Source organism: Myxococcus sp. CA005 (assembly GCF_006518205.1).
In the GTDB taxonomy this organism is placed as follows: Bacteria; Myxococcota; Myxococcia; order Myxococcales; family Myxococcaceae; genus Myxococcus; species Myxococcus xanthus.
On record NZ_SRLV01000014.1, the window covers coordinates 1 to 115,343 of the forward strand.

At 68.1% G+C, this 115,343-nt stretch carries 86 protein-coding genes and 3 CRISPR repeat arrays (1 of these 89 running past the window's edge); of the genes, 60 read left to right on the forward strand and 26 right to left on the reverse strand.

All coding sequences use genetic code 11. The features are described 5' to 3' along the window. Positions 1–129 precede the first annotated feature (129 nt). Complete coding sequence (locus tag FMQ63_RS08635; protein ID WP_011557234.1) at positions 130–945, forward strand: alpha/beta fold hydrolase; 816 nt, start codon at positions 130–132, stop codon at positions 943–945. A gap of 32 nt (positions 946–977) precedes the next feature. Next, positions 978–1,964 (forward strand): PHB depolymerase family esterase, encoded by a 987-nt coding sequence (locus FMQ63_RS08640; RefSeq protein WP_011557233.1) that lies wholly within the window; start codon positions 978–980, stop codon positions 1,962–1,964. Positions 1,965–1,976: 12 nt separating this feature from the next. Here the strand turns inward: FMQ63_RS08640 and FMQ63_RS08645 are convergent, their stop codons facing one another. Further along, positions 1,977–2,918: an MBL fold metallo-hydrolase gene (locus tag FMQ63_RS08645; RefSeq protein ID WP_011557232.1), complete on the reverse strand. Its 942-nt coding sequence runs from the start codon at positions 2,916–2,918 to the stop codon at positions 1,977–1,979. An 88-nt stretch (positions 2,919–3,006) separates the two neighbouring features. On the opposite strand from FMQ63_RS08645, the gene FMQ63_RS08650 reads away from it, so the two are divergent. The 5 genes from FMQ63_RS08650 to FMQ63_RS08670 all read left to right on the forward strand — a co-directional run bounded on the left by FMQ63_RS08650 (position 3,007) and on the right by FMQ63_RS08670 (position 11,634). Continuing rightward, complete coding sequence (locus FMQ63_RS08650; protein ID WP_011557231.1) at positions 3,007–3,891, forward strand: LysR family transcriptional regulator; 885 nt, start codon at positions 3,007–3,009, stop codon at positions 3,889–3,891. Positions 3,892–3,986: 95 nt separating this feature from the next. Next, a complete protein-coding gene (locus FMQ63_RS08655; protein ID WP_011557230.1) occupies positions 3,987–5,663 on the forward strand; it encodes an isovaleryl-CoA dehydrogenase in 1,677 nt (558 codons plus the stop codon). 64 nt (positions 5,664–5,727) lie between these two features. After that, positions 5,728–6,549: an NAD(P)-dependent oxidoreductase gene (locus FMQ63_RS08660; RefSeq protein WP_011557229.1), complete on the forward strand. Its 822-nt coding sequence runs from the start codon at positions 5,728–5,730 to the stop codon at positions 6,547–6,549. A 107-nt stretch (positions 6,550–6,656) separates the two neighbouring features. After that, positions 6,657–10,229 (forward strand): hypothetical protein, encoded by a 3,573-nt coding sequence (locus FMQ63_RS08665; protein WP_225909649.1) that lies wholly within the window; start codon positions 6,657–6,659, stop codon positions 10,227–10,229. 169 nt (positions 10,230–10,398) lie between these two features. Further along, positions 10,399–11,634, forward strand: coding sequence for a murein transglycosylase A (locus tag FMQ63_RS08670; RefSeq protein WP_011557227.1), 1,236 nt, complete (start codon positions 10,399–10,401; stop codon positions 11,632–11,634). Here FMQ63_RS08670 and FMQ63_RS08675 read toward each other — a convergent pair. After that, positions 11,618–11,821 carry an OsmC family protein gene (locus tag FMQ63_RS08675; protein WP_141276591.1) on the reverse strand — a complete coding sequence of 68 codons (204 nt, stop codon included), beginning with the start codon at positions 11,819–11,821 and terminating at the stop codon, positions 11,618–11,620. The genes FMQ63_RS08670 and FMQ63_RS08675 overlap by 17 nt on opposite strands. A 287-nt stretch (positions 11,822–12,108) precedes the next feature. Here FMQ63_RS08675 and FMQ63_RS08680 point away from each other — a divergent pair, with 287 nt between their 5' ends. The 3 genes from FMQ63_RS08680 (at position 12,109) to FMQ63_RS08690 (ending at position 15,251) form a co-directional block, all read left to right on the forward strand. Then, positions 12,109–13,188: a 2-oxoglutarate and iron-dependent oxygenase domain-containing protein gene (locus FMQ63_RS08680; RefSeq protein WP_228556388.1), complete on the forward strand. Its 1,080-nt coding sequence runs from the start codon at positions 12,109–12,111 to the stop codon at positions 13,186–13,188. A gap of 58 nt (positions 13,189–13,246) precedes the next feature. Continuing rightward, positions 13,247–13,597 carry a DUF2845 domain-containing protein gene (locus FMQ63_RS08685; RefSeq protein WP_225909648.1) on the forward strand — a complete coding sequence of 117 codons (351 nt, stop codon included), beginning with the start codon at positions 13,247–13,249 and terminating at the stop codon, positions 13,595–13,597. A 73-nt stretch (positions 13,598–13,670) separates the two neighbouring features. Continuing rightward, positions 13,671–15,251: a carboxypeptidase-like regulatory domain-containing protein gene (locus FMQ63_RS08690; RefSeq protein ID WP_011557224.1), complete on the forward strand. Its 1,581-nt coding sequence runs from the start codon at positions 13,671–13,673 to the stop codon at positions 15,249–15,251. 12 nt (positions 15,252–15,263) lie between these two features. Here FMQ63_RS08690 and FMQ63_RS08695 read toward each other — a convergent pair whose 3' ends face one another. Further along, on the reverse strand, positions 15,264–16,583 hold the full coding sequence (locus tag FMQ63_RS08695) for a thioredoxin domain-containing protein (protein WP_011557223.1): 1,320 nt from the start codon (positions 16,581–16,583) through the stop codon (positions 15,264–15,266). A 273-nt stretch (positions 16,584–16,856) separates the two neighbouring features. Here FMQ63_RS08695 and FMQ63_RS08700 point away from each other — a divergent pair, with 273 nt between their 5' ends. Both FMQ63_RS08700 and FMQ63_RS08705 read left to right on the forward strand, forming a co-directional pair. Beyond that, entirely contained in the window at positions 16,857–17,501 is a 645-nt protein-coding gene (locus tag FMQ63_RS08700) for a hypothetical protein (protein WP_044277358.1), read from the forward strand. 69 nt (positions 17,502–17,570) lie between these two features. Then, the gene (locus FMQ63_RS08705; protein WP_225909647.1) at positions 17,571–17,792 is read left to right on the forward strand and encodes a hypothetical protein; all 222 of its coding nucleotides are present in this window, start codon (positions 17,571–17,573) and stop codon (positions 17,790–17,792) included. A 10-nt stretch (positions 17,793–17,802) separates the two neighbouring features. Here FMQ63_RS08705 and FMQ63_RS08710 read toward each other — a convergent pair whose 3' ends face one another. Then, positions 17,803–18,405 (reverse strand): CDP-alcohol phosphatidyltransferase family protein, encoded by a 603-nt coding sequence (locus FMQ63_RS08710; RefSeq protein ID WP_011557221.1) that lies wholly within the window; start codon positions 18,403–18,405, stop codon positions 17,803–17,805. A 117-nt stretch (positions 18,406–18,522) separates the two neighbouring features. Here FMQ63_RS08710 and FMQ63_RS08715 point away from each other — a divergent pair, with 117 nt between their 5' ends. Next, positions 18,523–19,539, forward strand: coding sequence for a DUF4846 domain-containing protein (locus FMQ63_RS08715; RefSeq protein ID WP_011557220.1), 1,017 nt, complete (start codon positions 18,523–18,525; stop codon positions 19,537–19,539). Positions 19,540–19,627: 88 nt separating this feature from the next. On the opposite strand, the gene FMQ63_RS08720 is transcribed toward FMQ63_RS08715, so the two are convergent. From FMQ63_RS08720 to FMQ63_RS08735, 4 genes are all read right to left on the reverse strand, one after another. Then, the gene (locus FMQ63_RS08720) at positions 19,628–20,680 is read right to left on the reverse strand and encodes a fatty acid desaturase family protein (RefSeq protein WP_011557218.1); all 1,053 of its coding nucleotides are present in this window, start codon (positions 20,678–20,680) and stop codon (positions 19,628–19,630) included. 310 nt (positions 20,681–20,990) lie between these two features. Continuing rightward, positions 20,991–22,268, reverse strand: a complete 1,278-nt coding sequence (locus FMQ63_RS08725; RefSeq protein ID WP_228556389.1) for a cytochrome P450 — start codon at positions 22,266–22,268, stop codon at positions 20,991–20,993. Positions 22,269–22,660: 392 nt separating this feature from the next. Next, positions 22,661–23,074, reverse strand: coding sequence for an STAS/SEC14 domain-containing protein (locus FMQ63_RS08730; RefSeq protein ID WP_044277323.1), 414 nt, complete (start codon positions 23,072–23,074; stop codon positions 22,661–22,663). A 94-nt stretch (positions 23,075–23,168) separates the two neighbouring features. Beyond that, the gene (locus tag FMQ63_RS08735; RefSeq protein WP_011557215.1) at positions 23,169–23,588 is read right to left on the reverse strand and encodes an STAS/SEC14 domain-containing protein; all 420 of its coding nucleotides are present in this window, start codon (positions 23,586–23,588) and stop codon (positions 23,169–23,171) included. A gap of 243 nt (positions 23,589–23,831) precedes the next feature. Between FMQ63_RS08735 and FMQ63_RS08740 the strand changes: the two genes are divergently transcribed. From FMQ63_RS08740 to FMQ63_RS08750, 3 genes are all read left to right on the forward strand, one after another. Further along, positions 23,832–25,112 (forward strand): ABC transporter substrate-binding protein, encoded by a 1,281-nt coding sequence (locus FMQ63_RS08740; RefSeq protein ID WP_011557214.1) that lies wholly within the window; start codon positions 23,832–23,834, stop codon positions 25,110–25,112. Between the two features lie 118 nt (positions 25,113–25,230). Beyond that, entirely contained in the window at positions 25,231–26,109 is an 879-nt protein-coding gene (locus FMQ63_RS08745) for a carbohydrate ABC transporter permease (RefSeq protein WP_011557213.1), read from the forward strand. Next, positions 26,106–26,915 (forward strand): carbohydrate ABC transporter permease, encoded by an 810-nt coding sequence (locus FMQ63_RS08750; protein ID WP_011557212.1) that lies wholly within the window; start codon positions 26,106–26,108, stop codon positions 26,913–26,915. The genes FMQ63_RS08745 and FMQ63_RS08750 overlap by 4 nt, the downstream gene beginning before the upstream one ends. A 10-nt stretch (positions 26,916–26,925) precedes the next feature. On the opposite strand, the gene FMQ63_RS08755 is transcribed toward FMQ63_RS08750, so the two are convergent. Next, positions 26,926–27,777: a hypothetical protein gene (locus FMQ63_RS08755; protein WP_225909646.1), complete on the reverse strand. Its 852-nt coding sequence runs from the start codon at positions 27,775–27,777 to the stop codon at positions 26,926–26,928. Positions 27,778–27,896: 119 nt separating this feature from the next. Here FMQ63_RS08755 and FMQ63_RS08760 point away from each other — a divergent pair, with 119 nt between their 5' ends. The 22 genes from FMQ63_RS08760 (at position 27,897) to FMQ63_RS08870 (ending at position 60,438) form a co-directional block, all read left to right on the forward strand. Next, positions 27,897–28,760 carry a nucleotidyltransferase gene (locus FMQ63_RS08760; RefSeq protein ID WP_141276593.1) on the forward strand — a complete coding sequence of 288 codons (864 nt, stop codon included), beginning with the start codon at positions 27,897–27,899 and terminating at the stop codon, positions 28,758–28,760. A 60-nt stretch (positions 28,761–28,820) separates the two neighbouring features. After that, positions 28,821–30,719, forward strand: a complete 1,899-nt coding sequence (locus FMQ63_RS37825) for an SAVED domain-containing protein (RefSeq protein ID WP_225909645.1) — start codon at positions 28,821–28,823, stop codon at positions 30,717–30,719. Positions 30,720–30,822: 103 nt separating this feature from the next. Continuing rightward, on the forward strand, positions 30,823–31,350 hold the full coding sequence (locus tag FMQ63_RS08775; protein ID WP_225909644.1) for an RNA polymerase sigma factor: 528 nt from the start codon (positions 30,823–30,825) through the stop codon (positions 31,348–31,350). Continuing rightward, the gene (locus FMQ63_RS08780) at positions 31,350–34,325 is read left to right on the forward strand and encodes a CHAT domain-containing protein (protein WP_011557207.1); all 2,976 of its coding nucleotides are present in this window, start codon (positions 31,350–31,352) and stop codon (positions 34,323–34,325) included. The genes FMQ63_RS08775 and FMQ63_RS08780 overlap by 1 nt, the downstream gene beginning before the upstream one ends. A gap of 47 nt (positions 34,326–34,372) precedes the next feature. Beyond that, positions 34,373–34,705 (forward strand): hypothetical protein, encoded by a 333-nt coding sequence (locus tag FMQ63_RS08785; RefSeq protein WP_020480790.1) that lies wholly within the window; start codon positions 34,373–34,375, stop codon positions 34,703–34,705. Then, positions 34,702–36,126: a hypothetical protein gene (locus tag FMQ63_RS08790; protein ID WP_011557206.1), complete on the forward strand. Its 1,425-nt coding sequence runs from the start codon at positions 34,702–34,704 to the stop codon at positions 36,124–36,126. The genes FMQ63_RS08785 and FMQ63_RS08790 overlap by 4 nt, the downstream gene beginning before the upstream one ends. A 56-nt stretch (positions 36,127–36,182) precedes the next feature. Next, a complete protein-coding gene (locus FMQ63_RS08795; RefSeq protein ID WP_011557205.1) occupies positions 36,183–37,286 on the forward strand; it encodes a hypothetical protein in 1,104 nt (367 codons plus the stop codon). Positions 37,287–37,347: 61 nt separating this feature from the next. Beyond that, positions 37,348–39,111 (forward strand): ThiF family adenylyltransferase, encoded by a 1,764-nt coding sequence (locus FMQ63_RS08800; protein ID WP_157809267.1) that lies wholly within the window; start codon positions 37,348–37,350, stop codon positions 39,109–39,111. Further along, a complete protein-coding gene (locus FMQ63_RS38675) occupies positions 39,098–39,622 on the forward strand; it encodes a Mov34/MPN/PAD-1 family protein (protein WP_011557203.1) in 525 nt (174 codons plus the stop codon). Before FMQ63_RS08800 ends, FMQ63_RS38675 begins: the two co-directional genes overlap by 14 nt. 705 nt (positions 39,623–40,327) lie before the next feature. Continuing rightward, on the forward strand, positions 40,328–41,818 hold the full coding sequence (locus FMQ63_RS08810) for an RAMP superfamily CRISPR-associated protein (protein WP_011557201.1): 1,491 nt from the start codon (positions 40,328–40,330) through the stop codon (positions 41,816–41,818). A 4-nt stretch (positions 41,819–41,822) separates the two neighbouring features. After that, the gene (cas10, locus tag FMQ63_RS08815) at positions 41,823–43,613 is read left to right on the forward strand and encodes a type III-B CRISPR-associated protein Cas10/Cmr2 (RefSeq protein ID WP_011557200.1); all 1,791 of its coding nucleotides are present in this window, start codon (positions 41,823–41,825) and stop codon (positions 43,611–43,613) included. Beyond that, positions 43,610–44,815 carry a type III-B CRISPR module-associated protein Cmr3 gene (locus tag FMQ63_RS08820; RefSeq protein WP_011557199.1) on the forward strand — a complete coding sequence of 402 codons (1,206 nt, stop codon included), beginning with the start codon at positions 43,610–43,612 and terminating at the stop codon, positions 44,813–44,815. Before cas10 ends, FMQ63_RS08820 begins: the two co-directional genes overlap by 4 nt. Before the next feature lie 2 nt (positions 44,816–44,817). Continuing rightward, positions 44,818–45,771, forward strand: a complete 954-nt coding sequence (cmr4, locus tag FMQ63_RS08825; protein WP_011557198.1) for a type III-B CRISPR module RAMP protein Cmr4 — start codon at positions 44,818–44,820, stop codon at positions 45,769–45,771. Then, positions 45,768–46,178, forward strand: a complete 411-nt coding sequence (locus FMQ63_RS08830; RefSeq protein WP_011557197.1) for a type III-B CRISPR module-associated protein Cmr5 — start codon at positions 45,768–45,770, stop codon at positions 46,176–46,178. Before cmr4 ends, FMQ63_RS08830 begins: the two co-directional genes overlap by 4 nt. Beyond that, entirely contained in the window at positions 46,171–47,241 is a 1,071-nt protein-coding gene (gene cmr6 / locus FMQ63_RS08835; RefSeq protein WP_011557196.1) for a type III-B CRISPR module RAMP protein Cmr6, read from the forward strand. Before FMQ63_RS08830 ends, cmr6 begins: the two co-directional genes overlap by 8 nt. Further along, complete coding sequence (cas6, locus tag FMQ63_RS08840) at positions 47,238–47,864, forward strand: type I-MYXAN CRISPR-associated protein Cas6/Cmx6 (RefSeq protein WP_011557195.1); 627 nt, start codon at positions 47,238–47,240, stop codon at positions 47,862–47,864. Before cmr6 ends, cas6 (FMQ63_RS08840) begins: the two co-directional genes overlap by 4 nt. A 304-nt stretch (positions 47,865–48,168) precedes the next feature. Further along, positions 48,169–51,954: direct repeats of the CRISPR family, unit length 36 nt; unit sequence GTGCCGCTCGCCGTGATGCCGGAAGGCGTTGAGCAC. Positions 51,955–52,016: 62 nt separating this feature from the next. Next, on the forward strand, positions 52,017–53,120 hold the full coding sequence (locus FMQ63_RS08845; protein WP_011557194.1) for a hypothetical protein: 1,104 nt from the start codon (positions 52,017–52,019) through the stop codon (positions 53,118–53,120). 310 nt (positions 53,121–53,430) lie between these two features. Next, positions 53,431–56,409, forward strand: coding sequence for a DEAD/DEAH box helicase (locus tag FMQ63_RS08850; protein WP_216608454.1), 2,979 nt, complete (start codon positions 53,431–53,433; stop codon positions 56,407–56,409). Next, positions 56,406–57,491: an SWIM zinc finger family protein gene (locus FMQ63_RS08855; protein WP_011557192.1), complete on the forward strand. Its 1,086-nt coding sequence runs from the start codon at positions 56,406–56,408 to the stop codon at positions 57,489–57,491. Before FMQ63_RS08850 ends, FMQ63_RS08855 begins: the two co-directional genes overlap by 4 nt. 51 nt (positions 57,492–57,542) lie before the next feature. After that, positions 57,543–58,058: a hypothetical protein gene (locus FMQ63_RS08860; RefSeq protein ID WP_020479130.1), complete on the forward strand. Its 516-nt coding sequence runs from the start codon at positions 57,543–57,545 to the stop codon at positions 58,056–58,058. 239 nt (positions 58,059–58,297) lie between these two features. Next, positions 58,298–59,200 carry a hypothetical protein gene (locus FMQ63_RS08865; protein ID WP_011557190.1) on the forward strand — a complete coding sequence of 301 codons (903 nt, stop codon included), beginning with the start codon at positions 58,298–58,300 and terminating at the stop codon, positions 59,198–59,200. Positions 59,201–59,349: 149 nt separating this feature from the next. Next, a complete protein-coding gene (locus tag FMQ63_RS08870) occupies positions 59,350–60,438 on the forward strand; it encodes an AI-2E family transporter (RefSeq protein WP_225909643.1) in 1,089 nt (362 codons plus the stop codon). 12 nt (positions 60,439–60,450) lie between these two features. Here FMQ63_RS08870 and FMQ63_RS08875 read toward each other — a convergent pair whose 3' ends face one another. Further along, positions 60,451–62,268, reverse strand: a complete 1,818-nt coding sequence (locus tag FMQ63_RS08875; RefSeq protein WP_225909642.1) for a serine/threonine-protein kinase — start codon at positions 62,266–62,268, stop codon at positions 60,451–60,453. Between the two features lie 70 nt (positions 62,269–62,338). Beyond that, positions 62,339–63,262 (reverse strand): DUF2381 family protein, encoded by a 924-nt coding sequence (locus tag FMQ63_RS08880; RefSeq protein ID WP_011557187.1) that lies wholly within the window; start codon positions 63,260–63,262, stop codon positions 62,339–62,341. Between the two features lie 324 nt (positions 63,263–63,586). Between FMQ63_RS08880 and FMQ63_RS08885 the strand changes: the two genes are divergently transcribed. The 9 genes from FMQ63_RS08885 (at position 63,587) to FMQ63_RS08925 (ending at position 76,616) form a co-directional block, all read left to right on the forward strand. Beyond that, positions 63,587–65,056, forward strand: coding sequence for an SAVED domain-containing protein (locus FMQ63_RS08885; protein ID WP_011557186.1), 1,470 nt, complete (start codon positions 63,587–63,589; stop codon positions 65,054–65,056). Between the two features lie 377 nt (positions 65,057–65,433). Beyond that, entirely contained in the window at positions 65,434–66,126 is a 693-nt protein-coding gene (cas6, locus tag FMQ63_RS08890) for a type I-MYXAN CRISPR-associated protein Cas6/Cmx6 (protein WP_011557184.1), read from the forward strand. Continuing rightward, entirely contained in the window at positions 66,123–68,363 is a 2,241-nt protein-coding gene (locus FMQ63_RS08895; protein ID WP_011557183.1) for a CRISPR-associated helicase/endonuclease Cas3, read from the forward strand. The genes cas6 (FMQ63_RS08890) and FMQ63_RS08895 overlap by 4 nt, the downstream gene beginning before the upstream one ends. Beyond that, positions 68,360–69,973: a type I-MYXAN CRISPR-associated Cas8a1/Cmx1 gene (gene cas8a1, locus FMQ63_RS08900; RefSeq protein WP_225909641.1), complete on the forward strand. Its 1,614-nt coding sequence runs from the start codon at positions 68,360–68,362 to the stop codon at positions 69,971–69,973. Before FMQ63_RS08895 ends, cas8a1 begins: the two co-directional genes overlap by 4 nt. Before the next feature lie 31 nt (positions 69,974–70,004). After that, positions 70,005–70,913 carry a type I-B CRISPR-associated protein Cas7/Cst2/DevR gene (gene cas7i, locus FMQ63_RS08905; RefSeq protein WP_011557181.1) on the forward strand — a complete coding sequence of 303 codons (909 nt, stop codon included), beginning with the start codon at positions 70,005–70,007 and terminating at the stop codon, positions 70,911–70,913. Continuing rightward, entirely contained in the window at positions 70,910–71,554 is a 645-nt protein-coding gene (gene cas5 / locus FMQ63_RS08910) for a type I-MYXAN CRISPR-associated protein Cas5/Cmx5/DevS (protein WP_011557180.1), read from the forward strand. Before cas7i ends, cas5 begins: the two co-directional genes overlap by 4 nt. Before the next feature lie 45 nt (positions 71,555–71,599). Continuing rightward, on the forward strand, positions 71,600–73,261 hold the full coding sequence (locus tag FMQ63_RS08915; RefSeq protein WP_020479128.1) for a type I-MYXAN CRISPR-associated endonuclease Cas4/Cas1: 1,662 nt from the start codon (positions 71,600–71,602) through the stop codon (positions 73,259–73,261). Positions 73,262–73,264: 3 nt separating this feature from the next. Next, a complete protein-coding gene (gene cas2 / locus FMQ63_RS08920; protein ID WP_011557178.1) occupies positions 73,265–73,558 on the forward strand; it encodes a CRISPR-associated endonuclease Cas2 in 294 nt (97 codons plus the stop codon). Between the two features lie 248 nt (positions 73,559–73,806). Beyond that, positions 73,807–75,421: direct repeats of the CRISPR family, unit length 36 nt; unit sequence GTCCCGCTCGCCGTGATGCCGAAAGGCGTTGAGCAC. A gap of 454 nt (positions 75,422–75,875) precedes the next feature. After that, complete coding sequence (locus FMQ63_RS08925) at positions 75,876–76,616, forward strand: SMI1/KNR4 family protein (protein WP_225909640.1); 741 nt, start codon at positions 75,876–75,878, stop codon at positions 76,614–76,616. Between the two features lie 80 nt (positions 76,617–76,696). Then, a CRISPR array of direct repeats spans positions 76,697–77,310; the repeat unit is 36 nt; unit sequence GTCCCGCTCGCCGTGATGCCGAAAGGCGTTGAGCAC. 4 nt (positions 77,311–77,314) lie between these two features. Here FMQ63_RS08925 and FMQ63_RS08930 read toward each other — a convergent pair. Both FMQ63_RS08930 and FMQ63_RS08935 read right to left on the reverse strand, forming a co-directional pair. Beyond that, positions 77,315–77,926 (reverse strand): pentapeptide repeat-containing protein, encoded by a 612-nt coding sequence (locus FMQ63_RS08930; protein WP_011557176.1) that lies wholly within the window; start codon positions 77,924–77,926, stop codon positions 77,315–77,317. A gap of 19 nt (positions 77,927–77,945) precedes the next feature. Beyond that, positions 77,946–79,154, reverse strand: a complete 1,209-nt coding sequence (locus FMQ63_RS08935) for a hypothetical protein (protein WP_228556390.1) — start codon at positions 79,152–79,154, stop codon at positions 77,946–77,948. Positions 79,155–79,525: 371 nt separating this feature from the next. Between FMQ63_RS08935 and FMQ63_RS08940 the strand changes: the two genes are divergently transcribed. Continuing rightward, a complete protein-coding gene (locus FMQ63_RS08940) occupies positions 79,526–79,798 on the forward strand; it encodes a hypothetical protein (protein ID WP_011557174.1) in 273 nt (90 codons plus the stop codon). A 360-nt stretch (positions 79,799–80,158) separates the two neighbouring features. Here FMQ63_RS08940 and FMQ63_RS08945 read toward each other — a convergent pair whose 3' ends face one another. Continuing rightward, positions 80,159–80,815: an SDR family oxidoreductase gene (locus tag FMQ63_RS08945; RefSeq protein ID WP_011557173.1), complete on the reverse strand. Its 657-nt coding sequence runs from the start codon at positions 80,813–80,815 to the stop codon at positions 80,159–80,161. Positions 80,816–81,038: 223 nt separating this feature from the next. Here FMQ63_RS08945 and FMQ63_RS08950 point away from each other — a divergent pair, with 223 nt between their 5' ends. From FMQ63_RS08950 to FMQ63_RS08990, 9 genes are all read left to right on the forward strand, one after another. Next, positions 81,039–81,581, forward strand: coding sequence for a DUF2378 family protein (locus FMQ63_RS08950; RefSeq protein WP_011557172.1), 543 nt, complete (start codon positions 81,039–81,041; stop codon positions 81,579–81,581). A 36-nt stretch (positions 81,582–81,617) separates the two neighbouring features. Next, positions 81,618–82,286 carry an exopolysaccharide biosynthesis protein gene (locus FMQ63_RS08955; RefSeq protein ID WP_011557171.1) on the forward strand — a complete coding sequence of 223 codons (669 nt, stop codon included), beginning with the start codon at positions 81,618–81,620 and terminating at the stop codon, positions 82,284–82,286. 53 nt (positions 82,287–82,339) lie between these two features. Further along, on the forward strand, positions 82,340–85,966 hold the full coding sequence (locus FMQ63_RS38560) for a serine/threonine-protein kinase (protein ID WP_011557170.1): 3,627 nt from the start codon (positions 82,340–82,342) through the stop codon (positions 85,964–85,966). Then, positions 85,963–86,853, forward strand: coding sequence for a methyltransferase domain-containing protein (locus FMQ63_RS08965; RefSeq protein WP_011557169.1), 891 nt, complete (start codon positions 85,963–85,965; stop codon positions 86,851–86,853). The genes FMQ63_RS38560 and FMQ63_RS08965 overlap by 4 nt, the downstream gene beginning before the upstream one ends. Before the next feature lie 138 nt (positions 86,854–86,991). Continuing rightward, positions 86,992–89,925, forward strand: a complete 2,934-nt coding sequence (locus FMQ63_RS08970) for a DEAD/DEAH box helicase (protein ID WP_216608452.1) — start codon at positions 86,992–86,994, stop codon at positions 89,923–89,925. A gap of 3 nt (positions 89,926–89,928) precedes the next feature. Further along, entirely contained in the window at positions 89,929–91,161 is a 1,233-nt protein-coding gene (locus FMQ63_RS08975; RefSeq protein WP_011557167.1) for a hypothetical protein, read from the forward strand. Beyond that, the gene (locus FMQ63_RS08980) at positions 91,162–91,953 is read left to right on the forward strand and encodes a hypothetical protein (RefSeq protein WP_011557166.1); all 792 of its coding nucleotides are present in this window, start codon (positions 91,162–91,164) and stop codon (positions 91,951–91,953) included. Beyond that, the gene (locus FMQ63_RS08985; RefSeq protein ID WP_011557165.1) at positions 91,950–92,684 is read left to right on the forward strand and encodes a hypothetical protein; all 735 of its coding nucleotides are present in this window, start codon (positions 91,950–91,952) and stop codon (positions 92,682–92,684) included. Before FMQ63_RS08980 ends, FMQ63_RS08985 begins: the two co-directional genes overlap by 4 nt. Before the next feature lie 8 nt (positions 92,685–92,692). Then, positions 92,693–94,096 carry an EH signature domain-containing protein gene (locus FMQ63_RS08990; RefSeq protein WP_011557164.1) on the forward strand — a complete coding sequence of 468 codons (1,404 nt, stop codon included), beginning with the start codon at positions 92,693–92,695 and terminating at the stop codon, positions 94,094–94,096. Between the two features lie 39 nt (positions 94,097–94,135). Here FMQ63_RS08990 and FMQ63_RS08995 read toward each other — a convergent pair whose 3' ends face one another. From FMQ63_RS08995 to FMQ63_RS38335, 8 genes are all read right to left on the reverse strand, one after another. Then, positions 94,136–94,963, reverse strand: a complete 828-nt coding sequence (locus tag FMQ63_RS08995; RefSeq protein ID WP_011557163.1) for an SDR family NAD(P)-dependent oxidoreductase — start codon at positions 94,961–94,963, stop codon at positions 94,136–94,138. Beyond that, positions 94,960–95,730 (reverse strand): lysophospholipid acyltransferase family protein, encoded by a 771-nt coding sequence (locus tag FMQ63_RS09000; protein WP_011557162.1) that lies wholly within the window; start codon positions 95,728–95,730, stop codon positions 94,960–94,962. The genes FMQ63_RS08995 and FMQ63_RS09000 overlap by 4 nt, the downstream gene beginning before the upstream one ends. Beyond that, positions 95,727–96,695: a 3-oxoacyl-ACP synthase III family protein gene (locus FMQ63_RS09005; RefSeq protein ID WP_011557161.1), complete on the reverse strand. Its 969-nt coding sequence runs from the start codon at positions 96,693–96,695 to the stop codon at positions 95,727–95,729. Before FMQ63_RS09005 ends, FMQ63_RS09000 begins: the two co-directional genes overlap by 4 nt. Then, positions 96,692–98,554 (reverse strand): patatin-like phospholipase family protein, encoded by a 1,863-nt coding sequence (locus FMQ63_RS09010; RefSeq protein WP_225909637.1) that lies wholly within the window; start codon positions 98,552–98,554, stop codon positions 96,692–96,694. Before FMQ63_RS09010 ends, FMQ63_RS09005 begins: the two co-directional genes overlap by 4 nt. Positions 98,555–98,623: 69 nt before the next feature. Then, positions 98,624–101,746 carry an efflux RND transporter permease subunit gene (locus FMQ63_RS09015; RefSeq protein ID WP_011557159.1) on the reverse strand — a complete coding sequence of 1,041 codons (3,123 nt, stop codon included), beginning with the start codon at positions 101,744–101,746 and terminating at the stop codon, positions 98,624–98,626. A gap of 9 nt (positions 101,747–101,755) precedes the next feature. Further along, a complete protein-coding gene (locus FMQ63_RS09020; protein WP_011557158.1) occupies positions 101,756–102,913 on the reverse strand; it encodes an efflux RND transporter periplasmic adaptor subunit in 1,158 nt (385 codons plus the stop codon). After that, positions 102,901–104,367 carry a TolC family protein gene (locus tag FMQ63_RS09025; RefSeq protein WP_011557157.1) on the reverse strand — a complete coding sequence of 489 codons (1,467 nt, stop codon included), beginning with the start codon at positions 104,365–104,367 and terminating at the stop codon, positions 102,901–102,903. The genes FMQ63_RS09020 and FMQ63_RS09025 overlap by 13 nt, the downstream gene beginning before the upstream one ends. A gap of 197 nt (positions 104,368–104,564) precedes the next feature. Further along, complete coding sequence (locus FMQ63_RS38335) at positions 104,565–104,690, reverse strand: hypothetical protein (protein WP_011557156.1); 126 nt, start codon at positions 104,688–104,690, stop codon at positions 104,565–104,567. A gap of 276 nt (positions 104,691–104,966) precedes the next feature. On the opposite strand from FMQ63_RS38335, the gene FMQ63_RS09030 reads away from it, so the two are divergent. Further along, positions 104,967–105,227, forward strand: coding sequence for a hypothetical protein (locus FMQ63_RS09030; protein ID WP_020478043.1), 261 nt, complete (start codon positions 104,967–104,969; stop codon positions 105,225–105,227). Between the two features lie 503 nt (positions 105,228–105,730). Here the strand turns inward: FMQ63_RS09030 and FMQ63_RS09035 are convergent. Beyond that, on the reverse strand, positions 105,731–109,909 hold the full coding sequence (locus FMQ63_RS09035) for a hypothetical protein (RefSeq protein WP_011557153.1): 4,179 nt from the start codon (positions 109,907–109,909) through the stop codon (positions 105,731–105,733). Between the two features lie 272 nt (positions 109,910–110,181). On the opposite strand from FMQ63_RS09035, the gene FMQ63_RS09040 reads away from it, so the two are divergent. Together FMQ63_RS09040 and FMQ63_RS09045 are read left to right on the forward strand one after the other, a co-directional pair. Continuing rightward, positions 110,182–111,423, forward strand: a complete 1,242-nt coding sequence (locus tag FMQ63_RS09040) for an AAA family ATPase (RefSeq protein ID WP_171452198.1) — start codon at positions 110,182–110,184, stop codon at positions 111,421–111,423. Positions 111,424–111,539: 116 nt separating this feature from the next. Continuing rightward, positions 111,540–112,367, forward strand: coding sequence for an alpha/beta fold hydrolase (locus FMQ63_RS09045; RefSeq protein WP_011557151.1), 828 nt, complete (start codon positions 111,540–111,542; stop codon positions 112,365–112,367). Positions 112,368–112,400: 33 nt separating this feature from the next. Here the strand turns inward: FMQ63_RS09045 and FMQ63_RS09050 are convergent, their stop codons facing one another. The 3 genes from FMQ63_RS09050 to FMQ63_RS09060 form a co-directional block, all read right to left on the reverse strand. Continuing rightward, a complete protein-coding gene (locus FMQ63_RS09050; protein ID WP_216608450.1) occupies positions 112,401–113,198 on the reverse strand; it encodes a sterol desaturase family protein in 798 nt (265 codons plus the stop codon). Next, positions 113,198–113,389, reverse strand: a complete 192-nt coding sequence (locus tag FMQ63_RS09055) for a hypothetical protein (RefSeq protein ID WP_020478045.1) — start codon at positions 113,387–113,389, stop codon at positions 113,198–113,200. Before FMQ63_RS09055 ends, FMQ63_RS09050 begins: the two co-directional genes overlap by 1 nt. A 155-nt stretch (positions 113,390–113,544) precedes the next feature. Beyond that, a protein-coding gene (locus FMQ63_RS09060; RefSeq protein WP_011557147.1) for a hypothetical protein crosses the window boundary here: on the reverse strand, positions 113,545–115,343 show its 3' portion. It continues 436 nt past the right edge of the window; 1,799 of the gene's 2,235 nt are visible here — the last part of the coding sequence; its start codon lies beyond the right edge, outside the window; the stop codon is at positions 113,545–113,547.

Sequence of the window (115,343 nt, forward strand, 5' to 3'; positions counted from 1 at the left end):
GGGCGGCCGTGGCGCGCAGGCGAGAGCGGGGGGAGGTGCTCATGGGGTACTCTTGAAAAACGAACGTTCGTTCATGTAGCTTCGGACCTGCGGTTCGACACGCTTCCTACCTGAATCTGGGGTCCGAACATGCCGTTGCTCCAGCTCGAGGAGCTCTCCCTCTACTTCGAGGAATCGGGTGAGGGCACCCCCGTGCTGTTTCTTCACGGGCTTGGCTCCTCTGGCCGGGACTGGGAGTCCGTGGCACCCAGACTGACGGGCCGCCATCGCGTCATCGTTCCAGATGCGCGGGGGCATGGCCGCAGCGGAAAGCCGCCGGGCGCCTATGGCGTGCCGCGCTTCGCCCGGGACATCGCCGGGCTGTGTGACGCGTTGGGGCTCACCGGCGTCCACGTGGTGGGCCTGTCCATGGGCGGGATGATGGGGTTCCAGCTCGCGGTGGACCGGCCGGAGCTGGTGCGCAGCCTGGTCATCGTCAACAGCGGGCCGGAGCTGGTGGCGCGCACGCTGCGCCGCAAGTTCGAGTTCGGCCTGCGCCTGACGCTGCTGAAGCTGCTGGGGCCCTCGGTGCTGGCGAAGGTCCTGGCGCCCAAGCTCTTCCCCAAGCCCGAGCAGGAAGCACTTCGTCAGCGCGCGCTGGAGATATTCAGCGCCAACGACCCGGACGCGTACCTGCGCGCGACGAAGGGGTTGGTGGGGTGGAGCGTCATGCGGCACCTGGGCGGCATCACCTGCCCGGTGCTGGTGCTCGCGTCCGACAGGGACTACACGCCCGTGTCCACGAAGCAGGCCTATGTGGACCTGCTGCCGAACGCGCGGCTCCAGGTGTTGAGTGATTCCGGCCATGCGTCACCGCATGACCAGCCCGACAAGGTCGCCGACGCAGTGGAGGCCTTCCTGGCCGGAGTCGAGGACGCCGCGGCGGATGCGCGGCAGCCGGGCTGAGCGCGGTTCCCCCACCCCGAAGGAGTCAGCCAATGAAGCGGAACGCTGTCACGTGCTCACGCACGGGGTTGTTGCTGCTCGCCGTCCTCACGCTCACCGCCGCGGCCCCCGCGCGCGCCGGCACCTGGGTCCATGGCATCGAAGGGACCCGGGGCTTCCAGCTCTGGGTGCCCACGGGTTACCAGGCGGACACGCCGCTGCCCCTGGTGGTGGCGCTGCACGGCTGCTTTCAGAACCCGAGCCAGTTCGCCGGCCTCTCGCGCCTCAACGAGAAGGCGGACGCCGAGAAGTTCCTGGTGCTGTACCCGAACCAGGCGACGTTCGCGAACCCCACGCAGTGCTGGAACTTCATGCTGGTGCTCAACCAGACGCGAGGCCACGGTGAGCCCGCGCTCGTTGTGGGCATGGTGGAGCAGGTGAAGCGGCACTACGCGGTGGATGCGCGCCGCATCTACGTGGGCGGCGTCAGCTCCGGCGCGGTGCTCACGGGGACGCTGCTGGCCTGCTACTCGGACGTGTTCGCCGCGGGGATGATTGGCGCGGGCGCCATGTACAAGGCGGCCACCACGATTTCGGGCACGGGCTTCGCGATGCTCTTCGGCAGCATCTACCACCCGGATGACCGGGGCCGGGACGCGTGGGTGTGCTCGGGCCGTCCGCGTCACACGGTGCCGGTGCTCGTCGTGCACGGGACGAAGGACAGCGTCGTCGACATCGTCAACGGCCGGCAGGCGACGCGGCAGTTCCTCCAGACCAGCGACTACGGCGATGACGGCGTGGCCAACGACAGCATCCGTCCGGTGGCCACGCAGGTGACGCGCGCGACGGTGCCCGGCGGGCGCGCGTACACGGTGGAGGACTACGTCTACGGCGGCTCGCTGGTGGCGCGGCACATCGAAATCCAGGGGATGGACCACGCCTGGCCCGGCGGGGATTCGCGCTATCCCTTCGCCGACCCGTCCGGGCCGGACGGCACCTCCATCATGTGGGACTTCTTCCGGCAGCACACCCGGAACTGAGGCCCGCGCGCGTCAGTGTTGGTGGCCCATGCGCACCTCGACCTCGGGGTGTGCCTGGGCGAACGCGCGCAGCTTCTTGAAGCTCACCGTGGCCCGGTCCGCGTCGTTGTTGAACGAGCCGGGCTCCACGTCGTGCTCCCAGCCCCAGCGGGTGTGGCTGACGTCCCCCGCGAGCAGCACCGGGCCCTTCGTGGAGCGCACCAGGTACGCGGTGGTGCCGGGCGTGTGGCCGGGCAGCCAGAGCGCCCACACGGAGCCGTCCCCGAAGATGTCCACCGCGCCGTCGAACAGGCCGGCGTCCTCCCGCGCGTAGGTCCACTCCGACAGCGGCGGCTTGCCGGCCAGGGCCCGGTCGCTGTTGCCCTGGACGACGAGGTTCACGAAGGCGCGGTCGGAGGCCTCACCCGGCCCGGTGTAGACGGGTGTCCCGGCGGGCACGTCCGCCATGCCGGTGATGTGGTCCAGATGCAGGTGCGTGAGGAACACGCCCGCCAGCGGCTGTTGCTGCTTCGCCAGCCACTCCCCCAGTGGGGCGTGCACCGTCATCTTCTCCATGTTCATCGCGCTGGCGACGAGCCCGCGCATGGCGGCCTTCTCCGGCGCGTCTCGCAGCGCCGTCTCCACGCCGGTGTCGACGATGAAGAGCCCTTTCTCCGGGTGGCGGAGGGCGTGGAAGAAGACCTGGACCGGCTCATCCCCGTCCTCCAGGCCCGCGCGCTTCGCGGTGGGGTGGTCCAGGTTGATGAGGCCGCCGCGCTCCACGGCCCAGTCGCAGGAGACGACCGTCTCCAGCTCCACGGGGCCGGGTTGCGTCAGCATTGGTAGCAGCTCCGACGAAGGGCGTGCCTTGCCGAGCGCGGAGGGCTGCACGCCATGTGAGGTGACGGCGCAGCCCGTGAGGGCGGCGGTGGCGAGCATGGTGGCGAACGAGAGGGCAAGGGAACGGTTCCGCATGGTGGGGCTCCTGCACGTCGAGACAGGCGCAAGGTAGCGATGCGAGAATGGATGGAAAATGGCGATTCAGGCATGAGGTCATGCATTCATGGATATCTCCTGGGATGACGCGCGGCTGTTCCTCGCCATCGCGGAGACGGGCAGCTTCAGCGGGGCGGCGCGGCAGCTCCGCATCGGTCAGCCCACGGTGAGCCGGCGGCTGGCGGCGCTGGAGTACGCGGTGGGCGCCTCCTTGTTCCGCCGGGGCGTGGACGGCGCGGTGCTGACGGCCGCAGGCGAGCGGCTGGTGCTACCGGCCAAGAAGATGGCGGAGTGGGCCGGAGAGCTGCACCGCGCGGCGGAGTCGTCGGACACGTCGCCTCGCGGCCTGGTGCGGGTGACGGCGGCGCCGTACATGTGCTTCGACTTCCTCGCGCCCTTCTCGGGCGCGGTGGCGAAGAAGCACCCGGGGCTGCGCTTGGAGGTGCTCTCCGGGATTCAGTACCTGGACCTGGGGCGCGGCGAGGCGGACCTCGCGCTGCGGGCCCGGTGCCCGCCGAACGCGGACTTGAAGCGCGTGTATGGGGTGCAGATTCGCAACGCTGTCTTCGTGGCGAAGTCGCTCAAGGCGAAGCTGCCCAAGCGGCCCACGCTCCAGCAGATTCCGTGGGTGGCCTGGGCGCCGCCGTTCGATGCGACGCCGCCCAATCCCCAGTTGGAGTCCATCATCCCCGGCTTCTCGCCCGTGTTCACCGCCGACAACTACCTGGTGATGCTGGCCGCCGCCGAAGCGGGCGTGGGGGCCATGGTGCTGGGCGACCTGCGGCACCGCTTCGTGCGGGAGCGGAGCCTCGTGCCGCTCGACCTGGACCTGGGGCCCTATGCCACCAGCGAGCTGCACCTGGTCTGCGCGAAGTCCGCGCTCGACATACCGCGTGTGCGGAAGGTTTCGGAGCTGCTGGTCGAGGAGCTGGAGCAGGCGAAGAAGCGGTGACCCGCCGCATCCGCCCCTCGGGTTGCGATGGCCTGTCGCGCGTGTTCACGGTAATCCAGGGGGCACCGGGCATCGTCCCCAGGAGGACCTTCACCATGACTGAACGCAACGCCATTGCCGCCGGTTTCCTCACGCACGAAGTCACGAACCAGCCTCCGCCGCTCGAGTACGACGCGTGGACGACGGACACCGTGCTCCGCGAGGTGGTGGCCCGGGAGGGCGGCGGCTGGGCGGAGGCCGACCTGGCGAAGTACGGCCCCGTGGTGGGCGGGGAGATGCAGCAGTTGGCGTTCCTCGCCAACGAGAACAAGCCCAAGTTTCGGCCCTTCGACCGCTATGGCAACCGCCGCGACGAGGTGGAGTTTCATCCCGCGTACCACCGGCTGATGGAGCTGGGCATGGCCCACGGCGTGTCGGGTTTCGCCTGGCGCAACGAGGACAAGCCCGGCGCCCACGTGGCGCGCATGGCCCTCTTCTATCTGCACAACCAGGCGGACAACGGGACGAGCTGCCCGCTCACGATGACGTACGCGTCGGTGCCCGCGCTGCGCCACCAGCCGGAGGTGGCGATGGAGTGGCTGCCGCGCGTGAGCTCGGCGTCCTACGACAGCCGCTTCATCCCCGCCGCGCAGAAGTCAGGCGCCACCATTGGCATGGGCATGACGGAGAAGCAGGGTGGCTCCGACGTGCGCACCAACACCACCAAGGCGCACCGCTTGGGTGAAGGCCGCGGGCCCGGTCAGCCCTACGCGCTGGTGGGCCACAAGTGGTTCTTCTCCGCGCCCATGAGCGACGCCTTCCTGGTGCTGGCGCACGCGGAGGGGGGCCTGTCGTGCTTCCTGATGCCGCGCTTCACGCCGGACGGCGCGCTCAATGCCATCCGCGTCCAGCGGCTGAAGGACAAGCTGGGCGACTGGAGCAACGCCAGCTCGGAGGTGGAGCTGCACGGTGCCTACGCGGTGATGGTGGGCGCGGAGGGCCGCGGTGTCCCCACCATCCTGGAGATGGTCGCGCTGACGCGGCAGGACTGCATGATTGGCTCCAGCGGGCAGATGCGTCAGGCGCTGGTGCAGGCCATCCACCACACGCGCCACCGCGTGGCGTTTGGCAAGCGGCTCATCGACCAGCCGCTGATGCGCAACGTGCTGGCGGACCTGGCGCTGGAACTGGAGGCCCATGTCGCGCTCACCGGGCGCGTCTCCCGCGCGGTGGACGCCACGCCTCGGGACGAGAAGGAGGCCGCGTTCTGCCGCATCGCCACGGCGGTGGGGAAGTACTGGGTGTGCAAGCGCACGCCGTCCTTCGTCAACGAGGCGCAGGAGTGCCTGGGCGGCGCGGGCTACGTGGAGGAGACGAACCTGCCGCGCCTGTACCGGCAGGCCCCGCTCAACTCCATCTGGGAGGGCAGCGGCAACATCCAGTGCCTGGACGTGCTGCGCGCGGCGTCGCGCGAGCCGGCCAGCCGGGAGGCCCTCTTCGCTGAGCTCCTGGCCGCGCAGGGCGGGCACCCCGCCTACGACGAGGCCACCGCGCGGCTGGGCAAGGAGTTGGCCAACACGGACTCGCTGGAGGTGCGCTCGCGCACCATCGTGGAAGGGCTGGCGCTGGCGCTCCAGGCGTCGCTGCTGATTCGCGCGGGCAACACCGCCGTGTCGGATGCCTTCTGCGAGTCCCGCCTGGGCGGAGCGCATGGACAGACGTTTGGCACGCTACCGGCCCACGCTCCCATGCAGATGCTCATCGAGCGCGCCTTCTCCGAGGGCGCGAAGTGATGGAGCCCGTCGCCAAGGTGGCGCATCGGAAGCCATCCGCCCGTTCGTGATAGGAGGACACCCCATGTCCAATCTCCAGGGAAAGACGCTGTTCATCACCGGTGCCAGCCGTGGCATCGGCAAGGCCATTGCCCTCCGCGCTGCCCGGGATGGCGCCAACATCATCATCGCCGCCAAGACGACGGAGCCGCACCCCAAGCTCCCCGGCACCATCTACACGGCGGCGGAGGAAATCGAGAAGGCCGGTGGCAAGGCGCTGCCCTGTGTCGTGGACATCCGCGACGAGCAGCAGATTGCCGCCGCCGTGGCCAAGGCGGTGGAGACCTTCGGCGGCATCGACATCCTGGTGAACAACGCCAGCGCCATCAGCCTCACGGGCACGCTCGAGACGCCAATGAAGCGCTTCGACCTGATGCACGGCATCAACACGCGCGGCACGTTTGCGTGTTCGCAGGCGTGTATCCCGTACCTGAAGAAGGCCAGCAATCCGCACATCCTCAACAACTCGCCGCCGCTCAACATGGAGGCGCGCTGGTTCGCGCCCCACGTCGCGTACACCATGGCGAAGTTCGGCATGAGCATGTGCGTGCTGGGCATGGCGGAGGAGCTGCGCTCGGACGGCATCGCGGTGAACGCCATCTGGCCGCGCACCGTCATCGCCACCGCGGCGGTGCAGAACCTGCTGGGCGGGGAGGAGACCATCCGCGGCTGCCGGACGCCGGAAATCATGGCGGACGCGGCCTACGCCATCCTCACCAAGCCGAGCCGCGAGTTCACTGGCAACTTCTGCATCGACGAGGAGGTCCTCCGCGGCGTGGGCGTGACGGACTTCGACAAGTACCAGCTGGTGCCCGGGGCGGAGCTGCTCCCGGACTACTTCATCTGAGTCTGTGTCGCCCCAGCCCATCCTCGCGCGCGGAGTTGCTGGAGCCCGCGCGCGGGCGTGGCCCGCTGTTTGTCAGGCGCGGGAACGTCGGGCAGTCTCCCGCGGCCATGCACGAGCCTCGCCTCTCCGAGTTGCGCGACGAGCTGTCCGGTATCCACCACGATGCCCGCGTCCGCAGGATGGTGGAGCTGGGGCGCCTGGCGCCGACGAACCCTGGCGTCCGCGAGTTGCTTGGGGTGCTGTCTCAAGGGGATGCCTTCGAGCGGTACCTCGCCCTGTGTGCCCAGTTCACCTGGCGCGATGGGGGGCAGGTGCTCTCCGCCACCACCGATGCGTCCGCTCGTGTTCGTTCTCTGGCCTTCCGACTGGTGCCCCTGGCCTGTGACGACGCCCAGGCGCTGGAGACCCTGAAGATGGCGTGCGCCGTTCGCCGCCAGGAGGGACTCCTCTGGGGGTTCATGAAGACGCGGCGGCAGGCCGTCATCGATGCGTATCTCGACTGGCTGGCCACCTGCACGGGCGTGCCTGACTTCGCTGATGCCGTCCCCTTGGCGACGTCCGAGGGCATTCGCCGTCACCTCCCCAGCGCACTGGCGCGCCCCAGTGTGCGCTTCTGGAGTCGGATGGCGCACAACGCCCCCGGCATCCTCGCGGAGGTCTTCGCCGCACGTTTGAGGGCCGTGACGGGCGAACCCGATCCGGTGACGCGCATGTACCTCAACGCGTACCTGCATCGCATCGCTGACCAGGCCCCCGACGCGGCCTTGGAGTTGTTCGAGCTGCTGCTCTCCCGCCGCATCCATCCCGATGCCTATGACTGGCATTGCCTGGTGCTCCATCGGCCCGAGGCCGCCGTGTCGCTGCTCCAGCGGCACGAGCACGCGTTCCCCTTCGAGGGGCAGTTTGCCCGCGCCGCCGCGCGGTTGAGCATGGACTCGCTCGTGTGGCTCGTTCGTCATGCTCCCAGCTCACTGGGGGATGCGAAGACGCTGCTCCCCCGGCTCTCCGAGACCGCGCGCCGCGTCGTCGTCGAGGCGTGGTGCGCCACGGTGGATGTGGCGCCGGTCTGGGGGACGGAGCTGCTCCGCTCCATTTCCGATGTCCGCGAACGGGAGCGCGTCCATGCCCGCTGGAGCGTCGCCGCGAGGAACAGCGATGGCGTCATCGCACTGGAGACGGTGACCGCGCTGCCCATCGATTTGCGTGAGCGCGAGGCGCGCCGGCATCTCCACGAGGTGGTGGCCCTGGGCTCCCGGCCCGAGCAACGCATGAGGTACGCATGCCTGCTGCCGTGGGATGAAGCGGAGGCGGCGCTCAAGGGATACATCGGTCACCCGGATGCCAGCGTGCGAGGCATGGCGTTGGCGTCGCTGTTGGCCATCCCCGGGCTGCGTCCGGACGAGCCCGCCTTGGTGGACCGTGCCCTGCCGCTGGCGTTGGCGCGCAAGAACGAGCAGGACCCCGTGCGGATGCTGATGCTGGGCGCGTTCGTGCGGTGGCCTCGCCGCGTGTGGCGCCGCGAGCACACCGAGGCGGTGGGCCGGATGTTGCGCGACGCGCTGGACGCGGCCGACCTGTCCTATCAGACGGCGGAGTTCGCGGAGACGTTGCTGCTGCGCACCTTCGCCAGGGCCCCCGAATGGGGGGCGACGTGGCTGGCCACCCTCCTCAAGGAGCGTGGTCGGCTCTTCAACGCTCGCGTGGGCGAGTACCTCACCGATGACGAGGTGCGCGCCGCCGCGCCCCAGCTCCTGGACATTGCCCGGGGATGGGCTCAGCGCGAGCGGGGCGGGCCGCTGCTCGAGTTGGTGAACAGCCTGGGCGCTCGTGTGAGTCTGGTCGCGGGACTGCAGGAACTCATTGTGTCCATGCGGGAGGAGACGCCCTGGCCCTTGCTGGCGCTGGGGATGGCCCAGTGGCAGTCCAAGCACGACCGCGCGGGCTTCGAAGCCACCGTGGGCGCCACGGTCCGGCGGTTCCTCGACCTGGGGTGGTTCTCCGAAGTCATCGCGTTGGCCCACTCGGAGGATGCGGCGCGACCGCTGCATCCCGAGCTGAGCTCCGGACTGAAGCGGGTCGCGCTTCGCCTGGGAAAGGAGGCGCACTCCGCCCTGGTGGTGCTCCGGCGACAGGCGTGGGCCGCCTTCGACGGCTTCCTGCCCGAGCTGCTCAAGGCCGATGCCAGCGTCATCTGCTTCCCGGTCGTGAACACGTACCTGCATCGGCGCAGGCAGGAGCTGCTGACGCCCTACCTGAGCGCGCCCGTCATCACCGGTCGTTTCTCGACGGAGAAGACGGGTTGGTTGCTGGCGTTCGATGACCGCGGTTTCTTCCGGTGGACCGCGCGGCAGAGCGCCCTCTACTCGCACGCGGTCTGCCGGCTGGTCGAGGACCCGGAGCGAGACACGCCGACGTTGCTCTGGGGTGTCTCGACACTCGCGGCGTTGACCTGGGGGACGATGGAGGGACTATGCACCCGGGTGGACGACGCGCGGCCCGTGGTGCGGGAGAGGGCCATCCGGGTGCTGGGCCGGTGCGACCAGGGGCAAGGCGTGACCACGCTGCTGCGCTGCCTGGAGGATGCCCGTGCGCGCATCGCCATCTATGGCCTGCGCCGTGCCTTCAACGGCATGCCTCCCGCGCGCGTGCTGTCCCTGCTGGCGGGCGTCCCCCTCACCAAAGTCACCGTGGCCAAGGAGGTCGTGCGCCTGCTGGGGGAGCTGCGCGTGGAGGCCGCCTACGAGCGGCTCCTGGAGTTGGGCGGAATGAGCCTGCATCGGGACGTGCGCATCGCCCTGCTGCGCGCGCTCTGGGACCACCTGGAGCGCGAGCCCACCTGGGCCGTCTTCGCCCGCGCTGCGGAGGACCCTGATTGGGTGGTGGCTTCACGGCTGGGAGACATCCCCGCGAACCGCCTCACCGAGACCTCCGACCGCAAGCTGTCCGCGCTGCTCGGGCGGGTGCTGGCTCGCCCCGAGCCGGAGGCGCGCATTGGCCTGCTTTCGCGCGCGGCGTATCTCCCCGTCAGGGATGTGGAGCGCGCCTTCCTTGATGCCTGTGGGGCTCGGCTGACGTCGCCATACGATGAAGAGGTGAGCTGGGCGATGAGGGCCCTGCTCCATCGCTCCAACGAACGCGACCTGGAGCGGCTGGAGGGCATGTTGGAGGCGGTGGCTTTGGACCGACGCGCACTGAACACCGCGGTGACGCAGTTGCTGGCGGTGGAGGTGAAGTCCCGCGCCAGCTACATGCAGGCGGCGCGCGCGGCAGAGCGGGTCCTCTCCCGGGACAGTCGTCTGGCGCCGCTGTACATCCAATGTGTGATGGCGGCACGGTCACCGCTGGAGTTGGCTGAAACGCTGGTCCAGATGGGGGAGGCAGGCCTCCTCCATGCGGATGCCCTGGAGGCGTGCCGTCTCGTCGTGAGCATGTTGCCCAAGGGTGAGCTGGAGGCGATGGAGGCCCGGTTGAGCGCGAGCGCGAGCGCGGAGGCTCGGCGCGTGGCTGTCTGGTGCCTGGTGCACGACGCGGCGCCGGGGCGCGGATGGACGCCCGAGCGGCTGGGCCGGCTGGCGCGGCTCCAGCAGGACGCCTCGCCGTTGGTCTCTGGCGCCGCACAGGCCATCTTCCCGCCACGGGAGCAGGCCTTTTCGCTCAAGGTACCTTCCAAGTCCAAGTAGCTCCCCGTGGCCCGGCGCCACCTTGAGGCCTCCGCGCTCACCGCATGGGAGCCCGCGAGGGCGGCGCCGGGGCCCAGGCATCCGCCGTCAACGCCTGCCTGCTCGCCCATCCCGGCGCACGCCGTTCCCATTCGCCCATCGGGGCAGGTGCGATAGGTAGAGGAGCCACATGGACATGCGGCACCTCCGAATCCTCCTGCTGTCGGCGCTGGGGCTTCTCGCCTCGGCCTGTCCGAGCCCCACCCGCGCCCCCGTCACCAGGCCCGAGGACGCGCTCATCCGCCTGTCTCGCAAGATGGAGCCCCGGGACGACGGTGACGTCGCGTCCCTGCGGACCGCCGTCGCCGAGAGCCTCGTGTGGCTGCGGAGCCGTCCGTCCGACCAACGCTTCATCTACGGCGCGCGGCAGGTCTCCATCGCCGAGCTGCGGACCGCCCTGGAGCGCCTGCACGCGCGGCTTCGCGAGGACCTCACGCCGGAGGCGCTGTGGGCCCTGGTTCTGGAGGACTTCGAGCCGCTGGAGGCCGCCGGAGGCGAGGACGGCCAGGTGCTCTTCACCGGCTACTACGAGCCGACCATCGAGGCGAGCCTGACGCGCACGGACGTGTACAACGTGCCCATCCACGGGCCTCCGTCCGACTTGATTGAGGTCCCGCTGGAATCCTTCGCGGAGCGCTTCAAGTCAGAGCGCGTCTTCGGCCGGCTCGACGGGCGGAAGGTGGTGCCGTACTGGTCGCGCGGGGACATCCGTGGGGGGCGGCTCAGCGGACGGAAGCTGGAGCTGGCGTGGGCCAAGGACCCGGTGGCGCTCTTCTTCCTGGAGGTGCAGGGCAGCGGTTCGTTGCTCCTGCCGGATGGGAGCCGGCGCCGCATCGGCTACGCCGCGTCGAATGGGAAGCCGTACCGCAGCATCGGCTCGCTGCTCATCCAGGAGGGCGCCATCCCCAAGGAGGAGATGTCGATGCAGGCGCTGCGCGCGTGGCTGGCCGCGAATCCGCAGCAATGCCACCGGGTGCTCGACCACAACGAGTCCTACGTGTTCTTCCGCTTCCTCAACACCGCGTCGGTGGGGTCGCTCGGGCGGCCGGTGACGGCGGGGCGCTCCATCGCGACGGACGCGCGGCTGTTTCCCAAGGGCGGCCTGGCCTTCATCCACACCGAGCGCCCGGTGCGCATGGCGGACGGCTCCGTGCAGTGGAAGCCGCTGTCGCGCTTCGTGCTCAACCAGGACACGGGCGGGGCCATCCGGGGCGCGGGTCGGGTGGACGTCTTCTGGGGCGCGGGCCCGCAGGCGGAGCTGGCGGCGGGGATGATGAAGCAGAAGGGGCGGCTGCTCTTCCTCGTCCCCCGGCCCGGCCGCGCCGCGCCCCTGGTGGCGCCGGTGTCCGTCACGCCTCCGAAGTAGCGGCCTTCAAGGTCAGGCAGCCCGCGTGTGCGGCCAGGATGAAGTCGAGCGGACTGGGGGCGCCATTGCGGCCACCCAACTCCATGGGCTCGTCCATGAATATCTTGAAGGCGCCCGCGTCGGTGATGCTGCGCGCCATGCTCTCTCCGACGGTACGGACCTCTCCGGTATACAGTGGGCTTTCCATCGCGGGGTTCTCCTTGTGAGAGGAAATACGACCCCCCATGTGAGTCCTGGTTGCCGCCGCGCGCGACTGCCCTGCGGGACGAGGGAGCGGGGCCTGGCACGAGAGCGGGGAGGGGAGCAGGGGTTTCCGCCCACCACCGAGAGACGCAGGTGGCACGCATGCGCCCAAACCGGGCAGTATGGCGCCCGTCTCCCTTGTCACGGGTGGCCTGTGCACACCCTGCCCGGCGCGGATGCCGGTGTGGCACCGTGGGGAGAAGACACGAGGCACCTGGGATGAGCAGCGACGTGGCGGAAACGAAAGACGGAGTGGTTCTTCTCGACTATGCGCAGCTCGTGGCGGGCGCGGACCTGAGCGCCGCCATCGAGCGCGCCTACGGGCATGACGGCATTGGCCTGCTCGTCGTTCGGGGCATCCCCGGGCTGGCCGAGCTGCGCGACAACCTGCTGCCCCTGGGCTTCCGCTTCGCCGCGCTGCCCACCGAGGTGAAGGACCGCTACGTCCACGCGCGCAGCAGCTACTCGTTCGGCTGGAGCCACGGGAAGGAGCTGCTGCGCCCCGGCCAGTTCGACGAGTTCAAGGGCTCGTACTACAACAACCCGCAGTACGACGTGCCGCACACCGACGCGGAGCTCATCGAGAAGCACCCGGAGAACTACCACCCCAACGTGTGGCCGGACGCGGACTTCCCGGAGCTGCGGCCCGCCTTCATGGCGCTGGGCCAGCGGATGGTGGACGTGGGCGTGCTGGTCGCCGGGCAGTGCGACAAGTACGTGCAGGCCAAACTGGGCAGCCGCCTGGCACCGGACGCGGCGCTGGCGAAGACGATTCGTGATTCGCGCACGTGCAAGGCGCGGCTGCTCTACTACTTCGCCATCAACGAGGACGCGACGCCGCGCACGCGCGACTCGTGGTGCGGCTGGCACAGCGACCACGGCTCGCTCACGGCGCTGTGCCCGGCCATGTACTTCGAGGCCGAGCCGGGCGCGGCGGAGCCGGCGCGCAAGGACATCCCGGTGCCGGACCCGGAGGCGGGCCTGTACGTGCGCACGCGGTCCGGCGAGGAGCGCAAGGTCGTCATCCCGAAGGACAGCCTGGCCTTCCAGATTGGCGAAAGCTCCCAGATTGTCACCGGCGGGCTGCTGCGGTCCACGCCGCACGCGGTGCAGGCGCTGGCCCATCCGGCCAGCCGCAACATCTCCCGCGCCACCTTCGCGGTGTTCATGCAGCCGGACAATGACATGCACCTGCGTCCGCCGGAGGGCGTGGACCCCGCCGAGCAGAAGGTGGGCGCCTTCCAGCCTGGAATGACTTTCGGCGATTTCGCCAAGGCGACGTTCGCGAAGTTCTACAACCCCTACGCGTAGCGTGCTCCGCCCACACGGACATCCTGCGCCGTTGACCTGAATGGAGAGGAGACACCCCATGCGAGCTCTTGGATTGGCGGTCGTGCTTTCAATGGCCGGGGTGCCGGTGGCGGCGGAGGCGGCTTCGCTCCGTTGTGGCCAGGCGCTGGTGGCGGATGGGGCGCTCAAGACCGAGGTGCTCGCCAAGTGTGGGGAGCCAGCGGCGAAGAACTTCCGCACGGTGACGGACTCGGCGGGCTCGGTGACGCCGGACAGGAACACGGGGGGCGTCACGACGGAGCGGCGGTCCGTCACCCGGGAGTACGAGGAGTGGACCTACAACTTCGGGCCGCGCCGCTTCATGCAGGTGGTGACGTTCGAGAACGGCCGCCTCATCGACGTGCAGAGCGCGGGCTACGGCAGCGAGTAGCCGGGCCGGGATGTGCCACCCGGACGGAGAGTGATAGCCTCCCGGTTCCACTGCTGGAGCTGGGGGCCGTTCAATGATGCACGGGTTTCGCTGGGGCATTGGCCTGAGTGCCATGGCGGCGGTGCTCGGAGGCCTGGGCATGTGGCGCGCGGAGCGGGCGGCTCAGCCGGTGCTCGTGGAGGTGCCCTTTCCGGAGTTCGCGCAGCTCCCCGCCCTGCCGCCGCTCCCCCTGCCGCCACCGACGATGGATGGCGCGGCGGATTCGATTCAGGTCCGGGCCGTCTCCCAGAGCAGCGGTGCGCCGCTGGCGGGCGCTCGGGTATCCCTCCTCCGAGGGTTGTTCGCGTCCGGCCTGGGAGAGCGGTTGCCCGACGAGACAGCGCTGACGGACGCGTCGGGCGTGGTGAGCTTCATGGCGCCTGGCGCGGGCGTGATGACCGTCTGTGCACGGGGGGCCGGTCACGCCGAGCGCTGTGAGCGGGACGTGGGCGTGGTCGCCGGGGGCTCGCTCGTCGTGGAGCTGAAGCTTCCGCCAGGGGCCATCGTGGAGGGGCAGGTCCTCCTGCATGACGGGACGCCGGCGGAGGGTGTTCGGCTGGTCGCGTCCGGTGACCCGATGTTGCTGGAGATGACGCCTGTCTGGGCCACGACGGATGCACAGGGGCGCTACACGCTGGATGGCGTGACGCCGGGCTACCCCGTCGGCATGACGCCTTTCTCCCCCGAGGGAGAGGGGCTCCACCGGTCCGTGGGCGCGGAGCTGGCCGCCGGCGAGGTGCGGCGGTTCGACTTCCAGCTTGGCGCGTTCGTCCCGGTCACCGTCAAGCCGGTGATGGGGCGCCGGCGTGGGACGGACTCGGTGGAGTCCGTTCACGTGAATGTCCAGCTCCAGCCCCAGCAGGACGGCACCTTCACGGGCATCACTGAGTCGGGGCGCCACTCCGTCTCCGTGTGGGGCCGCCGGAACGGGCGGGCGGTGTCGGCACGGAAGGACGTGACGCTGGCGCCCGGTGCTCCGGCGGTCATCGCGTTCCCCTTCTCCGCGCTCGAGGAGGGCGGAAGGGTGTGGCAGCTGTACTCCAGCGACCCTGGCGAGTTCGAGGTCTCCGGTCGCGTCTTCCTCCCGGACGGCACGCCGGTGAAGGGGGCCTGGATTGGGTCGCAGAAGCCCGGTCCACGGGGGCGGAGGTGTGGCAACTCGGCCGAGGACCACGCGCAGGTCCGCTTCGATGGCCCCGAATTCGTGGTGACGCCCCGGGTGGGCGCGGGGCGAATCTTCGCGTGGCTGCCGGATGGCCGCGCGGGCAGCGCCGTCGTCCGAGGCGGGAAGGGGGAGCGTGTGTCCGTCGACATCCACCTGGAGGAGACGGGCGCCGTCGCCGGGATGATGGATTTCGGGGACGACCACCTCTGGGGCTACCGCGAGGAAATCACCGTCAACCATGAGTGGGTCGGTGCGTCGCACTACACGTTGTTGGACGGCCGCATCTTCGTGCCGGGGCTGAAGCCGGGTCGACACGTGCTGCGCACCTCTCTTGGGACGGTGGAGTTCAACGTCAACGCCCGCGAGGTGACGAACGTGGGCGTGTTGAGACGGCCGCCGGAGCCGGAGGCCGCGGTCTCTGATTCAGAGGCCGCGGCCTCGGAGCCGTGAGTCGCTGCGCGACTACCGCGCCGCCTTCCGCAGCTCGTCGTCGATGATGGCGCGGAAGTGCTCCACCGGCCGGGCGCCCGTCACCGGACGGCCGTTGATGAAGAACGTGGGCGTGCCCGTGGCGCCCACGCGCATGGCCTGGGCGACGTCCGCGGACACGTGCGCGTCATGCTTGCGCGAGTCCAGCGCCGCGTTGAAGCGGCCCACGTCCAGGCCCACCTGCCGCGCGTAGTGCTCCAGCGACGCCCGGTCCAGCTTGCGCTGATTGGCGAAGAGCACGTCGTGGAACTCCCAGAACCTGCCCTGCGCGTGCGCCTCCATGGCCGCCTCCGCCGCCACCTGTGCGTTCGCGTGCTGCGCCAGGGGCTGGTGCTTGAAGGCCACCCGCAGCTTGCCGGGGTACGCGGCCTCCAGCGCCTTCATTGTTGGCACCACGCGGGCGCAGAACGGGCACTCGAAGTCCGAGAACGCCACCACCGTCACCGGCGCGTTGGCCGGGCCCCGAGTCGGCGCGGTGCCCACGTCCACCTGCTGGATGGCCGGCTCCTCGGGCATCATCTGCTCCATGGGCGGGCTGTCCTTCCCTGCGGAGATGGTGCGCGCGTAGACCTCCGTCGGCCGCACGCCCGTCCGCACCAGGGCCTCCGCCTTGCTCAGCTCCTCGTCCACCACGCCCGTGAAGACCTCCAGCGGCTGGGCCCCGCTGATGAAGCGGCCATTCACGTAGAAGGCCGGCGTGCCGGTGGCGCCCAACCGCATCGCCAGCGCTTCGTCCTGGCGGATGCGCTCCGCCAGCCGCGGGTCCGCGCGGTCCTGGTTCCAGCGCGAGATGTTCAAGCCCACCTTCATGGCGTAGCGCTCCATGTCGGCCTCGCTCAGCGCCCGCGGGTTGGCGAAGAGCGCCTCATGCATCTCCCAGAACTTGCCCTGCTCACCCGCCGCCAGCGCCGCCAGCGCCGCCGGCCGCGCGCGCGGGTGGTTGGCCAGCGGGTGGTGCTTCATCACCACGCGCAGCTTGCGGCCATAGCGCTCCTGGAGTTGCTTCACCGTGCCGTTCGCACGTGAGCAGAACGGACACTCGTAGTCGGAGAACTCCACCAACGTGACGAGCGCGTCCTCCGCTCCCGCCGTCGGTGAGTCATTGACCGGCACCTTGTAGACGGTGGGCGAAATCGGCGCACGCGGACGCGCGCCGGGGGCGGGGGCCTTCGCCGCGAGGTTGGCCGCGTGGGCCGTTCCCGTGGCCAGTTCGGTGGGACGCGCCAAGCGCCCTCCCGCGAAGCCCAACGCCAGACCGACACTCAGGCTCACCCAGACAGACGACTTGGACATGGTGTTCTCCAGGAAAAGACACACCCGTGGCGCCGCGGTCCGCCGCGTGACACCACCGGACCAGGCTTGCTCAGGCCCGGCGCCCAAGGAGTGACGCGAGGCGATTGGGAGTTTCAGCGCGGCCTCGAAGAATTTCCGCGCCGCTGACGGTCCCCATGGGGGCAGGCGGTGGCCCGCCAGGTGGGTGGCTCCCTCTGCGCATCCTGGCCGGGCCGGTGGTTGTCCGTCACCCGGCAGGCCCCAACTTTGAAACGGAAAGGAGGTCAGGGCCTCATGCTGCGCAAGGCAATCTTGTGGGTGTTGGGCATCGCGGGGCTGTCCATTCTGCTCTGTGGTGGCGTGGTGACGGCACAAGGCACACAGCAGGTGCCCGCGCGGACGGAGCAGGTGCCAACGGGACAGGCCCTGACTTCGACGGACGCCGCGGCGCTCCAGCGCGAAGTGGACCAGCTCCGCGCCGAGCTGTTGCAGCTCCGCCAGGAGGTGACGCAGCTTCGGGGGCAAGTCACGGGCACGGGCGGCGCGGGCATTCCTCCAGGCGCGAGGGTGGTGAGCCCTCGGCGGGACACGGCTGACCAGCAGGACACGGGCACGGGAGGCACGGGGGCCGCGGGTGTCGTCAATGACGTGCCACCCGAGGGCTCGGGCGTGCCGTCGCCTCCGGGGACGGCCGCGGTGGATGCCGTCTATACCGGCGTGGTGCGCTCCGTGGGCGACACGGAGGTGGCCATCGCCATCGGGGACGGTCCGCCGCTGACGCTGCGTGTGGACCCTCGGACGCGGGTGTTCCGGGACGGGCGCAATATCGCCTTGCGGAAGCTCGAGCCCGGCGAGCACGTCCGCGCAGTGGTGAACCTGCTGGATGAAGAGCGGACGATGGAGATTTCCGTGCTCCCCTCCACTCCGGCTGGGAAGTGAGGTGCCAGGCCCATCCACGCTTCGTCAGTCGCACGCCCGATGCTCGTCCCCGGGGGGGAGGTTCCCATCATGTCTGCTTACGACCGTTACCGTGCACTCCTGAACAAGCTGCGGCTCGTCCGCGCCCGGCACCCTGAAGGCGACTCACCCGAGGAGGACGGTCTGCTCGACGACATGGATGAAGTCTGGATGGAGATGAGCGAGGGCGAACGCTCTGCCATCGCCACCGAAAGAGCCCGGGTGCTGGGCCTTCCCAAAGCCCAACCCGCGGACTCGGCGGCGCAGCCCTGACGCCGCGGCCCTACTTGCGCACGGGCGGCAGGGAGGAGCCCGAAGAGGTCGCGCCGCCGGACTCCGGCTTCATCCGCCGCGGTCCGGCGTCCCGCTGCCGGGCCTTCAGCACCGCGTGGGAGTAGTCCACCATCGACGCGAAGGACAGGACGCCGATGAGCGCGACCAGGGGCACCACCGCGGGGGGAAACAGCAGCACGCACAGCAGCGTCACCAACTGCAGGGAAGTGACGGCCTTGCCCATCATCCGCGCCTTCAGTTCCACCGAGCGCAGCCTGGGCGCCAGTCGAGCGACGAAGAAGCCCACGGTGGTGCCGACGTCGCGCAGCACCAGCAGCAGCACCGCCACCCCGCTGATGAGCCCGTCGAGGTAGCAGACGAGGATGGCCGTCACCATGAAGGCGCGGTCGGCCACCGGGTCGATGAGCGCGCCCAGCCGCGTGGCGAGCCCCTTGTGCCGGGCAATCCACCCATCCAGGAAGTCCGTGAAGGCGGCCAACACCACGAGCCCCGCGCGAACCCAGGCATCCGGGACGAGGATGAAGGCCACCGCCAGGGGCAGCCGGGTCAGCGACAAGGTGTTGAGCAGCGCGAGGCTCGCCTGTCGGCGCATACGACTCAAGGTAGTGCTCGGTCCCAGCCGCGCACGTTCCGGGGGCGGCGAGCGTTCAGCGGTAGACCCACCCCCGGGAACGCGGGGCAGTCAGGGAGCGGCTGGACTCGAGCGAGCGTGAGGGAACTCCAGGCCCGTGAGAAACCTCCAACCCGCGGCGCCACCTGTCGTGCCGCCCTGACTCCTGGAGATGGCTGCTTCGTGTCCGCGTTCGACTGCTCGCCGTGCTCGTCCTCCCCGTCCTGGCCCGCCACCGAGGGCCGCTTTCGTCCGTGGGCCTGGACGCTCTTGTGGGCCTTGTGCCTGCTTCCCGCGTCCGGGTGGGCCGCGGAGGAAGGCCAGCCCCGGCCCGCGACGCGGGAGGAGCTGACGCGCTACGCATGGCTGCCGGCCCAGGCGGTGGTGCGCCCCTTGGAGGCCGCGGTGGCGCCGCCGGAGGGCTACACGCGGGTGCCGGTGGTGAAGGGCTCCTTCGGGGCCTGGCTGCGAGGCCTGCCGCTGCGGCCGGATGGCACGCCGGTGCTCAGCCACCAGGGCGGGCGGATTCTGGCGTCGGAGGACGCGCGGCTGGCGGCGGTGGCGGAGCTGGACGTGGGCACCGCCAACCTTCAGCAGTGCGCGGACTCCGTCATCCGCCTCCATGCGGAGTGGCTCTGGGCCAGTGGCAAGCGGGAGCGCCTGGCCTACCGCTTCACCAGCGGTCACCTGGCGGAGTGGCCTCGGTACGCGGAAGGGGACCGGGCGCGGGTATCGGGCTCGAAGGTGTCGTGGGTGCGCGGCGCGGCGCCGGATGCCTCACGCGCCAGCTTCCGTGCGTGGCTGGACCTGGTCTTCACCTACGCGGGCACGCACTCACTGGAATCCCTCAAGGGGCGGCCCTCGCGCGAGGACGTACGGCCCGGGGACTTCTTCGTGCTGGGTGGAAGCCCCGGGCACGCGGTGCTGGTGCTGGACGTGGCGGCCAACGCGGCGGGGAAGAGGGTGGCGCTGCTGGGGCAGGGTTTCATGCCCGCGCAGGACTTCCACGTGCTCTCCGCTGGAGGCGACACCGGACCCTGGTTTCCGCTGGAGGGCGAGGACGTGGTGACGCCCTTCTGGAAGCCCTTCCCCTGGTCCTCGCTGCGGCGCTTCTGACCGCGGGCCCAGGCCTCGCCGGCCATCCTGGTGGAGCCCCCCGGCTACACCTGGACGGCACGGGGCGAGGCCCGGCTCGCGGCGACCATTACGAGTGGAGCGGCTGGCTCAGGCGCGACGGCTGGGCCGCGGCGGCCGCGGCGGCGGAGGCCTCCGGCTCACGCGTGAGGTACTGGATGAGGCTGTTCTCCTTGCCCAGGTACGTGTCGAACTGGTTCACGCCGTCTTCCAGCAGGCCGGCCTTGTCGAGCTGCGCGTGCATGGCGGGCAGGTTGTAGAAGGGCACGGAGGGGAAGGCGTGGTGGGTGAGGTGCAGATTCACGTTGAGCGGCGCGATGAAGAAGTTCTCCAGCGCGGTGCCCAGGATGTCGCGCGTCTCGCGCGTCTCGTCACCGGACTTCGTCTCCTCGATGGGGTGCTCACCCAGGGCGCGCATCCGGAAGAAGGCCATCATCACCGTCGTCGTCGGCAGCACCCACAAGAGCAGCCAGTGCAGCCACGCGCCCGTCGTCACCAGCACCGTGACGAGCGTGGCCACGTACAGCCAGTAGCGCAGGTGCTCGCCCGCGGAGATGCGGGGCTGCGCGCGGCCCACCAGGCGGCCCCAATACGTCCAGGGCAGCACCACCTTCAGGTGGTTGGGGGCGTACAGGCCCAGCGCATCCGCCAGGAAGACGGCCGTGGCGCGCATCGGCGTGCGGGGGAAGTGCCAGGAGGCGTCCACCAGCTGGCCGGCCAGGTACGGGTCCTTCGGCGTATTCACGTAGCGGTGGTGCAGCATGTGCTCGTGCCGGTAGCCCGCCGTCGTCATGTTCAGCGGGAAGGCGCAGAGCAGATCGCTGACCACGTCCGACACCTTGCGGTTGGACAGGAGGTGGTAGTGCGCCGCCTCGTGCATCAGCGCCAGCAGCGCGTGCTGCCGGGTGGCGATGAGCACCGCCGCCACCGGCCAGGCCCACCAGCGGTCCACGAATAGAACGAAGGCAAATGCCGCCGCGATGACCAGCCACTGAGCGGCCATGGCCCACAGCGCACGACCATTGTTCACCTTCGACATCTCCCGGGTGATGGCCGCCAGCGCCTTGCGGTCCACTCGGTGCGCGTACTGAATGTCGGCCTCATCCACCACTTGAGCGTACATGTCGGGGGGCTCCTTCTGCTTTACTCGGAAGCAGGGTGTTCCTGGACTCTTTCGCGCGGAAATGGGTGGTGAGGCAAGAAAATTCTTTCTGGAATGCACGTGTTCCAGAGTGAGCGCGCCTGTTCGGGTCATCCTGTACCCCATGGGGGTCTGATTTGTCCCGCCCATTCACTCGAAGTGGGGTGGGTTTCTACCCTTCTTTGTGGGAAATCATCCGCTTGGCGCTGGAAACAGCGGGTCTCCGGACATGACAAGGGCCTGGAGACCGGTGTCGGTCGCCAGGCCCTCGTTCACTCCCGGGTGGGTGGGCTCAGGTGGGGGTCCACTCCACTTTCAGGTGCTTCATCTGCCGCAGCACCAGGCTCTGCCAGGTGCCGAAGTCCTGGCCGGGGACGAGCTTCGGGTCCGGCAGCCGGTCCAGGAGGATGTTCGTCGTGATTTCGAACTGGAGCCGGGCCAGGGGCGCGCCCAGGCAGAAGTGGGTGCCGCGGCCGTAGGTGAGGTGCTGCGGCACCTTCTCCCGGTCCACGTCCAGCTTGCTGGAATGGGGGCAGAGGGATTCGTCCCGGCTGCCGGCGGCGAAGAGGAGCAGCAGGCGCGAGCCCTGGGGAATCTTCACCCCGCCCAGCTCCACGTCCTCCTTCGCGGTGCGAATCATGGCGTGGGAGACGGAGTCGTAGCGGCTGGACTCCTCGAGGAACTTCGGCACCAGGTCGCGGTTGTCGCGCAGCCGCTGCCACAGGCCATGCTGCAGGGCCAGCTTCCAGGCGTTGGCCATCAGCGCGGTGGTGGACTCATGGCCGGCCGACAGCATGGACGCGCCCACGGCCATGACCAGCTCGTGCATCGTCAGGGCCTCGCCGTCGCTCTCCACGGCCACCAGGTAGCTGGTGAGGTCCTCCTGCGGGTTCTTCTTCCGGTCCTCGATGAGGCGGATGCAGTACTGCTGGAACTCGATGACGCCCTTCGCCATCTCCACTTGGAGCTCGGGGGCCACGTACTCGAAGACGAGCTGCTGCCAGTCGGAGCTCCAGCGCTTGATCTTCCAGACGTCCTCTTGCGGTACGCCCATGACGCCGAGGATGACGTGGACGGGGAGCGGCCAGGCGAGCTGCTTCACCAGGTCCGCCTCACCGTCCTGGGCGAAGCGGTCCACCAGGGTGGTGGCCATCTCCCGGATGAAGGGGCCCATGCCGGCGATGCGCTGCGCGGTGAAGCCCCGGTTCATCAAGCGGCGCAGGCGGGTGTGCTCGGGGGGGTCCATGCCCAGCAGCACGTGCGCGGTGGGGAAGCCCTGGTCCAGGATGGCCTTGGCCTCGTCCGTGAGGTGGGTGCCGCTCGCCAGCATGTCCCGGTTGGAGTACTGCGCCGGGCTCTTCAGCACCTGGGAGATGTCCTCGTAGCGGCTGACCAGCCACATGTTCAGCATGGGGCTGAAGCTGACGGGCTCGTCCTTGCGCAGCTTCTCGAAGAAGGCGTGCGGGTCCTCCGCGTGGGGGCCCGTGAACGGGTTGTACTGGGCACCCAGGTGGGGACAACGGCCCGCGGACGCGTGGGCTGGGACTCCGGTCTCTTCCTGCTTTTGCACGGACACAGGCATGGCGTGGCTCGCCAGACGAGCGCGGCCCCCCGGCACGCGGTTCGTCTGCAACGGGTGAATGGCAATGGAGGGGCCAGGCCCCTACAGGCGGTGGGTCAGGGGTGTGGGGAGCCGGCGAGGAACGACCGGGCAGGGTGGGGCTCCCCTAATCCGCCTATACAACGAATTCTGGCTTTATTGCCAGCAAGGGCACACTTTTTCATCTTCACTGGTTTTCAGTGCTGACGTTTGATTCCAGTAAAAATGCGGCAAGGGCCTGACAGTGTGCAAAAGTTCACTCAGCGCGTGCCATTCGGGCGGACTGAGGGCGCACCTGGAGCGTGCCCACCGGATGGTGGTGGTCAGGACTCCAGGGCGTGAGGGGGGAATCGGGCGGAGGCTCAGCCCAGCTTCTTCTTGTTCTTCTGGCGGTGCTGCGCCACCCAGGCGCGCGCCTCGTCGTGGTCCTTCACGAAGGTCGTCTCGAAGCGCGCCTTGCCGGTGAAGAGCATGCCCAGCGCGATGACCTTGCCGAAGGTCTGCTGCACCACGTCCGCGCCGACGTACACGGTGCCCTTGAACCAGTCCGCCTTGCCGTTCTCCGACAGGTAGCGCCGGGGCTCCGCGCCCAGTTGGGAGCGGCCGATGTCGGCGATCAGGTAGTAGGGCCCGTATTGCTGGGCAATCTCCCCGTACACGTCGACCGCGCGCTTGATTTCATCCAGGTCGATGGGGCCGACGAAGGTCGCCTGCACGACGTCGGGCGCCTCATAGCGCACCGAGTGGGAACCGAATGTCCATTCCAGTTGCTGCATGTCACTCCCTCCAGAAACCCTGGTGAGCATAACGCTCACCAGGGAATAGCGCGAGATGCATGCCTGTCAATTTGGGCGTGGAATTCCCGACCTGCTATCCTGCTTTGCTCTTGAGCCGGAGCCGGTGCTGGGCCACCCAGGCGCGGGCTTCGTCCTGCGTCTTCACGAACACCGTCTCGAAGGTCGACTTGCCGGTGAAGAGCAGCGCCAGGGCAATGGCCTTGACGAAGGTCTGCATGACGATGTCGGCGCCGACGTAGAGGATGGCGTGGTACCAGTCGGAGCTGGCCTTCTCCGACATGTACCGGCGGCCGGCTGCTTCGAGCTGCGAGCGGCCGATGTCCGCGATGAGGTAGTACTGACCGTGGTCGGTGGCCGTCTGCTGGTAGAGCGTCACCACCTCCTTCACCTCTTCCAGGGTGATGAGGCCGTTGAACTCCGCGACCAGGGTGTCCGGCTCCTCGAAGTGGGCCCGGTGGGCTCCGCACTGCCAATCCCGAGGCTGCTGTTTCATCGCTTCCCCCTCCCAGTTGTTCCTGCCTGGATGAGAATACCGCTGAGACAGCGTCCAAGCGAATCGTGGCTCTCCCTTGGTTCATGATGACTCATCGGGCGTGATTGTTTTTGCGGGACGCGCATGGATGTCTGGAAGGTTTGTTTTCATTCAGTGCGCAAGACTTCCGGGATGTTGACGTGCGGACCGACCCCGGATTCCCGGGCTTGACGGGGGCGGGGGTGGCTGGAGTCATGGCCGCGCATGAGACGCGTCTCCTCCATCGTGCTCGCGCTGAGCCTCGTCGTGGGCCTGGGCGTCTGGGGCTGCCGGCGGCAGGACGCGGCGGGCGAGGCCGGGGGCCGCACGCGGCTGGTCTTCAAGTATCAGCCGCTGTGGGGGCCGCCGGAGCCGTTCCGCGAGCTGCTGGCGCGCTTCGAGCGGGAGAATCCGGGGGTGGAGCTCGTCACGGAGGCGCTGCCCAACGCGTCCGACCTGGCGCACCAGTTCTTCCTCACGTCGCTGGAGGGTGGGGCGAGGGATTTCGACGTGCTGGTGGTGGACGTCGTCTGGGTGCCCGAGTTCGCGCGCGCTGGGTGGATTGCAGACCTGTCCGCGGAGTTCCCGCCCGAGCGGCTGCGCGAGGACTTCTTCCCCGGCCCCGTGGAGGCCGTGGTGGTGGAGGGGCGCACGTACGCGGTGCCCTGGTACCTGGACGTGGGGCTGCTCTACTACCGCACGGACCTGGTGCCGCGCGCGCCGCGCACCTACGCGGAGCTGGAGCGCTTCGCGCGCGAGGCGATGGCGAAGACGCCCGGGCTCCAGGGCTACGTGTGGCAGGGGCGGCAGTACGAAGGCCTGTCCTGCAATGTGTACGAGGCGCTGTGGGGGCACGGCGGCCGGGCGCTGTCGGAGGATGGGCGGGTGCTGCTGGATGACGCGCCCGCGCGCGAGGCGCTCGCGTATCTGCGAGGGCTGGTGGAGCGCGGCGTGTCGCCCGCGACGGTGACGGGCTTCTCGGAGGAGGAGTCGCGCCGGGTATTCCAGGAAGGGCGCGCGGTGTTCATGCGCAACTGGCCGTATGCGTGGAACGAGGCGCAGAAGCCGGACTCGCCCATTCGCGGCAAGGTGGGCATCGCCCCGTTGCCGACGGTGAGCGGCGAGCCGGGTTCGGGGGCGCTGGGCGGGTGGCAACTGGCTGTGAATGCCCATGTGTCGCCGGAGCGGCGGAAGCTGGCGGCGCGGCTGATTGCGCACCTCACATCCCCGGAGGCCAACCGGGTGCTGGCGCTGAACTACGCGCGCAACCCGCCGCGGCCCGCCGTGTACCAGGATGCGCGGCTGCGCGAGGAGGCGCCCTTCATCGCCGGGCTGCTGCCCATGGTGGAGCGCGCGAAGCCGCGGCCGGTGACGCCGTACTACAACCTGATTTCGGATGTGCTCCAGAGCGAGTTCTCCGCCGCCGTGGCCGGGCTGCGCACGCCCGAGGCCGCGCTGAAGCGGGCGCAGCGGCAGGTGGACCATCTGACGGGGGAGGGGCCGTGAGCACGCACCGTTTCAGCGGAGGAGGGGAGCGGCGCGCTGGCACGATGACGGCGGGTGGTGGCGCCTTGAATGCGTGCGGCTCGCGGGTGGGGGCGGCTCCGCCGTGGGAGGCTCGGCGATGAATCCAAGGGGCTCGCTGGCGCGGGAGCGGAGGCAGGCGTACCTGCTGGTGGCGCCGGCGGTGTTGGTGCTGGGGGGCGTGGCGCTGTACCCCATCCTCGCCGCGGTGTGGCTGAGCCTGCACCGCTTCATCCTCGTCTTTGGCGAGCGGCGCTTCACGGGGCTGGAGAACTACGCGTACCTGCTGGGGGACTCGCGCTTCTGGGCGGCGCTGGGAAACACGGCGTACTTCACGGCCGTGGCGGTGACGGTGGAGTTGTTGCTCGCGGTGCCGCTGGCGTTGCTGCTCCAGAAGTCGTTCCCTGGAAGGGGACTGCTGCGCGCGTCGGTGCTGGTGCCGTGGGCGATTCCCACCGTGGTGAGCGCTCGGCTGTGGGCGTGGATGTTCAACCCCGAGTACGGCGTCATCAACCGGCTGTTGCCCGGGCAGGACATCAACTGGTTGGGGGCACCCGGGTATGCGTTGCACGCAGCCATCCTGGTGGACGTGTGGAAGACGACGCCCTTCGTGGCGCTGTTGGTGCTCGCGGGCCTGCAGGGCATCTCCGAGGACCTGTACAAGGCGGCGCGGGTGGACGGGGCCTCGCCGTGGCGGACCTTTGTCTCGATAACGCTGCCGTTGCTCAAGCCGGCGCTGCTGTTGGCGTTGCTGTTCCGTTCGTTGGATGCGTTCCGGGTGTTCGACGCCATCTACGTGCTGACGGAGGGCGGGCCGGCGAACACGACGGAGACGCTGAGCATCTACGCGTACAAGACGCTGATGCGTTCGGGGGACTTCGGGTACGGGAGCACGCTGTCGGTGGCGACCTTCCTGTGCGTGGTGTTGCTGGCGGCGGTGTGGCTGCGGCTCTTGGGGCGCGAGGAGGCGGCGCGATGAAGCGGCCGGGGCTGGGCACAGCGCTGGCGGTGGTGGCGTTCCTGACCTTCTTCCTGGGGCCCTTCTGCTGGCAGGTGCTGACGAGCCTGTGGCCGGATGGCGAGCTGACCCGGCCGTGGCCCTCGCACCTGACGCTGGAGAACTACGCGAGCGTCCTGTGGGGACGGCCCTTCCTGCGCGTGGTGTTGAACTCGCTGGTGGTGGCGGCGCTGACCACGGGCTTCTGTCTCACGGTGGGGGCGGCGGCGGCGTTCGCCCTGGCGAAGCTGGAGTTTCGTGGCAAGGGGGTGCTGCTGAGCGCGGCGCTGGCGGTGAGCATGTTCCCGCCGATTGCCACGGTGAGTCCGCTGTATCTGATTCTGCGCACGGTGGGGCTGCGAGACAGCCTGGTGGGACTGGCCTTGCCGTATGCGACGTTCGCTTTGCCGCTGACGCTGTGGGTGCTGACGTCGTTCTTCCGCGCGCTGCCCGACGAGCTCTACCGCGCGGCGCGCGTGGATGGCTGTACGCCGTTCCAGGCCTTCCGGCAGGTGCTGCTGCCCCTGGCCGCGCCGGGGCTGGCGACGACGGCGATTCTTGTCTTCATCTTCGCGTGGAATGAGTTCCTGTATGCGCTGACGTTCCTCTCCACCCCGGAGAAGCGCACCGTGCCCGTGGCCATCAGCCTGTTCGCCAGCGAGTACCGTGAGCCCTGGGGGGAGATTGCCGCGGCCTCCGTGGTGGCCACGCTGCCCCTGGTGGCGCTGACGGTGCTGTTCCAGCGGCGGATCGTGTCCGGGCTTACGGCGGGCGCGGTGAAGGAGTAGGGGCGCTCGGTCAGTGCTTCGGCGCCGTGAGGACGGCGCGCAGCTCGGTGGCTGCGGTGTCTGGGTCGGTCACGGCCTTGGTCACGAGGGCTTCCAGGGAGGACGCGTCCAGTTGCTCCAGGCGCTCACTGACGTCGGCAGGGTGGGGAAGGCCACGGGCTTCCACGAAGGCCCGCAGCACCTGGCTCCACGCGCGGGCTCTCTCTTTCGCGCGCTGCTCTTCCCAGAACGGTGAATCAATCATGATGTTCCTCAAGTGCTGACTGAGCCTGTCCTGCCCGAACCGGCGGGATGCCAGCGTGCCGAGTACCACGAGCAAGTCTAGGCGTTCCTCCGTCGAAAGGCTCGGTGCCTGACGGATCCGGGACTCGGCCCAGGCGATTCGTTCGGGCCCCGCGCGTGATTCCAGGACAGAGAGGGGAAGCAGGGCGGTGGCCGCTCGTAAGGCCGGCTGGAGGTAGTCCACTTCCCAGAGGCGGACCACCTGGAAGTCGAAGGTGAGGACGCGCAGCCCCGAACACTCAAAGCCGTATGGCGGTGGTGCGCCCTCGGCTTCTGGCACGAGGTAGATGGCGACGGGCAGTACGGGTAGCTTCTCCCGGTGGTGGATGCGGACCGTGTAGTCCAGCAGCCGCGCCGCGAAGTGCGGGTCCGCCTGTGCCTGAATTTCGACGTCCACCGCGAAGCGCGCTCCACCGGCTTCCACGACCATGACGGTATCCGCGCGCCGCTCGGACTGCGGAAGGCTGGAGTCAGCCATTCGGACGAAGGCCGGTGTCTGTCCGCCGAAGAGGAGCAACAGCAGTTGCTCGGGGTGGCCTTGCTCCAGCCTGCGAAGGATGAGGTCGAAGACGGATGTCATGAAGGGTAGAGACCCTACAGGTAGGGGCTGACAAGCCCACCCTCGAAGCCGCTGTAGGGGCCACTTCGTAATTTCTAGGCACTCCATCGTTCTTTAGGGCGAAGGAGACCATATTGCCCATGCTGACGGTTGCTCAGGCATTCGAGACGTTCATGAACTCCCTGCGTCTCCATGATGGAGAAGCACGAGATGCAACGCGACAAGAGCAGTACGTCTTCAACGCAATGCGCCGACAGTTGCGGCCCACCGAGTCCTTTATTTCAGGGTCCTATGGTCGGAACACGGCGATTCGACCACTCCACGATATCGATCTCTTCCTCGTTCTTGCAGATGATGGAAGGAATCCACCTGAACCTGAGGATGCGCTAGCCCGCGTGCAATGGGCGCTCCGTGCGGAGTTCCATGATAAGGAAACGCGACTCCAGAATCGCTCGGTCAATATCAACTTCACTGGGACCGAGATCGGCTTCGATGTTGTTCCTGCGCTCTACGACCCGTGGGAACAGGGTGGCTACCTGATTCCAGATAGGCGAGCCGGTCAGTGGATTCGCAGTAATCCTCGCAAGCATCAGGAAGCGTGCGACGATGCGAATGACGTGGCGAAGAAGAAGCTGAAACCTTGGATAAAGGCCATCAAGCGCTGGAATTTTCGCCACGACAAGCCGGTGCCTTCATTTCTCCTAGAAGTCTTGGCCTGCCGAGGAGTGACCCACTCGCTAGGGGATAAGAGCTACGCGGAGGGACTGGCGCAGTTGTTTGATTATATGTGCGCCAATATTCTGAATCAGTGCCCTGTCCCTGGAAGCTCTGGACCAACCATTACCAGTTGGATTCCTCAGGGACGCCTCGTTCAAGCGCACCAGCGGTTGACGCAAGCCGTGCGTGTGTCCAAGCGAGCACTGGAATTGGAGTATTCGGGATACACGGTCGAAGCACTTGATCTCTGGCGAGAACTCCTGGGAACGGACTTCCCGGTTCGGTAGGTGTCCATGACAAGGCCAACTGGAGTCGAATTGACCCTTGAGTTGATGAGTCCGGCCGCAGTGAGCGCGCCATACGCATTCGACGGTCAACCAAGGCAGTACATCGCAAGGGACGCGAATGGAAAGACGGGCGCCGCGACCTTCCAATGGGGCCTCGTTGAAGAGTTGAGACCAGAGTTCCTGACCCCGACGCCCAGCCCCAATGCCCAAAAGAAGATGGGGATGGTGTTGCGGAATTTCCTTGAAGACGTCTTGAAGGCGCTGGGGGGGTGGTCAGCCTATGAAGATGAAATCCTCGATGCGAAGAGCCGCGGTTGGCCCATTGGGCTGCATTTGAGATTCAATGCACTGGAGTTGTTCAGTCTCCCATGGGCACTGACCCTGCTCAGGAACAACATGCGGCTTGCATCTCTTGAGCCCTGCCCTCTGTCATTCGAATGGGAGACGGCGGATTCTTCAGCGCGTGTATCAGGGGCACCGGGGCGGTTGCTCTTCGCCTGGTCGGACGCCGCGGACGGAGTATCCGAGGATAATCACCTCGCCGAGATTCAGCACGCATGCTCCGAGTTCGATCGGGCGAAGGACGTCCTGGAGCATGTCACACTGGACTCTCTCCGGGAAAAATTGCGGCAAGCTAAGGTTGAGCGCCGCCCCTATCGCGTCCTTCATTTCCTCTGCCACGGCGGCCCTGTTCCTGGAGGCTCATTTGGCCTTTGCTGGGACGACCACCATCGGCCCGGAAGGGAATTGCGCATCCATGGGAACATGCTTGTGGATGTGCTGGGGGAATTCAGGGACGACATTCAGGCCGTGGTGTTGAGCGCGTGTCACGGTGGGAACCCCGGTGAGGCGGGCAAAATGCTTGGCGGAGTGGCACACGACCTTCACCAGATGGGCATTCCGGCAGTCATTGCCTCACAGATGCCGCTGTCCATCGATGGTTCGATTCGCGTGACCCGGGCGTTTCACTCGTCGCTCTATCGCGAGAAAACCTCGGTGAGAAAATCATTCCAGGCGGCGCATGCCTCACTGAGTGTCAGTACTCTCGACTGGGCTTCTCTCCAGCTCTTCGTCGTGACTCCGGAGAAAGTCCCACCAGGGCAGCGATGGCTCTTCTCCGAGGAGCATGGGCTTCCAGCCTCGGTGCGGAGGGAGGTAGTCGTGGCCTACGAAGTAAACTTCGACGTGCCGACCACCAGTATCGCGGAAGCCCTGGAAGGCCGTTTGGGGCCTGAGCCGGATGTCGTGTTGCTACGGCCACTCGGTCGCGTCGCGGACGGCCTGCCGTCGAAGCGAAGGGAGTGGCAGAGCGCCATCGACCAGGCCGACAAGCTTGTCTCTGCGCTGGGAGCGCGTGTCTCCCACGTGGACCTCTTTGGCTGCGCGCCGCTTCCTCTCATGTTCCACCTCGGGTGGGGCCTGGCACGGCGCAAGGTTCGCGTCTACCAGCAGCAGCGCGGCCAGAGTGGTGTCTGGTCATGTGGCTATGACTCCGAGCTCCCGTTGCCTGAAGGGGAGCCCTTCTTCCGGCTGGAAGCCTGGCCAGATCTTGCCTCGTGTGTTGAGGCGGGTGGGCGTGTCGTCATGACGGTGGAGGTTCAGCCGGCCATTCGTTCCGAAGATATGGAGGAATGGTTGAGATGCGCGACGCCGCCCGGATGGGTCAGGCTTGTGGCCGCACGTGGGCCTTCACCTACGGTGGTGAGAGGACCCGAGGACACAGCCCGTGCCGTGGCTGAGTTTCGCGGATACCTTGATCGCATCCACCAAGAGCTTCCCTTCATCAAGGAGATATGGCTTGCGATGACGGGCCCCGCCAGCCTCGCGGCAGCACTGGGAAGGGCCTACAACCCGAAAGTACACGCGACGCTCAAGCTCTTCAATTTTCGCAAGGTGGAAGGATACGTGGAGGTACCCTGGAATGGTGGCGTTCAAGGTCAACCGGCCCGCCGCCGCTAAAGGCCCCGGAAATTCGCAGAGTCCCACGTAACATTCCAGATGACCTGCGTTTTCCTATTCGGGAGCAGCAAGGGACGCTGTCATGACGAGCGCCGGGGAGACCGTGGCCAGCAACTTCGACGAGTGGCATGAGAGGTACTACGGGCGTTTGATGCCCACTGCCGAAAAGCTCTGCCGGGGCGCGGTCGGGATTGACCCCAAGGACCTCGTGCAGGAAACCTTGTTGCGCTTCATCGAGCATTACGAAGCCGCGCCGAGCGAGCCCAAGGACGGGCCAGCCGAAGGCTGGCTCATCAAGGTCATGACGCATCACTTCTATGACCTGATTCGAGGGGCCATGGGTCGGAAGAAGGCAGAGGGCGATCCGACGATTACTCGCTGGACCTTGGCACAGCAAGGGGCGAGCGGCGCGACCTACGAACGGATTACCGAGGAGCGTTTCGATTGGGCCATCGGAAAGCTCCCTCAGCAGCAGCGCCTTACCTTCCTGCTTCGATCTCAGGGGCTGCGCAACCAGGAGATTGCCTTGAAGCTAGGCGTCTCTCCCGGCACCGTGGCCAAGCGACTGTTTGACGCGCGTCAGCGGCTCAGCGAACTGCTCAAGCCTTACGTTGATGAGGGAACCCACTGATGTCTTCCTCTCCCTGCGACCAGCTCCAGTCCTTCGCGGATGGGGATCTTCCACCCATGGAGGCCCAGGCGTTTGGTCAGCATCTGGCGGATTGTGAGAAGTGTCAGGTCGAGCTGACTCGACTCTTGCAGCTTGACCAACTCGGACGAGGCTATATCGAGCGACATGGGCCGGTGGACATTCCCTGGCATGCGCTGCCTCGGAACCGCTGGATGGCGGGCGGTTTCGCGCTTGCTTCCATGGTGGCCGTTGCCTTCATTCTGTTGGGAACGTTGCGGCCACAGGCACCTCGCGCGTTGCCGGAACTGTGGGCGCAACCTCAGCGGACGCTGGAGGCGCGCGTCACATATCTGGCGGCGGACCGGTACCGGCGGCCGCCTCAGGTGATGATGGGCGGCGCGGCCGCACGCTCTGGACCGAACCGCTCACTCGCATTGCTGAGCGAGTTGGAGAAACGCGGAGACCTTCATCAGCTCGCGGTCGCTTATCTGGCAACGGGCGTCCCCGAGCCTTCCAGCGCTAAGGCGATCCTGGAAGGAATGAGGAGCGACCTGCGGTGGCAATCCGCGGATGTGCTTTGCGACCTCGGAGTGGCCCACTACGTCGCGTCGAAGCCTCTGGATGCCGCGAGAGCGACGGAAGAACTCAGGGAGGCGTTGCGCCTCTTCGACACGGTGCTCGCCATGCAGCCTGGCCATGTACAGGCATTGTGGAATCGCAGCCTCGTTTATCGTGACCTGGGGCTTCCACTTTCGGCGATGAAGGACCTGACGGAGTTCGAGCACCGAGAAACCGACGAGGGGTGGCGCAGTGAGGCGCGTGACCGAAGGGCCAGACTGTCGAGCACACTGCGCCGCAAGGAACGCTGGCTGGCCGCGGACCAGACGGGCGCGGACCTCATCAATCGTGGCGCCCAAGAGCTCGCGAGGGCGTTGACCTTCGTCGATGTCCCGCTGCTGCGTCGCGACTTCTACCATGCGGTGCGTGCACGGACCTCCTCGACGGACGTGCTCGCGCTGTTGCCTCTGGCAGAGCGGCTCGATGCGTCCGTGGGTAGTGGCACCGTTCTGGCTGACTATGTTCATCAGGTCGCCGCACGGGACTTCTCTCGTCGTGCTCCCCTGGCGGAGCAGTATGCAAGGCTCATCTCGGGCCGTATCCCCGAGAGTGAGCAGGATGCCTTGCTCCAGCGCTTCTTGACCTCGGACGAGACAGACCTGGCGCTGGGGGCGCTCGCGCATGTCATGCAGCGCCTGCCTGCCTATGCAAGCGAGCTGGTGCGCCGAACCCAGCACGATGAAGACCCCTGGTTTCGGGTCTTGGGACTTCAGGCACAGGCGATGCTCGAACGTCAGCAGGAGCATTACAAAGAGGCGCTTGCACCGTTGGAGCAGGCACTCGACATCTGCCGCCGGGAACGGCTCGTCTACCGATGCATCTTCATCGAGAACGACCTGTCGCACGTGAAGAGCTGGCTCTTTCGGGTCAACGCCGCCGCGCAGCACGCACGTGATGGGCTGGCCTTGGCGAGGCCGAACCAGTGGGACCTTGAAGGCGTCATGCTCCAGGCCTTGGGGAATGTCGCGCGCCAGGCTGCGGACGTGACTCTAGGCCGCGCCTATTACGGGGAAGCGCTGTTGATGGCTGAGGGCGATAAGTGGAGCACTCGCAATATCCACCAGAACCTGGCGCACCTTGCCATCTGGGCGCTCGAACTGGATGAGGCGCGGGCTTCCCTGGACCGGGCAATGGATACAGGTCTGCCCCTGACACAGCATGGAGTCGCGGCGCTGGTAGACGTCGCACGAACACGCCGCTCGCCACGTGATGCCCTCATGGTGGAGCAGGCGTTGGCTCGGGAACCAGGCAACACTCCTGGGCAGCGTGCGTATGCGAAGTTCCTTCATGGTCGCATTCTCGTGGAGGTTGACCCGGCACGTGGGCGAATGCTCCTGGACGAGGCCATTCGGCAAGCAGAGGCCCTTCCGCTGGATGACGTCTCAGCGGCACATGCGCGCGCGTATAGCTACACCTCCCTCATCTTCGCGGATGCCGACACCGGGGACTTCATCGCTGCGCTGGCCCGGTTTGGTGCCGAACTGGGCTTCGAGACCCCCGCCAGGTGCGTGCTGGGGCTCACAGCGGACACCGAGCGCAGCTTGCTGGTTGCTCGCGGCGCTCAGGGGCAACTCCTGAGTGCATACGTGCCGTTGCGAAGCAGCAGATTCGAGGCAGCGAGTATGGAGGGGGCCGTCCCACCGGAGATGTTGGCGGCGCTCCAGGCGTGCACCTTGGTGGACGTCCTGGCACGACCTCCTTTGCAAGGACGCTCAGGGCTCCTGCCGCCGGGTATCGCCTGGCGCTACCGCACTCGCGCCGCAGCGCCTCCGCCTCCAGCAGGTCCAGGCACGCACCTGGTCGTGAACGAGGTGCGTTACAGCGAGGAGCGAAACGAAGTGCCCTTGCAGTGGTTGCCGCGCACTGCGCCTGGGGCCGAGGCTCGGTTTCTCCGAGATCTGGCGGCAACGCCGACCCAGGTACTCGAGGCCATCTCGACCGCCACCGAGATTGATTTGGCGACACATGGGAAGGTGGATCCTGATTCGAACTTCGCCTACCTGCTTCTCGCTCCTGGTGCGGATGGGAGGGACACGCTGTTCGAGGACAGCATCCGGGCCAGCCAACTTACCGGTGCGCCGCTCGTCGTGCTTGCGGCATGTGAGGGGGGGCGGCCCAACGCGGCGCTCCATCGCGCTGGAAGTCTACCCAGTGCCTTCCTGGCTGCGGGAGCGCGAGCGGTTCTGGCCGCCACGCACCCGATTCCGGACCTGGACTCATCCGCCTTCTTCGGTGCCGTGCGCGATCGCGTCCTCGCGGGTGCGAGTCTGGCCGTGGCGGTCCGCGACGAGCGTCTCCAGTGGCTGAGCGCGGGAGGCGATTCGGAGTGGGTGAACGCAGTCCTTGTCTTCGAGTGAGTGCTCGTGCCGCGGGCAGCGCGGTCGATTGATGCAGAGAGGGAAACATGCAAGGTCCTACGGTGCCGGTACAAGAGTTCTCCGAGTGGAATGGTCAGTCCTTCTTCGACGGGTATCCCCCAAAAGGTCGGGTCGTTTTCATCGTCAAGTCTGAAGAGACTGAGACGTTCAAGGCCTACGGGGCAATGGACGATTCCACCCAGGCCATCTTCGCGGTTCAAGGCTCCCTCTCCGAGCTCGATGGCTTCGTTGCGCAGATGAACATTGAGGGTGCCAGGGTCCTGTATCAGCTCCCCCCTTTCAGTACGGATACCAACACGGGGGGGGATCCATCCGGTTCGGCAACCACTCGCTCCGGAAGACGGGAGGAGACGAAGTGACGCTGAGTCTCCTGCTCGCCTCTGCGGAGGATGGGAGTCAGGTGATGGATGCGCCGCTGTCGCCTGAGTCCTTGTGGAGGGCTCCGCGTCCGGTTCCTCTCTCCACGCCCACGCATCTGTCCAACATGGCAGCCGAGCCTGATTCGCTGCCGCAGCAGCGATGGGCGCTGCTGGTCCCCAGTGGGGCGCGCGGCGCGCGCATCGCGGCCAACCTCGCCCCGCTGTGTGAGCTGCGAAGCGCGCAGCAAGGCGCGGTGGTCGATATCCATGCGGTGCCGCCCGGGCTGGACAGTACGAGGGCGCACGACTTCAGGGACCGTGTGCTGCATCCTCGCGCAAGGCCCACCCGCGAGCACCCTCGGTACGTCCTGCTCGCGGGCAGTCCAGAGGACCTGTCGCTGGAGCTTCAGGAGTCGCTGACGGGCGATGGCGCTTGTTTCGTCGGGCGCCTGGCCTTCGCCGAGGACGAAGACTACGCGGCCTACTCCAGCAAGGTCGTCGAGAGCGAGCAGTCCGTGGCGCCCACTCGCAAGGCTCGCGTCCTTTTCCTCTCCGTGGATGATGGGACGACTGCTGTACGTGTTGGCCAGGAATATATCGTTTCGGTCGTGGGGCGACGCTGCGGCGATGCTCGGGGGCGGGGGTATTTTCCAGCAAGCGCGTTGGTTCAAGAGAAGCTTCGAATGGGTTCTGCGAACCGGCTTCTGGAGCTGGCGGGGGAGTCGGAACCAACTTTGCTCTTCAGCTTGAGCCATGGCATCGGCGGCAGCGCGCAGGGATGGGCAAGTCCGGCGGAGCAGCGGCACGTCCAGGGGAACTTGTCACTCGGCGCGGGGCAGACCTTGACGGCGTCGGACATCCGGCAGCGGCCATTTCTTCCAGGCGGCATCTGGTTCTATTTCGCATGCTTTGGAGCTGGCACGCCCGTGCGGAGCGTGTACCTCCCTTGGATGGAGCAGCTCGTGAGAGAGGGTGTGGTTCCTCCGCGAGAGCTGGCTGCGCTCATTCGCTCAAGGCCCGTAGACGGTCAGCCCTTCATGGCCGCGCTGCCACAGGCCGCCTTGGCCAATCCGAAGGGGCCGCTGGCAGTGGTGGCTCACATGGACCTTGCCTGGACCCATGCCTTTCACGACGCCTCGACAGGACGATCCCATTCGCACAGGCTGGAAGCTGTGCTGTCGAGTTTGGTGGATGGACACCGGGCGGGGCCGGCGCTCGAGACATTGTCCCGCTTCGCCAGGCAGGCGGACGAACGTCTCCGCAAGCAGTACCAGGCGGAGGCCGAGGCTGTGTCCAGAGGACATCCGACTTCGACGGATGCGATGGAGAGAGCCTTGCTGTGGCTGGAGCGGCACGACGTTACGAACTACGTGCTCCTCGGTGACCCTGCGGCACGGCTGGTGGTACCGAGTCCTTGCTGAATTCAGTCTGAAATTCGGCAGGTAATAATTGCCATGTCTTGCGTGATTAATGTGACATGGCACTTCCACTTCCCACCTATTTCGAAGACTTCCTCCAGGGCATTCGTCCTACGGCAGCTCAGCGCCAGGACATGATTACCGGGCACTCGACGCTGAAGGAGCGCCTCCTGGCCGACGAAAAGCTCTCACCTGGGTTCGTGAGCTTGTTCCTGCAGGGGAGTTACAAGCGGCGCACGGCAGTCCGTCCGAAGGATGGCAAGAGGGCCGACGTCGACCTCATCGTCGTGACCCGAATGAAGGAGTCCGAATTCACGCCCGCGCAGGCGATGGCCTGCTTCAAGCCCTTTCTGGACCAGCACTATGCCGGCAAGTATCGGCAGCAGGGCCGCTCTTTTGGTATCGAGTTGTCGTACGTCGAAATGGACCTGGTCATCACCGCTGCACCGTCGGAAGCGGAAGCCGGCGTCTACAGTGAGTTGGCCAAGAGCGAAGGGCAGTTGCGTGCCGACGAGGACACGGACCAATCCCTGCTGAAGGTCGTCGAGGAGTCAGCCTCACTTTGGAGGTCGCAGCGGCTTCGCATTCCTGACCGTGACGCCGGGGCCTGGCAGGACACGCATCCGCTCGCGCAGTTGACCTGGACCAGCCAGAAGAATGCCCGGTGTTCGCGGCATTTCGTCAACGTCGTCAAGGCGCTCAAGTGGTGGCGACTCGTTCACCTGGATGAACTACCGGAACGGCCCAAAAGCTACCCGCTCGAACACCTCATCGGTGATTGCTGCCCGGATGGAATCACCTCGGTCGCGGAAGGGGTCGTCCGGACGCTGGAGAATTTCGCGCAGCGATACGCCATTCATGCAGCGGCGCATCAGTCACCCCACTCGCCGGACCGTGGCGTTGACCAGAATGTCATGGCGCGTATCTCCGGCTCGGACTTCGCGAAGTTTCACGCTCAAGTCGTGAAGGCCTCGCAGACGGCGCGACAGGCGTTCGATGCTCCTGATGCCCAGGCGGCCGCACCACTGTGGAGGGAACTCTTCGGCGACAAGTTCCCCAACGCGCCCGATGCAGGAGGGGGCGGCTCTCCCTCGAAGGGAGGTTTCTCCAAACATGAAGGCGGTCCGGGCACCGTGGGGGGAGGCCGGTTCGCACGTGAGTGAGGCTCCCGAGTTGACGGATGCGCTTCGGATGGGACGGCGCGCGTTGGATGGGGGCGCTGACGTGGATTTGCTCGCCGACATACAGTGGCACCCGGAAGCGCAATGCTGGGTGCTACCACTGCGGCTTCGCGCGAACACGGAAGGCAGCACGATTCCGGAGTGGACGCCTTGGCACGTGCTCGTTGATGCGAGCTACCCCTTGGGAGACATCGATGTCCATCCGTCGAAGCAAGGGGGAATCGAGGAGACGCGTCCCCACCAGAACCTGAATCGGCGCGGACCCGAGACGAGGCCCTGGCGGGACGGCAAGCTGTGTCTGCAGACCGGGCTTGCCGCACTGGGGCTTCGGGCCCGGGATGAAGAGCCGCTTGATGCTGCATCGAGGCTGGGATGGCATGTTGCCCGGGCCCGGGAGTGGCTGGAGGCCGCTGCGCGTGGCCGGCTTCTGCCGAATGGGGCTCCGTTCGAGTTACCGGCCTTGCCACACATGGATTCGACTCAGGTGGTGTTCCGTGAGGACGCGGAGTCGCTCGCGACTTGGGAAAGGATTGAAGAAACGCAGGGCTGGGTCGAGCTGGCGCCGCTGCCGGGCAATCCTCGTGTATTCGCCGCGACGGCGTTCTATACAATCGATGGGCGCTGGCTGTTTTCTTTCGAATGGGGGGACCTGCTTCGTCGCGTTCACAAGAGGCGGCGCTTTCGGGTTCCGTGGCTGCGGTGTCGACAGATTCCGGTGCTGCCACCGTATGCGCCTCCAGTGCTCTGGACGGAACTGGAGGCGGCGGCCCACCAGCTCGAATGGAGCCTGCGTGACGCCCTGCATGGGCTGGCCACTCGTCTCCGAGATGGTGAGCGTCATCTCTGCCTTCTGGGATTCCCCATTCCGGAAACCCAAGGGGCTCCCTCGGCGCGCCTGCATTGGTGGGCGATGCGATTGCCGCGCTTCGCGTATCGAGACATCGCGCCGCGTGGATTCCGGCGCACGGAGCAGAATTACTGGCGTCACGACCAGGCGGTGATGTTCCAGCGGTCATTGCCCATCGATTGGATACGAACCGACAACTGGGCCCCTTCCGACCTTCGGAGTCGAGGAGCATTGCCAGAGGCGCTTCGTGGGAGATGGGTTGCGCTGCTCGGCGCTGGCTCGTTGGGCTCGAGCGTGGCGGAGTTGCTCGTTCGTGGCGGCGTGTCTCGCCTGGTCATCCTGGATGGTGATGATCTTGAGGCAGGCAATCTCGTTCGTCACTCACTGGACCTCGGTTCCGTGCGCTATTCCAAGGCCCATGCGCTCGCTGCTCGGCTGCGGAACCTCAATCCAGACTTGCGTGCACAGTCGTTCCGCCAAACATTGAGGGTGGGAGGTTTGCCACTTCCAGAGCTCGTTGGGCAGTGTGAGACGATCATTGACTGCACGGCCTCCGACGAAGTCATTGAAGTGTTGGGGCGGCTGAGTCCCAGCGTATCCTGCCATTTCTTCTCGGCCTCCTTCGGCGTAGGTGCCCGGCGATTGCTGTGCTTCAACGCCATGGGAGACCGCTTTCCGTCGGACGCGTACTGGGCCCAGGCCCAGGAGTGGATTCGCCGCGACCATGAGGAAATCCGGCGCACAGTGCTCCCCCGAGAGGGCGTCGGGTGTTGGCATCCTGTTTTTCCTGCCCGGTCCGATGATGTCGTGCTGGCGGCAGCCATCGCGGTGAAGTCGTTGGTTGCCGCCGTGACAGAGCGTCCCGCCGCACGACTCGATGTCTACGAACGGGATGAGCAGGGCGTGTGCTTTCGAGGAGTCCGGCATGTGTCCCTTCATGACTCCCATGCGGCACCTTGAGCTCTGTTCGGAGGATGCGCGTTTCCGCGTGCGCATTCCCGCTGCGACCGTCAGCCGTTTGCTCTATCTCTGCCGGGTTGCAGGGCGTCTCGAAACGGGAGGCATTCTTGTTGGCCGGTATTCCGACGCGCTCGACTGCGCCTTGGTGAGTGCTGCATCAGGACCTCCCCCGGATTCGAAGCGGGGGCCTACGTGGTTTCAGCGCGGCACCCGAGGGCTCCAGGCGTGGCTGGAGCGTCGTTGGGCGTCACGTGGAGATCACTACCTGGGGGAGTGGCATTTCCATCCCCATGCCGAGCCGACGCCAAGCGCGACGGACCTGCGGCAGCTTGATGCCATCGCGCTGTCCACCCAATACCGCTGTCCGGAGCCCCTGCTGCTCATCGTGGGCGGTGACCCTCGCGATGCATGGTCGCTCAGTGGCCACGTCGTGCCTCGGAGCGGACTGCCCATCCAACTCCAGCGTGAATCCATATGTAATTTCCAGAACCATTCCCGTTTCAAGAGATGAGACCACGAGGAGGTGATGTCTTGGAACGTGCCGATGACGAGGAATCATCTGCTGCGGCAACAGGGGCAACGCTTCCTGACCCTGCGCCGCGACAGCGGCGGTCCGTGCGCGGCCCCGACCTGACTCGTTTCTCCGTGAGCTTGAGAACCGTGACCCACAGCTTGGATGGCGCGGCGACACTCCGTCAGGTGGACGTGGTGGAACCTGTGCGCGTGCCAGCGCTGCGAGGCCAACTGCGTTTCTGCTGGCGTGCCTTGAATACGCACGCTTGCGCAAGTCCCATGGAACTGGCCTCTCGTGAGCGGGCGCTCTGGGGTGGCACAGGCGGAGGCGTTGCCATCTGTTCGAAGGTAGAATTCGGAGGGGGCATATGCGCTGTGGCCTGCACGAGCCACCAGGACAGGCTCAGCGCCAAAGCCCCCAGCCCCATGTTGGAGCGATGGGTTGTCCTTCACGCTTCATGTCGCCGTTCCATCGGAATGGCTCACTGCATTCGAGAACGCGGTTCGTGCTTGGAGCATTTGGGGCGGCCTCGGGGCGCGCACACGCCGCTGGCTGGGAAGTCTGATGCTGACCTCTCAGCAGTGTTGCCGCGCACGGTTGTTGATGGCTCGGTGAACCATCTGGTTGCTGGCATTGGGACTCCTGGTCCCCAGTCGCGTCTCGCACTCTCTTCTCAATCCTTTCTCCTGCTGAAGGGGCGCCATGTCCTCTCTGGTTCTGCCTGACCCACCTTCATCCGAAGCCATTCACTTGCGCCGGCGCTTCGCCAAGGGGCCGAAGCTGGCGTCCTTCACGCTGGCCTTGAAGACCTTCACGCCCATCCTGGGAGGAGGGCCAGTGGCGCGAAGCCCGGACCTCCCCTCCGTGGACATCATCCGGGTCCCCACGCTGCGCGGGCACCTCCGCTTCTGGTGGCGCGCGCTGTACGGCCACGCCTACGTGGGGCGGGGCGCGGAGGCGCTGGCGCGTCGGGAGCGCGAGCTCTGGGGCGGCATGGGGCGGGCGAAGAAGGGGCCAGGGGATGATGAGGCGCGTGCCTGGCGCTCCCAGGTGGAGTTGCGGGTGTTGGACGTCCGTCCCGAGGGAGAGGACACGAAGCCCATCAACCTCGGCACCACGGCGGGTTATGCGCTGTGGCCGGCGCGCAAGGGGAAGAACGAGCAGGCAGACATCCCTCGTTGGGCTCCGGGCCTCCAGTTCACGCTGGAGGTCATCGCACCCGAGGGTGAGGACATGGCCCAGGTGCGCAACGCGGTGCGAGCCTGGATTCTGTTTGGGGGGTATGGCTCGCGTGGCCGGCGCGGCTGCGGCTCCGTGTGCCTGGCGGCCTCGGGCCCCGTTGCCGCGGAGTGGCTCCCGGCCTCCGCGGACCGGGCATCGCTTCGGCGCCTCTTCGGGGACGTGCCGCTCTTCGCGCCTGAGCAGGCGGCGGATGCCTGTGACATGCCTCTGCTGCGGGGCGCGCGCCTCTTCCGGGGGAACGCGGGCGCCAAGCCGCGTGACGGGAGCGAGGTCTGGTTGATCGCGCTCAAGTGGCTGCGGGAATTCCGCCAGGGCACCGAGCCCGCGCCCGCCGGGAGTGCTGAACAGGTGGGAATCGCGCGCAAGCCTGGTGAAGGAAATCGCGCGGGCCGCTCCAACTGGCCGGAGGCCGACAAGATTCGCCGCTTCGCCCGGCCATCTGGCAAGGACAGCCGAGGCGGCTTCGCTCCAAGGTCCGAGGGCAAGGCCTATCCCGAGGTCCACGCTCCGCGCCCACAGCACTCGGCGACCGCGGCCTGGCCGCGCGCTGGCTTCGGGTTGCCCATTGTCTTCCATTTCCAGCAGAAGCGGCGCGAGGACAATGACTACTACCAGCCGAAGGAGCCCGAGGACATCCAGCTCCAGTGGGAGGAGAGCGGTTCGGAGAAGCTGATGGACCGCCTCGCATCGCCGCTCATCGTCAAGGCGCTGCCGCTGGCGGATGGCCGCTTCGAGCCCATCGCGCTGTGGCTGGAGCGCGGAGCGCCTCGGGGTGGACAGGTCGTCATGACGCAGCGGGGGACGGCAGTCCCACGGACGCGGGTTCCTTTTGAAAGCAGCTTCCGGGCCCGCGATGACCAACCCCTTTTCCAGACACTCCAGCAGGCGGACAACCTACGCGACGCCTTCTTCTGGTGGCTGGAGGAAACCCGCCGTGCCCAGGAGGCGTGAGCCCATGAAATACGTCGTCGTTCTCAAAGAGGGGCCGGTGCAGGGCTACATCGCCCAGTCTCGCCGCACGCGGGACCTCTGGTACGGCAGCCACCTGCTGTCGAATCTGGCGCGAACCGTGGCGGTCTCCCTCACGGAGTCTGGTGCGACGCTGGTCTTCCCGCATCCGGAGCAGGCGAAGGACACGAGCACCGGCGTGGCCAACAAGGTGGTCGCGCTGGTGGAGGACGCGCCCGAGCAGGCTGCACGGAACGCGCGGCGCGCGGCGAAGGAGCGGTTGCTCAAGGACTGGCGCCGCGTCTTCAAGACGTGCGAGTCCATGCTCATCCCCGAGGCGTCCGTGCTGGCCGAGGAGCAACTCGACACCTTCCTTGAGATCCACGCTGCCTGGGCACCCATCGCGGACACGCCCACGGGTTACGCCGACGCGCTGCACGAGGCGGAGCGTGCCCTGGAGGCCCGCCGGGGCTTGCGTGAGTTCGTGCCATGGAAGCAGCCGCCGCCGGCGGGCACGCACAAGTCGAGCCTCGACGGCGCTCGCCCGTCATTGCTGCGACGCGAGCGTCACGTGGGGCACCTCTGGCGTGACTTCCGCATTGGCCTGCGCGAGGAGCTGGATGCGCTCGGGGTGCTCAAGCGCGTCGGCGGCAATCCCGGCCAGTTCGTGCCCGTGCCCTCCATCGGGATGGCGGCGTGGCTCCAGACCGCGGCCACGCGACACCCGGCGCTCCTCGCCGCGCTCAAGGCCGAGTGCGCGCGCCGCGGGTTCCAGACGGTGAGCGTGAGGAATCGTCCCTGGGTGGAGGCCTTCCCCTACGACGGCCAGTTGTTGCTGCCCGAGCGCGTGGCCCCGTACTTCGAGGAGTACGCCGTCCCCGATGCGCGTCAGGCCGCCGCGCGTTTCGTCCACGAGTTCGTGGAGCCGCTTCGAGACGCTGTGCGCGCCGAGCCCTTCCCTTACGTGGCCTGCCTGGTGGCGGATGGAGACCGCATGGGCCGCGCGCTGGAGGCGCTCGCGAGGCAGCCGGACGGCCACGCCGCGCACCAACGCATCTCCCGGGCGCTCGCGGACTTCACGCGGCAGGCGAAGACGATTGTCGAAGTGGAGCATCGGGGCGTGCTCGTCTACGCGGGCGGCGACGATTTGCTCGCCTTCGTCACGCCCATGGACGCGCTCGCGTGTGCCCAGGCGCTTGCCGTTGCCTTCCGCGCCACGCTGGAAGCGGCGCTGGCGGGAACGCGCGCGGAGGTGCCCACGCTCTCTGTGGGGCTGGGCATTGGCCACGTCCTGGAGAGCCTGGGCGAGCTGCTGGAGCTGGGCCGCCGGGCAGAGCGTGCCGCGAAGGACGCGGGTCGCGACGCGTTGGCAGTGCTGGTGGCGAAGCACGCCGGACGTGAGCGGCTGTGGACGGCGCCGTGGGCCACCGACCCCGTCGAGCGGCTGACGCGGGACATGGCGCTGCTGTCGAGCGACACCCAGCCGCTGCCCTTGAAGAAGGTTCATGAGGTGGCGGCCCTCGCGCGCCGCTTCCCGTCTGGCACCACCATCGCGCCCGAGCTGGCTGAGCTGCTGTCGGATGAGGCCGCGCGCATCCTCGCCCGGGCGGAGGCGGGGCGTTCGCCCGTGAAGCTCACCCCGGAGGCCGTGGGCTTGGAGCTGCCCACGTCGCCGAACTCCCTCGAGCCACCCCATGCATCGCTGGACCGATGGGCATCCCGGCTGCTGGTGGCGGATGTCCTCGCCCGGGCCAGCGGAAAGCTCATTCCCGCGAGCGACAAGGAAGGTGTGAGATGAGTGACGCGAGCTTCGCGCTGCTGCCGCGTGACGGCCTGTCGGCCAAGGACGGGCGAGGTTGGTACACGTCGGAGGTGGGGCGTGGGTACTCCTTGCCGTGGCCCCTGCCCACCACAGTGCGGGGCGCCCTTCGCGCCGCCTGGGGGCATGACGCCATGGCGGTCAGCGGTGCGGTCCTGGCCCCGGATGAATGGGAGCGCTGCTCAGAGGAGGTCCGGTTGCGGCACCTCGTCGCGCTGCGCCGCCCGTTGGGCGAGTCCTTCTCGTTGGCCCACCGCATGTGGCCGTTTCCCGCGGATGCTGTGTGCGTGCGCGACGCGGACGGGTCCGAGCATCTGGAGCGGTTGGAGCCACGCCCGGATGGGGCCGCCACGCTGGGCCCGGATGACGACGACGCGCGCGAGGCGCTGTGGCACCCGCGCCGGAACTCGAGCGGAAAGCCCATGGCCGCGCCCCTGTTCTGGCCCGAGGCGCGGATGATGGCGTGGCTGCGCGGCGCGGTGGAGCCGTCCTCCGAGACACCGGATGCGCTGACCCCGCGCACGGACATCCACCTGGCCATCGACGTGGAGACGCAGGCGTCGCAGGACTCGATGCTGCACTCTCGTGAGGTGGTGGAGTTGCTGCGCCTCCAGCGCCACTCGGGGCGAACTCCCGTGCTGGAGGAGTGGGCGCTGGGACTGAGCTGCGCGTGGCCGGCCCCCGCGAGCGGCGCTCCGCGCGGGCCGCTGGGCCTGGGCGGCCGGCGCCGGCTGTCGGCCGTGGAGCCACTGAAGGTGGACCTCTTCGCGATTCCGGATGGCGTGGCCCGGGCGACGCGAGGACTGCGCCTGGTGCTGGCCACGCCCGCGGAGTTCCAACGTGGCTGGTTGCCGGACGGCTTCGAGCGCGTGGCTGGGACACCCCCACGTTACGTGGGCCGGCTGCCGTGCATCGACGCGCCCGTGGTGCTTCGGGCCGCGCTGGTCCCCTGGCCGCTGGACGTGTCCGGCTGGGACATGGTGCGGCGGCGGCCCCGGCCCACGCGGCGGTGGGTGCCCGCAGGCGCCGTCTACTTCTTCGAGAAACACAGCGGTGGGGACTTCACCGCCAACGAGCTGCGAGCGCTGTGGCTGGCCTCCTGGGGCGGCGGCCACGCGGAGGCGCTGGGCCAGGTGCTGCCCGGCGTGTGGCAACCGCCCCGTCACGGACAAGGAGCCTGAGCATGGAGAGCCGACCCTATCTTCTTCACGCGCTGTCCCCGCTGCACGTCGGCACTGGGCAGAGCGTGGGTGTCATCGACCTGCCCCTGGCGCGGCTGAAGGCCACGGGAATCCCCTTCGTCCCAGGCTCGTCGCTCAAGGGCGTGCTGCGTGAATTGCGGCGGCCTCGCGAGGAGACGGGCGACGCGCGAGGGCTGCACGACGCCGTCTTCGGCCCCCGGCGGGCGAAGGCGGGTCCGGAGGGGGACGAGCCGGGGGACTACGCGGGCGCGCTGGTGGTGGGGGACGCACGGCTGCTCGCGCTGCCGGTGCGCAGCTTCGTGGGCACCTTCGCGCTGGTGACCTCGCCCATGCTGCTCGCGCTCGCGCGGCGGGACCTGGGCGGGCTGAGCGGGAAGGAGGGGGCCTGGCCGAAGGTGGAGCCGCTGGCCCAGCGCGGCGCGCGCGTGGCGTCCCTGCGAGACAGCGCCGTCGTGTACGGCGCGGGCACGTCGGAGGCTTGCGTGTACCTGGAGGACCTGGACCTGCAGGTGGCCTCGAAGGATGACGCGGCTCTGGGCGCCTGGGCCCAGGGCCTGGCGGGGCTGCTGCCGGAGGCGGAGCGCGCGCTGCTGACGAAGCGGCTGGTGCTGGTGGACGACGAGACGATGTCCTTCCTCTGGGAGACAGCCACACAGGTGGACACGCGCGTGAGCATGGACCCGGAGACGGGCACCGCGGCAAAGGGGCAGCTCTGGACGGAGGAGAGCCTGCCCGCGGAGACGCTGCTGGTGGGCGTGATGGGCGCCACGGGTACCTTCAACAAGGCGCCGCGCAAGTTGGCGGCGGACGCGGTGCTGGATGCGGCGTTTGGCGGCGAGGGCACGGTGCTCCAACTGGGAGGCAAGGCCACCGTGGGGCGCGGCCGGTGCCGGCTGCTGGCCTGGATGGCTCCGGATGCGCGAGGTGGGCGATGACGGCGCAGACGCGGGAGCAGCAGCGGGCGCTGGATGTCTATGCGCGGGTTCGCACGGCGCGTGACAAAGGCAAAGCGTTGTGCGCGGAGTACAAGCCTCGGGTGAACGGCCTGGGCGCGGCGGTGTTGCGTGATGGGCTGGCGGCGGCGCTCGCCTTCCTGGAACGAGAGGTCAAGAGCAACGCGGCGGCCCAGCACCTGTTGGAAGACCTGACGTGGTGTCTGGAGCGGGCGCGGTTGCCGGGGTTGTCGGAGCCGTCCCTGAAGAGGCTGGGCTTGCCTGGCGCCGTCCGCGCGCTGGGGCTGAACGAATACATGCTGGCCACGCGCGAGTCGCTCCGGCTGTTGGTGTGGTTCCGCCGCGCGGTGCAGGCCACCTTCCCCCTGGAGGAGCGCGAACATGCGTGACGCTTTGGGCCGAGTCGCGGGGCGCGTCGAGAAGACCTCGCACGCGGGGCTGGTGTACGAGCGGTATGCCCCGGAGAAGAAGCATGAGAGCCAGAGCGGACCCTGGGAGGCGTGGCTGGCTCGTCTGGAGGCGCACCCCGAGCCAGACGATTACGCCGACGCCTTCATTCGCTGGAAGGACTCGCTCCGGCAGTCGTACACGGCGACCTTCACGGCGCGCGCGGAGAGCCGCCTCTTGGTGGGGCATGGCAACGCGTCACCCACGGGGGTGGGGCTGACGCTGCACCACACGTGGGGCGTCCCCGTCGTGCCGGGCTCGTCGTTGAAGGGCGTGCTCGCGGGCTACCTGCGCGCGGTGTACGGCGATGCCGCGATGGAGGCGCGGCGCAGGCTCTTCGGTGTGCCGGGGGAGGATGGCGAAGGCGCGCACGCTGGCGAGGTCATCTTTCATGATGCGCAGTGGGTGCCGTATCGGCGTGTCACGGGCGCGGACCGTTCGCCGACGTTCCTGTCCCGGGACGTGCTCACGGTTCACCATGCGGGTTGGTATGGCGGCACGTCCTCGTGGCCGAATGACTACGAGTCGCCCAATCCGGTGGCCTTCCTCTCGGTGCGGCCACGAGGTTGTTTCCTCGTGGCGCTGAGCCTGGCGCCAGGGATGGAGGCGGATGCACAGGCAGAGGCGTTCCTGAAGTGGACCGCGCAGAGGCTGGACGAGGCCCTGCGCCACTGGGGCGTGGGCGGAAAGACGGCGGCGGGGTACGGCAGGCTGGTGCGCGAAGGGCCGTTGGAGCTTCAGCGTCCCCAGCGCCCGGTCCGCGCCTCGCCCGCGCTGACGGAGTTCCTGTCATGGGTGGAGGCTCGGCGCGCCGACAAGGTGGAACAACGGCAAGTCCTGGTGGGCTTCGAGGCGGAGTGGCTGGAGCGGTTGGTGTCGCTGGCGCCGGAGGCGCGTGAGGCCGGTGCGAAGGCGCTGCGTTCACTCGTCAAGAACCCCAAGCTCGAAGCGCGCAGGGATGAGTTGCTCGCGAGGATGGGCGTGGCCGTGGGAGGTCGTCGGTGACGTCACTCGACCTGCTCTATCCGGTCCGGGGTGGCCCGGTGCCGCTGGACCATGGGTATGCGCTCTTCTCCGCGCTTTGCACCCGGGTGCCCGCGCTGCATGAACGCTTGGACCTGGGCGTATTCACGCTGCGCGGTGAGCGCGCCGTGGGGGACCTGCTGCACCTGGGCCGGGGAACGCTGCGCTTGCGCTGTTCACCGGAGGTGGTGCCGCTGCTGCTGTCGTTGCCGCTCACGCCACTGAACGTCGCTGGGCGGGAGGTGGTGCTCGGTGCGCCGGTGCTCCGCGCGTTGGAACCCGCGTCGTCACTCTTCGCGCGGATTGTGACTTTCAAGCATGCGCTCGACGCGGCGTCGTTCCTGCGGGGCGTGTCCCGTTCACTCGAGGCGCTGGCGTGTGATGCACGTCCGGTGCTGGGCCGTCGGCGGCTGGTGCGTATCGCCGGGAAGCGGGTGGTGGGTTACGCGCTCGAGCTGCATGGCGTTTCTGGAGAGGACTCGTTGCGAGTGCAGGCACAAGGCCTGGGCGGGCGCCGCCACATGGGGTGTGGCTTGTTTCTTCCGCCGCGTCCCGTGGTGCGGGGCGTTGTGCCGCAGCTCGGGGAACTCGCGCGGGCCGCGTGAAGGCTTGCCGGTGGAGCAGGGGCCTTGCAGGAACGTAGGACCGGGGGCTGTGCGGTGCGTGACATTCATGCACCTCGCCGTGGTGGAGGCCTGTGCCGGTGAAATCGTTGAAATCCTCAGCGAGTTCATGGGGTTGGGGCTCTTTGACAGGTGAATAGGTGCATGATTTATGAAAAACCGAGTGATTCCATGGGGTTTGGAATCTTGGGTAGGGCCTGGGAGGCGCAACCTGGGGCCGGGAGGGGGGAGGTGCTTGAAAAGACGGGAGTAAGTTGCCGGAACTGCTGGGAGATTCAGATGGGCTGTGCCGCTCGCCGTGATGCCGGAAGGCGTTGAGCACGTCCGGCGCTTCAAAATCTCTTTCGACTCATGCAGTGCCGCTCGCCGTGATGCCGGAAGGCGTTGAGCACCCGTGGTGGGTGATGGCCCACGTCCACGGGCGCGCGAGTGCCGCTCGCCGTGATGCCGGAAGGCGTTGAGCACAGGTACTTCTCCAGGCTGCCGCGCATGCCCGTCAGGTGCCGCTCGCCGTGATGCCGGAAGGCGTTGAGCACGGCCTGATGCGCTCAGGCGGGTGGCTAGATGGATGGTGCCGCTCGCCGTGATGCCGGAAGGCGTTGAGCACACGTGGCACGCGGACAACCTGCGCGTGCATGCCAAGTGCCGCTCGCCGTGATGCCGGAAGGCGTTGAGCACGCCGCGCTCCAGCATCGTGACGACGAGCACGTGGTGTGCCGCTCGCCGTGATGCCGGAAGGCGTTGAGCACTCCGTCTTCACCGTCATGTCGTCGTCCTCCCTCAAGGTGCCGCTCGCCGTGATGCCGGAAGGCGTTGAGCACCCCAGGCAGGCCCGATATTCGGCTTCAGCGCTCCAGGTGCCGCTCGCCGTGATGCCGGAAGGCGTTGAGCACTCCATTGGCTGAGGCGAATGCCTCATTCCATGGTCTGTTGTGCCGCTCGCCGTGATGCCGGAAGGCGTTGAGCACAATTGGGCCTCGCGGTGAACACCGAAAATCTGGTCCGGTGCCGCTCGCCGTGATGCCGGAAGGCGTTGAGCACTCGAACCTTCCGATGCTTGAAGGTCACCGCATGGGGTGCCGCTCGCCGTGATGCCGGAAGGCGTTGAGCACAAACTATACTCAGTCCTGATTTGCATTTGCGTCCTCCGGTGCCGCTCGCCGTGATGCCGGAAGGCGTTGAGCACCTAACAACGCTTTTGCTGACCCTGTGCAATTGGTTAACGTGCCGCTCGCCGTGATGCCGGAAGGCGTTGAGCACTCCAGCTCCAGGTGGGCGCCAGCCAGCGCGAGGCGGGTGCCGCTCGCCGTGATGCCGGAAGGCGTTGAGCACATGTCCTCGGCAATCAGGACGAAGGCGGCGCGTTCGGTGCCGCTCGCCGTGATGCCGGAAGGCGTTGAGCACGTGCGTCTGGCCTTCGCCGTCGTGACGAAAAGGATGGGTGCCGCTCGCCGTGATGCCGGAAGGCGTTGAGCACGTGCTACCTCCTACTGCATGAGAGACAAGGCGGGAGTGCCGCTCGCCGTGATGCCGGAAGGCGTTGAGCACCCATGAGAAGGCCATTGTCCCCTTCACGGGTTCATAGGTGCCGCTCGCCGTGATGCCGGAAGGCGTTGAGCACTCGGCGAGGTCGCTCCGGGCGTAGTCCAGGGCCTTGGCGTGCCGCTCGCCGTGATGCCGGAAGGCGTTGAGCACTCGGCGAGGTCGCTCCGGGCGTAGTCCAGGGCCTTGGCGTGCCGCTCGCCGTGATGCCGGAAGGCGTTGAGCACTCTGGCACCGGGGCCGTGGAGCGCGCTGGGTTCAGTGCCGCTCGCCGTGATGCCGGAAGGCGTTGAGCACTCGAGGCCGGCCAACCCGGCCGTTGGGTGAGTTCGAGAGAGTGCCGCTCGCCGTGATGCCGGAAGGCGTTGAGCACACGGCGATGTGCAATGCGAAGCGTATCTCGGTCCCCTGGTGCCGCTCGCCGTGATGCCGGAAGGCGTTGAGCACCACGACATCCAACCCGGCCCGCGCCATGTCCGGGGCGGTGCCGCTCACCGTGATGCCGGAAGGCGTTGAGCACCTCCCATCGCGCCCCGTGAACGTCTTCTCCCGTCCAGTGCCGCTCGCCGTGATGCCGGAAGGCGTTGAGCACCTCGTATCGAGTCCAGGAAGCTCCTCGACTTCAGTGCCGCTCGCCGTGATGCCGGAAGGCGTTGAGCACCGTCGCCATGTCGTGTGTCCTCTGCGGTGCTGCGGGTGGTGCCGCTCGCCGTGATGCCGGAAGGCGTTGAGCACGTCAGGGCGGCGCTCAGGTACTCTGCGCGGTACTGAGCGGGTGCCGCTCGCCGTGATGCCGGAAGGCGTTGAGCACTCTGCCATTCGCACGATGCCGTCCGGCTTGAATGTGCCGCTCGCCGTGATGCCGGAAGGCGTTGAGCACTCCGAGGTGGGCGGCAAGGTCGAGTGCGAGCGCAGTGCCGCTCGCCGTGATGCCGGAAGGCGTTGAGCACCCCAGGCAGGCCCGATATTCGGCTTCAGCGCTCCAGGTGCCGCTCGCCGTGATGCCGGAAGGCGTTGAGCACCACATCGCGGCGACCTGCCGTGACGAGAAGGCCATCTGGTGTGCCGCTCGCCGTGATGCCGGAAGGCGTTGAGCACAGGACAACCGCATCACGAAGGGGGAAGCGACGATGTGCCGCTCGCCGTGATGCCGGAAGGCGTTGAGCACCTCGCCTACGAGCACGACATCTTCAAATCAGGAGGTGCCGCTCGCCGTGATGCCGGAAGGCGTTGAGCACAAACCCCCGTCGCGCCCCATGTAGCCGACTGGGTGGTGTGCCGCTCGCCGTGATGCCGGAAGGCGTTGAGCACAAGAAGTCCGGCCGGATTGAGCGGATGCGGCCTATGGTGCCGCTCGCCGTGATGCCGGAAGGCGTTGAGCACCCTTCCGTGCGATGCGCCAGAAATTGACTGGCAAGGTGCCGGTCGCCGTGATGCCGGAAGGCGTTGAGCACATGACAGTGATGATGCGTGGGTCCGGGACGGTCAACGTGCCGCTCGCCGTGATGCCGGAAGGCGTTGAGCACGGAGGGTGCTCCGCGATCTCCGGTGCCGAGTTGCCCGGTGCCGCTCGCCGTGATGCCGGAAGGCGTTGAGCACTAGTCATTCACGAAGATGGAGATGCCGCGGTACGCAGGTGCCGCTCGCCGTGATGCCGGAAGGCGTTGAGCACTCACCATGGCGGCCGTGCGGCGAAAGCCGCGCAGGAGTGCCGCTCGCCGTGATGCCGGAAGGCGTTGAGCACTCGTAGCCGGAGTACCACCCGCCATTGCCGTTCTCCGTGCCGCTCGCCGTGATGCCGGAAGGCGTTGAGCACGTTTGAAGATTGCCTGTTAGGCCGTAAGGCTTCGTGCCGCTCGCCGTGATGCCGGAAGGCGTTGAGCACCTGCAAGCACGGTGGCCAGCAGCTTGCCGCCGTTGGTGCCGCTCGCCGTGATGCCGGAAGGCGTTGAGCACAAACACACGGGGTGTTTCAACATATCGCCGTCGATTTCGTGCCGCTCGCCGTGATGCCGGAAGGCGTTGAGCACCCGAACCCATGGAACGGGTCATATTTATTGAACATAGTGCCGCTCGCCGTGATGCCGGAAGGCGTTGAGCACCTATTACGCGCGCTGCGAATGCAGTCATCCAAGAGTGCCGCTCGCCGTGATGCCGGAAGGCGTTGAGCACCTCGCACTCGACGCGAGACGGCGCCAACCCACCAGTGCCGCTCGCCGTGATGCCGGAAGGCGTTGAGCACGCTTCTCCGTCCTTCTTCTTGTCGTCTGCCATTTGTGCCGCTCGCCGTGATGCCGGAAGGCGTTGAGCATGTGGTCCAGTGGTCGCCCTTCACGCGGACGACGTCGGGCGTGCCGCTCGCCGTGATGCCGCAAGGCGTTGAGCACAAGGCTGGTATCCGTGACGCGGAGCGCTTGGTACGCGGTCCCGCTCGCCGTGATGCCGGAAGGCGTTGCGCACTAGTCGGTTCCGCCATTCTGGTGTTGCCAGACGTGGCCCGCTCGCCGTGATGCCGGAAGGCGTTGCTCACATCTGGAAGCTGCGAGGCCATCCTGCTTTCCAGCAAGGTCGCGCTCGCCGTACAGGGCCTCCATGAGCGAACATCAGGTCTACGAGTTCGTGGCGCTGGACCGGCCCTTGACGGCAAAGCAGCTGGTCGAACTCCGGGCCATATCGACGCGGGCCGAAATCACACCGACCCGGTTCTGGAACGAATACCACCGGGGTGGCTTGATGGCGGACCCAGCCCAGCTCCTCCTGCGCTACTTCGATGCGCACCTGTACCATTCGAACTGGGGCGACCGTTGGCTGATGCTGCGCCTGCCGCGTGAGGGGCTCGACATGAAGGCGCTCAAGGCCTGCTTTCCGGCACGAGGTCCATCAACGCTCACGGTGTCTGGGACCTCCGTGTTGCTCGACTTCCAGGTGAGGGATGAGGAGCCCCCGGACGAGGAATCTCCGCCCGCCTCGCTCGCGGCGCTGGTTCCGCTCCGGACCGAACTCCAGCGCGGAGACCTGCGCGGGGCCTATCTCGCGTGGCTGGGCGCCGTTCAGGCGGGCGGGGTGGCGTCATCCGCGAAGGAGCCCTGTGTTCCCGAGGGACTGGGCACGCTGTCCGCCGCTCAGCAGGCGCTGGTGGCGTGGCTCCGGATCGACGAGGACCTGCTCGCGGCGGCGGCGCACGGAGAGAAGAAGCACGAGGATGACAGCCGCGCCTTCCGGGCCTGGGTTCGTGACCTCGCCCCAAAGGACCAGATGCGCTGGCTCCTCCGCGCGGTGGACGCGCCGGAGCGCCCGCTGGGCTCCGAGTTGCTCCGTGCCTTCCGCGCGGAGCACGCGCCAGCAAGCCATCGGCCCGCGCGGACCGTCCACGAACTCCAAGCGCTCATGGTGGCCCAGCGAGCCGCACGGGAGCGAGCCGAGTCCGCCCGCGCCAGCGCGGCCACCGCCGCCGCGATGAGGCGCCTCCAGCGGCGGTTGACGGCCCTGTCGCGGGACGTGGACGGGGCCTGGGTTCGGCTCGAGGACCGGGTCGCTGCCAGCGAATACGACGAGGCGGTGAAGCTCGCCGAGGACCTGCGGGCACTGGCCGCGCGTGATGACGACCTGGCCGGGTTCGCCGCCCGTTTCGCGGCCCTGCGTGGGCGGCAATCCCGACGCCGTGGGTTCTTCGACCGGTGGAAGCTGCGCGACTGACTCCCCAGTGCGAGCCTGGAGGGGCGTCCTCCGCTGGGCTGCCGCTGGCCTCTCCCTGTCCGCGGCTCGGAGTCCGACCGGCCACCTCCCAGTGTTTTCAGGTTTTTCCGTGGCGACCGATGGCGTCGGGCTGTTCGCGGGTCTGTCTGTTCGGGCCCTTGTCCATCAAGGGCCTGGAGGAGGACCGCTACGAGCGCCTCACGGACAACCCGGCAGGCCTGCGGCTCACGGAGCCGGCAATCCCGTGCAGGGGCGCTCGCAGGCCTGCTTGCGTGTGCCGCTTGCCCGGACGGAGTTTACATTCGCAGCGATGCCCCTCGTGTTCCTGCCCGACGCCGAGACGCTGTTCCTCTGGGGGCCCGACCGGCTGCCACGTGAGCTCGCCGGCCTGCCGGAGACGGGGGACCGCGCCTCCGCGCTGCTCGTGACGCCCGAGGGATTGCGTGAATGCGAGGGGCACGGGCTGCCCCTGGCCGCCACCGTCGAGCGGCTCGCGGTGGTGCAAACCTCCGAGGCCGAGTCCTTTCCTGGCTCCATCGCCCTGTGGACGCTGGCCAGCAAGCTCGCGCTGGAGTTGGTGGCGCGCGAGCGCGTGGTGCCCACGCTCCTGCGGCGGGGCGAGCGCATCGAGGCTCGCTGGGCGGCGGCCCTCTCCGCCACCGAGGACGCCGGCCGCGTCGCCGCGCTCGCCCGGAGCATGCCGCCCGGCGCGCACGCCGTCCCCGCAGGCGCCAGGCCAGGCCGCGCCGTCTGGGCCCCGGACGCCTTGCTGCGCGCCTTCCTCGACGCCACCGTCGACGCCTTCGTGCGCGCCGCGCGCGGTGCGCCTTCGTTGCCGGCCCGGCGCGCGGCCTCGTGGGACGAGCGCTGGCGCGAGGCGCTCACCGGCGCGCGACGCGACTTCGCGCCGGAGGGCTTCGCCGAGCGCTCCGTCGTCGATGAGCTGACGCGCTGGAGCGAACCCGCGCTCGGCGCCCGGGACAAGCTGCGCGCCTGCTTCCGGCTGGAGCCCCCGACGGAGGAGCGCGAGCCCTTCGTGCTGAGCTTCCACCTCCAGTCCCCGGACGACCCAAGCCTGCTCGTCCCGGCCGCGGACGTCTGGAAGACGCGCGGGCGCAGCCTGGAGAAGCTCGGCCGCGCCTTCCGTGACCCGCAGGAGTCCCTGCTCGAGGCACTCGGCCGCGCCGCCCGGCTCTTCCCCCCGCTGGCGCTCGTGCTGGAGAGCCCACGTCCCCAGGCGCTCCTGCTCGAGCCCGACACCGCGTGGACGTTCCTCTCGGAGGGCGCCCGCGTGCTCTCAGACGCCGGCTTCGGCGTCATCGTCCCTGGCGAGCTCACCACCTCGGGCCGACGCCGCCTGCGCCTGCGCATGCGCGTGGGCGCGAGCACGAAGGCCGCGGGGGCCGTCGGTGGCACCGCGGGGCTCGGGCTCGACGCGCTGCTGCGCGTGGACTGGGACGCCGTGCTGGGCGACCAACCCCTCTCCGCCCAGGAGCTGGCGCTGCTGGCCCAGCGCAAGGCCCCGCTCGTGCGATTCCGCGGCGAGTGGGTCGCGGTGGATCCCCTCGAACTCGACGCCATCCAGCGCCACCTCGCCCAGGGCCCCGGCCGCATGGCGCTGAGCGAGGCGGTGCGGGTGTCCCTGCTAGGCGAAACGCGCCACGGACAGCTCCCCGTCACCGTTCTCGCCACCGGGGCGCTGGAGGAGCGCCTGCGCCTGCTTCGGGAGGGCGGGGCCACCGCTCAGGACGCCCCCCGCGCGCTGCGCGCCACGCTGCGGCCCTACCAGTCGCGCGGTCTGCACTGGCTGGACACGCTGGCCTCATTGGGGCTCGGCGCCTGCCTCGCGGACGACATGGGCCTGGGCAAGACGGTGCAGGTGCTGGCCTTCCTGCTGCGGCGGCTCGAGCAGGCGCCTGACGAGGCGCGCCCCACGCTGCTGGTGGCCCCCACCTCCGTGGTGGGCAACTGGGAGCGTGAGCTCGCCCGCTTCGCCCCCACCTTGCGCCTGACGCGGCACTACGGCGCCGAGCGCGCCCGCGCGGCGAACCGCTTCCCCCGCGCGCCCGGCGCCGTCGTGCTCACCACCTACGGCTTGCTGCGCCGGGACGCCGCGCTGCTCGCGCGCGTGGACTGGGGCGCGGTGGTGCTCGACGAGGCGCAGAACATCAAGAACGCGGCGTCGGCTACCGCCCGCGCGGCCCGGGCGTTGCGCGCCAGCCAGCGCTTCGCGCTCACGGGCACGCCGGTGGAGAACCGCCTGGCGGAGCTGTGGTCCATCCTCGAGTTCGCCAACCCGGGCCTGCTCGGGCCGCTGGAGACGTTCCGGCGGGAGCTGGCGCTGCCCATTGAACGCCATGGCAATCAGGAGGCCTCGGCCCGGCTGCGCCGGCTCGTGAGCCCCTTCGTCCTGCGCCGCCTCAAGAGCGACCCGACCATCATCACGGACCTGCCCGCGAAGAATGAGATGAAGGTCGTCTGCACGCTCACGCGCGAGCAGGCCTCGCTCTACAAGGCGGTGGTGGACGAGGAGCTGCGGCGCATCGAGGAGGCCGACGGCATGGAGCGCCGGGGCCGCGTGCTCGCGCTGCTGCTGTACACGAAGCAGATCGCCAACCACCCGGCGCAGTACCTCGGGGAGTCCGGGCCCCTGCCGGGGCGCTCGGGGAAGCTGGCGCGCGTGGTGGAGATGCTCGAGGAGTCCCTGGCCGCTGGCGACAAGGCGCTCGTCTTCACGCAGTTCCGGGAGATGGGCGACAAGCTGGTGGCGCACCTGTCGGAGTACCTGGGCCACGAGGTGCTCTTCCTCCACGGCGGCACGCCCCGCAAGGCGCGCGACGAGATGGTGCGGCGCTTCCAGGAGGACGTCCACGGTCCGCGTGTGTTCGTGCTGTCCGTCAAGGCGGGAGGCACGGGGCTCAACCTGACGGCGGCGAGCCATGTGTTCCATTACGACCGCTGGTGGAACCCGGCCGTCGAGGACCAGGCCACCGACCGCGCGTACCGCATCGGGCAGACGCGCGCGGTGCAGGTCCACAAGCTGGTGTGTGCGGGCACTGTCGAGGAGAAGGTGGACCGGCTGCTCGAACAGAAGCGCCAGCTCGCCGAGAAGGTCGTGGGCGCGGGCGAGCACTGGGTGACCGAGCTGGACACGACGGCGCTGCGCGAGCTGTTCTCGCTGTCCGAGGGCGCCGTGGCGGACGATGGCGACGCGGAAGGGGAAGACGACGCGCGGGTGCGCGCCCCGCGACGGCGCGGCCGTGCGAGCGCGAAGGCGGTGTCGCGATGAGCTACCGGGAGTTCTGGGGCTGGACGTCCGCGCCGAAGCGGCCGCCGCCCGAGCATGGCATCAAGGTGAAGAAGGCTGGTGCCACCTGGTGGGGGCAGCGGTGGCTGGAGGCGCTCGAGCACGTCCTGAAGGGAGAGTCGGGACGGCTGGCCCGGGGCCGGACGTATGCGCGGGCGGGGCGCACGCATGACCTGGTCATCCGGCGCGGCAAGGTCACCGCGCGGGTGACGGGCTCGCGCCCGACGCCCTACGCCGTCTCGCTGGCGCTCAGGCCGCACGGCGAGGCCGTCTGGGAGAAGGCCATCGCGGAGATGGCTGGCAGGGCGCAGTACACGGCGGAGTTGCTCGCTGGGACGATGCCCCAGGCCATCGACGAGGTCTTCCGCGCGGCGGGTGTCAGCCTCTTCCCGCGGAGCCGCGAGGAACTCGTGACGGACTGCTCGTGTCCGGACTGGGGAGACCCGTGCAAGCACGTCGCCGCCACGCACTACGTCCTGGGCGAGGCGTTGGATCGCGACCCGTTCCTCCTGTTCGAGCTGCGCGGCCGGACGAAGGAGCAGGTGCTGAGCGCGCTGCGGGCCGCGCGTGAGGCTGGCTCAGCCGGGGCGGCGCTCGAGCCGCGCGGCGCGGCGAAGCGGAAGCGGGCGGCGCGGGGCGCGACGGCGGAGGCGCCCGAGGTCCCGAGCGTGAAGCCGGGCAAGCTGACGCGGGACAGCTACGACGTCCCTCGCGAGCCGCTGCCGGCGCTGAGCTTCTCGTTCGACGCGCCCGCCACCCATGGCGCGGTGCTGCGGCAGTTGGGGGCGCCGGCGTCATGGGGCGCGAAGGCCTCGCCGGAGGACGTGCTCGCGCCGCCGGTCCGCGCGGCGGCGGAGGTGGCGCGGCGCATCGCGCTTCGGGAGCCGGGGGAGGCGAGCGCGCCAGACAGGGCGCCGCGTGGCCGGAGCCGCGCGAAGCAGCCGGCCCGGCGCGCGAAGCGTGGGCCCCCAACGCAGCCGTCTCAGCAGCCTCTCCACACTCCCTCAACATCTCGACGCGATGGTGGGGCCAGGTCGAAACGGTCGCCCGTGGGGGCGCCGTAAACGCATGGGGAATCGACCTGAGGGGAACGCGAAATCATGAGAAACGTCTGGATGGCCACTGCGGTCATGTGCCTCGCCGTCAGCCCGGCCTTCGCCTCGGATTGCGAAGCGCTGCCCGCCAAGGGGCAGGTGAGCCTCGAGAAGAAGTACATGAAGATCAAGGCCGAGAGCGCGCACGCCGCCACGGACTGCGTCGCCATCCGAAACAACGACGCCCTGGGAACGGGCCACGGCATCAAGCTCGACTGCCGGATCCACTTCCGCCCCCGGAACGGGGGCTGCTACGTGGACTACACGCCCTACGGCGAAACGAACAAGAGCCTCTCCCGGCATCCTGGCTGTGATGCGAGCAAGTGGACCTGGGCCAGGAGCGTGGGCATGTCCACTGGCGATTCCGCCTCGGATCCACGGGGAAAAACGTACACGGGCAGCGTCCGCTTCAACATGATGAACGCCGAGTACGAGCTGAAGTACACCGTCCTGGTCGGTGACAAGAAGAGCGACAAGGCCTTGGAGGACACCTACGCGGCGACCCTGAAGAAGATCTGCATCCGTAAGTCCAGTTGACGCCCGGGCGCGGTGAGGCCTTGGGGTGGTGACTGGACTCACCAGGGCACGAACTCCCGTCACCAGTGCGCGCGGGCTCGGGCGGGGCGTTGTCTCCATCCTCGGCCTGCAAGCGCTGGTTTTGACAGGATATCCCTGGTGGGGCCGCCTGGCTCTTCGCATGGCCTGAGAGTTGCTGTGGGGTTTAGCCAGTCTCCCCCGATACGCTCTCAACCCCATCGACGACAGGAGTCCCTCCCATGAAAGGCATCAAGTTCGGCGGCTTCAAGAGCCCCTCCATCCCCAAGAGCAGCGGGCCGAACAAGCCGAGCGCCCCTCCGCCCGTGGAGTCGAAGCCTGCGTCCAAGCCGAGCCCCGTCAAGGACGGGTTCGACGCGCAGGGCAGCAAGCCCTCCACGAGCACGGTGAACCCCCAGCCCACGCGGCAGCCGGGCAAGGACGTCACTTCGTCGTTCGGTGCGAACCCGCTGGGCTACTCGGGGCAGAACGTCCTGAACGCCTACAACATGTCCCCAAGCGGCGCGCTCCAGGGCGTGGCCCTCCCCACCGCCCAGAAGCCCTTCGTCAACGCCAGTGACGCGGTGGTGACCCTCAATGCCCACCAGCACCAGGGCAACACGAACCTGTCCGTCTCGCCCGCCGGTGGCCAGGGCATCCCGGCGCACTACATGCACTACCTCTCCACGGGCGAGGGCAAGTTCGCGGGCATCCAGGGGGTGCCGCTGCATCCGCGTCCTGGGGAGCCGCACACGGTGGTGACGGGCGCGCTCAACGGTTGCGCCATCCATGCCCTGCACGACACGAAGAACAACAGCCTGTCCTTTCTCCACCACGCGGACTACTCGAAGAACGGCAAGGCGGAGCTGGACGGCTTCCTCTCGCAGCACCCGAACCTCAAGCCGGCGGGGAGCTTCACGCCCAGCGACTATTCGCACCCTACCGGCAAGTACAACGACCCGACGGGCGCCACGCCCTTCATCCACTACTCCCAGGGGGCCGGAAACCGGCCGGGGCAGTGGACCATCGCCGGTCAGCTCAACACCTTCAAGAGTGGTGGCGCCGAGGGTGGCCGCCCCGCGCTGATGCGCCCCACGGACCTCCAGGTGCCCCTCATGCAGACCATCCCGGTGGACGTGCCTTGAGCTTCCGCGAGGCGCGCCGCTGAAGGACGGGGCGCCCTGGCCATCCGTTGGATTCCAGCCGCGCGTCCACCGCGTCCGTTCATGAGGCCACACCGACAGGTGGCCTCCCGGTGCCATGCGCCGCTTCGTGCATAGGGTGCGCACGACGTATGGCCACCCTGGACCCTCCCGCTGCCTCCTGGCTCACGCGCTGCGCGCTGTTCAGCGGCAAGCTGCTCGTGGTCGCGGCCGCAGTGGTGGCGCTCGTGCTGCTGCTGGCGCGGCTCTACCTCATCGTCCTGCCGACAGTGGCGGCGCTGCTGCTGGCGACGTTGCTGTACCCGCCCGTCCGGTGGCTGTCCGCCCACCGGGTGCCCCGAGCGCTCGCGACGGTGCTGGCGCTGCTGGTGCTGCTCCTGGTGGGGGCGGCCGGGGTGTTCCTGCTCGTGCCCCGCATCGTCCAGCAGGTCGGCGCGGCGGGCTCGAACGTGAAGGAGGGAATGGAGGGCCTCGTCGGGTGGATGACGCAGGAACTCCCCGTGTCCCGGGAGCAGATCGACGGCCTGTTCGAGAAGGGGCTCGACTTCTTGAAGTCGAACCTGGGGCGCATCACCACCGGCGTCCTCGCGGGCGCCAACTTCGCCGCGCAGGCCGTGGCGGGCGGGCTGCTGACAGTGACGCTGCTGTTCTTCTTCGTGAAGGACACCGAGCGGCTCGGAGGCTGGGTGCTGGCCCGGGTGTCTCCGTCGCGGCGTGACACGGTGCGCGCCGTGGGCCTGCGCGCCTGGGGAACGCTCAGCGGCTACCTGCGTGGCGTCGTCATCGTCGCGCTGGTGGACGCGGTGGGCATTGGCGCGGGCCTGGCCATCATCGGCGTGCCGCTCGTGCTTCCGCTGGCGGCGCTCACCTTCGTGGGCGGGTTCTTTCCCGTCATTGGCGCCACCCTGGCGGGCGTGGTCGCGGTGCTGGTGGCGCTCATCACCAACGGGCCGCTCGATGCGCTCCTGGTATTGGCCGTGGTGCTGGGCGTGCAGCAACTGGAGAGCAACGTCCTGGAGCCCGTGGTGATGGGGCGCGCGGTGCCGCTGCACCCGGTGGTCATCCTGCTGTCCATCACCGCCGGGGGCGTGCTCTTCGGCGTGGCCGGGGCCTTCCTCTCCGTGCCCGTCGCCGCGGTCCTCTCCGCCGCGGGCAACGAGCTGCGCCTGCGCGACGAGGCGCGCGTCCTGGAGAAGCCTACGGCGAGTTCACCGCCGTGAGCCGGCGCTGCATCAGGGGAAGTGGTCCACCACCTGGGCGTTGGACCAGGGATGCGCGCGGGTGTGGCCGGGCCGTGAGCCCCGGTACTTGGACATGCCCGTCTCGTTGCCCAGGATGAAGCACACCGGGTACTCGCTGCCGTCCGGCGTCCTCACTCGCGTATAGCGGCCCTGGATTTTCTCGCCGCCGGTCCAGATGCGCCCGTACAAGAGCGTGTTGGCCGGGAGGCGGTCGATGGGCCCATCGAGCCGGCTGGTGATGGGGCCGTCACTGACGACGATGCTGTAGTTCGTCTGGTTCGAGTCGTCCGGCTGCTGGATGTCGAGCTGGATGTGCCCGCGGGACCTCAGGTCGAGCCCGAGTTGACGCATGGACTCCAGGGCTTCGGAAGGGCAGCGCGCGGGCTCGGGCCGGACCTGAGTGCCTGAGCAGGCATTGAGACTGGCCGCTGTGAATGCAGCCATCAGGTAGCGGTGGAGTCGGGGGACACAGCGCGCGTGTGGCTTGGTCGTGGACATGGCATCTCCCGGCCATGGCTGCTCGGCGGTGGAAAACGGAAGGGCCGTGGCGGGCGAGCCAGTGTCGGCTGGCCCGTCGGTCCGCGCCAGTTGCTGAACGGGATGGGACGGCATGGGGGGGCCATGTGGCGGGCCTGCGAGCACCAGTCCCCAGGCCATGCACGCAACCAACATCAGGCCTCCGGCGATGCGCATCCACCGGCCCGCGTGTCGCGGCTCTGGCTGGCTCGCTGGCTCCGTGAGGGGTTGTGTCTGGACCTCCGAGAACACCCGGCGCCGCAGCCAGCGGTCCATGCGATGGTGCTGAACCCGGGCCGCGCGCAGGGCTCTCGCGTGGAGAAGGGCCGCTTCTTCTCCCGGTGCCACGGGCCCCCAGGTGGCCTCTTCTTCGAGTGTCGTGCGGGTCGCCGTGGCGGGCCCCTCGTACCAGCCGAACAGCGGGACATCCCAGTCCGGCCCCGCGTGCGCCTGGGCATGTTGGACATCCCGGGCGAGGTCCCCCGCGCTGCGCGGCCGGGCCTCGGGGGCGAACGCGAGCAGTCCCTCAATCCAGCGTGCGAGCGGCTCGGGCACTCGCGGGTTGAGGGCTCTCAAGGTGGCAGAGGTCCGTGGGGAGTTCGCCTTGTCCAGGACGAGCGGCGGATACTGCTCCACCAGCAGCCGGTGAAAGGTGACGCCCACCGCGTACAGCTCGTCCGCCACCGTGTAGGGGTAGTTCTCGGAGCGGGCGGTCTGCCGTGGAGCCTGCATGCTCCAGAGGATGGCCTGGGGGCTGCGATAGGGCCCGGTCCCGGGCGGCAGCCGTGCGGCGGAGGTGATGGGCGCGGCACGGGGATGCCAGCATGCGCCCCAGTCCAGCACCACCAGTCTTCCGTGTTCCTCGACGCGAAGGTTCTCTCCCTTGAAGTCGCGGTGAAGCACCTGCCTGCGATGCGCGGCGTCCAAGGCCCACGCGGCCTGCGCCAACAGGCCGGCGACGTGCCGCGCCGTTGGGTTGCGCGCCCGAGACCAGTCATACAGCGTGCTGCCTCGCACGTACTCCAGCACGAGGTATGGGTAGGCGGCGGTCCCTGCGCGCCAGGTTCCCGTTGCTTGCAGCCGCACAACTCCAGGGTGGCGAAGCAGGTGAAGCGTTCGCGCCTCGCGCTGGAATCGCGGATCGCCGGGGGAGTGGGCCAGTTTGAGCGCGTAGCTGTGGCCTTCGGAGCGTGAGCGCACTTCGTACACCGTGCCGTTGCCGCCGCCTCCGATGCGGCGCTCCACGCGCCAGCGTTCCACGCGCGTGCCGGCAGGCAGAGCCTGTGGAGACATTACGAGGGGACCTGGGGAAGATGCGCTCGGCTCCAGTCGCATGACGGATTCCTTCGGGGCTGTCGCACGTCTACGGTTTCAGTCGCGCCCATCGCACGCCGCGGCGCCGGCCCGTGTCCCAAAGCTCCAGCGCGTAGGCGGGGGGAGGGCGCGTGGGGGCGGGCCACTGCACGACGGCGACCGCGCTCTGACCAGGCAACAGACGCGGCTCCTGCAGCAACAGGGGCAGCTCCATCGGCTCGCCTGTTGGCCGCCCGTTCGAGTCCAGCGAGGTCAGCCGCGCAATGCCCGGTTGCCAGGGCGCCTCGCCCGGCGGGTTCTCCAGATTCACCGCGAGCGCTACCCACGAGCCGGAGCGATAGCTATCAAGCTGGCGGACCTTGAGCTCCGCCTCGCTGGCTGGGGTATCCATCCACGTGCCGAGAACACCCGTGATGCCGATGGCGCCAGAGAGAATGGCGCCCGCGAGGCCCGGGTGTGGCACCTGCCGACGCGCAGTGGCCAGCCGGGCCTCCAGCAGTGCGTTGCGCTCACGCAGGGCCACCAGTTCAGCCTCCAGTTGCGTCACGGTGGCGGGGTGGCGCCTGACATCGATGACCGAGTCCACCACGTTGGCCTCGGTGGTCAGCTCCAGGACGAGCCGTTGTGGCGCGGCTGCGTCCGTGAAGCGCAGAACCAGCGGCGGAACGCCCCGTGCGGGCATCGCGACGGCGGGCTGGAGCAGCAGATGCGTCTCCGTGACGTCCAGCCGGGTGAACAGCCCGTGCAGGGCCTCGGGCAGCTCACCTTCCAGCACGGCGTCCGAGTCGAGCAGCACCGTCGTCACCACGCCGGGCGCCAGCCTGAGTCGCTGGACGGGCTCACCCGCGCTCGCGCTCAGGACCATGGCCCGCTCGATACGCCTCCAACGCTTCGTGTCCGGCGTCTGGGCCAGCGCCGCCGTGCCCAGCAGGAGCACCACCGCCGTCATTGCCAACGAGCCAGGGGGGAACACGCAGGGGCAACCTCCAGGGTTCTAACCTACTCGATGGGGATGACACGGCGGGACGCTTGGACGAGCGCGAATGTCCCGCCTTCTTCGAGGAAGAACGCGCCTCCGTCTGGCACCTCGGAATGGGCGATGTCTACCTGAAAGGTAGTCAGATTCGCGCAGGACGTTCAGCGGTCGTCGGGAGCACTCCCGCCACGCGCCGGAAGAAAAATCACCGGGCCCGCGATGGGTTGCCCCGCGCTTTGGCGTCTTCCTTTTCGAGCGCCGCCTTCCATACCCCTGGGGAGGTATCCACCGCCGTCCCTGGCGTCGCTATGAGGGAGCGTCATGGGAGAGCAGAGCGCGTCTCGCCTGGAGGGCGATCGCTATCAGCACTTGCTGAGCTGGTACGAGCTGCTCCGGCTGCTCGACGCGGGCAGTCCCTTCTCTTACGGCTACGTCGAGCACCCGGCGGCGGGCTCGGCGGATGACGTGACGCTGCACGCCCGGCCCGGCGCGGGTGTGGCCAGTCGATACATGCAGGTGAAGTGGCACGTCGACCACCGGGATAGCTACTCCCTGGCGGGGCTGGTGACGCCGCCTCGGGTGGGCCGCTCGCTGCTGCGGAAGCTGCTGGAGAGCTGGTTGGTGCTGCGGCCCCTGGGGCCCGTCGAAATCTGGCTGTTGAGCAACTGGGCGTCGGCGGCGGACCTGGGCCGCTATCTACATGGCCGGGACCACTGCTTCACCGAGGCGTTCTTCGAGCAGCCGCCACGAGGCGCCCTGAAGAAACACTGGGCGGAGTGGGAACAACGGCTCGGTGTATCGGCTGAGATGCTGCGGGCGTTCTGCAAGGACTTGCGCTTGCGGCTCGGCGTGGGCGGCATCGCCGACTTGGAAGAGCAGGTGGATGACCGGATGGGGCGGCTTGGCCTGCGCATGGGACGGCAGCCGCGCGCCATCGCGGTGGACGGGCTTCGGGAGTGGATTGAGGTCGGCGGCGGCAGGAAGCACGTCACCCCGGAGTCGCTGCGGGGGGCCATTCGCGCGTGGGGACTGCTGGCCTCACGGGAGGACGCGCCCGCCGTGAGCCTCTGGATTCATGGGTGGGCGCGACGTGAGTGGGAGCAGCCTCCCACCGAGGAGCTGGACTGGACGCCTCACTTCGACCGCGACACGCGGAAGGTGCCGTCGGAGTCGGTGTGGCGGGACGTGTTGCTGCCTTCGCTGCTGGCTGTGCGACAGCGGCTATCGAGGCGGCCTGACGGCGCGTTGATTGACCTGCGGGGCAAGCTGCCGCTGAGCACGGTGCTGGCGGTGGGCTTTCACTTCCCGGAGGTGGGCGGCTACCGCTTCCGCGTCGAGCAGCCCACGCAAGGAGAGACCTTCTTGTGGCGCTCGGACGCGAAGCCGTCTCCGCGCCGACTGCGTGTCACGGGGCACGAGGGTGACTCGGACGCTGCGGGGCTGCTGGTGGTGTTCCAGATGACCGGGGATGCTCGCGCGGACGTAGAGCGCTTCCTGGCCGAGCGGCCAGGGCACTTCCGCGCCGTGCTCTACCTGGAGCCGGAGGACGGGCCCCACGACGGCGCCGTTGGCTCGGATGCGGACGCGGAGGCGTTCGCCGTCCAGGCGCGTGAGCAACTCCGGCGCGCGCGCAACGAGCTGCGCACGGCGGTCACACATCTCATCCTCTATGCCCCCGCTGCGTGCTGCCTGTTCCTGGGCCAGCGGCTCAACGCCGTGGGCCCGGTCGTGGCCTACGAGCGCACCGGCTCAGGTGGGTACGCGCCCGCGCTCACGTTGCAGACGGGGTGAGCCTTTGGGGCAATACAGGGTTCAAAGTGAGACGATTGCATGCATCAGCGAACGTTGACGAGCGCTGGTCCTCGCCTGCATATCGATAGGCGACCTGCGCATGTTGGTATCAGCTCAGGTCAGGAGCGTTACAGGTGTCTCTTCGGAAGTCGAAGTACGAGGTGCTGGAACGACTGGAGGTTGGTCTTCGAATCGTTTCGCTCGCTCTGGTTGTTGCGAAGACGTTGGTTGAGTTGGTGGACACGACACTGATCTGAAACGGTAGCTGGTGCGTGGGTTTTCGCAGTGACGATCGACGTCGCATACGTCGGTGTTGAGCAATTGGTGTCTGCTCAGGTTCGGCTTGGAAGTCCTTGTTGCTGTGATGCTGCGAGGCGTTGGCGCGGAGCGTCGGTTGGCGGCGCTCCGCGCTGATTACTGTTTCTGGATGTGTGATTTTGAACTGGTGGGGAAATCTAATGGTGTTTGTTGACCTGCTGTTCCCCGTGCAGGGCGGCCCGGTGCCGCTCGACCATGCCTATCTGCTGTTCTCCGCGCTCTCCCGTCACCTTCCCGCGCTGCATGAGCGCTCGGATATGGGCGTGTTCTCGCTTCGAGGTGTGAGCAACACGCGGGAGTTGCTTTACCTGGGGCGAGGCACGATGCGCCTGCGATGCCCCATTGAGGCCGTGGCCACGTTGCTGCCGCTGGTGAGCGCGCCGCTGGAGATTGCTGGGAGACGCCTGTCCCTGGGCGCGCCCTCGCTCCATGCGCTGGAGCCCGTGCCCTCATTGTTCGCGCGGCTGGTCACCTTCAAGCACGCGATGGACGAGGCCGCATTCGTCGCGGCGGCCTCCCGCGCGCTGGAGGCGCTTGGCGTCCAGGCGACGCTGAAGGTGGGGCGCCGGCGCATCGTGCGCATAACTGGAAAGAAGGTCGTGGGCTTCGCGCTCGAACTCCATGGCTTGTCGGCCGAGCACTCGCTGCGCGTGCAGGAGCAGGGAATGGGAGGCCGCCGTCACATGGGATGTGGCCTCTTCCTCCCGCCCGGCCGGGCGGCGCGTGTCCAGTCCCATGGGAAGGCCGCGTGAAGCGGCTGCTGGCCAAAAGCACGGCCACGCCCGACAGACCCGAGGGCGAGGCCACGCTGCTGGGACACACCGCCCTAGTCCTGTCCGCCGCGCGCCGGCTCCTGGAGCACCGTGGGCGCGCGTCGCTGCTGGCCGCGGGCCTGGACCCGGCGTTGGAGCCCCGGCTGCGGCGCATCGTCCTGCTGGCCGCCGCGCTCCATGACCTGGGCAAGTGCAGCGAGCACTTCCAATCCATGCTGCGCCGCCAGCGCGAAGCGCCGCAGCTTGTCCGTCACGAAGCGCTCTCGCTGTGGCTCTGCTGGCCAGGGCAGCCGCTCTCCGCATGGCTCCAGCGGGACGTGAGCGAGCTGGACCTGTGCCTGGCGCTGGTCTGCGTGGCCGCACACCACCGCAAGTTCCAGACAGAGGCCTTCGCGCCCGACGGCACCGGAGCGGGGCTGTCGCTGGAGTTGCGGGTCCAGCATGAAGACTTCGCCCGGACGCTGGGGCGCATCGCCGAGGAGTTGGCGCTGTCCGCTCCGCCACTGTTCACGGCGCCCATCGTGCTTCGAGCCACGCGGAAGGAGCACCCGCGCGACCAACTCCAGTCGTGGCAGGACGACTTCGAGCGGACGGTGCCCGCCGGCTCCGTGGACGCGCGGCTCCTGGCCGTGTGCAAGGCGTTGGTGCTCGCGGCGGACGTCGCGGGCTCGGCGCTTCCCCGGAGCGGAGAGAAGCAGGACTGGGTGGATCGTCAGCTCACGGCGCCCCATCCCGCAGAGGCCCTGCGCGCCGTGGTCGAGCGCCGCCTCGCGGGACACACACCGCGACCGTTCCAGGAGGAGGTGGCTCGCAGCGCCGCGCCGCTGACCCTGGTCCGCGCGGGCTGTGGCAGTGGAAAGACGGCCGCTGCGTACCTCTGGGCCGCAAGACAGCACCCAGGCCGTCCGCTGTGGCTCACATACCCCACGATGGGCACGGCGACGGAGGGCTTCCGGGACTACCTCCACGGCGCGGACGTGGAGGCCCGATTGCAGCACTCACGCGCGGAGGTGGACTTCGACATCTTCGGACTCCGCGACGGCGCGGCGCCTGGGACGAGCTCCCGCGACCAGGACCGGCTCGACGCGCTCCGCTCCTGGGGCGCCGATGCGATGAGCTGCACGGCCGACACGGTGCTCGGGCTTGTCCAGAGCCAGCGGCAGGGGCTCTATGCCTGGCCCGGGCTCTGTGCGGCCTGCGTCGTCTTCGACGAAGTTCACGCCTATGACGACCGGCTCTTCGGCTGCCTGCTGCGCTTCCTGGAAGCCCTGCCGGGAATCCCCGCGTTGCTGATGACCGCCAGCCTGCCCGCCACGCGGCTCGACGTGCTGCGCGGCATGTGCGAGCGCGTTCATGGCCGGAGCCTCGCGGAGGTCGAAGGGCCGGAGGATTTGGAGACACTGCCGCGCTATCAGCGGCTGGACGTCGCGGAGCCGTGGGCCCTCGTGGCGGAGTGCCTGCGGGACCACGGCAAGGTGTTGTGGGTCAGCAACACGGTGGATCGCTGCATGCGGACCGCCGAGGCCGGCACGTCGCACGGTGCGCGTGCGCTGTTGTACCACAGCCGCTTTCGTTACGAGGACCGCGTCCGTCGTCATGGTGACGTCATCGAGGCCTTCGCCACTGAGGGCCGCGCGGCGTTTGCTTCGACGACGCAGGTCGCGGAGATGAGCCTGGACCTGTCTGCGGACCTGCTCGTCACGGATTTGGCGCCCATCCCGGCGCTCATCCAGCGCTTGGGGCGCCTCAACCGCCGCAGCACTCTGGAGCGGCCCGCGCCAGTGCGGCCTTTCGTGGTGCTCCCCTTCGATGGGCCGCCCTACGCCGCGCCGGACCTGCGCGACGCGCGTGCATGGATGGAGCGGCTGGGAACGGGGCCGCTGAGCCAGCGGGACCTGGTGGACGCATGGGGGCCGCCCGGGATGATGGATGCGCCGCGGCGGCAGTCCAGCACCTGGCTGGATGGACGCTTCGACACCTGGCCCGCTCCGTGCCGAGACGGAAGCCCCAGCCTCACGGTCCTCTTGGAAGAGGACGCCCGTGCTGTCCTGGACGGAGCGGTGAGCGCTCACCGGGTCACCCTGCCCATGAACCTGCCACCCGAGTCCTTCAAGTGGCGTGCATGGCCCCGCGCGGGCCGGCTGCCATACCCCATCCCTCCAGCGAACGCGCTGGACTACGACGGCCTGCGAGGTGCGCGATGGCGAAAGCCGTGAACCCACGGAAGAAGGCCTTGCCCGCTCCGCTCTCCATCCGGTTGTACGCACCAGGGATGACGCCGCTGCTGCGCGCGGGCGCGGGCGGGTTGGCGGCATCGCTCCGCGCCATCCTCGGGAGCGCTTCACCCGCCGCGCCGTGGCCCTCTCCGGTGCGGCTGGGGCCCGGGACGGCGACGGTGGAGCAGGAGGCCATCCACCTGGACTGGGGCGGCAAGGCACCGGAGGCCACGCTCCGGGCGCTGTTCGGCGCGTCATTCCGGGTGAAGCAGGGCTTCATCGACCTGCCGGGCACGCGTCCACCCGGAGCGCCGGAGCCACCGCCCGAGTTGGCCGCCGCGCTCCACGACGCGCTCAAGGTGACGTTCCTCCAGCATGGCAAGTCGACGCAGGGAGGCGCGCGAAGGCGCGTCACTTTCGAGGTGGACGCGCGGCCCGTCATCGTCGAGTCCCAGGGCTACGACTCCTTCGTCCACCAGACGGCCTGGCAGAGCGTGCTCGAGGCGCTGGAGGTGGGCTCGACGTCGTTGGCGAGCTGGGCCTATCCGGGCGCGGCCGAGCGGCACATCGGTGTGCGCGTCACCAAGGTGGAATACACGGCGGCGGAGGCGCTCTGCGCGTGCTTCGCGCTGGTGGGGTGTGTTTCCTACAAGCTGCCGCAGCTCCGGGGCGGGGCCTTCGTGGCGCTGGCGCCGACGAACCTGGTCCGCTTCGCGGAGCTGCGCCCTGGGCTGACGCCCAAGCGGCTCCGTGACGTGGCGGTGGCGGGGGCGTCGGACGCGGTGCTCGCGGCTCAGTTGGTGATGGCGCAGGAGGCGGGGAAGAAGCGGCTGGGGGCCGTGCTGGGGACCACCGAGGCCGTGGCGCTGCGGCAGATGCCATGGAACGCGCAGCAGAAGATTCGCGGCGCGGTGGTGCGGCAGGACGCCGTGCTCGAGGAGGTCCTGGACCGCTACGAGGCCGCCGCCGCCGCGCTGCCGCACACGCTGCGAGTCCGCAAGCCCGAGGGCAAGGCGACGGGCGAGGCGAGCTACTTCATCGCGATCAGTGCGCTGCGCGCCTTCATCACGGAGAACCTCGCGGCTTCACGCCCCTGGTACGCGGACTTCGCCACCGCGACGACGGCGGAGGGCCGCTTCATTCACGACTACCGCGACCGGGACAACCTGGGCGCGCTGCTGTGGCACGAAAGGAAGGGACTCATCGCCATGCATCCGTACCTGGGAGAGGCCGAGCAGTGGCTCGTCCAGAGCGTTCACCTCGCGCTCCGGAGCCGGTTCAAGAGCATTTATGCGGACACGAAGGAGAGCGCCCCGGCCACACGCTCCAACCGGCTCAAGGGTGAGCGTGAGCGATTGCGGCTGAGCTTCGCGGGGGCCAAGACGCCGGAGCAGGTGCGCGCGGCGCTCGCGGACCTGTGGAGCCGCGCGGGCACCAACCGTGAGCTCCAGGAGCATTGGCGGGACATCCTCCAACTGCTGGGGCCCGAGCGGTGGCGCGCGGCCCGCGACCTCGCGCTGGTGGCGCTGGCGAGCTACCAGGGCAAGGGGGGCGAGGCCGCGGAACTTGAGGACGCGGACGAGGCCGCTGGCGCGTCCGAGCAGTCTTGAGCAGCTCCACACACTTTCCCGGAGTCCATTCATGAGCCTTCACGTCTTCGCCGCCTTCGTCACGCCGCTGGGAACCGCCGCCAACAACCGGGGCCTCACCGAGGGAAACATCACCAGCCTCCAGAAGCTGGTGTGGAACGGACAGGTCCACACCACCGTCTCCGCCGAGTCCATCCGCTTCGCCTTGCGGCGGCGCTTGAATGAGCAGGAGCCATGCAACCGCACTTATGACGATGCGTCGCGCGCCAACGCGTGGAAGGACGCCGCCTTCAGCGCATGGTCGGGGAAGTCGAAGGAGAAGACCTATATCGATGATGACCTGCTGGGCTTCATGTCCGCGGAGGGTGCGAAGCAGGAGAAGGAGAAGGGCACGGCGAAGGTCCGCCGCGCGGTGCTGGAGGTGTCCCGGGCGGTGAGCCTCACGCCGTGGTCCGGGGACGTCACCTTCAACGCCGCGAGCCCCGGGGCCACGCCCTCCGCGCAGAAGAAGGGCAGCAACCCCGTGCCGTACGGGACGGAGATGCACGCGACGCGCTACCAGTACGGCGTGGCGCTGACGCCGGAGGCGCTGCGAGTGCCGGCCCGTGCCGTGACGGCGCTGAACCAGCTCTGCGCGCTGGGGCCTGTCGCGGGCAACCACGGCCGCTTCCTCTTCGACTTCAGTCCGGAGTCGGTCGTCTTCCGGCTCACCCAGGAGGCCGCGCCGCGCATCCTGTATGCCTTCGAGCCGTCCTCCCGCGCGGGGGGCGTGGAGCTCGCTGCGCTGCTGCGCAAGGTGAAGAGCGGCGACGTCCCCGCGAAGGAGTTGGTGTTGGGCGGGCAGGTGGTGGAGGGGCTGGGCGCCGAGGAGCGCGAGGTGCTTTCGGGCGCGGAGCTCCACACGGGCGTGGTCGCCGCCTGCCGCGCGGCGTGCAAGCGGCTGGAGGTGAGGAAGAAGTGATCGCGCTCGAACTGTCCGTGCCCGTGGCGTGCTGGCGCAAGGGCCGGGCGCGCGAGCTGGTGGAGACCGAGGTCCTGCCGCCGCCCGCGACGTGCTACGGCGCGTTGCTCTCGCTCGTGGGTGAGCAGGACCGGGAGCGGCACCGGGGCTGCCGCGTGACGGCGGGTGTGTTGAACGCGCCTGTCATCAGCACGGTGCTTCGCACCTTCTGGCGGTCGAAGAACCTGAAGGTCGCGAAGGGGAATGACGAGAACGCCGCGCCGGACCAGCAACAGCTCGTCATCGACGCGCGCCTGGTGGTCTGGTGCGACAGCCGGGAGGAGCCGGACTCGGGTGAATCGCTGGAGGACCGTGTCGTCCGGGCGATGCGTGAGCCTGGCTCCGTGACGCGGGCCGGGGGGTGGTCGCTCGGGGAGTCCACGCACCTCATCAATGACGCGCGTCTGCTCCCGGAGGGGCGGCCGCCAGCGGGCTGTCGGGCCTTCCTGACCGCGTCCACCGGCGCTCTCACCCTGCCGGTCTGGGTGGACCACGTGGGCACTCGTGGCACTCGTTACGAGGTGGGGCGGCTCGAAGAGGTCTTGGCTGCTCCCGAGGTCCAACGGCTTCCGCGCATCCCGCTCGCGGAGGGCGCTGGATAGGTGTCTGTCGTTGTCACGCGGTACCGGGGCGGGGGGCCCCAATACATGAACGCATCATCCACGAGTCCGAAGCCTGTCGTCGGCGAGCCGTCCATCCGCACGCACGCGCTGCATGCGCTGGCGTACTGCGAGCGGCTCTTCTACCTGGAGGAAGTGGAGGAGTTGCGCGTGGCGGACGCCGCCGTGTTCGCGGGACGGCGGCTGCACGTCCAACTCCAGGAGGAAGGCGAGCACGTCGAGCTGGAACTGGCGAGTGAGGCATTGGGCCTGCACGGAAGGGTGGACGCGGTGAAGACGCGGGAGGGGACGCTGGTCGTCTACGAGCACAAGCGCGGACGCCATGCGCCTGGAGGGGATGCGCCAGAGGCGTGGCCGAGCGATCGGCTCCAGGCGGGGGCCTACGCGCTCCTGGTGGAGGAGCGCTTCCCGGGGGCGCCCGTGGAGTGCCGGGTCCGCTACCACCAGACGGACACGACGGTGCGCTTCCCGTTGGACGCGGCGCTGCGGGGCGCCGTGGTGGCGGCCGTGGCGCGTGCCCGGCTGCTGCGTGCGTCGCGGGAGAGGCCGCCCGTGACACAGGAGGAGCGCAAGTGTGCGAAGTGCTCGCTGGCGCCCGTGTGCCTGCCGGAGGAGGAGCGGCAGGTGGTGGGGGAGGAGCGGCCCCGGCTCTTTCCGGAGGATGATGTGCGGCAGGTGCTGCACGTCGCGACGCCTGGGACGCGGGTGGGGCGCGCGGCGGAGGAGCTGGTGGTGACGCCACCCGAAGGGGAGGGCGCGCCGTCGAGGCAGCCCGGGCGCATGGTGTCGGCGCTCATCGCGCATGGAGCGGTGCAGGTGAGCGCGCAGGCGTTGGCTTACTGCGTGGAGAACGACATCGGCGTGCACTGGTTCACGTCCGGGGGGCGCTACTTGGGGGGATTGGGTGGTGGGGCGGGCAACGTCCACCGGCGGTTGCGGCAGTTCGAGGCGCTACGGCAGGCGTCCGTGTGTCTGGGGCTCGCTCGCCGCTTGGTGGCGGCGAAGCTGGAGGGGCAGCTCCGCTTCCTGCTTCGCGCCTCGCGCGGTGATTCGGAGTCGCGTCAGGTGCTGGCCTCGGCGGTGCGGGACCTCCGGGCGTTGCTGCCGAAATGCGAGGAGGCGCCGTCGCTGGAGGTGCTCCTGGGGTTGGAGGGCGCGGGCGCGGCGCGGTACTTCGGAGCGCTGCCGTACCTTCAAGGCGAGGACGTGGACACGCGGCTGCGCTTCGAGGGCCGCAACCGGCGGCCTCCGAGGGACCGGTTCAACGCGGTGCTCGGCTTCTTGTTCGGACTTGTCCACCGTGAGGTGGAGGCGGCCATTCGGGCGGTGGGGCTGGATGTGGCGTTTGGTTTCTACCATCAGCCCCGGGGCACGGCGGGGCCGCTGGGACTGGATGTGATGGAGCTCTTCCGGGTGCCGCTGGCGGACATGCCGCTGGTGGCCTCGGTGAACCGGCGGGCGTGGGACGCGGACGCGGACTTCGAGGTGACGTCCGAGCACGTCTGGCTCAGCAAGGCGGGGCGGGCGAAGGCCATCGAGCTGTACGAGCGGCGCAAGCGGGAGACGTGGAAGAACAACGTGCTGGGGTACTCGCTCAGCTATGCGCGGCTGGTGGAGCTGGAGGTGCGGCTGCTGGAGAAGGAGTGGACCGGCAAGCCGGGGCTGTTCGCGACGTTCCGCTTGAGGTGAGCCATGGCCGAGCCGAGGCGTTGGTATTTGATTACCTATGACATCCGCGACCCCAAGCGGTGGCGGAAGGTGCATGCCCTGCTGAAGGGATACGGAGAGTGGCTGCAGCTCTCCGTGTTCCGCTGCTCGCTGACGGACCGGGACCGGGAGAAGCTGCGCTGGGAGCTGTCGCGGCGGATGGACGCCGTGGATACGTTGCTGGTGATTGGGCTGTGTGGCGGGTGCGTGGAGCGCGTGCGCGCCATCAACGCGAAGGAGGACTGGCCGGAGGAGCCCGCACCGTTCAAGGTGCTGTGAGACGGACGACAATCAAGCACCTCGCCGTGGCGGAGGCTCGCGATGGCGAAAGTGGCGGATTCCCTGTCGTTTCATGGGGGTGAGGCTCTTTGACAGGTGAATAGGTGCATGATCGATGAAAAGCCGAGTGGTTTCATGGGGTTGGCGATTCTGGGTAGGGCCTGGGATGGCCAACCTGGGGGAAGGAGGGGGAGGTGCTTGAAAGGGGTTTGTAAGGTGCCGGAATTGCTGGGGGATTCAGGCGGGCTGTCTCGCTCGCCGTGATGCCGAAAGGCGTTGAGCACTGCTGACGCACCACGGCAAGCGGATGGGGCGCTGTCAGTCCCGCTCGCCGTGATGCCGAAAGGCGTTGAGCACGTTTCCGACGCGCACGCGCTTGCGGTGTCCGTCCGGGTCGTCCCGCTCGCCGTGATGCCGAAAGGCGTTGAGCACAAGGCGTTGCGCGCCACCATCTGGCAGTGCATGCCGTCCCGCTCGCCGTGATGCCGAAAGGCGTTGAGCACCCGTGGCGGCACACCTGTACGGTGCCAAGTCATGAGTCCCGCTCGCCGTGATGCCGAAAGGCGTTGAGCACAATCCTCACTGTACGAACAGCCCGCGCTGCGTCCTGTCCCGCTCGCCGTGATGCCGAAAGGCGTTGAGCACGCCTGATGCAGCGTGGATACACGCTGAAGCCGCCTGGTCCCGCTCGCCGTGATGCCGAAAGGCGTTGAGCACGAGAAGGGTGTCAAGGCTAGCATTGAAGGCTTTGTCCCGCTCGCCGTGATGCCGAAAGGCGTTGAGCACGAGGTCGCTGCCGCCCTGCGCGCCGTGGGCTTCCAGGTCCCGCTCGCCGTGATGCCGAAAGGCGTTGAGCACGCGTCTATCGCCAGGACAAGGGCTGTGTGTCCTTGGAGTCCCGCTCGCCGTGATGCCGAAAGGCGTTGAGCACCCTCGGATGTTGCGTTGGATCGCGTCGTAGGTGTGTTGTCCCGCTCGCCGTGATGCCGAAAGGCGTTGAGCACGGCGCGGAGCCGACCGCCATCGCGCGTTCCTTCGTCCCGCTCGCCGTGATGCCGAAAGGCGTTGAGCACCGCCAGGGGGGGTCCTGAACGCGATTCACCGCGTCGTCCCGCTCGCCGTGATGCCGAAAGGCGTTGAGCACAACGACCTCTGGTCGAAGTTGGTGCGTGGCAACGAATGTCCCGCTCGCCGTGATGCCGAAAGGCGTTGAGCACCCTCGGATGTTGCGTTGGATCGCGTCGTAGGTGTGCTGTCCCGCTCGCCGTGATGCCGAAAGGCGTTGAGCACCAGGGCTGGGACCTGTATCTGGAGAAGACGCGCGTTGTCCCGCTCGCAGTGATGCCGAAAGGCGTTGAGCACTACCCACCCATGCCGACCGTTATCAGCTCCCACATCTGTCCCGCTCGCCGTGATGCCGAAAGGCGTTGAGCACCTCGATGCGATGGGTTCGAATCCGGGCGGTCCTGTGACGTCCCGCTCGCCGTGATGCCGAAAGGCGTTGAGCACTCCCGGGCCTGAGCTACACATCCGCGCTGGCATGTCCCGCTCGCCGTGATGCCGAAAGGCGTTGAGCACGTCAGCATCGCGTCCGGAAACTTGCCGAGCGCCTGTCCCGCTCGCCGTGATGCCGAAAGGCGTTGAGCACCTTTACCTGCCGCGCCGACAACGACCTGCGGCGGCGTCCCGCTCGCCGTGATGCCGAAAGGCGTTGAGCACCCTTGGTACGTGGAGTGCGGCATTGCAGCTCTCATGTCCCGCTCGCCGTGATGCCGAAAGGCGTTGAGCACCTGCCGCGTCCGCCCATGTTCTTGCTCTCCATGTTTCGTCCCGCTCGCCGTGATGCCGAAAGGCGTTGAGCGTCGCTGGTTGTTACGCCAGTCGTTGTTGGTGTGGCCGCACACACTATTTGAGTTGTGAATGACTGTTCTCGCGGACACTGATTGAGGGGCTCGCGAGGAGAGGTTCCGAAAATGCCATTACGGAGCCGCGCCACCGGAAATCACGCTCGTGATGGGAGTCAACTCATTGTCGCGACAGCAGTTTCCGCGAGAAGCGGAAATGATTGCTCCCATCCTGCGGTTCTCCGGTCGCGTCAGGGCTGCCCGAAGGGCACCGCCGGAGGCGGCCAAGCCCTTGACGCGACTGGGGAACCGTAGTCCCGAGGCTACCAACCAAGTGGCTCACCGGACCATCAACAAAGGTGCGCGGCAACACCTCGGGCGACAGCTGCAAGGTGGTATTGACGGAGATGCTCTGCGACATCAACAAGAAGTCATGCTGAACTCTCTCTTGCTCCCGTTTGATGCCCTACGCCATGAAAGAACTGCTCAAGTACATCAATGGATTCGAACCCGCATTTTCCGATCAGGCCCAGGGAGCGTCGGCAGTGGAGGTCTCCCGGCTCGAGAGCCTGCTCAAGCGGCCTCTTCCCTCCCACTACAAGGACTTCCTCCTCAGCATGGGACGAAGCATGGGAAGCCTCCGCGAGGAAGATACCGACTTCGCCATCGGCCGGATCCTGAAGTTCTACGAAACGAGCAAGCGGCATCCCCCTCGGAGGTACATCTTCATTGGCGCCCAGCTCGTGGACACCTACGGAAGGTTCTTGCTCGACTGCGGGGAGGCCACGGAGCAGGCTGACTGTCCTGTTGTCCAGGCGGACCCAGAAGAGCCGTTCAAGAACGAGGACCATATCGTTCCCCTGTATGGTCCCTTGAAGGACATGCTCTTCCTGATGGCCTTCAGCAGGAAGCGGATGGCCCTTCTGGAGCATCGGCGACGGTTCCTCCCTTCACTCGTGCGCAGCGGAACGGGGAATGTCCGAATCGTGGCTCCCTCCTTGGTGGGAGCCATCGACGAGACGCTTCTCCAGCTCGGCTTCCAGACGCTGCCCTATACCAGCCCACTGACTCCGCTCTACGAGCGCGGTGACGCAGCCTTCTACGTCGACCGTTCTTCACAGGGAGGAGGACTGTCCGCCGAGTTGGCGGCACGAGATGAGCGAGAATTCGGGAGGCTGGTCGAAGTCATCCAGGATTCTACGACTCTTGTATAGTATTATCCGGTCAGGTGCACCAAGCGCGGTCGCCCCGTGCTGACGGATACGGGCGCCATTGCCATCCCAGAGGACGGCAAGTCCCGCTCGCCGTGATGCCGAAAGGCGTTGAGCACAACGCGACCTGCGGCGTCTCTTTGTATCCGTGCACCGTCCCGCTCGCCGTGATGCCGAAAGGCGTTGAGCACTCCCTGCGCGATAGGGCCGCGCGCGTGGTACCCTTCGGTCCCGCTCGCCGTGATGCCGAAAGGCGTTGAGCACAAAGGTGGGGCGTCCTCTCGCACCAGGTGCCCCGCGTGGGGTCCCGCTCGCCGTGATGCCGAAAGGCGTTGAGCACTCGACGGGGACGAAATGGGCTCACGCCTCTGGACGGTCCCGCTCGCCGTGATGCCGAAAGGCGTTGAGCACTGGAAGAAGACGGCCATCCGCCGGCTGATCAAGCTGGTCCCGCTCGCCGTGATGCCGAAAGGCGTTGAGCACACATGGATGCCGCGCAGTGCCTGCATCGGCCCGAGCCCGTCCCGCTCGCCGTGATGCCGAAAGGCGTTGAGCACCCAGCGCATATCCCTCGTACCGCCCGAGGTTCGGTCCCGCTCGCCGTGATGCCGAAAGGCGTTGAGCACCTGAGCTGCGGGTGAAGGGGGCGTTGCAGGCCAAGGTCCCACTCGCCGTGATGCCGAAAGGCGTTGACTGCCCTATCAGAAGATCTTCATTGTAGCCTGGGCCAGCCATGAACGCAGCGCCTCGCCTTCAACCCGGACGGGCGCGTTCTCGTGACCCAGATCAATCCAGGAGGCCTGGGTCGCCTGTAATCCGGAGGCGCCGCGGAGATCTGCCCCAGAAAGCCTCGCTCCATGAAGGACCGCGCCTTCCAGATGCGCATCTCGGAGATTCGCGGACGCGAGGTTGGCACTGACCAGGTAGGCGCCTTGAAGGTCCGCGCCTTGAAGGTCCGCGCCTTGAAGGTCTGCTTCGCCGAAGCTGGCTCGGAGCGCGTTCACCTGCGTCAGAATGGCCCCTCGAAGGAGCGCATAGTCCAGGTTGGCCTTTGAAAGCTGCGCTCTGGAGAGGCTGGCGCCGATGAAAGATGCGGACGCAAGGTTGGCGTGGGCGAGCTTCGTCCTGTCCAGGATGCATCCATCCAAGCGCGCCCCAGGAAGCGCTGCCTCCGATAGATCTCTCGACGACAGGTCGAGTAAGGACAAGTCAGCGTCCTCCAGGTGGAGGCGCTTGCCGTTCTGTCCCCCGGAACGCAGCCATTCGGTATGCCAATCCAATGCCTTGATGAACTCCGCCGTCATGGTGTTCATGCGCTCGTCCGTATTCGTCCTAGGGAAACCACAAGATCCTGGACGAAACTGAAGGGCCCAAGGCGTCTATCGCGTTTCGCAGCGCTTGAACGTGCTGCGCGCTCATGTTCTCGGTGTTGAGAATGACGTTTTCACCACGAGCGAGTTCGGCTTTGATTTTGTCAAGGTCTCGTTCAAGCGAGAAGCCACCCTTCCTGGGCGGGAATCGAGAGTCAAAAGTCTTGATATCCCACTTGATACCTTGGGAGTCAACGAACTCTGACTGCCCCGTTGGATCCCGTTTGATGGGTGCTGGGAGTTGTCTCCGCTCCTCAAGTTGAAGGCCCACTTCCGCCTCACGACGTGTCTTGGGGGTGACTTTCCCTCCCTGTGCCGGGTCGCTGGCCAGTTCTTCAATACGAGTTTCTCTCGGAATGCCTCCCGCCGGATTCAGTGCTGTGGCGGCCACGGCATTGGGGACGACTCCCACAGTGAGAATGCCTTCTGCCAGGGAAATCGAGCGAACGCCGCCCGACATCGCTGCTGACAGTTGGATGCCCGCGTTCGTCTCCGTTGCCAGGGCGGCACGCGCGAAGCCCGGAAGCATCGGACCCTTCGAGGCCATGTTCGCGGCCCCTCCGCCCAACGCAGCCGTCAGCGCCAGGATGAGGACTCGCGCACCATTGGCGCCCATGACTCTTCCGAAGTGGTATCCGGCGTCCTCTAGTTGCTCAAAGGATACGGCGTGCTTCGTGTCTGATGACAGTCGTTGCCACCCCTTCACGAGGTTTGAGAATGCGTCCAGGCCGATGTACGCGATGACGTATGTTGTCAGGGCAATGGCCACGAGCTTGGTGACCGGCTCGGGGACCACGACGAGGACCATGTAGGCGGCCATTGCCGAGGTAATCATCGCCTTGAGGACCAGTGGGTTGACGACTTCCTTCACCGCCTCCTCCACTCCTTCCCACACGCCGTCCCAAGCAAAGGACAGGGCCATCTTCCGCCGCATCTTGGCGTCCAGGAAGGTGAAGCCATCCTCCAGCAAGGAGAGGCACTCGCCCGGATTGTCTTGTTGGGCGCACCACGCTCCATAATCTCTCCCTTGGGGACGCGACTCCGAACCCCACGAAGCGAGATGTACACGTGGGCGGACCTCCTCCTCGGATCGTAGAGAGAAGCGCATCTCCAGCACGAGTCGGGTCATCGCCTTCTGGAATGCCCCCGAGTCCACGACGATGGGCTCCACGCGCTTCGGCGGAGTGTAGACAATGGGTGCGCCTGCTCCCGTGTCCAAGCGCACGATCCGCGGCGTCGCGCAGCCCATCATGAGCCATCCGACCAGCAAGATGCTTCCCCAATGTATATTCATTGTGTCCTCCGAGTCGTCCGCCCGCGAAAAGGAACCTGAGGAGTGGTGTTAGCATTTGAGCCCGACATCCCTCATGCCGGACCCCACGCACGAGGACAGCGCTTCAGTTCGCCAGGAATTAGCCGTTCAGCAGTGGGTGGCTGCTCGAAGGGGCTGCTGGAGGGTGGACCGTAGGCGGGACGGCGCTCGCATGCTGGATGTCCCACCTTCCTGAGCCATGGCACCTCCCCTTCCAAGGGGCCGACTGAATGATGCGATTCCGCGAGGGGGGCGAGAGGAAGTCCTATTCTACCAACCTCGGCGAGCGGTTGATCCGCTTCTATCCGAAGGATGCTCGCATCCCGATGGGCCCGAAGCACCCGGGCATCAAGCTGTCGGCCCTGATTGGCAATGAGCGGAGCATGTTGAGTGTCTCCTCCTCGCTCAAGGAGGCTATCCAGAAGCACTGCGCGAACGAGATTGAATCCCTCCCATTCACGCTCTACGACCACTGCAATCGCCCCCACCGCGAGGGCAAGTAGTCGCGGGGCATTCGTCCGCAGTGAGTCCTGGCGGTACTCCTTTCGCCGCGTTGCCCTCCGCAACTAGCGGTTGCATCGAAAATGACGCAGGATGCGAGTGTTTGGCTGTTCCTGCTTGGCCTGAGTCGGTCGTTGACGCAAGCGGAACCACCTGGCGGTCCATGGGCACGCGGGCACGAGATGAACAAGCGCCGCAACGCGCCACCGTTCTGGTGGTCCAGCCAGGACCCCTCCTAGTACCGGCAACAGTGGGTCATCATGCTTGGCTGGCGCGTGCTCACCAGTGGCTCCAACCCCATGTACAACTGGGGCTCGCTGCGCTGAAACACGTACTCTACAGGCCCTGCGCCGGAAGATGGCTCAGGCGCCCGCGGCAGCGACCTCGGCCCAGAGCGTGTCGCCTTCCAGCACCTGGTTCAGTGGCGCGCGTTGCTCGGAGACACGCAGCAGCACGGCGGCGAGTTGGTCCAGGTGGATGGGCCGCATGTTCCGCAGTGGAGGCAGGCGGGTGAGGGCGCGCAGCACGGGGTTGATGTGGTGGTACTCGCCCTCGAAGGCGGGCGGGCGCACCACCGTCCAGGGGATGCCGCTCTCTCGCACCAGCCGCTCCGCCTCCGCCTTGGCCTTGAGGTACGCGCCCACCGGCCGGCCCGCGCCCACGGAGCTGAGCAGCACGAGGTGGTCCACCCCCGCGCGCCTGGCGGCCTCCACCAACTGCCGCGTGGTGCCGATGTCGCTCGTCTCATACGTGTCGCCCGACCCGAAGCGCTTGCGCATGGTGCCTATCAACTGGAGCACCGTGGTGCAGCCGCGCATCATCTCCACCAGCGCCTCACCGTCAGACAGCTCCACCACGGCCTTGTGGGGCCAGGGGCGGACCAGGTCACTGTCCGCGCTCTTCGGGCGCACGTGCGCGAGGACAGGCGGCGCACCGCGCGACAGCGCCTGTCGCATCAGCGTGCGGCCCGTGGCACCCGTGGCACCAGCGACGAAGAGATGACGAGAGGGCGTGTTCATGAGGGCGGACTCCGGTGGAGATGGGCAGCGCGTCGTGCGGGCCCGAGCGATGACGCGGGCTGTCGGCTCTTCATCACACTGCGTCGCGCGAGCCCAGCGCGGCGTGGCGCTCCGTGTCGAAAGAGGCACACGCCGCGCCCCCAAGCCGGGTGTTGAATAACCATCGATAGACAGTCACCCGATGGGTTGAGGCCCTGTCCTCCAGGCGATACATTGCCGCGCCTTGGAAAATCCCGAACCCCTTGTATTCCAGCAGAGCTTCCAGGGGCTGCTTCGCGCCTTGGGTGATGACCTGGATGACGCGTGCGTGGGCCGACTGCGCGAGGCGGGCCTCGATGCGCGAGGCTCGCTGGCGCTGGCCTATCCCTTGAAGGTCTGGGTGGCCGCGCTGAAGGTCGCGGCGGCCACGCTGGCACCGGAGGCGCCGCTGGACGAGGCCGCCGCGGTGGTGGGGCGGCGCTTCGTGGAGGGCTTCAGCTCCACGCTCATCGGCAACGCGCTGTTGGGCACCGTGCGGCTCCTGGGGCCGCAGCGCATGCTGTCGCGGATGACGCGCAACCTGCGCACGGGCACCAACTATCTGGAGACGCACATAGAGCAACTGGGGCCCACCCGGTATGAGCTGACCTGCCGGCCCGTGGTGGTGGCGGGCTTCTACGTGGGGCTCTTCCTGGCGGGGCTGGAGGCCAGCGGGGCGAAACACCCCTCGGTCCAGATTGTCCGGAGGGAGGGCGAGGAGGCGGTGTACGACATCGCTTGGAGCTGAGCATTGACGGGGAGGGCGTGCTAGTGACGGCCTGAAATGTCGACGCCTTCACCCACCCCCTCTTCGTCCACGGGTTTCTCGGATACCCAAGCCCAGCTCTCCGCCACCCTCCGCGCGCTGTCCGCGCGGCTGCCCGAATCTCTGACGGTGCGGGAGCTGATGCAGGCGTGTGGTGAGCAGGGCCTGCTGCTCTTCTGTTGCATCCTGACCTTCCCCTTCCTCCTGCCCGTGTCGATTCCGGGCGTGTCCACGGTGTTCGGCCTGCTCATCGTCCTCATCGGCGTGGGCGTGACGTTCAACCGGACGCCCTGGCTGCCCCGGAAGCTGCTGGACAAGCCGCTGCTGCGCACCAACCTGGCCCCGGCGTTGGACAAGGGCGCGGACGTCTTCACCAAGTACGTGGACAAGATGAGCAAGCCGCGGCTGCTGGCGCTCACGCACGGCTCCAGCACCAACCGCTTCAACGGCTTCATGCTCTTCTTCGCGGGCGTGCTGCTGATGATGCCGTTCGGCCTGATTCCCTTCAGCAACACGCTGCCCGCGCTGGCCGCGCTCTTCTTCGCCATCGGCATCCTGCAGCGCGACGGCTACTTCATCCTCATGGGGCACGGGATGACGGTGGGGTCGCTCACCTACTTCACCGTCATCATCTACGGCGCCGTGCAGGGGGGCCGCAGCCTGGCCAGTGTCTTCGGCGGGGGCTGAGCCCGCGCCTGGGTAGTGGCTGACCTGCCGCCCAGGCTCGCCTTATTTGCCCGGTGAGCCGGGGATTACGGTGCGTCTGGAATCAGTCCTACCGCCGCCAGGGGTTCCCGTTATCATCGGGGGCGGGCGGCCCCCCTCTGATGCGGCAATTTCCTCATGAAACCCGGCACCGGCCGGAGGATGCGACGCGTCGCCACGCGGAAGGCGAGGTCGTGGGCGGGCGCTACCGCATCCTCGGCTTCCTGGGCCGGGGCGGTGCGGGCACGGTGTGGCGCGCGCAGGATCTGCTGGCGGGCCCCGTCGCGGTGAAGCGGCTGCACCAGACGCTGGAGGACCTGGCGCGGCTGCCTCGGCTGCCCGAGGGCGAGTACACGCCGTCTTCCATCGCCCGGCATGAGCTGGCGCTGTCGCTGGCGCACGAGTTCCAGACGCTCGCCTCGCTGCGCCATCCGAATGTCATCAGCGTACTGGACTACGGCTTCGACGCCGAGCACCGGCCCTATCTGGCCATGGACCTGCTGGAGGACGCTCGGCACCTGGTGCAGGCGGGCACGGGGCAGCCACTGCGTGTGCAGGTGGGGCTGCTGATGCAGACGCTGATGGCGCTGGCGTACCTGCACCGGCGCGGCATCATCCACCGCGACCTCAAGCCCGCCAACGTGCTGGTGGCCCACGGGCAGGTAAAGGTGCTGGACTTCGGCCTGGCGGTGGGGCGCGAGCACGTCCACCACGCGCAGCCGGGCGGCACGCCGGGCTACCTCGCGCCAGAGCTGTTCGAGGACCAGCCGCCCTCGGAGGTGACGGACCTCTTCAGTGTGGGCGCCATGGCCAGCCAGATGATGTTCGGCCGGCTGCCACATGCCGGACAGGTACCCGCGCCGCCGGACTTCCCACCCGCGCTGAAGGCCGTGCTGGAGCGGCTGGTGTCGCCGGACCCGAAGCTGCGGCCCCGCAGCGCGGACGAGGTGATTGCCGAGCTCTGCGCCGCCACCGGTGAGCCGGTACCGCCCGAGTCCGCCGCCACACGCGAGAGCTTCCTCCAGGCCGCGCGCTACGTGGGCCGGGTGGAGGAGCAGGCGCGGCTGTCCACCGTGCTCGAGTCAGCGATGGTGGGCCGCGGCGGCGCGTGGCTGGTGGGTGGGGAGAGCGGCGTGGGCAAGTCGCGGCTCCTGGAGGAGCTGCGCGCGCTGGCGCTGGTGAAGGGCGCGGTGGTGCTGCGAGGTCAGGGCGTGGCGGCGGGTGGCAGCCCGTACCAGGAATGGCGTCCGGTGCTGCGCTGGCTGGCCATCCTCACCACGCTGAGTGAGCGCGAGGCCAGCATCCTCAAGCCGCTGGTGCCGGACATCGAGGCGCTGTTGGGGCACCCCGTCGCGGACCCCGCCGAAGTGGGCGCGGACATGGTGCAGGCGCGGCTGCTCCAGGTGGTGGAGGACGTGTTCGCGCGGCTGACCCAGCCCGTGGTGGTGGTGCTGGAGGACCTGCACTGGGCGGGCGATGAGTCGCTGCTTCTGCTCTCACGGCTCGCCACGCGGGCGTTGACGCTGCGCCTGTTGCTCATCGGCAGCTTCCGGGACGATGAGGCGCCTTCGCTTCCCTCGGCGCTGCCAGGCCTGTCACTGCTGCGGCTGCCTCGGCTGGACGCTCGGGAGGTCTCCATCCTCAGTGAGTCCATGGTGGGGGCACCCGGAGCCCGGCCCCACCTGGTGGACTTGCTGCTGCGCGAGACGGAGGGCAATCCCTTCTTCCTCGTGGAGGTGGTGCGGGCGCTGGCGGAGGAGGCGGGAGGGCTGGACCGGCTTGGCGACATGGCACTGCCGGAGCGCGTCTTCGCTGGCGGCGTGCGCAGGCTGGTGCAGCGGCGGCTGGAGAAGGTGCCGGTTCCATCGCGGGAGTTGCTGCAGGTGGCCGCCATCGTCGGGCGGCAGGTGGACGTGCCGCTGCTCCAGCAGGCCGCGCCGGATGTGGACGTGGAGCACTGGCTGACGGACTGCGCGGCGGCGGCGGTGCTGGACGTGGCGGATGGGCGCTGGCGCTTCGCGCACGACAAGCTGCGCGAAGGGGTGCTGGATGATTTGCCCGTGGACGCGCGGCCCGCGCTGCACCGGCGCGCCGCGCTGGCGATGGAGGCGGCGCATGGGCAGCGGGCGGAGTGGACGGCGGCGCTCACCTACCACTGGGGCATGGCCGGGGACGCGCTGCGTGAGGCTCGCTATGCGCTGCGCGCGGGCGAGGATGCCCTTCGCGTGGGCGCCTGCCGCGAAGCACTGCCTTTCCTCACCCGGGCGCTGATACGGGTGACCGAAGTGGGTGGCGACGCCATGACGTTGGGGCACCTGGAGGCACTCCTGGCGGAGACGCGCTTCCAGTTGGGGGAGCTCCAGTCCTTCCGTGAGCATGCGGAGCGTGCGCTGCGGCACTTCGGTTGGCCCGTGCCGTCCAGCCGCATGGGCTGGGCGCTGGGGACGTTGGGGCAGGGCCTGCTGCGGCTGGCTCAGAGCTCCCGGCCGGAGGACTACGACGAGGAGACGGAGGAGCAGCGGCGGGTGCGGCGCGTGGCGGGGCGGCTGTTGATGCGGCTGCTCGATGCGTTCATCTATGCGCACCAGGCGCTGCCCGTTCTCTGGTCCGGCCTGCGTGCGTTGAACCTGTGCGAGCCGGCGGGCGCGTCGCCGGAGCTGGCGCGGGGCTACACGAGCATGGCGGTGGTGGCGGGCACGCTGCCCATCCGGTCGGTGGCGGAGACGTGGTCCCGCCGCGCGTTGGAGGTGGCCGAGCGCGTGGGCAACCCCGCGGACCTGGCCTTCGTGCTGTGTCGCAACGCCGTGTATGGCGCGTACGTGGCGCGGTGGGCGGAGGCCGAGGCGTGGCTGGAGCGGGCCATGGGTATCGTCGACTCGGTGGGCGACGTGCGGTTGGCGGAGGAGTGCCGCGCGCTGCTGACGGTGGTGTCGTGCTACCAGGGGAAGTTCGCGCGGGGGCTGCCGCTGATGGAGTGGCTGGAGCACTCGGCGCGGCGGCGCGGAGCGCTCCAGACGGAGCACTGGGCGCTGCACTACCAGGCGCACATCCATTTACGGTTGGGCGACTACGCGAAGGCCCGCGCCGCGCTGACCCAGACGCTGGCGTGGACGGAAGCCCAGGGTGGGCAGACGGACCGCATCATCGTGGAGGGGACGCTGGCGCTGTTGCGGCTGCGTGAAGGGGACGCGGAAGGGGCCCGGGCCGCGGCGGACCAGGCGCTGGCGAGAATGTCGTCCGGCAAGCCCGTGGCGCACTTCGTCTACTTCGGTGTGATGACGGTGGCGGAGGTGCTCCTGACGCTGTTGGAGCGGGGCACGGATGCCTCGCTGGTGGCGAGCGCCAAGGCCGCGCGCCGGGAGGCGGAGGTCTTCGCCAAGGTGTTCCCCTTCGGTGAGGCCGCGGCGCGCTTGTGGCGTGGGCAGGAGGCCTGGCTGGATAACGACGCCACGCGGGCCTTCGAGGCGTGGCGCCGGTGTGTCGCTGTCGCATCGAGGAAGGGGCAGTCCTTCGAGGAGGCCCACGCGCGGGTGGCGCTGGCCAGGCACCTGCCATTGGAGGACCCGGCACGGTGGGTCCATCAGCAGCGCGCGGTGGAGTTGTTCACCCGGCTGGGCATGCGGGATGAGCAGGCCCGCGCGGAGGCGCTCGCGCGTTCATGAACGGTGTGCGCGTCCGGGACGTGGCGTTGCTGGCGTGTCCCGCATGTGGTGGGGCGCTGGTGTTCCACGGGCTCGAGACGGATGGATGCATCCGCGACGGGTGGCTGCGCTGCGGTGGCTGCGGGGAGGCATGGAGCGTAGCGCGCGGCATGGCGCGGCTGTATCGCGAGGACGCGGTGCGCGGTACGGACCGGCTGATGCGCGTCATCTACGACGGGCTGCCGGTGTTGCATGACCCGCTGACGACGCTGCTGACACCGCTGCTTCAATCTGTCTCGGAAGCGCGGATGCGCGCGGGGTACATGCGCCGTGTGGAGCTCGGCTCGCTGACGCCGCACGAGGACGGGCGCCCGGTGCGGGTGCTGGAGGTGGGCGTGGGCTCGGGGGCGAACCTGCCGCTCCTGCGTGACGGCTTGCCGCCGGGGCTCGACGTGGAGGTGTGGGGCGTGGACCTGAGCGAGGGCATGCTCAAGCACTGCAAGCGGCGGTTGCGGTCCGGAGACTGTGCGGGCGTGCGACTGATGATGGCGGATGCGCACGCGCTGCCGTTCCCGGATGCGTCGTTCGACCGGGTGTTTCACGTGGGAGGCATTGGCGGCTACCGGGCACCCGAGCGGGCCCTGGCGGAGATGGCGCGCGTGGCGAAGCCGGGCACGCCGCTGGTGGTCGTGGACGAGCAGATGGACCCGGCCTTCCGGCCCTCGCTGTTCCAGCGCGCCGCGTTCCGCGCGATGACGTTCTACTCGTGGGATCCACACAGCCCCCGGGAGCTGCTGCCTCCGGGAGCGTTCGACGTCACCGAGGAGCAGGTGGCGCCGTTTTATTACTGTCTGTCGTTCCGGATGCCGGAGGTAGATTCCGCGTCGGCGGATGCCCGGCACGGCTGAGTGAGGCACGACGCCATGCCGCGCTGCCCGTGAATACAGTGGGCGGCTGGGGATGAACAGTTTCCGCGTTTTGGCCATCACCCTGCGGTGGTAGTGCGTCTGTGCGGAAGGCCTGATTCTTATTCGCGCGTGCAAGCAATGACGCTTGCGGGGGCCATCCCAATGCCGTCTCCCGAGTCACTGACGTCCAATCCGCGTGGGACGCTTCAGCGCTGGTCCATCGACGCGGGCCAGTTACGTATCTCCCTGCAGGACCTGCCTACAGAACTCGCCTTCCGCGTCGGTCTGCGTGAGGCCGAGTGGAGGGAGCGCGGGTGGCTCGATGGGCACCAGCTCCGCTTTTCCCAGAGCGAATGGGCTGCATTGGGCCGGCCCGTGGATGGAGGGCTGGATGAAGAGGAGCGTGAGTCGCTTCATGAAGAATGGGCGGTCCTCCAGCACCTCCTGATGGACCTGGTCGGGCTCGAACAGCAGGACATCGGCTGTGAGGTCGTGGGCGTCCCTGGCGGGGCGGGTGCCCGGTATCGGGTCCGGATCGCGGGCGAGCTGCTCCCCGATGCGCCCAATCCCATCCCCTGGTTCGTTGATTCGTCCGAGCGCGGTGAGCCCATCCTGCTGGGGCCGGCTGCCGCCTGGGCTTGCGTGGAGGCCAGACTGGCAACCCATGCACCCCGGAAGGAACAGCTCGCGCGTGTCATTCGGATTCGCGGCGTCCTGGAGGATGTCTCTCGGCGATTGGCCGTCCGTGTCCAGTACACCGCACGGGGATACCTGAGCCGCTATCAGCCGCAACCTGTTGCCCGCGTGGGATTGCGCTGGGAGCAGGACCCGGAGGCGACGGAAGTCGTCTCGCTGCACCCCTACGCGATTCATCCCGATGGGAGGCAGACGGCATTGCCGCTCGGGAGCCTTCAGGCGGGTGGAATCGCGGGGGATGACGCCCGGCGGCCCCTGGTTCTCCCCGAAGGCGCTGAGAGAATCCTGGAGAACGTCCGGCCCCTCCAGCACCGCCTCGCGGCGGACGTCCAACGGGAGATGGAGGACCCCACGGTCATCATTCCCGAGGGGGTGAATGCGGACGCCATCCTCGACCTCTCGCTCTACTCCGAACGCGTCCTCGGCTTCGAGGTCCAGCGAGGACGCGAGCCCGCTGTGGGCGTCGAAGGCTCGGGGCTCGAATGGATTGACCCAGGTGACAGGGAGCGCGGATTCTCGTTCACGTTGCGAGTTGCTTCGCCGGACGGTCGTGACGCCGTGCCCTTGCGGCTGGATTCGCGGGAGACCGCCGCGGAGCTCTACGCCGCGAACGAGGCTGCGCTGGCACGAGGTAGCACGGAGCCGCTCACCGTGGCGGGGGCTCGCATCGCACCGGGGGAGGACCTGCGGCGTCAGTTGACGACGGCGCTTCGTCTGTCGGAGCCTGAGCCTGGGACGGCTGCTCCCTCCGGTGGAGACTCTGCGTCTTCATCCAAGCCCAAGAAGTCCATTGAAGCCGTCAGGGTGCGTGAGCTGGCCGCATCGGCCACTGGCTCAGCGCAATCCGGCATCGATGACCCCGTGCCTTGGGAGTTGCTGCGTTCCGTGATGGTGACGGGCGTCGAGCTCAAGCTTCACCAGCGACAGGGAATTGAATGGCTGTGGCGCCGCGCGCGGGAAGCGACGCCTGGTGTCCTGCTGGCGGACGACATGGGCCTGGGCAAGACACTCCAGGTTGCCTGCTTCCTCACGCTGCGGCGCATGACGCTCCATGAACAGCTTCCTCCTGGAACGCGGCTGAAGCCTCAGCTCGTCGTGTGCCCGACCATCCTGCTGGAGAACTGGCGCCAGGAACTGGAGCGTTTCTTCGTCGAGTCCACCTGGGAGCCCTTCATTCTCCATGGTGCCGGTTTGGAGGCCGTCAAACGTGACGGAGAACTGAACGGCGCCTTCCTGTCGCGGCAGGACCTGGTGCTGACCAACTACGAGACGCTGGGGGCCTATCAACGCTCGTTGCTGAAGGTGGACTTTGACGTCGTCGTGTTCGACGAGGCGCACAACCTCAAGAACCCAGACACCCTGCGCTCGCGCGCCGCCCGCGCGTTGAAGCGCTCATTCGCGGTCGGCCTGACGGGCACGCCGGTGGAGAACGAGTTGCTCGACGTCTGGGCCATCTACGACGCGCTTCAGTGCCGGCAACCCCGTGTCTTCGGCACGCGTGCGGCGTTCCGAGAGGAACACCAGGGAGAGGAGGCCATCGAAACCCTGCGCCAACGCCTGGACTATCCCTCTCCGGGCTGCACCTTGCTGCGGCGAGAGAAGGCGGAGGCCCTCAAGGACCTGCCTCCCAAACGCCCGCAGTGCAGGAAGGTCGAGATGACGGAGGAGCAGGAGTCGCAGGAGCGGCTCATCGCGCGGCAGATGTCCTCGCGGGGCTCGTTCTGGGCGCTTTCCGCACTCCAGAAACTCTATCAGCATCCCGCGCTGCTCACGGATGCACGCGGGCTGTCGTCGGTCACCGCGCTCCGGGAGAGCCCGAAGACACGACTGTGCTTGGAGTTGCTGGAGGAGATTGAGAGCCAGGGCGGTGGCGCGGGGTCGGAGAAGGCCCTGGTCTTCGTTCTGTCCCGGGCGATGCAGGACCTGTTGGCGCAGCTCATCGCGGAGCGATTCCGTCTGGGGCGTGTCGACATCGTCAACGGAGAGCCAGACAGCCGGAAGGCGGCGCTTCAGAACATCGACGCCTTTTCGCGGGCCAAGGGATTCCAGGTCTTGATTCTGAGCCCACTAGCGGCGGGAGCCGGACTCAACATCGTCGCGGCGAATCACGTCATCCACTACGGGCGTTGGTGGAACCCCGCGAAGGAAGACCAAGCGACGGACCGCGCCCATCGCATCGGGCAGGTGCGTCCCGTGCATGTGTACTACCCGCTGCTCCACCGCCAGGGTCGTCCCGATATGGGCTTCGACCTGCGGCTTCATGATCTGGTCGAGCGCAAGCGCGCCATCGCGCGTGACTTCCTGTCGCCCACGAACGACGACACTCAGCAGTACTCGGGTGTCTTCCAGAGGGCTCATGAAGAGGGGGAGGGCTGAAGCATGGATACCCTTGCGGCGTTATGGCGAGATCCGGAGCTGCGCCATGCGATCGGCATCATCGCGATGCTGTCGCTGCTGGCTCCGATCCTGGTCGAGGTGCGGCGACGAAAGTTGCGACGCGCCATCGAGTTGCTGGATACGCATCTTGAAGACGTGCTCGAAGGGCGGCGGGAGGAGCCAGGGCCTCAGGTAGAGGCGCGGGCGCTGTGGCGAGCCATTCGTGAGCAGCTCGTCTTCCCGCCAGGAGGTCAGCCGATGCCGCGGCCCGCCCTCATCCGGGCGGAGCCCTCTCAGGGCTTGCGCGAGACGTGCAGGGCACTGTTCCGGCATTCGTGGGGGCACGCGCTGGGAAAGAACCTGACGGGCATCGCACTCGTCATGACGTTCGGTCTGCTGGGAAAGGTACTGGTGGGGCCCGTCAGGGAGGCGCTGATGGGCGGCGGCGCGGCGGGGGCCACGCAGGCGGTGTTGCTCTCCGCTGCCATCGGGCAGATGGGAGCCAAGTTCTTTGTCTCAGCGATGGGCTTGGTGGGGTCGTTCTTCTTCCAGGCGATCGCGTCGGTCCAGGAGAGTCGGTTGCTGGCGAGGCTGGATGCCATGCGTCCTCGTTTCGAGTCCGCTACCCAGACGCTGGATGCACACGGCATCGTGTTGGCGACCGCGAGGCGGGACGCGCTGAGCGCGCTGAAGGGTGAGCTGGTCCAGACACGTCGCGAGCTCTCGGAGCGGCTCCTCCATCTGGAGAGCGTCGAGGTCTCACTCCAGGACATTGGCACCCAGGTCCAGACGAGCTTCGGCACCATGATGAAGGAGCAGGTCGGTGACGTCATCACCCGGCAGCTCTCCGCGGTGGAGAAGGCCGTGCGGGAGATAGCCACCGACCTCCAGCGCTCCATCGCCTCCGGATTCGCGGCGACGCTCCAGCAGGAGATGTCCACAGTCCGTGACAGCCTGGGCTCCATCCAGCAGTCGCTCTCCGAGCGGCAGGAGCATGACCTGGGGCGCATCCTCGAACAGCTCCGGGACGCCGTGTCCGGCGGATTTCATTCCCAGTCCCAGGACATGGCGAGGCAGATGCAGGAGCTGCTGGGCGTGCTTCCCCGGCTTGAACAGCAGTTCGAGGCCATGTCTCACATGATGGGAACCCAGGCGCGTCAGTGGGGCGCGGAGAACCAGCGCGCAATCGACGTGCTGGGGGCTCGCGTCACCACGGTCGTGGAGAGCTTCGACTAGGTGCGGGATGGACTGGAGGTCGCTGTCTCTCGCGTTCTCAAGGCGTCCACGGAGTCGTCACATCGGCTGGGGATGGAGAATCAGCAGGTGCTCGGGCAGTTGGAGCGCAGCGTGGAGTCCGTCGTGGAGCGCTTCCAGCAGGTGCTAGCGGGCATGGATGCGAGCACCCAGCGGCTCGTGCAATCCGCGTCGCATTCAGCCGAGCACATCCATCAGCAGGCGGGAACTCAGTCGATATTGCTGTCGCAACAGGTGGAGGCGCTCCGCTCGGCCGCGAACGTAGACATGAACAGCTTCCAGAGCCGGTCCGAGGAATTCTCCAAGGTCATGGGGACGACCCAGGATGGGCTCCGGCAGCTCACGGAGCAACTGCGAAACACAGCCAGCCAGCTTGCTTCCGCGACCCGGGGGGCCGGTGAAACGCATGACAAGGCGAAGGGGGCAGCTGTTCAGTTGGAGCAGGTCTCTCGCCAGCTCATCGAGACTGCCAAGGAGTTCAATCAGGTCACCCAGGGCCGCCGCGAAGTCGTCAAGGTGGAGGAGAATCTGCTGAACGCGCAGCGCCAGGCGATTGAACGTATTCAGCCCGTGCTCAACGGATTGACGCGCAGCTACGAGGAGTCCGTCGAGAAACAGGCACAGGCGTTGAGTGGCCAGTGGACCAAGGTCATGCAGGACCTGAGAGGCGTGGTGGAGAAGACGTCGGGGGAACTGGCTCAGGGCGTCGATGACCTCAGCGAGACGGTTCAGGAACTCAGCAAGGCGCTGAAGACGCAGGTGCGGCGGACATGAGCGCCTCTGGAGATGGGAGTGAGAAGTCGCTGGCGGACCTCATGGCGGGCGTCGCGGTAGTGTTCCTGCTGTTGGCGGTCATCTTCATTCTCGAAGCGCATGAGCAGCGTGAGGCCGCCATCCGCGACAAGGAGGCCGCCATCGAGAAGGTGGATTCGCAGAAGGAGGGCGTCCAGGAATCACTCATCGCGCTGCGGGAGGATTTGATTTCACTTGATGCCATGCTCGATGGCGGCTTCATCGCGCTCAGCGGGCTGGATGGTGGCGTGAATGCCTTGGAGATTGAATTCAAGAACATGCAGTTCGGCCTGGGCCAGTGCCGGACGCCTCTTGCCTATGTCGAGCAGTTCGAGCGCGGCGCTGTTCCCCTTATTCATCGCGTCTGCCAGGCGGTGGAGGCCATGCGGGACGCGGGCGCGGAGCCCTCCATCATCCTGGAAGGGCACACCGATGACCGTCCGTTCCTGGGGACGAGTTGGGAGTGCGGTGTCCGGGAAGGGGTGGCGCGGTACAGCTTCGAGAACAATGTGAGGGCGAGTGCCGCGCGCGCCCAAGAAGTATTCTTCACGGTGCGTAATCAACTCCGCGACGCGGGCTACGAGCGGGACTGCTTCGATTCGAACTTCGTTGTCTCAGGGCGTGGGCAGACCGCGCCCCGGCCTGGGACGGATGGCAGCGAGCCTGAGAACCGGCGGCTCGTCATCCGCGTGCGCGGCGACCTGCGCTTGTAGGAACTCTGATGGGACTGGATGCATGGCTTACAGGCGTGCAGGAGAGGCAGCGGACCGCGCTCGCGGGTCTCGGCACGTTTCAACAGCAGGTGGAGAGCGGGCTCCGGCAGCTTCGCGTCAGCTTGGATGAGGCACAGCGGCGCACGGATGAACGGGAGCCTGGACGCGCGCTTCGAGTCCTCGAATCGCTCGACGTCGAAGGCGTGCTCGGGAAGGTGCGGGTCGGGGACTTTTCCGAGTTGTCCCGTCGTGAGCGACGAGCCGTTCCCTGGCTGTGGCGCCGGGTCGAGCCAGCGTCCATGGAAGGGTTCCTGAGTCACTTCCCGGAAAGTTGGCCCCGGCTCGTGAGGCAACGGCTCCGGGACTGGTGCCTGGCGGACGGGGATTCGAAGCGCATGCGTGAATGGTCACAACTGACCAGTCGCTATTCCACGGACTCCCGCCTGCTTCGGTGGAACTTGCCTGTGTCCATCGAAATGGCGCTCAGTCCGGAGGGACCGAAGGGGGTCGCGGCCAGGTGGGGGGACCGCCCGCTGCGAGAGGTCGTCGACTTGATGGGGCACGCAGGCCTACGGCCCGCGGTCGGCTATTCAGGGCATGTCGTTGCGGAGTATTTGCTGCAACGGTGTGCGGCACGGCAGGATGCGTCCGAATCCCTGCTGTACCTGCTGGAAGCCGAGGCAGGACGGGCGTGGCTTCCGAGCGCGAGCGCTGACCGGAGCGTCATCGGTGCTCCGCTGGAGGCGCGTGTCGCCGTCATCGCGGCGATACTGGAGTGTCGCGCGCACGGGCGGGTCCACAAGGATGCGCAGTCCCGCGTCGAGGAGCGCCTCATCGCGAAGGACAGCGTCTTCGGGGACCCTCGGATCTCCATCTTGACTGAGGCGTGGAGCGCGGTTCGCGGTCGCTCAAAACAGGCTTTCGAGGCGTTCCTGTCGGCGCTCATCCAGCAGGACCTTGAGTTCTTCTTTGAGAAGGCCATGCACGAGCGGGACCGCCATGTCTTCTGGCTGCGCTACCTGGGCTCCATTAGGTCGACGACCTGTTGGCTGGCTCCGGATGCCTACGATGCTTTGCTCCGGGAGGTGCGAACGCTTCCCTCTGAGCAGCAGGCTGCTTTCAGGAGAGCGAAGCGCTTTTCCAGGTACGATGTGAGCGCATTTTGTCTGCGCTTCGATGAGTACTCGGTGGTTGAGTTCTCCAAGACGGGGAACGCGACCTATGTCTACCGCAACCGCGATATCGACAAAGTACTGAGGCAAGAGAACGTCGAGTGCGCTGACGACCTCAAGGTTCGCTCGCTCGCGGAGGCGCGGCTTTACCACCAACCCGGATGGGAGCCACGATTCGAGCAGGAGCTACTGGCACGCGGAATCGAGAAAGCCCCCGCTGCGAAGAAACGCCCGTTCTGAGCGAGCGCACGACATAGCGCTTGCGCTGACAGGTCACGTTCACGGATTCAGCACCAGGTCCAACAGCCGCAGCGTCATCCCACCGGTGAAGTCGATGGTGGCTCCGTTGAACCAGCCCGCCTCCTCACCGGCGAGCACCGTGACGAAGCGGGCCACGTCCTCCACGGTGCCCATGCGTCCCGCGGGATTCATCCTCGCGTGGGCCGCCTCCAGGCGGGCCAGGGCCCCGGGCGAGTACACGTGCTTTAGCGCGGGCGTCATCACCGTGCCGAACTTCAGCAGGTTGACGCGGTGTCCTCGCGGTCCCAGCTCCATGGCCAGGTAGCGCACGTACATCTCCAGCGCCGCCTTCGACGCGCTGATGAGCCCTGTGTTCCCCAGGTGCGTCTCATCCAGCGGATTCTGCAGACCGAGAAGCCGGGCCTCCGGCGCCAACATGTCTTCATTCACCAGGGCCTGCACCCAGAAGACGAACGAGTGCGCCATCGTGTCGAAGGTCCGGCGGATGCGCCGCGCGTGCAGCCGGTCCTCGCCCTCGGACAGGAATCGCCCCACCGAGGCACCCGCAATCGAATGCACGAAGAGCTTCACGCTCCGAGGCCCGGCGACCTCCCGCAGCGCCGCCACGCCCGCCTCCGCGGCCTCCGGTGAAGACGCATCCGCCTGCCACAGCACACCGCGTCCACCGGCGTCCCGAATCCGCTGCTCCAACTGCACGGCACCTTCCGCGTACCGGCCCCGGTGGACACCAAAGACATTCAACCCGGGCTTTCGAGTCACCGCCTCCGCGATGGCCGCGCCCGTGCCAGACGAAGCTCCCAGGATGAGCGCCCACTCCCGCGCCTCGGAACCCTCACCTTCCCTCATTGCACTGCCTTCCGTCTGCTGCCCTTGTCCACGTCGCGAGCCTTGTCGAGCAGCCGCTGCACCGCGTCCGCCACTTCCTGATGCACCGCGCGCATCGCGTCCCGGTTGCCCGCGTCGAAGCCTGGCTCCAGGTGGCGCGTCAGCGGCTCGCCCACCCACTGCGTCATCTTCACGGGGAAGGGAAGCGACAAGGGCCACAGGCCCGTGGCACCCACGCCCAGCCACAGCGGCAGCCGCGCGGGCATGCCCACCCGCCGGCCCAGCGCGTACCCGTCGTTGAGGCCCACGTACGCGTCGTCCATGCCGCAGCCGCCCACGGGGACAATCGGCAGCCGGTAGCGCACTGCCAGGCGCAGGTAGCCCATGCGCTCGCCCCAGTCGACGCGGTAGCGGTGGCGGAAGTCACGGCAGCCCTCACGCGTGCCTCCTGGCTGCAACAACACGTGTTCGCCGCGCGCCACCGCCTCGGCCAGCCGCGGGTCATCCCCCGTGACGAAGCCCAGCCCGTCCGCCACCGCGCGCATGCCCGGAATCGAATCGAACGCGCCGTGCGCCACGCCGTGCGGCAGATAGCCCAGGCGTTCGTGGAGCGTCACCGTCAGCATGCACAGGTCCACGGCCAGGGGGCGCCCGTGGTAACCGACGATGAGCTTCGCGCCGGGGCGGAGCAGCGGCTCCAGGTTCACCACCTCGTAGCGGTGATACCGGCGCAGCAGCCGGAACGCTGTCAGCCAGGCCCTCAGGGGCCAGCCGCCTGCCTGTTTCATCCGCCCACCTGGTACAGCACCGCGCCGTGGGCCACGCCCGCGCCCACGCCCACCAGGAGGATGCGGTGCCCTGGCTTCACTGGACGCGTGCGCAGCAGCCGGTCCAGGCTGGTGCCCAGCGAGGCCGAGCCCACGCTGCCCACCGTGTCCACCACGCGCACGCTCCGTTCCGGTGACACCTCCAGCGCCTGGAGGATGGCCTCCAACATGCTGCCGTTCGGCTGGTGCGTGAGCACCCACTCGACGTCGTGAAGGGTCACGCCGGCCTCGTCCAACGCCGCGCGCGCCGCCCGTACCAGCGCGTCCAGCGCGACGCGGGTCATCTCCTGGCTGGGCGTCAGGAAGCGCATCCGCTCCAGCTTGCCGGTGGCCGTCGGGTTCTCCAGCACGACGTCCGTGGGCAGCGTGCCGTCATTGCCCAGGGCCACGCCCAGGACGCCTTCTCCCGAACGGCCCGCGCCCATCACGGCGGCGGCGGCGGCGTCGCCCAGCACCAGGTAGGGGCGGGGCTCCTCGGGCGTGGTGGTGCGCGACAGCAGCTCCACGGACACGATGCCCACCGGCCCCAGCCCCGTGGCCACCGAGCGCGCCGCCAGGTCGAAGGCGCTCAGGAAGCCCATGCAGGCGTTGCTCAGGTCCATCGCGTCGCAACTTCCCGACAGGCCCAGCGCCGCTGCCACGCGGTTGGCGGTGGCGGGCGTGGTGACGTCGCCGCCCATGGAGGTGACGCAGAGGATTCGGCGCAGGGCTCGGGCCTCCAGTCCCGCCGCGTCCAGCGCGCCCCGCAGCGCCTGCGCCGCCACGTCCGCGGCCTTCGTCCCCGGTGGTGCGAAGTGGCGGGTGAGGATGCCTGTCTTCCGTGCCACCTCCGCGGCGTTTCGTCCCACGCGCGCGCACAGCTCCGCGGTCGTCACGGCGGGGCCGGGAAGGACACTGGCTGTGCCCAGGATGCGAACGGGAATCATGCGGCTTGCTGTCCTCCTGGATGCGCGTGGGCACGGACACCCCGGGCTTTGACCTGGAGCCAGTGCTGCTTCATCTCCTCCAGCCGCTTCGCGAGCGACGCATCCGCCGCCGCCCGTCCGAGGATGTCCCGGGCCTTGGTGAACTCCATGGCGGTCAGCAGCGGTGCCTCCGCGGATTGGATGTCGTAGCGGACGTCCGCGAGCAGGCTCTCCACGTCACCACTGCGGTGCAATAGCAGCACGCCACTGGCAGCCAGGTCCAGCGCGCGGGCCACCGGATTGAGTCCCGCCAGGAAGCGCCCCAGGCCGGACTGCCGCCGCGGGGACGCATGCCGGACGCCGAAGGGGAAGATGTTGCTGGAGAAGATGACGTCCGCGCCCGCGTTCAACAGCACGTGCGCGGGCACCATGCTGGTGAAGGCGCCGTCCACGTACCGCGCGGGAGGCACCACCGTGGGGCCCCAGATACCCGGCGCCGAGCCGCTGGCGCGCACCGCCAGGGCCACCGGCCCCTGCTCCAGCGCCACGCAGTCTCCGCTGGTCAGGTCCGTCGTGACAGGCAGGAAGCGGATGGCCAGTTCCTCCAGGCAGAGCCGGCCCAGGTCCTGCTCCACGAAGCGTTCCAGCGAATACGTGGTCACGATGGCGGCCGTGGCGGCCAGGGTGAGCTGCCGGCTCATGGCCCGCTCCTCCAGCCGTCGCAGTCCTTCCAGACCGTCGTGCCCATCCAGCGCGCTGCCGCAGAAGTACGCGCCCACCAGCGAGCCCATGCTGGCGCCGCTGACGATGTCGATGGGCACGCCCTGGCTCACCAGCCAGCGCAGGATGTGGACATGGTAGAAGCCCCACACGCCACCGCCACTGAGCGCCAGGCCCACGCGACGGTGGGTGAGGGCTCGGGCCCAGCGGGAGAGTGCGTCCCGCTCGGCGGGGCTCAGCACCGTGGCGTCCAGCGGACGGTCATCCACGAGCACCCGCGCCATCCTGTCCAGGCTCAACCGCAAGGGGCAGGGCGGAAGCCACTGGGGATGCAGGGACTTGCCACTCAACTCCGATGCGCGTGACGCACGGCCAGGCTCCACCACCACGGTGGGAAGCACGCGAGGGGCCGACGCCTTCCGCGCGTCCAATGTCGTCACCAGCCGCGCCGTCTTCCCCGGCATCCCGATGTCCGCCACGCGGCAGCCGTCGAGCAGGACGTAGTGGAGGCCGTGCTCGGCCGTGAGCCGTTGGAGCACCGATGGGGTCAGCAGACCGGGACCGCCAGCTTCCGCTGGAGGCAGCGTGGCGCGCAGGACGCCATCCGCCCCCTTCGTGACGGGCGCGTCATGCCCGCCGGGTGCGCTCCGGAGCAGCAGCACGCGGTCGCCAAAGTCACGGTGGATGACCTTCGCCACCAGCTCGATGAGGGAGGACAGGGGCGCGCCGCGCACGTCGCTCTCGAAGGCGATGACCTCCGCTGGCGGACGGGGCTGCTCCTGCATACCGGTGGGCGCGTGCAGCAGGCTCGCGACAGCGTCCTTCGGAAAGAAGAGGCCCTCGGAGTCCGTCGCCGCCAGGATGGTGAAGGCGTTGCTACCGCTCGACAGCGCCTCCAGTCCCAGGGGCGTGCCGGGCTGGAGCGTCATCAGGAGCACGTCACCGCGCATGACCTCCAACTCGCCCTCCAGGAGGAGGGAGAAGCCCTCGGGGGGCTCGCCTTCCCGGCACAGCACCTCGCCGCGAGCCCAGGACACGTCCTGGCCCTTGCCCAGCAGTTGGAGCAGCGCGGTGTTGCCATGGTGCCGGAGCCCGGGCGCACGTTTGAGCGCATAGAGCCGCTGGCGCCGCCGGTCATCGCGTGACGGGAAGTGAGACATGGCAACCCGCAGGATAACGAAGCCCCTCCGGCGGGGCATCCAGGGGGCCCCCAGGTCCCAGGCCAGCACTCAGGGTGCGTGGGGCTTCGGTGGGCGGACGCGGAGCCTGGCGGCCTCCAGCACCACGTACAGCACGGGGATGAAGATGAGGTTCACGAAGGTGGACAGCAGCATGCCGCCGAACACGGTGGTGCCCAGGGACTTGCGCGCGGAGGCCCCCGCCCCCGAGGCCAGCATCAGCGGCACCACGCCCATGAGGAACGCGAAGGACGTCATCAGGATGGGCCGCAGGCGCGTCTGGGCGGCGTGGATGGCGGCGTCCTCGACGCTCCGGCCTTCGTGGCGGAGCTGCTCGGCGAACTCGACGATGAGGATGGCGTTCTTGCTGGCCAGACCCACCAGCATGACGAGCCCGACCTGGCAGAACACGTCGTTCTGGAGGCCGCGCAAATTCTGCAGCCCCAGCGCGCCCAGCATGGCCACGGGGACGCCCAGGAGGATGACCAGGGGCAGGGCGAAGCTCTCGTACTGCGCGGACAGCACCAGGAAGACGAAGACGACGCCCAGCCCGAAGATGAGCAGCACGCTGCGGCCCGCCTCCTTCTGCTCCTGGGACAAACCCGTCCATTCGAAGGTGTAGCCCACGGGCAACGTCTTGCGCGCCACCGCCTCCATCGTGTCCAGGGCCTGCCCGGAGCTGGAGCCCGGCGCGGCCTGCCCGTTGATGGTCGCCGAGCGGTACAGGTTGTAGTGCTGGATGTTCTGCGCGCTGGTGATGGGCCGCACCTGCACCAGTGACTCCAGCGGCACCATCTCTCCCTTCGCGGAGCGGACGTAGAGCGCGTCGATGTCGCGCGGCTCGTTGCGGAACGGGACGGCGGCCTGCACGTACACGCGGTACACGCGGCTGGCGAAGGTGAAGTCATTCACGTACTGGCTGCCCAGGTAGACTTGCAGCGTGGAGAAGACGCCATCCAGCGGGACGCCCATTGCCAGGGCCTTCTCCCGGTCCACCTGCACGTCCAGGAGTGGCGTGTTGGCGGTGTAGGAAGAGAAGACGCCGCGGAGGCCCGGGTCCTGGCTGGCCGCGCCCACCAGCATGTCCGTCGTCTGCGCGAGCTGAGCGAGCGTTCGACCGCCTTGCTGGTCCTCCAGCACGAACTCGAAGCCGCCCACGCTGCCCACGCCGCGGATGGCGGGGGGCTCGAAGGGCAACACGCGCGCGCCGCCAATGGCCATCAGCGGGTGTCGCAGGCGCTCCACCAGTCCCGCCACGCTCTGGTCCGGCCGCTTGCGCTCGTCCCACGGGTGCAGGTTGACGAAGAGGGTGCCGTAGTTGACGCCCGTGCCCAGCAGCGAGAAGCCGCCCACGGTGAAGATGTCCGCGACCTCCGGCTGCTGGCGCAGCACGTCCTCCGCCTGGAGCAGCACATTGCGCGTGTAGTCCAGCGACGTGCCCTCCGGTCCCTGCACGGCGATGATGAGGTAGCCCTGGTCCTCGCCCGGGATGAAGCCCGTGGGCGTGAGGCGGTACACCAGGATGGTGCCGGCCAGACACACGACGAAGGCGATGACCACCGGCCAGCGCAGCGGTCCGATGAGCTTCGCCAACATCCGGCCGTAGGCGTCTCGGAACGCGTCGAGCCCCCGGTCGAACATGCGGAAGACCTTCCACTTCTGGCCTTCGTGGGGCCGCAGCAGGATGGCGCACAGCGCGGGGGACAGGGTGAGCGCCACCAGCGCGGACAGGCTGATGGAGAAGGCCAGGGTGAGGGCGAACTGCCGGTAGATGATGCCGGTGGTGCCGGGGAAGAAGGACACCGGCACGAACACCGCGGACAGCACCAGGGCAATGGCCACCAGCGCGCCGGCGACCTGCTTCATTCCCCGGTGGGTGGCCTCGCGAGGGCCCACGTCGTCCTGCTCCATGGTGCGCTCGACGTTCTCGATGACGATGATGGCGTCATCCACCACCAGGCCCGTGGCCAGCGTGAGGCCGAAGAGCGTCAGCGTGTTGATGGAGAAGCCGAACGCGTTGACGAAGAGGAAGGTACCCACCAGCGACACGGGTAGCGTGGTGGCCACCACCAGCACGCTGCGCCAGCCGTGCAGGAAGATGAAGATGACCAGCACCACCAGGAAGATGGCCTCACCCAGCGTCACCAGCACCTCCTCGATGGATGCCTGCACCGCCGCCGTGGTGTCGAAGGCGCGCTGGTAGCGCATGCCCGGCGGGAAGTTGCCCTTCAGCCGCTTCAGCTCGGCGACGATGCCGTCGCGCACGTCCAGCGCGTTGGAGCCGGGGAGTTGGAAGATGCCCAGGCCCACGGCCTCGCGGCCGTTGAAGCGCAAGAGCTGTCCGTAGTTCTCCGCGCCCAGCTCCGCGCGGCCCACGTCCTTCAGCCGCACCAGCGAGCCGTCCGGCCCCTGCTGCACCACGATGTTGCCGAACTCCTCCGCGGACGTGAGCTGCCCCAGCACGCGCACCGTGAACTGGTACGTCTGGCCCGGCGGCGCTGGCGGCTGTCCTACCTGTCCCGCGCCGATTTGAACGTTCTGCGCGCGCAGGGCGTTCACCACGTCCGTGGCGGCGAGCCCACGCCGTGCCAGCTCAGAGGGGTCCAGCCACAGCCGCATGGCGAAGCGCCGCTCGCCGAATATCCGCACGTCGCCCACGCCCGTCACGCGCAGCAGCGCGTCCCGGATGAAGACATCCGCGTAGTTGCTGAGGAAGCCCGTCTCGTAACGGTTCTCCTCGTCGAACAGGCCGAAGGCCATGAGCAGCTGCGTCTGGGCCTTGGTGATGGTGACGCCCAGCGCGTTGACGGCGGCCGGGAGCTGCGCGGACGCGGTGGCCACGCGGTTCTGGACGTCCACCGCGGCGATGTCCAAGTCCCGTCCCGGGTCGAAGGTGACGGTGATGGTGCTCACGCCCGTGTTGCTGCTGGTGGAGGAGATGTAACGCATGCCCTCCACGCCGTTGAGCTGCCGCTCCAGCACGGTGGTGACGGCGCTCTCCACGGTCTCCGCGGAGGCGCCGATGTACGTCGCCGTCACCTGCACCACGGGCAGCGACAGGTCAGGGTATTGCTCGATGGGCAGGATGGGGATGGAGATGGCCCCCACCAGGGTGATGATGATGGACACCACGCTGGCGAAGACGGGACGGCGGATGAAGAAGTCGGTGAACATGGCGGCCCCTCACTGTTCCGGCGGGGTGCCGCCGTCGGTCCCGCTGCCGCCTACGCCAGGAGGTGGCTTGCGCGAGGGGGCCTTGGGTTGGATGGGCTGGCCATCGCGGAGCATCTGGATGCCGCTGAGCACCACGGGCGTGCCCGCGTCCAGTCCGCCCGTCACCTCGTAGTCATTGCCGGAGACGAGTCCCAGGCTCACCGGCGCCCGCTGCGCCACGGTGCCAGCGTCCGAGTCCCGAACCACGAAGACGAAGGACTGGCTGCTGATGCGGGTGACGGCGGAGGTCGGGACGCGCAAGGCTTCCCGCGTGGCATAGACGACCCGGGCGCGTACGAACTGTCCCGCGCGCAGGCCCACGGTGTTCTCGAAGGCGCCGCGTATCTCCACCAACTGCGTGGTGGCGTTGGGCGTGGGCGCCACGAAGAACACCGGCGCGGACACCACGAGCCGGCCCTCCGGGTCCAACACCTCCACGGGCGTGGTGCCCACCCGGACGGTGCCTGCCCGCTCGACGGGAATCTGGACGGACAGCTCCAGCGTGTTGCTCTGGTCCAGTGTGGTGAGGGCCGTCTGCTGCGTCACGAAGTCGCCCACGTTCACCGGGTAGTCGCCCACGATGCCGGCGAAGGGCGCGCTCACTTCGTAGAATCCGAGCTGGACCTCCTGGGCCTGCACCTGGGCTTCGATGGCACGCGCGCTGGCCTCGGCTTGCACTGCCTGCGCCACCGCCTGGTCATGGTCCTGGCGGCTCTGGAGTCCCTCCTTCAGCAGTTGCGCACTGCGCTTGCGCGTCTGTTGGGCGTACTCTCGCTGCGCCATGGCGGCGGCTTGCTGCGCCTGGGTGGCGCGCAGGCCCGCGCTTTCTCGCCGGGGGTCCACCACGAGCAGCACTTCCCCCTGTTCGACGCGTGCTCCCGGCTTGAGCGGAATCGACTTCACGTAGCCAGCGACCTGCGGATAGACGGTGATGCTGCTGCGGGAGATGAGCGCGCCCAGGTACTCGTTGGACTCGCGCACCTCGGCGGGGGCCAGGCGCTCCACCTCCACCGGCATGGGCTGGTTCGTGGCCGCTTGGCCTCCCTGCGGCCCCGGGTCTCCCTGCGAGCGGCAGCCCGCGAGGAGCAGAACGGCGAGCCCCGTGCTCCACGTCCTCACCAATCGCATGCCGCCTCCGTGAGAAACGCGGCGACCCGTGCCTGCTCTAGCTCGAACTCGCGCACCACCAGCAGCAGCTCCGCCTGGCGGAGGTCCGACGCCGTCTGGATGAGCTCCAGGCTGGTTCCCGTTCCCACCTCGAAGCTGCGCCGGGTGAGCCGGTCGTTCTCCTCGGCCAGGGCGCGTCCCCGGCCCGCGATGCGCGCGGCCGCGTCCGCGACCTCCACGGCGCGCCGTGCCTGAAGCACCTCCACCGAGGCCGTGCGCTCCAGCTCCACCAGCCCCTGCTTCGCCACCTCCACGCCCGCGCGGGTCTGCCGCAGTTGGCCCTCACGCGCGCCGCCATCCCAGAAGGGCAGCACCAGGCTGGCGCCGATGTTCCACACTGGCACCGTCACGAAGCCCTCTTCCACGGTGAGGGCCAGGGTGGTGCTGGTCAGCGCGAGCGTCGGGGCATAACGCGCCTTCACTTCTGACACCTGCCGTTCGGCCAGCGTGCGCCGCGAGCGCGCCACCGCGATGTCCGCGCGCCGGTCGAGCGACTCCAGTTGCTGGCAGTCCCGCCGCGAGTGCTGGAGCAGGGTCTCCAACTGGACGCCCCGGACCAGGCCCACGCCTCGAGGAATGCCCAGCACGAGCCCCAGCGTCTCACGGGCCTTGCGCAGGGTCTCGTCACCCAGGACGACGAGGTTGCGCGCCGTCTCCGTGTCCTGCTGCACGCGCACCACGTCCAGCCGCGTGCCCGCGCCCAGCTCGAAGCGACGCTCCGTGAGGGCCAGCCGCTCCAGCGCGGTGCGGAGGTTGACGCGGTTGACCTCGGCCATCCGCTCCTGCGCGGCGACGAGCACCAGTGACTGGGCCAGCGCGCTGGTGAGCTGGCGCCGCGTCTCCGCCAGCGACAGGTTGGCGGTGCGCCGGGCCTCGCGCGCGGTGCCCAGCGCGATGATGGACGGGAGGTTGAACAGGGGCTGGGTGGCGTTCAGCAGTCCCAGGAAAGGCGGGCGGGTGAGGCCCGGTGACTGGGCGCCGCCGACGTCGCCGCCGATTCCGCCACCCACTCCGCCGCCACCGCCGCCACCCCCCAGGAGCGGCGTCGCGTCGGGATTGAGCACGTTGTACTGGACGGAGACGGTGCCGGTGAGCGTGGGCAGCAACGCGGCCAGGGCGATTCGCTGCACGCCCGCCGCGGCCTCCACCTGGGCGAGCGCGGTGTACAGGCGGGTGGAGCGTTGACGCAGCAGTTGCAGCGCCTCGTCCCAGGTCGCCACTTGCATGTCGGCCGGGGGAATGGGTTTCAGCAGTGGGTCGGACACCGGGAACCGCGGTGGCTCGGGTGTCTCCGAGGAGAGGGCGGGAGCGCGGGCCGCGGGTGGCTCCACGCCCGCATCGGTGCCGGGGCCCGCCTGGGCCAGCAGGAAGCTGGGGGCGTGGGACAGGAGGGCTGCGAGCAGCAGGGCATTCATGGGAGCGCGCGCACAGGTAGGAAGCGCGTTGCCCAGCCACCACGGCCGGCGGGGCTGCCCTGCGTCTGGTGGACAGAAAAAGGGACAGGGCTGCGTGTCAGTGCATGAAGAAGGGCAGGACAGACAGCCCGTGGGGCAGGGCCGCTGTCATGCCCGGCCTCCGGGGGTGATGCGACCGCGCGGGCTTGGACAACAGCTCAGAGCTCCGCGTCCCAGTCGTAGTCGAAGCGCAGCATCGCCGTGAGGGTGCGTGCGTCCGTTCCCGGAAGGCTGGGCGCGAGGGTGGTCCTGCCACCGGCCGAAAGCAGCGCTGGGGGCAGCACGCCTGCGAAGCCTCGCGCGTTGCGTACTCGCAGTCGAGGTTGGCGATCATGTCGAACGAGGGGCCCGATAGGCCAGCCGTCCGCCCGCGTGGTCGTACAGGTCGGTGTCCGGCCCGTCCTCCGCCGTCATCTCCAGTCGCAGGGCGGGAAGATGCAGACCTCACCGGGGCTGGTGCAGATGCCAAGGCGCTAGACAGGGCGCTCCGTGTCGCTGCATCACGGAACCCTCATGGATGGCGCATCCTTGCGCCCTCCCACCGCCGCCATGGAGTCGGAATGAGAGTGGAAGAGTTTCGCCGTGCCCTCGACAAGCGGAGCGCCTCTCGTGGGCTGGAGGTGGTCTTCCACCCACCCGCTTCAACCGAGGCACTCCAGGCGCTCTCGGAGCGGCTTGGCGGACCGCTTCCATTCCAGGTCGAGCTCTTCTTGCGCGCGCATGATGGACTCGTCGTGCGGGAGCCCGCGCTGAGCGTCCTGCCCTGTGCGCAGTGGGTGCCGGTGGGGGGCTTCGTGCATTTCGCCACGTTCGACGGCTAGCATCGGCTGGGCTTCGACACCCGGAGCCGGAATGACGCCGACCAGTGGGACATCGTCCATGTCGATACGGGCGACCGCGTGACGCTGACGATGGCCAGCTTCTGGTCCAACAAGGTGTTCGCGTGGGTGGACAAGCGCCGGCCCATCTGGGAGTCCCAGGGGGGCATGCCGCCGTGCGGCGCGAGTTGCCGCTGAAGCGTCCAGGGAGCCAGTCTGCCGGTTGATGCTCGAGCTCCAGTGGCTCCAGGTTCACCAGTTCCGCACGGTGAAGTCCGGGACGCGGTTGCTGGTCAGCCCGTCCCTCAACCCAGGGCCAATACGAAACTGGCCCACGCCCGCGCCGTCGTCATCGCGGATGTCTGCGGCGCGAGGGTGGGAGCTCGGGCCGCGGGGCTTGCTCGGCGCTGGGAGACACGCTTCCCGGGACCGCCGTCTGGAATGTGCGGTCCCGAGAAGGTGGGCAGCGGCCCCCTCCGGTGGGGAGGGGGCCGCCTACGGCATCATCAGTGCGGCTCTCCAATCATGAGGCCGCGGTCCGACGTCGGCAGGGTGTAGTCATACCCGTAGATGTGCTGCCGGTACGTGTGGAGCGAGGTGATGCTCCAGTTCGTACAGGTCAGCCCCATATCCGTGTACCCGGAGCGGCACGCGGAGTGGCAGCTCGTTCCGTCATCGCGGTCGCCCGTTTTGCACTGGCTATGCCACCACGTGGGCACCGTGAAGGACCAGTGGGCGGCGTTCATGCGGCAACTGGGGCCGGAGCGGGTCGGGTGGGTGCTGACGCCATCGTACCCCCACACGAAGTTGCCAATGCGGTCGGCCACCATCCAGGGCTCTGCGTCGGTGTCGAGGCTCACCAGGTTCAGCCAGCTATCCAGGTGCGTGCCGGTCGAGTTGTTGCGGTACTCCTCCCAGGGCAGGCAGTTGTCCCCCACGCCGCTCCCGCCTTGCTTGTAGTGGGCGGCATGCGAGTTCTTCCCGACGTAAACGACGGGGTGCGTGCCGTCCTCCACCTGGAAGCCTCCGCGGCTGGCGAGCCGCGTGTAGCGCTTCCCGTGCATGGAGAAGGTGACGGCCGCGATGGTGGACTTGTCCTCGCTCAAGGTCACCGTGACGTCTTCCCAGTCGCCGTGGTGGGTGCCGCGGCCGTATTCGTCGCACGCGGACTGATAGCCGTAGAACCACCAGTACTTGATGCGCACCTGCTGGCCGCACTCGATGAGTTGGTAGTAGGTGGGAATCGTGCCCGTCCCCAGCGTGGAGGCGTCCGTGTTCTGGATGATGCCCTGCTGCGGGTTCACGACCGCCGCGTCGTAGAAGACCTGGGCCGACATGGGGTAGCCGCGCGCGGACCCATCAAAGCGCAGTCGAGGCGCGAACTTCGATTGGAGGGGCTCGCAGATGTACAACGGGTTGTCCGTGCCCTGGGCTCCCGACACCTGCGTGGGGGCAAACCCGCGAGGGCAGGACACGGCGCTTGTCGTGGGGTTCGGCGCCTGGACGCCATTGACATGGCCCCACATCCCCGCGAACGCATACGGCGAGCGTTGTCCGGGGACATGGGGGCGGTAGCACGCGTGGAGGTCGTAGTCCTGTCCGTGGGTCCCGAGCACCTTCTGGGATTGGAACCCCGCCGGACACGCTTGCGCGTTCGTATACGGGTTGTTCACGGCGTTGTGGTTGACGTAGCCCCAGAGACCGCCGAAGTCGAGCGCCGGCTCGGTGTCTCCCCAGTTGGGCCGCGTGCAGACGGAGAGCGGCCAGTCAACCGAGTCCGTGCCCGACACCTGCGTCTGGACATGGCCGTCCGGACACGTCGCCGTGCCCGTCACGGGGTTGGGGACCGTCTCCCCTCCATTGATGGAGCCGATGAAGCCGCCGAAGTCCCAGCCGGGCGCGTGGGCCATGCAGAAGTAGAGCGGGTGGTCGACGTTGGAGGTGCCGAGCACCTGGGTCTTCTCGAAGCCGCTCGGGCACTCCGTGGTGGCCGTCGCGGGGTTTGGGACCGGGGCGGCCTGGACCGTTCCATACATGCCGCCAAACCGCGCCATCTCCGGTGTGTTCGCGGCATGTGGCCGGTAGCAGACGTGCAGTTCATGATCGAGCCGGTTCGTGCCGAGCAGGCGCTGGTCGGCGTAGCCGGCCGGGCAGTTGGCGCTGTTTGTGATTGGGTTCCTCACCAGGGTGTTGTTGACATAGCCCCACATGCCACCAAAGTCGTAGAGCGGAGCCCCTCCCTCCAGGGACGGCCTATGACAGAAGTGTACGCTCCAGTCGCGCCCATGGGTGCCATACGCCTGTGTCTTGGTATAGCCCTCCGGGCAGGAGGCGGCGCCGGTCGCCGGGTTCGGTGAGAGCGTGCCGTTATTGAAGAAGCCAAAGGCTCCGCCGAAGTCCAGGCTCTTGGCCGGCAGTTCGCAGAAGTACACTGGGTGGTCGATGTGCGCGGTCCCCAGTATCTGCCTTGGGATGAAGCCCGTGGGGCATGAGGTGGTGCTCGTCGTGGGGTTCGACGCCGGAGCGTCGTTGACGTGGCCCCACATGCCGCCAAATGGATACGGAGGCACTGTCCCGGGCGCGTGGTGCCGGTAGCACAGATGGAGCTCCGAGTCCTGTCCTGCTGTCCCGAGTATTTTCAGCGCGGCGAACCCAGCCGGGCAGGACCTCTCATTCGTGTATGGGTTGTTCACCCAGGAGCCGTTGACGATGCCCCACATTCCGCCGAAGTCGAGCGCGGGCTCAGCGTTGTCCCAGCTCGGCCGGGAGCAGAGGAAGAGCGGGGCGTCCATGGTGCTGGAGCCCTGTACCTGGGTCTGGACATATCCGTCCGGGCAGGACGTGGCGCCCGTCGCTGGGTTTGAAACAGGGCTGCCACCATTGAGATAGCCAAAGACTCCACCGAAGTCCCACTTCGGCGCGCGCGTCATGCAGTAGTACACGGGATGGTCCACGCCCTGGGTCCCCAGTACCTGCGTCTCCACCGCGCCAGGCGGACATGCCGTCGTGCCCGTCGCGGGGTTGGCCACGGGGAGCTGATTGACATGGCCATGGATGCCGCCGAAACGGTTCTCGGGAATCCGCCCCGGGACATGCGGCCGGTAACACAGATGCAGCCCGTAATCCTGGTTGTACGTGCCGAGCAGTTGCTGCGCTGTATAGCCAGCCGGACACCGGGCCGCCTGAGTGATGGGGTTGACGACCGGTTGCGCGTTGACATACCCCCACATGCCGCCGAAGTCGTAGAGGGGCGGGCTCCCCTCGCGTGAGGGCCGCTGACAGATGTGGACATCCCAGTCGCGCCCCCAGGTCCCAAGGACCTGCGTCTGGGTATAGCCGTCCGGGCAGGAGGCGGCGCCGGTCGCCGGATTCGGTGAGAGCGTGCCGTTGTTGAGGCGGCCGAAGGCTCCGCCGAAATCCAAGACATCCGAACGCGGCTCGCAGAGGTGCAGCGCCGCGTCGACACCGGATGTGCCAAACACCTGCTTCGGAGTGAATCCCTTGGGACATGACGCGGTGGCCGTCACGGGGTTCGGCACCTGGCTGCCCTCGACGTGACCCCACATGCCGCCAAACGGGAGCGTCGGGCCCGTTCCGGGGACATGGGGCCGGTAGCAGGCGTGGAGGTTGTGATCTTGCCCCATCGTCCCGAGGACCGTCTGGGCCGTGAACCCCGCCGGACAGTTTTGCGCATTCGTATACGGATTTTTCACGGCGGTGTCGTTGACGAAGCCCCACAGTCCGCCGAAGTCGAGCTCCGGCTCGGTGCCGTCCCAATTGGGGCGGGCGCAGAGGTGGAGCGGTTGGTCGACGGCGCCCGTGCCCAGCACTTGCGTCCGCGAATATCCGTCCGGACAGTTCTCCGTGTCCGTCACGGGGTTCAGGACAGGCTCACCGCCGTTGCGTGTGCCGATGAATCCGCCGAAGTCCCAATGGGACGCTCGGGCCATGCAGAAATAGAGTGGGTAGTCGACGTTGTGGGTGCCGAGCACCTGCGTCTGCTCAAAGCCCTCCGGGCATGACGCCGCACCGGTCGCGGGGTTCTGCGTGGCCGCGGCGTTGACAAACCCATGTGCGCCGCCGAAGCGGTACCCTGAGAGCACTCCCGGGACATGCGGCCGGTAACACAGATGCAGCCCGTAATCCTGGTTGTACGTGCCGAGCAGTTGCTGCGCTGTATAGCCATCCGGACACCGGGTCGCCTGGGTGATGGGGTTGACGGCCGGTTGCGCGTTGACATCCCCCCACATGCCGCCGAAGTCGTAGAGGGGCGGGCTTCCCTCTTGTGAGGGCCGCTGACAGATGTGGACATCCCAGTCGCGCCCCCAGGTCCCAAGGACCTGCGTCTGGGTATAACCCTCCGGGCAGGAGGCGGCGCCGGTCGCCGGATTCGGTGAGAGCGTGCCGTTGTTGAGGCGGCCAAAGGCTCCGCCGAAATCCAGCCCTCGTGGCACCTCTAGCGCCGCCCAACTCTGGCTCACGGCCTCGTCCGAGGTCGCTGGCTCGTCTGAGGTGGCTGGCTCGACAGCGCACGCGGCGAACAGCCCCAGGGTGGCCACCCAGCCCAGCGTCCACTGCCTGCGGGGATTGGCCGCGACACGTGTTTGTGACAGGGCGCGCGCGCTCGTGGGCGGATGTATTGATGCTTGTGTTTCGTGAGGGATTCGCAGGTCGACTTCGCTCATGTGCTTTCTTCGTCGCTCCAGTAGCGCGGTGTCAGTTCGTGATGGACTGAGTGTGGAATTGCTGCTCTATCGTTTTTATTCGACTTGGCTGGATTTTGGTGGCTTTTCGGTGTGGACATCCCGAGGTCGGAGCGGACTCAGTCACTCGGTCTTTTCCAGAAAGGTGTTCGCGTGGGTGGGCGAGCGCCGGGCCCACCTGGGGTTCCCAGGGGATGTGTCACCGTGCGGCGCGAGTTGACGCTGAATCGCCCCGGGCGTCAGTCTCCCGACTGATGCTCAAGCTCCAGTGGCTCCAGGTTCACCAGTTCCGCTCCGTGAAGCCCGGGACGCGGTTGCTCTTCAGCCCGTCCCTCAACGTGCTGCTCGGAGAGAACGGCACCGGAAAGTCCACGCTGCTGGACCTCGCCGCCGCCGTGGTCAGCTCGGACTTCACGCCGCTGCGGCATGAGGCCTTCGACCTCGAATATGCACTGGCCGCGGACACCGGCCGCATCACCGTGCGCGTGCGCAACGTGCCCTCGGGCGCGGAAGGCACGAGCGGCCTGTCCATGGACATCACCGTGGCCCCGCGCGACATGGCCTGGCCGCTGGTCATCCACCGCGAGGGCCAGCAGCTCCGCGTCTCTCGCGAGGACGACACCACCGACGTCGTGCATGAGCGCATTGCCCCCGAAGTCGGTGGCCGGCTCTGGCTCGTCTTGATGACGGGCGGCATCGCCTGGGTGGAGAAGACGGGCGAGGGCACCGCTTCCGTCGAGCCGATGCTCGCCATGGCGCGCGAGGTCTCCGCGCAGGCCGACCTCCACCGCTTCGACGAGGGGCTCGCCCACTTCGACCAGCTCTGGCGCGCCGAGCTGCGGCTCTCCCGTCGAACGGAGGGCGTGCTCGCCACGGGCACGGGCGTGGCCTCGGAGGACCTGCTCGACGGCCTGCGCAAGGTCGCCGCCGCGCAGTGGGGCGCCTCCCGCTACGTGCTGTCGTCGGAGAACGTCCCCTTCCTCCGTGACGCCGCCCGGCTCCTCGGCTTCGCGTCCGCGGAGGCGCTCCTGTCCCCGCTGGAGACCCAACCCCAGGGCAAATACGAAACGCTGTCCCTGGGAAACCTGGACCTCTGCTTCGTCACCGCCGCCGGCCAGCGCCTCTCCGCCCGTCAGCTCGGCTACGGACAGAAGCGCCTGGTGGCCTTCCTCCACTACCTGGCCCACGCCCGCGCCGTCGTCATCGCGGATGAGGTCGCGCACGCCTTCCACCCCCGGCAGGTCCGCGCCATCCTCGAACAGCTCGAACCCCGGCAGGCCCTGCTCACCAGCCAGAGCCCGGAGCTGCTCGACAGCCTCACCTTCGACTCGCCCGAGCAGGTGCGCTCCACCTTCGTGCGCTGCCGCCGCGAGGAGGACACCGGCCGCCTTGTCTGGGAGAACCTGTCCCCTGAAGCCGCTGGGGACTTCTTCACCGCCTGGCGCGCCGAGCCCCGCCGCGTGGGCGAGCTGCTTCAAGCCAAGGGGCTCTGGTAGCCAGTCGCGTGGGCCCCGCGGGCAGCGGGACGTCATCCGGCCAACGGCTCCGCGAAGGGGGGACCCGTCCGTGCGTGTCGCTCGCCTATCCTCGCCAGCCGGGGAGGGTGCCGCGCATGCCGATGCTGACCGTCAACAGAACGGACCTGTACTACGAGGACTCGGGTGGAACGGGCGTGCCCGTCGTCTTCAGCCACGGCTTGCTGTGGAGCTGTCGCCTCTTCGATCCGCAGGTGGAAGCGCTGTGCGGACGTTACCGCTGCATCGCCTATGACCACCGGGGCCAGGGCCAGAGCGCCGTGCCTCCGGCGCGCGTCATCGACATGGAGACGGTGTACCTGGATGCGGTGGCGCTCATCGAGCGGCTGGGCGTAGGGCCCTGTCACTTCGTGGGCCTGTCCATGGGCGGCTTCGTCGGCATGCGCATCGCCGCGCGGCGGCCGGACCTGCTGCGCTCGCTGGTGCTGATGGAGACGTCCGCCGACCGGGAGCCCCTTCACAACGTGCCGCGCTACACGCTGCTCAACCTCACCGCGCGCCTGGCGGGCCTGCGCCCGGTGGCGGACCCGGTGATGCGCATCATGTTTGGCCGCAGCTTCATGACCGACCCCAATCGGGCCGAGGAGCGCAGCCGCTGGCGCACGCGCCTCATGGAGAACCGCCGCGACATCTGGCGCGCCGTCAACGGCGTCATCGAACGGCGCGGCGTGGCCCACGAAATCCCACACATCCGCGTGCCCACGCTCGTCGTCGTCGGCGCCGAGGACACGGCCACCGTCCCTGCCAAGGCGCAGCGCCTGCACCGGCTCATCCCCGGCTCACGCCTGGTGACCCTGCCGCGCGGAGGGCACTCCTCCACCGTGGAGGAGCCCGCGCTCGTCAATGCCACCTTGGGAACATTCCTGGACGCGCAATTAGAGACGCGGACCTCCAGGGCGGTGTGACGGATTGCCGCGAGCGGGAACGCGAATCCCAGCTCAGCGTGGCGTATTCCTGCTGTCAGTTGCCCGCGTCACGGGCGAGAGGAGCTGGGCCCAGAAGCGCCGGGGAAACGGCTCCACGAGCCCGAGCGGATACTGCTCGGGCCCGGTGGGACGGTAGTAGGTGCCGAAGAGCCAATCCGTCCACGGCGCGAGGTTGCCGAAGTTGTGCCGTGTGTGCCGTTCGCGCGCGTGGTGCCAGTGGTGGAGTTCGGGCGCGCCGAAGAGGAAGCCCAGCGGCCCCAGCGGTAGCCGGACGTTGGAGTGGATGAAGATGGCCCACACCCCGCGGAAGGCGATGAGCATCGCCAGCGTCCCGAGCGGAAAGCCCATCATCATCGCGGGGAGGTTCACCACCAACTGCGTGAGCAGTCCGTCCACGGGGTGCTCGCGGTGCGCGGCGAGCCAGTCGAGGTGCTCAGCGGAGTGATGGACGGCGTGGAAGCGCCAGAGGAAGTCCACCTGGTGTGACAGTCGGTGGAAGCCGTAGACGAGCAGGTCGCAGAGCACCACCGCTTCGAGTGCCTGAAGCCACCAGGGCTGGCGTGCCACGGCGGCCTGGAGCCCCGATAGTAGGTCCAGGTGCAAGAGCGCCTGCACGTGGCTCAGCATCAGCAGCGCCAGCGGCGCGAGCACCAGGTACTGCGCCACGAAGTAGGCGAGGTCGGTGCGGAACGCAGGCCGCAGCAGGGGCTGGCCCGGCCGCGCGGCCCAGGCCTTCTCCAAGGGCCAGAAGACACACGCGAGCACCCCGAAGGAAATCGCGGCCCCCCCGCCTAGGACCTCCAGGCTCATCACGGCGTGGCCGGGGGCGCCGCGTCACCGTCATCGTGGGCGTGCAGGCCGCCCTCCGGCATGCCGAACAGCGGGCGGATCTTGGTCCCACCGAAGAAGGTTCCAGCCGCCGTCAGCACCACGAAAACCAGCAGGAGGACCGCGAGGACCACCGTCACCGTACGAAGAACCTTGCTGCCTTGTGAGTGCATGGACACGCGTACTCCCGTTGTCCGGGAGGCTACACCACGCGTGCCATTCGAACGCAAACGCACGACATCTCAGCGACTGGGAAGAGAGTCCGGACAGTCACTCCACATCCCGACCGCATCCGCCAAGCCACCCAGCGTGTGCTGTAGGCGGGACGTCAATACACGTAGGGCGTGCGCTTCGCCCAGCTCGTCTTGCCGTAGTGCTTGTGGAGATAGCGGAACGCATCCCGTGCCTCGCGCGTGGCCTGTCCGCAGCCGCGCTTGCTGGCGCGGACCGCGCGGAACAGGGCGATGGGCGAGCGCGGGTCCTCCGGGTGGGCCTGGGCCCAGGCCATGGCGACGCGGGCGAAGTAGGGCACCGAGTTGCCCGCGTCCTGGAGGGCCTTCCACTCCCGCGCCGCGTCCGGTGCGTCGGGCGTGTCCTCGAAGTGTACGGAGGGCACGCTCGCGTCTGGCTTCGGGCCGCACCACCAGTTGCGCTGGTAGGAGATGTCCATGGTGAGGCTGAGGTTGGGATGCGTGTTCGCCAGCCGGTCCTCGCCCGGGTAGAGCCGCGCGGAGACGACGGGCAGTCCCATGAGGAGCAATTGAGCCTCGAATTGACGCTCTTCGGGCGTGGGCTTGCCGACGAGCGCCAGCAGCTCCGCCTTCGCCTTGGGCTCCGTCTCCGCCAGGCGCTTCGCCACGGCCTGAATCGTCGCGTCGTCACCCGCGACGGTGGCGCGCGCGAAGGCGGTCCACATGAGCTGCCGCCGAAGGGCGGGAGGCAGGATGTCCCCCGCCGCCAGCTCACCCATGCGCTTCGCCGTCAGCCGGGGTTCCAGCATGGCCACGGCACGCGGGCTGAAGAACCGGGGCCGTTCGGCCAGCGGCGTGGTGTAGGGCTCGGAGTAGCTGCTGGTCATTTCATAGTCGGCGATGATGTTGAAGGCTTCCCGCATGGCCTCGTCCAGGTCTCTGGCCACCGCGAGCCGCTCCTCGCGCAGCAGGTTGTCCGTGGAGGGAAGGTCCCGGGTCAGCTCGGCGGGCACCGTCGCGAGCCGCGCCCGCGCCGCCTCCACCTCGCCTCGGCCATGCAAGAGCCGCGCGGCATGGTACGCCACCATCAGGCCGGCGGGAGACGTGGGCGCGACCTTCGCGGAGGCGGCGAGCAGCTCCGGCACGCCCGGAGCGTCCGGCGTCGCTTTGCTCAGCGCGGCGACGAGCCACGGCAAGTGCGCCGTCTTCTTCCAGCGGGCCAGGGCTCCGTCGTATTGCGCGCGGCGCTCCGCATCGGGCGCCGCGCTGTAGGGCGTGTCCTTCATGGCGTTGAGCCACGCCTGGAGCGCCTCGGCGGGCGCGGGGAGGCCCTCGCAGGTGCTCGCTTCCCGCAACATCAGGTCGAGGTCGCCCAGCTCCGAGGCGAGGGCGGTGCCCGTCCCGGGTTCGAGCACGTGTGACAGCAGCTCACAGTGCCAGGTCTTGGGGCGCAGCCGGTAGCGCACCAGGCTCCGCAAGCCGCGCGCGGGCGCATGGACGCTCCGCAGCTCCGGGGATGCGAGCACGTCATCGAGCACCCGGTCCGCCTCGCTCAGCCGCGAGAGGAAGACGGCGTCTTCCCGCGACTCGAAGTGATACTCACCCTTCTTCTCCATCAGCGCCTGCCGGACATGGGTGCGCGCCACGAGGTAGGCGGCGAGCGCCCGGTAGGGCGATTCCTGCGACGCAGCGAGCTTCTGGAACGAAGACAGGGCGCCGGGATAGTCGTCGCAGTAGAAGCGCGAGGCCGCCTCCTGGTAGGCGCGCTCGTCCCGCCGGCGGGCCTGCTGCTGCGCGCTCACGCCTTCATCCAGCCGCGGGTCAGGCTCCGGCAGGATGGCGCACGGGCCGAAGACGGTGTCCTGGTTGCGCACCCACTCCTCCACCAGCGCGGGGTGCTTCTTCCACGCCTGGGCCAGGTCGATGGCGGTGTTCG

Excerpts from the sequence above, each read along its gene's own strand:
- FMQ63_RS08635 (WP_011557234.1), top strand. The coding sequence starts at position 130 with ATGCCGTTGCTCCAGCTCGAGGAGCTCTCCCTCTACTTCGAGGAATCG.
- FMQ63_RS08640 (WP_011557233.1), top strand. The coding sequence starts at position 978 with ATGAAGCGGAACGCTGTCACGTGCTCACGCACGGGGTTGTTGCTGCTC.
- FMQ63_RS08645 (WP_011557232.1), bottom strand. The coding sequence starts at position 2,918 with ATGCGGAACCGTTCCCTTGCCCTCTCGTTCGCCACCATGCTCGCCACC.
- FMQ63_RS08650 (WP_011557231.1), top strand. The coding sequence starts at position 3,007 with ATGGATATCTCCTGGGATGACGCGCGGCTGTTCCTCGCCATCGCGGAG.
- FMQ63_RS08655 (WP_011557230.1), top strand. The coding sequence starts at position 3,987 with ATGACTGAACGCAACGCCATTGCCGCCGGTTTCCTCACGCACGAAGTC.
- FMQ63_RS08660 (WP_011557229.1), top strand. The coding sequence starts at position 5,728 with ATGTCCAATCTCCAGGGAAAGACGCTGTTCATCACCGGTGCCAGCCGT.
- FMQ63_RS08665 (WP_225909649.1), top strand. The coding sequence starts at position 6,657 with ATGCACGAGCCTCGCCTCTCCGAGTTGCGCGACGAGCTGTCCGGTATC.
- FMQ63_RS08670 (WP_011557227.1), top strand. The coding sequence starts at position 10,399 with ATGGACATGCGGCACCTCCGAATCCTCCTGCTGTCGGCGCTGGGGCTT.
- FMQ63_RS08675 (WP_141276591.1), bottom strand. The coding sequence starts at position 11,821 with ATGGAAAGCCCACTGTATACCGGAGAGGTCCGTACCGTCGGAGAGAGC.
- FMQ63_RS08685 (WP_225909648.1), top strand. The coding sequence starts at position 13,247 with ATGCGAGCTCTTGGATTGGCGGTCGTGCTTTCAATGGCCGGGGTGCCG.
- FMQ63_RS08690 (WP_011557224.1), top strand. The coding sequence starts at position 13,671 with ATGATGCACGGGTTTCGCTGGGGCATTGGCCTGAGTGCCATGGCGGCG.
- FMQ63_RS08695 (WP_011557223.1), bottom strand. The coding sequence starts at position 16,583 with ATGTCCAAGTCGTCTGTCTGGGTGAGCCTGAGTGTCGGTCTGGCGTTG.
- FMQ63_RS08700 (WP_044277358.1), top strand. The coding sequence starts at position 16,857 with ATGCTGCGCAAGGCAATCTTGTGGGTGTTGGGCATCGCGGGGCTGTCC.
- FMQ63_RS08705 (WP_225909647.1), top strand. The coding sequence starts at position 17,571 with ATGTCTGCTTACGACCGTTACCGTGCACTCCTGAACAAGCTGCGGCTC.
- FMQ63_RS08710 (WP_011557221.1), bottom strand. The coding sequence starts at position 18,405 with ATGCGCCGACAGGCGAGCCTCGCGCTGCTCAACACCTTGTCGCTGACC.
- FMQ63_RS08720 (WP_011557218.1), bottom strand. The coding sequence starts at position 20,680 with ATGTACGCTCAAGTGGTGGATGAGGCCGACATTCAGTACGCGCACCGA.
- FMQ63_RS08730 (WP_044277323.1), bottom strand. The coding sequence starts at position 23,074 with ATGCAGCAACTGGAATGGACATTCGGTTCCCACTCGGTGCGCTATGAG.
- FMQ63_RS08735 (WP_011557215.1), bottom strand. The coding sequence starts at position 23,588 with ATGAAACAGCAGCCTCGGGATTGGCAGTGCGGAGCCCACCGGGCCCAC.
- FMQ63_RS08740 (WP_011557214.1), top strand. The coding sequence starts at position 23,832 with ATGAGACGCGTCTCCTCCATCGTGCTCGCGCTGAGCCTCGTCGTGGGC.
- FMQ63_RS08745 (WP_011557213.1), top strand. The coding sequence starts at position 25,231 with ATGAATCCAAGGGGCTCGCTGGCGCGGGAGCGGAGGCAGGCGTACCTG.
- FMQ63_RS08750 (WP_011557212.1), top strand. The coding sequence starts at position 26,106 with ATGAAGCGGCCGGGGCTGGGCACAGCGCTGGCGGTGGTGGCGTTCCTG.
- FMQ63_RS08755 (WP_225909646.1), bottom strand. The coding sequence starts at position 27,777 with ATGACATCCGTCTTCGACCTCATCCTTCGCAGGCTGGAGCAAGGCCAC.
- FMQ63_RS08760 (WP_141276593.1), top strand. The coding sequence starts at position 27,897 with ATGCTGACGGTTGCTCAGGCATTCGAGACGTTCATGAACTCCCTGCGT.
- FMQ63_RS08780 (WP_011557207.1), top strand. The coding sequence starts at position 31,350 with ATGTCTTCCTCTCCCTGCGACCAGCTCCAGTCCTTCGCGGATGGGGAT.
- FMQ63_RS08785 (WP_020480790.1), top strand. The coding sequence starts at position 34,373 with ATGCAAGGTCCTACGGTGCCGGTACAAGAGTTCTCCGAGTGGAATGGT.
- FMQ63_RS08795 (WP_011557205.1), top strand. The coding sequence starts at position 36,183 with ATGGCACTTCCACTTCCCACCTATTTCGAAGACTTCCTCCAGGGCATT.
- FMQ63_RS38675 (WP_011557203.1), top strand. The coding sequence starts at position 39,098 with ATGCGGCACCTTGAGCTCTGTTCGGAGGATGCGCGTTTCCGCGTGCGC.
- FMQ63_RS08810 (WP_011557201.1), top strand. The coding sequence starts at position 40,328 with ATGTCCTCTCTGGTTCTGCCTGACCCACCTTCATCCGAAGCCATTCAC.
- cas10 (WP_011557200.1), top strand. The coding sequence starts at position 41,823 with ATGAAATACGTCGTCGTTCTCAAAGAGGGGCCGGTGCAGGGCTACATC.
- FMQ63_RS08820 (WP_011557199.1), top strand. The coding sequence starts at position 43,610 with ATGAGTGACGCGAGCTTCGCGCTGCTGCCGCGTGACGGCCTGTCGGCC.
- cmr4 (WP_011557198.1), top strand. The coding sequence starts at position 44,818 with ATGGAGAGCCGACCCTATCTTCTTCACGCGCTGTCCCCGCTGCACGTC.
- FMQ63_RS08830 (WP_011557197.1), top strand. The coding sequence starts at position 45,768 with ATGACGGCGCAGACGCGGGAGCAGCAGCGGGCGCTGGATGTCTATGCG.
- cmr6 (WP_011557196.1), top strand. The coding sequence starts at position 46,171 with ATGCGTGACGCTTTGGGCCGAGTCGCGGGGCGCGTCGAGAAGACCTCG.
- FMQ63_RS08845 (WP_011557194.1), top strand. The coding sequence starts at position 52,017 with ATGAGCGAACATCAGGTCTACGAGTTCGTGGCGCTGGACCGGCCCTTG.
- FMQ63_RS08850 (WP_216608454.1), top strand. The coding sequence starts at position 53,431 with ATGCCCCTCGTGTTCCTGCCCGACGCCGAGACGCTGTTCCTCTGGGGG.
- FMQ63_RS08855 (WP_011557192.1), top strand. The coding sequence starts at position 56,406 with ATGAGCTACCGGGAGTTCTGGGGCTGGACGTCCGCGCCGAAGCGGCCG.
- FMQ63_RS08860 (WP_020479130.1), top strand. The coding sequence starts at position 57,543 with ATGGCCACTGCGGTCATGTGCCTCGCCGTCAGCCCGGCCTTCGCCTCG.
- FMQ63_RS08865 (WP_011557190.1), top strand. The coding sequence starts at position 58,298 with ATGAAAGGCATCAAGTTCGGCGGCTTCAAGAGCCCCTCCATCCCCAAG.
- FMQ63_RS08870 (WP_225909643.1), top strand. The coding sequence starts at position 59,350 with ATGGCCACCCTGGACCCTCCCGCTGCCTCCTGGCTCACGCGCTGCGCG.
- FMQ63_RS08875 (WP_225909642.1), bottom strand. The coding sequence starts at position 62,268 with ATGTCTCCACAGGCTCTGCCTGCCGGCACGCGCGTGGAACGCTGGCGC.
- FMQ63_RS08885 (WP_011557186.1), top strand. The coding sequence starts at position 63,587 with ATGGGAGAGCAGAGCGCGTCTCGCCTGGAGGGCGATCGCTATCAGCAC.
- cas7i (WP_011557181.1), top strand. The coding sequence starts at position 70,005 with ATGAGCCTTCACGTCTTCGCCGCCTTCGTCACGCCGCTGGGAACCGCC.
- FMQ63_RS08915 (WP_020479128.1), top strand. The coding sequence starts at position 71,600 with ATGAACGCATCATCCACGAGTCCGAAGCCTGTCGTCGGCGAGCCGTCC.
- cas2 (WP_011557178.1), top strand. The coding sequence starts at position 73,265 with ATGGCCGAGCCGAGGCGTTGGTATTTGATTACCTATGACATCCGCGAC.
- FMQ63_RS08925 (WP_225909640.1), top strand. The coding sequence starts at position 75,876 with ATGAAAGAACTGCTCAAGTACATCAATGGATTCGAACCCGCATTTTCC.
- FMQ63_RS08930 (WP_011557176.1), bottom strand. The coding sequence starts at position 77,926 with ATGAACACCATGACGGCGGAGTTCATCAAGGCATTGGATTGGCATACC.
- FMQ63_RS08940 (WP_011557174.1), top strand. The coding sequence starts at position 79,526 with ATGATGCGATTCCGCGAGGGGGGCGAGAGGAAGTCCTATTCTACCAAC.
- FMQ63_RS08945 (WP_011557173.1), bottom strand. The coding sequence starts at position 80,815 with ATGAACACGCCCTCTCGTCATCTCTTCGTCGCTGGTGCCACGGGTGCC.
- FMQ63_RS08955 (WP_011557171.1), top strand. The coding sequence starts at position 81,618 with ATGTCGACGCCTTCACCCACCCCCTCTTCGTCCACGGGTTTCTCGGAT.
- FMQ63_RS08965 (WP_011557169.1), top strand. The coding sequence starts at position 85,963 with ATGAACGGTGTGCGCGTCCGGGACGTGGCGTTGCTGGCGTGTCCCGCA.
- FMQ63_RS08970 (WP_216608452.1), top strand. The coding sequence starts at position 86,992 with ATGACGCTTGCGGGGGCCATCCCAATGCCGTCTCCCGAGTCACTGACG.
- FMQ63_RS08975 (WP_011557167.1), top strand. The coding sequence starts at position 89,929 with ATGGATACCCTTGCGGCGTTATGGCGAGATCCGGAGCTGCGCCATGCG.
- FMQ63_RS08985 (WP_011557165.1), top strand. The coding sequence starts at position 91,950 with ATGAGCGCCTCTGGAGATGGGAGTGAGAAGTCGCTGGCGGACCTCATG.
- FMQ63_RS08990 (WP_011557164.1), top strand. The coding sequence starts at position 92,693 with ATGGGACTGGATGCATGGCTTACAGGCGTGCAGGAGAGGCAGCGGACC.
- FMQ63_RS08995 (WP_011557163.1), bottom strand. The coding sequence starts at position 94,963 with ATGAGGGAAGGTGAGGGTTCCGAGGCGCGGGAGTGGGCGCTCATCCTG.
- FMQ63_RS09000 (WP_011557162.1), bottom strand. The coding sequence starts at position 95,730 with ATGAAACAGGCAGGCGGCTGGCCCCTGAGGGCCTGGCTGACAGCGTTC.
- FMQ63_RS09005 (WP_011557161.1), bottom strand. The coding sequence starts at position 96,695 with ATGATTCCCGTTCGCATCCTGGGCACAGCCAGTGTCCTTCCCGGCCCC.
- FMQ63_RS09010 (WP_225909637.1), bottom strand. The coding sequence starts at position 98,554 with ATGTCTCACTTCCCGTCACGCGATGACCGGCGGCGCCAGCGGCTCTAT.
- FMQ63_RS09015 (WP_011557159.1), bottom strand. The coding sequence starts at position 101,746 with ATGTTCACCGACTTCTTCATCCGCCGTCCCGTCTTCGCCAGCGTGGTG.
- FMQ63_RS09020 (WP_011557158.1), bottom strand. The coding sequence starts at position 102,913 with ATGCGATTGGTGAGGACGTGGAGCACGGGGCTCGCCGTTCTGCTCCTC.
- FMQ63_RS09025 (WP_011557157.1), bottom strand. The coding sequence starts at position 104,367 with ATGAATGCCCTGCTGCTCGCAGCCCTCCTGTCCCACGCCCCCAGCTTC.
- FMQ63_RS09030 (WP_020478043.1), top strand. The coding sequence starts at position 104,967 with ATGAGAGTGGAAGAGTTTCGCCGTGCCCTCGACAAGCGGAGCGCCTCT.
- FMQ63_RS09035 (WP_011557153.1), bottom strand. The coding sequence starts at position 109,909 with ATGAGCGAAGTCGACCTGCGAATCCCTCACGAAACACAAGCATCAATA.
- FMQ63_RS09040 (WP_171452198.1), top strand. The coding sequence starts at position 110,182 with ATGCTCAAGCTCCAGTGGCTCCAGGTTCACCAGTTCCGCTCCGTGAAG.
- FMQ63_RS09045 (WP_011557151.1), top strand. The coding sequence starts at position 111,540 with ATGCCGATGCTGACCGTCAACAGAACGGACCTGTACTACGAGGACTCG.
- FMQ63_RS09050 (WP_216608450.1), bottom strand. The coding sequence starts at position 113,198 with ATGAGCCTGGAGGTCCTAGGCGGGGGGGCCGCGATTTCCTTCGGGGTG.
- FMQ63_RS09055 (WP_020478045.1), bottom strand. The coding sequence starts at position 113,389 with ATGCACTCACAAGGCAGCAAGGTTCTTCGTACGGTGACGGTGGTCCTC.